89 protein-coding genes (2 of these 89 cut by a window edge) are annotated in these 115,343 nt (G+C 41.8%); 46 read left to right on the top strand and 43 right to left on the bottom strand.

Going from position 1 to position 115,343, the window contains the following annotated elements:
• Window positions 1–1,774, bottom strand: partial view of a TonB-dependent receptor gene (locus tag GR929_RS06250; protein ID WP_201300918.1) — the 5' portion only. The gene continues 1,544 nt to the left of window position 1, outside the view; the window shows 1,774 of its 3,318 coding nt (coding positions 1–1,774); its start codon is at window positions 1,772–1,774; the stop codon falls past the left edge of the window.
• Window positions 1,775–1,906: 132 nt separating this feature from the next.
• The gene (locus GR929_RS06245) at window positions 1,907–2,872 is read right to left on the bottom strand and encodes a FecR family protein (RefSeq protein ID WP_159518082.1); all 966 of its coding nucleotides are present in this window, start codon (window positions 2,870–2,872) and stop codon (window positions 1,907–1,909) included.
• A gap of 168 nt (window positions 2,873–3,040) precedes the next feature.
• On the opposite strand from GR929_RS06245, the gene GR929_RS06240 reads away from it, so the two are divergent.
• On the top strand, window positions 3,041–3,613 hold the full coding sequence (locus GR929_RS06240) for an RNA polymerase sigma factor (RefSeq protein WP_159518081.1): 573 nt from the start codon (window positions 3,041–3,043) through the stop codon (window positions 3,611–3,613).
• Between the two features lie 115 nt (window positions 3,614–3,728).
• Here GR929_RS06240 and GR929_RS06235 read toward each other — a convergent pair whose 3' ends face one another.
• Window positions 3,729–5,666, bottom strand: coding sequence for an alpha-L-arabinofuranosidase C-terminal domain-containing protein (locus GR929_RS06235; RefSeq protein WP_159518080.1), 1,938 nt, complete (start codon window positions 5,664–5,666; stop codon window positions 3,729–3,731).
• 187 nt (window positions 5,667–5,853) lie between these two features.
• Between GR929_RS06235 and GR929_RS06230 the strand changes: the two genes are divergently transcribed.
• From GR929_RS06230 to speA, 4 genes are all read left to right on the top strand, one after another.
• The gene (locus GR929_RS06230) at window positions 5,854–6,192 is read left to right on the top strand and encodes an ArsR/SmtB family transcription factor (RefSeq protein ID WP_159518079.1); all 339 of its coding nucleotides are present in this window, start codon (window positions 5,854–5,856) and stop codon (window positions 6,190–6,192) included.
• Window positions 6,193–6,226: 34 nt separating this feature from the next.
• Window positions 6,227–6,643 carry an arsenate reductase ArsC gene (locus GR929_RS06225; protein WP_159518078.1) on the top strand — a complete coding sequence of 139 codons (417 nt, stop codon included), beginning with the start codon at window positions 6,227–6,229 and terminating at the stop codon, window positions 6,641–6,643.
• Between the two features lie 2 nt (window positions 6,644–6,645).
• Window positions 6,646–7,704, top strand: coding sequence for an ACR3 family arsenite efflux transporter (gene arsB / locus GR929_RS06220; protein ID WP_159518077.1), 1,059 nt, complete (start codon window positions 6,646–6,648; stop codon window positions 7,702–7,704).
• A 178-nt stretch (window positions 7,705–7,882) separates the two neighbouring features.
• Window positions 7,883–9,775, top strand: coding sequence for a biosynthetic arginine decarboxylase (gene speA / locus GR929_RS06215; RefSeq protein ID WP_159518076.1), 1,893 nt, complete (start codon window positions 7,883–7,885; stop codon window positions 9,773–9,775).
• Between the two features lie 52 nt (window positions 9,776–9,827).
• On the opposite strand, the gene GR929_RS06210 is transcribed toward speA, so the two are convergent.
• Genes GR929_RS06210 through GR929_RS06190 form a run of 5 tightly spaced genes read right to left on the bottom strand, consistent with a single transcriptional unit; the run spans window position 9,828 to window position 19,067 of the window.
• On the bottom strand, window positions 9,828–10,745 hold the full coding sequence (locus tag GR929_RS06210) for a transglutaminase family protein (protein WP_159518075.1): 918 nt from the start codon (window positions 10,743–10,745) through the stop codon (window positions 9,828–9,830).
• Window positions 10,746–10,747: 2 nt separating this feature from the next.
• On the bottom strand, window positions 10,748–13,291 hold the full coding sequence (locus GR929_RS06205; protein ID WP_159518074.1) for a circularly permuted type 2 ATP-grasp protein: 2,544 nt from the start codon (window positions 13,289–13,291) through the stop codon (window positions 10,748–10,750).
• Window positions 13,291–16,632 (bottom strand): transglutaminase family protein, encoded by a 3,342-nt coding sequence (locus GR929_RS06200; protein ID WP_159518073.1) that lies wholly within the window; start codon window positions 16,630–16,632, stop codon window positions 13,291–13,293. The genes GR929_RS06205 and GR929_RS06200 overlap by 1 nt, the downstream gene beginning before the upstream one ends.
• A 21-nt stretch (window positions 16,633–16,653) precedes the next feature.
• A complete protein-coding gene (locus GR929_RS06195) occupies window positions 16,654–17,616 on the bottom strand; it encodes an alpha-E domain-containing protein (RefSeq protein ID WP_159518072.1) in 963 nt (320 codons plus the stop codon).
• Window positions 17,617–17,627: 11 nt separating this feature from the next.
• Entirely contained in the window at window positions 17,628–19,067 is a 1,440-nt protein-coding gene (locus GR929_RS06190; protein ID WP_201300917.1) for a circularly permuted type 2 ATP-grasp protein, read from the bottom strand.
• 362 nt (window positions 19,068–19,429) lie between these two features.
• Between GR929_RS06190 and GR929_RS06185 the strand changes: the two genes are divergently transcribed.
• Window positions 19,430–23,194: a hydantoinase B/oxoprolinase family protein gene (locus GR929_RS06185; RefSeq protein ID WP_159518071.1), complete on the top strand. Its 3,765-nt coding sequence runs from the start codon at window positions 19,430–19,432 to the stop codon at window positions 23,192–23,194.
• Window positions 23,195–23,219: 25 nt separating this feature from the next.
• Here GR929_RS06185 and GR929_RS06180 read toward each other — a convergent pair whose 3' ends face one another.
• Window positions 23,220–23,687 carry a hypothetical protein gene (locus tag GR929_RS06180; protein WP_159518070.1) on the bottom strand — a complete coding sequence of 156 codons (468 nt, stop codon included), beginning with the start codon at window positions 23,685–23,687 and terminating at the stop codon, window positions 23,220–23,222.
• Window positions 23,688–23,891: 204 nt separating this feature from the next.
• Between GR929_RS06180 and GR929_RS06175 the strand changes: the two genes are divergently transcribed.
• Window positions 23,892–25,517, top strand: a complete 1,626-nt coding sequence (locus GR929_RS06175; protein ID WP_159518069.1) for an SGNH/GDSL hydrolase family protein — start codon at window positions 23,892–23,894, stop codon at window positions 25,515–25,517.
• 168 nt (window positions 25,518–25,685) lie between these two features.
• On the opposite strand, the gene GR929_RS06170 is transcribed toward GR929_RS06175, so the two are convergent.
• The 3 genes from GR929_RS06170 to GR929_RS06160 all read right to left on the bottom strand — a co-directional run bounded on the left by GR929_RS06170 (window position 25,686) and on the right by GR929_RS06160 (window position 28,386).
• Complete coding sequence (locus GR929_RS06170; RefSeq protein WP_159518068.1) at window positions 25,686–26,114, bottom strand: hypothetical protein; 429 nt, start codon at window positions 26,112–26,114, stop codon at window positions 25,686–25,688.
• A gap of 210 nt (window positions 26,115–26,324) precedes the next feature.
• Window positions 26,325–27,542 carry a hypothetical protein gene (locus GR929_RS06165; protein WP_159518067.1) on the bottom strand — a complete coding sequence of 406 codons (1,218 nt, stop codon included), beginning with the start codon at window positions 27,540–27,542 and terminating at the stop codon, window positions 26,325–26,327.
• A gap of 46 nt (window positions 27,543–27,588) precedes the next feature.
• Complete coding sequence (locus GR929_RS06160) at window positions 27,589–28,386, bottom strand: DUF2971 domain-containing protein (protein ID WP_159518066.1); 798 nt, start codon at window positions 28,384–28,386, stop codon at window positions 27,589–27,591.
• Between the two features lie 392 nt (window positions 28,387–28,778).
• On the opposite strand from GR929_RS06160, the gene GR929_RS06155 reads away from it, so the two are divergent.
• The 3 genes from GR929_RS06155 (at window position 28,779) to GR929_RS06145 (ending at window position 32,849) form a co-directional block, all read left to right on the top strand.
• On the top strand, window positions 28,779–30,089 hold the full coding sequence (locus GR929_RS06155; protein ID WP_159518065.1) for a cytochrome ubiquinol oxidase subunit I: 1,311 nt from the start codon (window positions 28,779–28,781) through the stop codon (window positions 30,087–30,089).
• Window positions 30,082–31,083, top strand: a complete 1,002-nt coding sequence (locus GR929_RS06150; protein ID WP_159518064.1) for a cytochrome d ubiquinol oxidase subunit II — start codon at window positions 30,082–30,084, stop codon at window positions 31,081–31,083. The genes GR929_RS06155 and GR929_RS06150 overlap by 8 nt, the downstream gene beginning before the upstream one ends.
• 206 nt (window positions 31,084–31,289) lie before the next feature.
• On the top strand, window positions 31,290–32,849 hold the full coding sequence (locus GR929_RS06145) for a glycoside hydrolase family 28 protein (protein ID WP_159518063.1): 1,560 nt from the start codon (window positions 31,290–31,292) through the stop codon (window positions 32,847–32,849).
• A 124-nt stretch (window positions 32,850–32,973) separates the two neighbouring features.
• On the opposite strand, the gene GR929_RS06140 is transcribed toward GR929_RS06145, so the two are convergent.
• Window positions 32,974–33,237, bottom strand: coding sequence for a DUF1456 family protein (locus GR929_RS06140; RefSeq protein ID WP_159518062.1), 264 nt, complete (start codon window positions 33,235–33,237; stop codon window positions 32,974–32,976).
• 316 nt (window positions 33,238–33,553) lie between these two features.
• Window positions 33,554–36,748: a PAS domain S-box protein gene (locus GR929_RS06135; protein ID WP_159518061.1), complete on the bottom strand. Its 3,195-nt coding sequence runs from the start codon at window positions 36,746–36,748 to the stop codon at window positions 33,554–33,556.
• Window positions 36,749–37,283: 535 nt separating this feature from the next.
• On the opposite strand from GR929_RS06135, the gene GR929_RS06130 reads away from it, so the two are divergent.
• On the top strand, window positions 37,284–37,448 hold the full coding sequence (locus GR929_RS06130) for a hypothetical protein (protein WP_159518060.1): 165 nt from the start codon (window positions 37,284–37,286) through the stop codon (window positions 37,446–37,448).
• 125 nt (window positions 37,449–37,573) lie between these two features.
• Entirely contained in the window at window positions 37,574–38,233 is a 660-nt protein-coding gene (locus GR929_RS06125) for a hypothetical protein (protein ID WP_159518059.1), read from the top strand.
• A gap of 75 nt (window positions 38,234–38,308) precedes the next feature.
• Here GR929_RS06125 and thrC read toward each other — a convergent pair whose 3' ends face one another.
• From thrC to bcp, 5 genes are all read right to left on the bottom strand, one after another.
• Complete coding sequence (gene thrC, locus GR929_RS06120; protein ID WP_159518058.1) at window positions 38,309–39,613, bottom strand: threonine synthase; 1,305 nt, start codon at window positions 39,611–39,613, stop codon at window positions 38,309–38,311.
• A gap of 90 nt (window positions 39,614–39,703) precedes the next feature.
• Window positions 39,704–40,909 carry a cofactor-independent phosphoglycerate mutase gene (locus GR929_RS06115; protein ID WP_159518057.1) on the bottom strand — a complete coding sequence of 402 codons (1,206 nt, stop codon included), beginning with the start codon at window positions 40,907–40,909 and terminating at the stop codon, window positions 39,704–39,706.
• A 390-nt stretch (window positions 40,910–41,299) separates the two neighbouring features.
• Window positions 41,300–43,729, bottom strand: a complete 2,430-nt coding sequence (thrA, locus tag GR929_RS06110; protein WP_159518056.1) for a bifunctional aspartate kinase/homoserine dehydrogenase I — start codon at window positions 43,727–43,729, stop codon at window positions 41,300–41,302.
• A 196-nt stretch (window positions 43,730–43,925) separates the two neighbouring features.
• Window positions 43,926–44,948 (bottom strand): recombinase RecA, encoded by a 1,023-nt coding sequence (recA, locus tag GR929_RS06105; protein ID WP_159518055.1) that lies wholly within the window; start codon window positions 44,946–44,948, stop codon window positions 43,926–43,928.
• 1 nt (window position 44,949) lies between these two features.
• On the bottom strand, window positions 44,950–45,417 hold the full coding sequence (gene bcp / locus GR929_RS06100; protein ID WP_159518054.1) for a thioredoxin-dependent thiol peroxidase: 468 nt from the start codon (window positions 45,415–45,417) through the stop codon (window positions 44,950–44,952).
• A gap of 163 nt (window positions 45,418–45,580) precedes the next feature.
• Between bcp and GR929_RS06095 the strand changes: the two genes are divergently transcribed.
• From GR929_RS06095 to GR929_RS06075, 5 genes are all read left to right on the top strand, one after another.
• The gene (locus tag GR929_RS06095; RefSeq protein ID WP_159518053.1) at window positions 45,581–46,897 is read left to right on the top strand and encodes an SPOR domain-containing protein; all 1,317 of its coding nucleotides are present in this window, start codon (window positions 45,581–45,583) and stop codon (window positions 46,895–46,897) included.
• 1 nt (window position 46,898) lies between these two features.
• Window positions 46,899–47,192, top strand: a complete 294-nt coding sequence (locus GR929_RS06090; protein WP_159518052.1) for an ATP-dependent Clp protease adaptor ClpS — start codon at window positions 46,899–46,901, stop codon at window positions 47,190–47,192.
• An 11-nt stretch (window positions 47,193–47,203) separates the two neighbouring features.
• Entirely contained in the window at window positions 47,204–47,674 is a 471-nt protein-coding gene (locus tag GR929_RS06085) for an NfeD family protein (protein WP_159518051.1), read from the top strand.
• Window positions 47,675–47,677: 3 nt separating this feature from the next.
• Window positions 47,678–48,658 carry a flotillin-like protein FloA gene (floA, locus tag GR929_RS06080; protein ID WP_159518050.1) on the top strand — a complete coding sequence of 327 codons (981 nt, stop codon included), beginning with the start codon at window positions 47,678–47,680 and terminating at the stop codon, window positions 48,656–48,658.
• A gap of 489 nt (window positions 48,659–49,147) precedes the next feature.
• Window positions 49,148–49,726, top strand: coding sequence for a c-type heme family protein (locus tag GR929_RS06075; RefSeq protein ID WP_159518049.1), 579 nt, complete (start codon window positions 49,148–49,150; stop codon window positions 49,724–49,726).
• Between the two features lie 111 nt (window positions 49,727–49,837).
• Here GR929_RS06075 and GR929_RS06070 read toward each other — a convergent pair whose 3' ends face one another.
• The 3 genes from GR929_RS06070 to GR929_RS06060 form a co-directional block, all read right to left on the bottom strand.
• Complete coding sequence (locus tag GR929_RS06070; protein ID WP_159518048.1) at window positions 49,838–52,081, bottom strand: TonB-dependent receptor; 2,244 nt, start codon at window positions 52,079–52,081, stop codon at window positions 49,838–49,840.
• An 11-nt stretch (window positions 52,082–52,092) separates the two neighbouring features.
• Window positions 52,093–52,455 (bottom strand): heavy-metal-associated domain-containing protein, encoded by a 363-nt coding sequence (locus tag GR929_RS06065; protein WP_159518047.1) that lies wholly within the window; start codon window positions 52,453–52,455, stop codon window positions 52,093–52,095.
• A gap of 80 nt (window positions 52,456–52,535) precedes the next feature.
• A complete protein-coding gene (locus GR929_RS06060; protein ID WP_159518046.1) occupies window positions 52,536–52,922 on the bottom strand; it encodes an HYC_CC_PP family protein in 387 nt (128 codons plus the stop codon).
• A gap of 326 nt (window positions 52,923–53,248) precedes the next feature.
• Between GR929_RS06060 and porQ the strand changes: the two genes are divergently transcribed.
• From porQ to GR929_RS06045, 3 genes are all read left to right on the top strand, one after another.
• Window positions 53,249–54,274 (top strand): type IX secretion system protein PorQ, encoded by a 1,026-nt coding sequence (gene porQ, locus GR929_RS06055; RefSeq protein WP_159518045.1) that lies wholly within the window; start codon window positions 53,249–53,251, stop codon window positions 54,272–54,274.
• A 143-nt stretch (window positions 54,275–54,417) separates the two neighbouring features.
• Window positions 54,418–55,125, top strand: coding sequence for a (d)CMP kinase (gene cmk / locus GR929_RS06050; RefSeq protein ID WP_159518044.1), 708 nt, complete (start codon window positions 54,418–54,420; stop codon window positions 55,123–55,125).
• Between the two features lie 97 nt (window positions 55,126–55,222).
• Entirely contained in the window at window positions 55,223–56,089 is an 867-nt protein-coding gene (locus GR929_RS06045) for a 4-hydroxy-3-methylbut-2-enyl diphosphate reductase (RefSeq protein ID WP_159518043.1), read from the top strand.
• 27 nt (window positions 56,090–56,116) lie between these two features.
• Here the strand turns inward: GR929_RS06045 and GR929_RS06040 are convergent, their stop codons facing one another.
• A complete protein-coding gene (locus GR929_RS06040; protein ID WP_159518042.1) occupies window positions 56,117–57,436 on the bottom strand; it encodes a Gfo/Idh/MocA family protein in 1,320 nt (439 codons plus the stop codon).
• A 243-nt stretch (window positions 57,437–57,679) separates the two neighbouring features.
• On the opposite strand from GR929_RS06040, the gene GR929_RS06035 reads away from it, so the two are divergent.
• The 9 genes from GR929_RS06035 to GR929_RS05995 all read left to right on the top strand — a co-directional run bounded on the left by GR929_RS06035 (window position 57,680) and on the right by GR929_RS05995 (window position 66,585).
• Window positions 57,680–58,285, top strand: a complete 606-nt coding sequence (locus GR929_RS06035) for a TetR/AcrR family transcriptional regulator (protein ID WP_159518041.1) — start codon at window positions 57,680–57,682, stop codon at window positions 58,283–58,285.
• Window positions 58,282–59,031 carry an outer membrane lipoprotein-sorting protein gene (locus tag GR929_RS06030; RefSeq protein ID WP_159518040.1) on the top strand — a complete coding sequence of 250 codons (750 nt, stop codon included), beginning with the start codon at window positions 58,282–58,284 and terminating at the stop codon, window positions 59,029–59,031. The genes GR929_RS06035 and GR929_RS06030 overlap by 4 nt, the downstream gene beginning before the upstream one ends.
• 23 nt (window positions 59,032–59,054) lie before the next feature.
• Window positions 59,055–60,275: an ABC transporter permease gene (locus GR929_RS06025; protein WP_159518039.1), complete on the top strand. Its 1,221-nt coding sequence runs from the start codon at window positions 59,055–59,057 to the stop codon at window positions 60,273–60,275.
• An 18-nt stretch (window positions 60,276–60,293) separates the two neighbouring features.
• Window positions 60,294–61,514, top strand: a complete 1,221-nt coding sequence (locus GR929_RS06020) for an ABC transporter permease (protein ID WP_159518038.1) — start codon at window positions 60,294–60,296, stop codon at window positions 61,512–61,514.
• 41 nt (window positions 61,515–61,555) lie between these two features.
• Window positions 61,556–62,245, top strand: a complete 690-nt coding sequence (locus GR929_RS06015) for an ABC transporter ATP-binding protein (RefSeq protein WP_159518037.1) — start codon at window positions 61,556–61,558, stop codon at window positions 62,243–62,245.
• A 2-nt stretch (window positions 62,246–62,247) separates the two neighbouring features.
• Window positions 62,248–62,910, top strand: coding sequence for a CAP domain-containing protein (locus GR929_RS06010; RefSeq protein WP_159518036.1), 663 nt, complete (start codon window positions 62,248–62,250; stop codon window positions 62,908–62,910).
• Between the two features lie 24 nt (window positions 62,911–62,934).
• A complete protein-coding gene (locus tag GR929_RS06005) occupies window positions 62,935–64,101 on the top strand; it encodes a hypothetical protein (RefSeq protein WP_159518035.1) in 1,167 nt (388 codons plus the stop codon).
• Between the two features lie 89 nt (window positions 64,102–64,190).
• Window positions 64,191–65,408 (top strand): tRNA 2-thiouridine(34) synthase MnmA, encoded by a 1,218-nt coding sequence (mnmA, locus tag GR929_RS06000; protein ID WP_262886040.1) that lies wholly within the window; start codon window positions 64,191–64,193, stop codon window positions 65,406–65,408.
• A 163-nt stretch (window positions 65,409–65,571) separates the two neighbouring features.
• Window positions 65,572–66,585: a dihydroorotate dehydrogenase-like protein gene (locus GR929_RS05995; RefSeq protein WP_159518033.1), complete on the top strand. Its 1,014-nt coding sequence runs from the start codon at window positions 65,572–65,574 to the stop codon at window positions 66,583–66,585.
• Window positions 66,586–66,669: 84 nt separating this feature from the next.
• Here GR929_RS05995 and GR929_RS05990 read toward each other — a convergent pair whose 3' ends face one another.
• Window positions 66,670–67,983, bottom strand: coding sequence for a DEAD/DEAH box helicase (locus GR929_RS05990; RefSeq protein ID WP_159518032.1), 1,314 nt, complete (start codon window positions 67,981–67,983; stop codon window positions 66,670–66,672).
• Between the two features lie 106 nt (window positions 67,984–68,089).
• Between GR929_RS05990 and rlmF the strand changes: the two genes are divergently transcribed.
• On the top strand, window positions 68,090–69,049 hold the full coding sequence (gene rlmF / locus GR929_RS05985) for a 23S rRNA (adenine(1618)-N(6))-methyltransferase RlmF (protein WP_159518031.1): 960 nt from the start codon (window positions 68,090–68,092) through the stop codon (window positions 69,047–69,049).
• Between the two features lie 8 nt (window positions 69,050–69,057).
• Here rlmF and GR929_RS05980 read toward each other — a convergent pair whose 3' ends face one another.
• The 3 genes from GR929_RS05980 to GR929_RS05970 are packed head-to-tail and all read right to left on the bottom strand — an operon-like array spanning window position 69,058 to window position 71,725.
• Window positions 69,058–69,513: a 3-oxoacyl-ACP synthase gene (locus tag GR929_RS05980; RefSeq protein ID WP_159518030.1), complete on the bottom strand. Its 456-nt coding sequence runs from the start codon at window positions 69,511–69,513 to the stop codon at window positions 69,058–69,060.
• A gap of 59 nt (window positions 69,514–69,572) precedes the next feature.
• Window positions 69,573–70,754 carry a SpoIIE family protein phosphatase gene (locus GR929_RS05975; protein WP_159518029.1) on the bottom strand — a complete coding sequence of 394 codons (1,182 nt, stop codon included), beginning with the start codon at window positions 70,752–70,754 and terminating at the stop codon, window positions 69,573–69,575.
• Window positions 70,754–71,725, bottom strand: coding sequence for a PAS domain-containing protein (locus GR929_RS05970; RefSeq protein WP_159518028.1), 972 nt, complete (start codon window positions 71,723–71,725; stop codon window positions 70,754–70,756). Before GR929_RS05970 ends, GR929_RS05975 begins: the two co-directional genes overlap by 1 nt.
• A gap of 256 nt (window positions 71,726–71,981) precedes the next feature.
• Between GR929_RS05970 and GR929_RS05965 the strand changes: the two genes are divergently transcribed.
• The 15 genes from GR929_RS05965 (at window position 71,982) to GR929_RS05895 (ending at window position 83,562) form a co-directional block, all read left to right on the top strand.
• Window positions 71,982–72,326: a hypothetical protein gene (locus tag GR929_RS05965; protein WP_159518027.1), complete on the top strand. Its 345-nt coding sequence runs from the start codon at window positions 71,982–71,984 to the stop codon at window positions 72,324–72,326.
• Between the two features lie 2 nt (window positions 72,327–72,328).
• Window positions 72,329–72,739, top strand: a complete 411-nt coding sequence (locus GR929_RS05960; RefSeq protein ID WP_159518240.1) for an ATP-binding protein — start codon at window positions 72,329–72,331, stop codon at window positions 72,737–72,739.
• Entirely contained in the window at window positions 72,739–74,115 is a 1,377-nt protein-coding gene (locus tag GR929_RS05955) for a [Fe-Fe] hydrogenase large subunit C-terminal domain-containing protein (RefSeq protein ID WP_159518026.1), read from the top strand. The genes GR929_RS05960 and GR929_RS05955 overlap by 1 nt, the downstream gene beginning before the upstream one ends.
• Window positions 74,102–74,440, top strand: a complete 339-nt coding sequence (locus GR929_RS05950) for a DRTGG domain-containing protein (protein ID WP_159518025.1) — start codon at window positions 74,102–74,104, stop codon at window positions 74,438–74,440. The genes GR929_RS05955 and GR929_RS05950 overlap by 14 nt, the downstream gene beginning before the upstream one ends.
• The gene (locus GR929_RS05945) at window positions 74,440–75,183 is read left to right on the top strand and encodes a PHP domain-containing protein (protein ID WP_159518024.1); all 744 of its coding nucleotides are present in this window, start codon (window positions 74,440–74,442) and stop codon (window positions 75,181–75,183) included. The genes GR929_RS05950 and GR929_RS05945 overlap by 1 nt, the downstream gene beginning before the upstream one ends.
• On the top strand, window positions 75,180–75,728 hold the full coding sequence (locus GR929_RS05940; protein WP_159518023.1) for an ATP-binding protein: 549 nt from the start codon (window positions 75,180–75,182) through the stop codon (window positions 75,726–75,728). The genes GR929_RS05945 and GR929_RS05940 overlap by 4 nt, the downstream gene beginning before the upstream one ends.
• A 92-nt stretch (window positions 75,729–75,820) precedes the next feature.
• A complete protein-coding gene (locus tag GR929_RS05935; RefSeq protein WP_159518022.1) occupies window positions 75,821–76,210 on the top strand; it encodes a (2Fe-2S) ferredoxin domain-containing protein in 390 nt (129 codons plus the stop codon).
• 22 nt (window positions 76,211–76,232) lie between these two features.
• On the top strand, window positions 76,233–78,026 hold the full coding sequence (locus GR929_RS05930; RefSeq protein WP_159518021.1) for an NADH-quinone oxidoreductase subunit NuoF: 1,794 nt from the start codon (window positions 76,233–76,235) through the stop codon (window positions 78,024–78,026).
• Between the two features lie 12 nt (window positions 78,027–78,038).
• Entirely contained in the window at window positions 78,039–79,790 is a 1,752-nt protein-coding gene (locus GR929_RS05925; RefSeq protein WP_159518020.1) for an NADH-dependent [FeFe] hydrogenase, group A6, read from the top strand.
• Between the two features lie 49 nt (window positions 79,791–79,839).
• Window positions 79,840–80,346 carry an NADH-quinone oxidoreductase subunit NuoE gene (nuoE, locus tag GR929_RS05920; protein WP_159518019.1) on the top strand — a complete coding sequence of 169 codons (507 nt, stop codon included), beginning with the start codon at window positions 79,840–79,842 and terminating at the stop codon, window positions 80,344–80,346.
• A 220-nt stretch (window positions 80,347–80,566) separates the two neighbouring features.
• Window positions 80,567–81,019 (top strand): Hsp20/alpha crystallin family protein, encoded by a 453-nt coding sequence (locus tag GR929_RS05915; RefSeq protein ID WP_235934098.1) that lies wholly within the window; start codon window positions 80,567–80,569, stop codon window positions 81,017–81,019.
• A 171-nt stretch (window positions 81,020–81,190) separates the two neighbouring features.
• The gene (locus GR929_RS05910; RefSeq protein WP_159518018.1) at window positions 81,191–81,664 is read left to right on the top strand and encodes a hypothetical protein; all 474 of its coding nucleotides are present in this window, start codon (window positions 81,191–81,193) and stop codon (window positions 81,662–81,664) included.
• 33 nt (window positions 81,665–81,697) lie between these two features.
• Window positions 81,698–82,144, top strand: coding sequence for an Hsp20/alpha crystallin family protein (locus GR929_RS05905; RefSeq protein WP_159518017.1), 447 nt, complete (start codon window positions 81,698–81,700; stop codon window positions 82,142–82,144).
• 85 nt (window positions 82,145–82,229) lie between these two features.
• Complete coding sequence (locus tag GR929_RS05900) at window positions 82,230–83,168, top strand: DnaJ C-terminal domain-containing protein (RefSeq protein ID WP_159518016.1); 939 nt, start codon at window positions 82,230–82,232, stop codon at window positions 83,166–83,168.
• Between the two features lie 13 nt (window positions 83,169–83,181).
• Window positions 83,182–83,562, top strand: a complete 381-nt coding sequence (locus GR929_RS05895; protein WP_159518015.1) for a hypothetical protein — start codon at window positions 83,182–83,184, stop codon at window positions 83,560–83,562.
• Here GR929_RS05895 and GR929_RS05890 read toward each other — a convergent pair.
• The gene (locus GR929_RS05890) at window positions 83,559–84,986 is read right to left on the bottom strand and encodes a RapZ C-terminal domain-containing protein (RefSeq protein ID WP_235934094.1); all 1,428 of its coding nucleotides are present in this window, start codon (window positions 84,984–84,986) and stop codon (window positions 83,559–83,561) included. The two genes, GR929_RS05895 and GR929_RS05890, sit on opposite strands and share 4 nt — an antisense overlap.
• A 147-nt stretch (window positions 84,987–85,133) precedes the next feature.
• Here GR929_RS05890 and GR929_RS05885 point away from each other — a divergent pair, with 147 nt between their 5' ends.
• Window positions 85,134–85,832: a YdcF family protein gene (locus tag GR929_RS05885; protein WP_159518014.1), complete on the top strand. Its 699-nt coding sequence runs from the start codon at window positions 85,134–85,136 to the stop codon at window positions 85,830–85,832.
• A gap of 371 nt (window positions 85,833–86,203) precedes the next feature.
• Here the strand turns inward: GR929_RS05885 and GR929_RS05880 are convergent, their stop codons facing one another.
• The 15 genes from GR929_RS05880 to GR929_RS05810 form a co-directional block, all read right to left on the bottom strand.
• Window positions 86,204–87,610: a RagB/SusD family nutrient uptake outer membrane protein gene (locus GR929_RS05880; RefSeq protein WP_159518013.1), complete on the bottom strand. Its 1,407-nt coding sequence runs from the start codon at window positions 87,608–87,610 to the stop codon at window positions 86,204–86,206.
• A 32-nt stretch (window positions 87,611–87,642) separates the two neighbouring features.
• On the bottom strand, window positions 87,643–91,116 hold the full coding sequence (locus GR929_RS05875; RefSeq protein WP_159518012.1) for a SusC/RagA family TonB-linked outer membrane protein: 3,474 nt from the start codon (window positions 91,114–91,116) through the stop codon (window positions 87,643–87,645).
• A gap of 93 nt (window positions 91,117–91,209) precedes the next feature.
• A complete protein-coding gene (locus tag GR929_RS05870) occupies window positions 91,210–92,250 on the bottom strand; it encodes a FecR family protein (RefSeq protein WP_159518011.1) in 1,041 nt (346 codons plus the stop codon).
• Between the two features lie 72 nt (window positions 92,251–92,322).
• Entirely contained in the window at window positions 92,323–92,913 is a 591-nt protein-coding gene (locus GR929_RS05865) for an RNA polymerase sigma factor (protein WP_159518010.1), read from the bottom strand.
• Between the two features lie 233 nt (window positions 92,914–93,146).
• Window positions 93,147–94,523: a glycoside hydrolase family 27 protein gene (locus GR929_RS05860; RefSeq protein ID WP_159518009.1), complete on the bottom strand. Its 1,377-nt coding sequence runs from the start codon at window positions 94,521–94,523 to the stop codon at window positions 93,147–93,149.
• A gap of 174 nt (window positions 94,524–94,697) precedes the next feature.
• Window positions 94,698–96,581, bottom strand: a complete 1,884-nt coding sequence (locus tag GR929_RS05855) for a metallophosphoesterase family protein (RefSeq protein ID WP_159518008.1) — start codon at window positions 96,579–96,581, stop codon at window positions 94,698–94,700.
• Entirely contained in the window at window positions 96,582–99,578 is a 2,997-nt protein-coding gene (locus GR929_RS05850) for a glycosyl hydrolase 115 family protein (RefSeq protein WP_159518007.1), read from the bottom strand.
• 151 nt (window positions 99,579–99,729) lie between these two features.
• Window positions 99,730–101,676 carry a glucosamine-6-phosphate deaminase gene (gene nagB, locus GR929_RS05845; protein WP_159518006.1) on the bottom strand — a complete coding sequence of 649 codons (1,947 nt, stop codon included), beginning with the start codon at window positions 101,674–101,676 and terminating at the stop codon, window positions 99,730–99,732.
• A gap of 93 nt (window positions 101,677–101,769) precedes the next feature.
• Window positions 101,770–104,889, bottom strand: coding sequence for a glycoside hydrolase family 2 TIM barrel-domain containing protein (locus tag GR929_RS05840; protein WP_159518005.1), 3,120 nt, complete (start codon window positions 104,887–104,889; stop codon window positions 101,770–101,772).
• Between the two features lie 89 nt (window positions 104,890–104,978).
• Window positions 104,979–106,121, bottom strand: a complete 1,143-nt coding sequence (locus GR929_RS05835; protein WP_159518004.1) for an acyltransferase family protein — start codon at window positions 106,119–106,121, stop codon at window positions 104,979–104,981.
• Between the two features lie 2 nt (window positions 106,122–106,123).
• Complete coding sequence (locus GR929_RS05830) at window positions 106,124–108,358, bottom strand: alpha-N-acetylglucosaminidase (RefSeq protein ID WP_159518003.1); 2,235 nt, start codon at window positions 108,356–108,358, stop codon at window positions 106,124–106,126.
• Between the two features lie 26 nt (window positions 108,359–108,384).
• Window positions 108,385–109,362 (bottom strand): family 43 glycosylhydrolase, encoded by a 978-nt coding sequence (locus GR929_RS05825; protein ID WP_159518002.1) that lies wholly within the window; start codon window positions 109,360–109,362, stop codon window positions 108,385–108,387.
• Between the two features lie 131 nt (window positions 109,363–109,493).
• Window positions 109,494–111,518 carry a glycoside hydrolase family 2 protein gene (locus GR929_RS05820; protein WP_159518001.1) on the bottom strand — a complete coding sequence of 675 codons (2,025 nt, stop codon included), beginning with the start codon at window positions 111,516–111,518 and terminating at the stop codon, window positions 109,494–109,496.
• 84 nt (window positions 111,519–111,602) lie between these two features.
• The gene (locus tag GR929_RS05815) at window positions 111,603–113,924 is read right to left on the bottom strand and encodes a GH92 family glycosyl hydrolase (protein WP_201300926.1); all 2,322 of its coding nucleotides are present in this window, start codon (window positions 113,922–113,924) and stop codon (window positions 111,603–111,605) included.
• Between the two features lie 82 nt (window positions 113,925–114,006).
• Window positions 114,007–115,343: the 3' portion of a RagB/SusD family nutrient uptake outer membrane protein gene (locus tag GR929_RS05810; RefSeq protein ID WP_159517999.1), read on the bottom strand. The gene runs 172 nt beyond the window's last position; the window shows 1,337 of its 1,509 coding nt (coding positions 173–1,509); its start codon lies beyond the right edge, outside the window; the stop codon is at window positions 114,007–114,009.

Here is a 115,343-nt window from a genome sequence, read left to right as displayed (position 1 = left end):
CAGCCTGTCCAATCGGATGGGATGCAGGAACAGCAGTATAACGATTCACTGCCTCATCATTGTGCCCAACGTTAACACTCACTTTAAGTTCGTCGAGGATATTGTATTCAATATTGGCATTCCCTAAGAATAGGCTTGTATTTCGCTCATCTTCAATCTGTTCTCCCCACGAAACCGGATTAACCCGTAACTCACCAATTTGATAAAAGCTACCATCTTCGTTATAAACAGGAAGCGTAGGAGCCCAACGAATCGCATCTTTTAACATATTACCACCTTCATTCCCCACATTGGAAGAAACAGGTGCAATATCATCTAAAATCTTACCATAAGTCAAATTGATTCCAATCTTTAATTTTCCATCCATTCCTGTTTGATTGGCATTTAAACGCGCCGTGTATTTTTCAATTCCCGACGACTCAATGATACCATCTTGAGCATTATACCCAAAAGATGCACGGTAATTACTGGAAGCTGAACCTCCACCAAACGACAAATTATGATTCTGACTGAGTGCTGTTCTGTAAATAGCATCCTGCCAATCAGTATTTGCTCCTTCATCAGGAAATGCAAGGTTATTACTTTGCGCATAGTTACGGTATTCATCTGCTGACAGTACTTCTAAACTTTTACGCACTGAGGATACTCCAACATAAGTATCGTAAGAAACTGATTCTCCCAAATTTTTACTTTTAGTTGTAATGATGATAACTCCATTTGCCCCCCTTGATCCATAGATCGCTGTTGCAGATGCATCTTTCAATATTTCAATTGATTCAATATCAGAAGGATTGATTGCATTCAACGGGTTAGTACCTTCAGATGAGAATGGTGAAGTACTTGATTCACCGGCAACATTAACATACTTATTAGCCGAGCTGAATTGCAATGGCACTCCATCAACTACATACAAAGGATCATTTCCTGCGGATACAGAACTTGATCCTCGAACACGAACAGTGGAAGCTGCCCCTGATTGTCCACTATTTTGGATAATATTTACCCCTGCAACCTTACCTTGCATGAGTTGCTCTGGCGCAACTGTTATTCCTAGATTAAAATCTTTAGCATTAATAGAAGAAATAGAGCCCGTAACATCTTCTCTTCTTACCGTACCATATCCAATGGCAACAACTTCTTCAAGACCAATAGTTTCATCCTCTAAAATAACATTTAATTTACTTTTACCGGCTACCGGTACTTCTTGACTTTTCATCCCTACAAAGGAGAAAACCAACACTGCATCAGAAGGAACTGCAGACAACATGTACCTACCATCGAAATCGGTAATTGTTCCATTTGTAGTTCCTTTAATAACTACCGTTACACCCGGAAGAGCTTCTCCTCCAACTCCGGTAACAGTACCTTCAACATTTAATTCCTGTTGAAGCATGTTGGAATTCTCTTTTTCGTTGGTATTGAAAAGAGCAACTTGCCGGCCTACAATTCGATATCCAATTTCTGTTTGATCCAGCACTTGTTGAAGAATTGTTTCCAGATTTTTGTCCTGACTATTAATCGAAACCTTTTTGGTGGTATTAATAACACCAGAATAAAAGAAACGATACTGACTTTGATCCTCAATTGTTTTTAAAACATCTTCAATCGTTTTGTTTTTTGCAACCACCGACAGTTTTGTCGTTTGAGAATAGGTTCCTGAAGCGACCGCTGTAAAGATCGTTAAGCATAAAATAAAGATACTTAGCTTCATAACAATTAGTAGTTTAAAGAAGAAAACACTTATACCAGCTTCCTTCAATCCATTTTTTTTCATAAGTTTGAATTGTAAGATTAATAATTTGCAAAAATTATTCACTACAGGTGGGGAAGTTCGCGGCTTTCCCACCTTTTTAGCTTTTGTTTAGTTAGACTTGTGTTACATAGGCATGCTGTTTATTCCAAATAATTAATATTTTCTTGTAATAATAAGTTTCCGAAGATCCTTATCGTATTGATAGTCGACTGGCATTGTAAGCTGCATTAAATCCAACACTTCCCGAAATGCTTCAAACTCAATTTTCGCAGTTACTTTACTGTTTAATAGTGATGGATCAACAATTTCAATCTCGACATTATACCATCGTTCCAATTTCTCAGCTACAGTGCTTAACGGATCATTTTTAAATATCAACTGATGATCCTTCCATGCAGAGTACAAATGGGTATCCACTGTTTTCAGCGTAATGTTGTACTCCGAAGTATCAACAGTCGCCTGATGTCCGGGCAAAAGAAATCGCTTCTGATTTGACTCAGTCCTCAGGGACACTTTTCCTCGCTCCAATGTGATTGCTGGCAATTCATTATCATATGCCAAGACATTGAAGGCAGTTCCAAGCACTTCGATATCGACATGCTTAGTTTCAACTATAAATGGTTTACTTCCCTTTTTTACATCAAAATAAGCTTCACCTGTAAGTTTTACGATTCTCTTATTACGTGTAAACTTACTAGGAAAACGAATTGACGAACCCGCATTTAACCATACTAAAGTACCATCAGACAGCTCGAATGAGGTTTGTGATGCCAGCGGTGTCACAATGGTTTGTTCAATACCTGAAGATCGACTCTGCCATTGAATAAAGTACGCGATCAACAACGGAACAAATAAAACAGCCGCAATTCGAGACACATAAAACAATAATTTTCTGGTCTTTGAATCTCCAAGTTCTGTTTTATTCAATTCGTAATGAATTCGATGTAATGTGGGAGATAAGTCTGGAGTTTCAATCGTCCGATCATTGTCTTTCCAATCTTCACTCATATTCTCTTCGAACACTTTTTGATTTTTTTTGTCGGTCGCAAGTTCAATAAAGGACTCGAAATCCTCCGTACTACAACTATCGCTCAAATATTTCCTGAAATATGATTTCATCCTTCTTTTTTGCTTTCTTACATGGTATACGTCTATAGGTAGAAGTACCCCTGCTATAACTTCTTCTTTTTTTTTCTTTCTATGGAAAAAAGATTAGGTTGCGTGTCTATTATTATTTTCAAAAGAACATTTTCGTAAATTTACATTTTCAAAAACGAGACGTGCTCTATGAAAGATGCAGATCTAATTAAGGAACTGAAAAGTAATAACAAGAACTCGGTCAATCAACTCTATAGCAAATATAGTGATCGGCTATACCGATTTATTTTTGGTTATTTGAAAACTGAAGAAGATACCCTTGATTTGATTCAGGAAATATTCATTAAAATCTGGAATAATCGGAATTCCTTAAGAGAAGACACCAGCTTCGAGTCTTATCTTTTTACGATTGCAAAAAACACCATTATTTCAACCTTCAGAAAAAAGCTTTCTGAAAAAGAATATTTCGAGTACGTAAAACAAAAGGCTGTTAAGAATTCGAGCGAAACTGAGAAACAGGTAGATTACAACTTATTGTCAGAAAAAGTACAGTTTTATGTAGACAAACTACCCGAGCAACGAAAGCGCATTTACACATTGAGTGCAGAAAAAGGATACACCAACAAAGCCATAGCCAACGAATTAAACATATCTATCAAAACCGTTGAAGATCACATCACTAAAGCCCGCCGATATTTACAGGACAATTTAAAAGAGTACGGCTTTGTGGCCATACTCTTTCTTAATATATATATCTGGTAAGGAACTAATTTTGAACCCGCTGGGTAAAACGATTCAAATAGAAGAAAAATCAATTTTTCACGTAACAGGATGATTTCCGATAAAATTGAAATCTAAAAAGCTCTCGCAACATTCACTAGTTTAAAATGAACACAGAAAAAGATTCTGGTTTCAATACTACGTTTAATTTATTCTGTGAACTTTCAATCGATTGTTTTTTAGGCACAATTAAATTCGGGTTCTCCAACGTGTTTTCAACCTCTAAGTCAGCCTTCAAAATAACTTGCTCTCCACTTTTAACTTCCTGTTTCAACTTACTAAAATCAAAGTCAACAGTTCTGGGCTCTTTCGAAGTATTTGCAACTTTAATTATCAGCTGATTTTTATTTTCATCAATTACGGCACTTGCATACAATCCGTTTTGGCCGATCACGTTTTTCTTATTCAGTTTTACTTGTAACGCTTCGGTTCCTTTGTTTAAGCTGTACAATTGTTGCACATAGTAATTGGCTGATTTTACCGACCGTAAATTGTCAAACCAAATCATATCAGGCTTCCATTGCCAGGCATCAACGTGAGCAAACAAAGGCGCATAAGTCGCCAGATGAACAACATCAGCATTGCGTTCCAGGCCTGTCATAAAAGCAGCCTCACAAAGCGCCGAGTAAAAGGAGTTTTTCTTCTCCGGATAATCGTGGCAAGCATATTCTCCGGCGAACACTTTGGGGCCTTTCCGGCTATAATTATCATAGCGCCCGGCATTACTTAAAAACCAATCCGGATCTTTATAATAGTGTTCATCGACCAAGTCAGCATCCAGCTCCTTCATCTTACTCCAGAGGTAGTCAAACCGTTCTCCATCGGCACTCGGACCAGAAGAACCGATAACAAGCATGTCAGGATATCTGGCATTTATGGCATCAATAAACTGCTTTAAATGCTCCGGAAAATCTTCGCCCCATTGCTCGTTTCCAATTCCAATCATTTTCAGATTAAAGGATTCCGGGTGCCCCATTTCAGCACGAACTTTTCCCCATTTCGAATCGACCGGGCCATTGGCAAATTCAATTAAATCCAAGGCATCCTGAATATACGGAGTCAGATCTTCGGCTACCTCTTCAGTAGCATATTGGCACGCAATTCCGCAGTTTACAACGGGCAAAGCGTCAGCTCCTAAATCTTCACACAACTGAAAATACTCAAAGAAACCCAATCCGTACGATTGAAAATAATCGGGAGTAAACCGATGTTGGAATTCATAATTCCAACGGTTCTCGTTTATCGGGCGATTTTCAACAGCACCAACTGAATTTTTCCACTGGTAACGAGTAGCCAGTGAATTTCCTTCAATAATACATCCTCCGGGAAAGCGAAAAATACCTGGTTCCAGATCAGCCAAAGCCTGAGCTAAATCCTGACGCATGCCATTTTCGCGACCTTTAAATGTTTTTTCAGGAAACAACGAGACATGTTCAATATCGACCGCTCCAAACGATCGCAAATCAATACGCAGCTTTGAGTGAGTATCGGTTTGCGAAGGTGTTAATGTCAATGTATATTTTTGCCATTCATCCGAGTCAACCGCAATGTCGTCTTTCGCTAAAATGTCCATCCCTGATGAAATCAGTTCAACTCTGAGCTTTCCTTCTTTTAAATCAATATTTCTGGCATAGAAGCTGAGATTGTAACTTTCATCCTTCTTGAGCCCAATTCCACGAAACCCTTCGTTAATAATTCCGGTTCCGGTTAACAAGCCCGTATTATTCAACCTCAAATAATGTGGGTTACGCTCAAAGGGAGCATCCTCCGTCCGCACATCCACTTTCCCATAAGTTAGCCAGCCCATTGTCGGCGAGTTCAAAAATTCAAACGAGCGGTTTTTAATCAACTCCGCATACAATCCACCATCGGCTGCAAAATTAATATCCTCGAAGAAAACACCATACATATTGGGTTGAATGGGAATTTCCTTTTTAGGTTTCGTAATTTCAATTTCATACACCTTGTCTTGCGCTTTTAATTGAATAGAAAAAGCAACTAAAAACATCAGAATGAATAGATTCTTTGTTGTCATGATTAATCTTTTAGTAGTTGTGTTTTTTTAACTTTTGACACCGATTACAAAAGTAGCAAATCAATAAGAGTATTTTTTACTCTTTAAACCTATTTTTTAACATCGTGAAATATTTACATTTACTTAACGTATACATACGCCACAATTTTAATTTATGACGTATATTTGCGTCAATAAATTGAAAATAATGACGTACGCCAAGGTAGAACTTTTTGACCAAGACTTGCAGGTAGCGGCAGGCTATTTCAAAGCCCTTTCGCACCCCGCCCGTTTAGCAATCCTGAAATACCTCACTGAATCAAGAGTCTGCATTTCAGGCGATATTTCAAACGAGCTGCCTTTAAGCAGAACAACGGTAAATCAACACTTAAAAGAGTTGAAAGAAATTGGTTTAATCCAGGGAACAATAAACGGATCGAAAACTAATTACTGCTTGAATAAAGCTAAAATTGAAGAGATGAAACAAGTGTTGAACAGATTTACAGATAGCGTGCAATTACCCGAAGATTTCTCCTGTAAAAGTTAATTTTAAATAGATACAAAATCAAATTTTGACAAATATGAAAGTATTAATACTCTGCACCGGCAATAGTTGCCGCAGCCAAATGGCTCATGGATTCTTGCAATCCTTCGATCCGTCAATAACAGTATGTTCCGCAGGCACCGAGGCATCCGGCAAGTTGAATAAAAAAGCGGTTCAGGTCATGTCGGAAATTGGCATCGACATCAGCCAACACACTTCTGATCCGGTTGGTAAGTACCTGAATGATGAATGGGACTACGTAATAACAGTTTGCGGAGGAGCTAACGAAAGTTGTCCGGCTTTTATCGGTAAAGTAAAAAAACGCTTGCACATTGGGTTCGACGACCCGTCGCATGCCGTGGGAACCGACGAATTTATTATGAGTGAGTTTTACCGGGTTCGCGACGAAATTAAAGCCCGTTTTCATGAATTCTACCTGCAAAATATAAAATAACCATGGCGAAGAAGAAGCGCTTGTCATTTTTAGACCGCTACCTGACAATTTGGATTCTACTGGCAATGGCTACCGGTGTTTTTATTGGGTACCTGAAACCAGAAGTCGGTAACTTCTGGAACGGTTTTCAGGCAGGAACAACAAATATTCCACTTGCTATTGGGTTAATTTTAATGATGTATCCCCCACTGGCAAAAGTTCGCTACGAAGAGCTGGGATTGGTTTTCAAAGATGTCAAACTGTTGGGGATTTCACTGATCCAAAACTGGCTGATCGGCCCTTTCCTGATGTTTGCTTTGGCCATTCTGTTTCTGCATGATTACCCGCACTACATGGCGGGAGTCATTCTAATTGGGCTGGCACGATGTATTGCCATGGTAATTGTTTGGAACGATTTGGCGGAAGGAAATCGCGAATACGCCGCTGGTCTGGTCGCATTCAACTCCATCTTTCAGATTTTGTTCTTTTCAGTTTACGCCTGGGTATTTCTTGGTATTTTGCCCGGTTGGTTGGGTTTACAAAATCTCGAAGTCACTATTACCATCGGACAAATCGCCGAGTCCGTTTTAATTTACCTTGGAATTCCTTTTGCTGCGGGCTTTTTAACCCGCTTCAGCTTAATTCGAATAAAAAGCGAAGAATGGTACAAAACAAAGTTTTTACCTAAAATCAGTCCAATCACCTTAGTTGCATTGCTTTTTACCATTTTCGTCATGTTTTCGTTAAAAGGCGAATACATCGTAAAAATTCCACTCGACGTGGTTCGCATTGCCATACCGCTGGTAATCTATTTCGTTATCATGTTCTTAGTTTCCTTTCTGATGGGTAAACGTTCGGGCGCTGACTATTCTAAAACAACATCCATCTCGTTTACAGCAGCATCGAATAATTTCGAACTGGCCATTGCCGTTGCCGTTGCCGTATTTGGCATTAACTCCGGTGAAGCTTTTGCTGCCGTGATTGGTCCATTAGTAGAAGTTCCCGTATTAATTGCACTGGTGAGTGTTGCACTGTGGTTCAAGCGAAAATACTTTGCAAATCTTTCCATTCAAAACGGATAATACTTGCACCAAAAATGAAAATAAAAAGCTGTTGGTATGGCTCGACCAACAGTTTTTTTTTAGGAAAAAATTGCTGCCTTCTTATTTGTGTTTTAATATTGCTTATTGTATTGTTTGAAAAACTATATTTGGAACGAAAAAAAAGACTAACGAAAAACATAAAATACGACAGTTTAGCATGAGAAAATGGCGCATTGAAGACACAGAAGAACTTTATAATATTAATGGTTGGGGAATCAATTTTTTTTCGATTAACGATAAAGGGAATGTGGTTGTTACTCCTAAAAAAGATGGAGTTGAAATTGACCTCAAAGAATTAGTTGACGAACTACAAGTAAGAGATGTTGCTGCTCCAATGCTGCTTCGTTTTCCCGACATTCTTGATAGCCGTATTGAAAAAATGTCTAGTTGTTTTAAAATTGCTTCGGAAGAATACAACTATAAAGCGCAAAACTTTATCATCTACCCAATCAAGGTCAATCAAATGCGACCAGTTGTTGAAGAGATTGTCAGTCACGGAAAAAAATTCAACATTGGACTCGAAGCTGGCTCAAAACCAGAATTACATGCTGTAATTGCAACCAATACAAACAATGACTCGCTTATTATTTGCAATGGTTACAAAGACGAAGATTACATTGAACTGGCTCTGTTAGCCCAAAAAATGGGACGACGGATTTACATTGTTGTTGAAAAATTGAATGAGCTAAAACTAATTGCCCAAATTGCGAAACGACTGAAAGTGAAACCCAACCTCGGAATTCGGGTAAAGCTGGCCAGTTCTGGAAGTGGGAAATGGGAAAACTCAGGCGGCGATGTTAGTAAATTTGGATTAACATCGAGCGAACTTTTGGAAGCAATGGACTATTTGAGTAAGCAAAAATTAACCGACTGTCTCAAGCTGGTTCACTTTCATATTGGTAGTCAGGTGAATAAAATACGTCGTATAAAAATTGCCTTGCGCGAAGCTTCACAGTTTTATGCTCAAATGTGCCTGAGTGGTTTCAATATCGAATTTGTAGATATCGGTGGTGGCCTTGGTGTAGATTACGATGGAACCCGATCAGCGAATAACGAAAGCAGCGTAAACTACAGCATCCAGGAGTACGTTAACGATGCGATCTCTACCATGGTCGACGTCAGCGAAAAAAATAATATTCCACACCCCAACATCATCACTGAATCAGGCCGTTCATTAACAGCACATCATTCTATTTTGATATTTGAGGTGTTGGAATCAGCCTCGCTTCCTGAATGGGATGAAGAAGAGGAACTACATCCGGAAGATCATGAGTTGGTCAAAGAGCTTTACACGCTCTGGGATGCGATTAATCAACCTCGGATGCTGGAGATTTGGCACGATGCCCAGCAAATTAGGGAAGAAGCGCTTGACCGTTTCAGCCTCGGAATGCTCGACTTAAAAACCCGTGCCCAGGTAGAACGCCTGTTTTGGTCAATCGCACGCGAAATTCACGAGATGATTGGAAAAATAAGGCACGTACCTCACGAATTAAACCAGTTAGAAAAACTGCTGGCTGACAAATACTTCTGCAACTTTTCATTGTTTCAGTCTTTACCTGACTCATGGGCTATCGACCAGATATTCCCCATTATGCCAATACATCGGCTGGATGAAAAACCTGACCAATCAGCGACCTTGCAGGATATTACCTGCGATTCGGATGGTAAAATCGACAATTTCATTGCCACACGAAACCTTTCACATTATCTTCCTGTGCATAAACTAAAGGCAAAAGAACCATACTATATCGGTGTATTTTTAGTAGGTGCCTATCAGGAAATTTTGGGCGACCTGCACAATTTATTCGGCGACACGAATGCCGTTCATGTTTCCGTTGACAAAGACGGTTACTCGATAGACCAAATAATTGACGGAGAAACCGTTGCAGAAGTATTGGATTACGTACAATACAATCCGAAGAAAATGGTTCGTACCGTCGAAACCTGGGTAACGTCTTCGGTTAAAGCAGGAAAAATTTCAGCAGCCGAAGGCAAGGAATTCTTATCCAACTACCGTTCAGGATTGTACGGATACACTTATTTAGAATAAAAATTTCGAGTAGAATAATAAAAAAGCCTTTCGTTACTGAAAGGCTTTTTTATTATTTCGTTTGAGGTTGAGTGTCATACTCTATTTCGCGAATGTCTACAGAAACATTCATTTCATTTTTGCCATTACTGTAAATCACTCCTTTGAGCGGTGGAACATCGTAATAATCGCGCCCCCAAGCAACAACCAGATGTTGATTTTCTGGAATCAAATTATTTGTCGGGTCAAAATCGACCCATCCAAAACCTGGTATAAAAATTGAAAACCAAGCATGCGAAGCATCGGCACCAATCAGTTTTTCCTGTCCGGCAGGCGGAATAGTCTCAATATATCCACTCATGTAGCGAGCGGGTAATCCGACTAATCGAATGCATGCGATTGCAATTTGGGCGAAATCCTGACAAACCCCTTTTCGTTCCTCAAAAACCTCATGCAGCGGAGTCGCCACATCAGAGAACCCAGGCACAAATTTAAAGTCGGTGAAGATTCGTTGCATCAACTCCTTTGCTGCATCAAAAACCGACCGATTGGGTTGAAAAGATTCGGTGCCATAATTTTTTATGACAGGTGAAACTTTACGAATAAGTGGCGATTCCAATAGATACTGACGGGCATTCAAACAGTCGGCAGTGAGCTGTGTTTTTAATTGATCAATGGCACTACTCATTGTAACCATCCGACAGTTACTCGAATTGTAGCTCGCAACTATAGAGTTAAAATCTCGCTCAATAATACTTTTCGAACTAACAATCAACTCATTGTGCGGCTCCTGAATAGAAAATCGAGTTAAATAATTTCCAAAGAAATCAGTCCGCTCGTTAATTTCAGAAGGAGAAGGTTCAATGTCCAGCTTAAAATCCAATAATTTCTGACCGCTTAGATCGCGCGGTCTAAGTGTAGCCATATTATGACAATAGCTGACAAAGTTGTCATATTTATAAGTTGTTTTATGAATTACCTGGAAAATCATACTTATTCGTCGAAACTTTGATTGACTAACTGGTTCTGCTGATAGCTATGACTAAAATAGGTTGTCGTTATTGACATGGAGGCTTTAAAAAGCAAATCACTCAATTCTGAAAGCAACTGGTCAAGATTTTCTCGTATCGAAGTTTCCTCTTCCGCGCGACTCAACTCATCTCGTGTTGCAAGTCTTAGTTTTGAAAATCCACTAAAAATAGACTTCTCGTAGTTGGTTAATTCATGTGATGCACTCGATTGTGGCAAAACTGCTAAATCCTTATTCAAACGATTGAAACGATACGCAACCGAACGTGGGTATTTTTGATCGAGTAAAATCAGGTCAATCACATTCTCGATCTTAATGTAAGAGCGATAACTATGGCGGTAAATCGTCAAACTTTCGTGGCTGTTTAGCAACGATTCCAAAATTTCATATTCAACCTGTCCATCATATTTTACGACCAACAAACTTCGGCACTTCGAAATATTCAAGTTGCTAAGTTCAAGCTGCAAACCAACAAAATAGAGTAACAATCCCTGATCAATCAAGATGCTTTCCTCCACCAAACCCATAAAAGCGATTAGCCGTGTAATTAACTGATCTAACACTTGTATTAACCGACGTGTGGTCACATTTCCTTCACTCTCAATTTCGCTCCAAATTGTATTAATCCGGCCAAACACCCGCCACATATCCGAAGACCATAAATTTCGAATTGAGAAATAGGCATTAAAAAACATGTTCATCGTGTGTGCCAAACTGCCATCACGATCAGCATCCAAAATTACCGAATAGATTTCCTTCACCGGATTTTCAATGGGTTCATCGCCAACAAAACCGGGGAAAGTACAGGTCATATTAGTTACCGCCCGAAACAAAACATCTAAGCTTTTTTCGGTGGGTTTTCGCTCGTTAAAATTGGTGAAACTCATTTGCTTAAGAACCATGCGCAAAAAACGCGATGTTGACAGCGCACGTCCAACGTACCGTCCTGCCCAAAAAAGATTCTCCGCAGTTAAACTAGGTAAATCATCCAAACTTGCCTCAATCGTGTTTGTTGGTCTTGCCAACGAAAAACGAGCTTTGTGATCATCCGGTTCTTTTCCTACCACCCAGAAATCTTTACTCAATCCTCCGGTTTGATTGGTAACAATCGAATTTCCGATGCCCGGAGCTACTCGAGCCAGGCCTCCCGGCATAATCTCATAGCCATTCTTAGTGGCTATCCCAAAGGTACGGACAGCCATATTACGTGGCTCAAGTTTTTGGTTTATAAATGTTGGTGTGGTTGAAAAACCAATGCGTTCCTGTGCGACAAATCGATAGGGGCGTTCAAGAATTTGCGCTCGTAAAAGTTGCAAATCCTGCGGGTTCATCTCATAGCCATAAAATACACTGTCATTAAAAGGGCGATCGATCAACCGAACGATTAACTCGGAAAGATGATCAAGCACATATTTTCGCTCCTTTTCCTGTCCACACCACCACGAAGCCACTTGTGGAAGAATTAGCTTTTCATTTAAAAAATATTTTGCAATGCCCGGTATGAAAGGAATTAATCCGGGATTTTCCAACACCCGTGATCCAATTGGATTTAAAATGCTAACATGCTTTTGTCTGACAACCTCCAACAGCCCGGGCACGCCCAATTGCGAATCTTCGCGCAATTCGAGTGGATCTGTATACAAATCATCAACCCTTCGTAAAACGACATCGACCTGCTTTAATCCCTTTAATGATTTCATCCACAGATAACCGTCACGTGCCACTAAATCGTTCCCCTGCACCAACGGATATCCCATGTGCGATGCCAGATAGGCATGTTCAAAATAAGTTTCGTTGAGTGGCCCCGGGGTTAGTACCACGATTGTTGGTGAATCAATTTTACGTGGTGATGCGTCAATCAGCAAGTTGTCAAAATGCTGAAAAAAGCTAGATAACCGACTAACTTCTATGCCGTTTGAAAGTTCCGGCAAAACCCGACCAATCGTTAGTCTGTTCTCGAGTGCATAACCCATTCCGGATGGTGCTTGAGTCCGGTCGCTGTATATCCACATTCTTCCGTCTGGCCCCCTGGCTATGTCGGCCGCGTAAATCTGCAATTGCTTGGCTGTTGTATATTCGATCTGATCGCATTGCCGAATAAACCCCCGATGACTGTATATGACTTCCTGCGGAACAATTCCTTTTTTAATTAGTTCGCGTTTCCCATACAAGTCCTTCAGAATAAGGTTGAATAATTCGGCACGCTGCTGAATCCCTTTTTCAATCGTTTCCCATTCCCTGGCTTCAACAATGGATGGAATCGCATTCAGATTCCATGGTCGATTAAGCCCATTAGGATCGTTATAAACATTGTAAGTAACCCCATTCTCTGAGAGATACCAATTCAAATCCGACTGTCTGGAATCTAAAGCAGCATAGCCAATGTTCTGGACATTTTTAAAAAGAATGTCCCAATGCGGATTAATGGAATTGTTTGCACCTACCACTTCATCATTCTCACATTCCTTCAGGTACTCGTTGCACGGTATATCATTAATTTCAGGCATCAGCTCTTTTTATTTTTTCTATTGTGTCGCAAATCCAATGTATGAGGGAACTCCAAACTTACGGGAATTTCTCTATAATCAAACTTTTTCACATCAGAATGTACCTGAATCGACCGATCAGGCATTTGGTCAACCGCCTGGCTCTCGGGTGCAGCAATTTCGCCCTGTGTGTGCCCTAGATCCCAAAAACGGTTAATTCTGCGCGATTCCGCTTCATAACTGTTCACCGGATAGGTATCGTACGAGAGACCTCCCGGATGTGCGACAAAATAGGTACATCCACCAATTGACCTTTTGTTCCAGGTATCTACAATGTCAAATACCAGCGGTGTATCAACACCAATTGTTGGATGAAGCGATGACCATGGCTGCCAAGCTTTGTACCGAACTCCGGAGACAAATTCGCCCTTCTTTCCAGTTGCAATTAGCGGAACTTTCACTCCATTGCAAGTTAGAATATAACGGTTGTCTACAAAATTATTCAGCTTCACCTGAATACGTTCAACCGACGAGTCGACATAGCGAGCAGTTCCCCGATCCGACATTTCTTCACCCAAAACATTCCACGGTTCAATGGCCATGCGTAAATCAATATCAATTCCTTTAATATTGACCATGCCATACAAGGGGAAACGGAATTCAAAGAATGGATCAAACCAATCTAACTGAAACGGATAACCCGCCTCGTTCAGCTGTTCCACAATGTCTTTTATATCTTCTTTCACGTAATGCTCCATGAGGAATCGATCATGTAACTCAGTACCCCAACGTACTAATTTGTGTTTGTACGGTTTACGCCAGAACCACGCAACCAGCGTACGAACCAGTAACATTTGCGTCAAACTCATTTGTGCATGTGGCGGCATATCAAAAGCCCGAAGTTCCAATATACCCAAGCGACCCGATGAGGAATCGGGGGAATACAATTTATCGATGCAAAATTCAGCCCGGTGCGTATTGCCGGTAATGTCGGTCAGCATATGGCGAAACAATCTGTCGGTTAGCCAATAAGGTACTTCTTCACCTTCAGGAACTTGCTCAAAAGCAATTTCCAGTTCGTAAAGATTCTCGTAGCGTCCTTCGTCAACCCTTGGAGCCTGGCTTGTCGGCCCGATAAAAGATCCGGAGAACAGATAAGAAAGTCCGGGATGATGTTGCCAGAATGTAAGCAGACTGCGTAATAAATCGGGTCGCCGCAACAGAGGACTGTCGGTTGGTTTTGCTCCACCCAGCGTAACGTGATTACCTCCTCCGGTTCCGGTGTGTTTACCGTCGAGCATAAATTTCTCTGTACCCAATCGTGCTTGTTTTGCTTCTTCATATAAAGCCAGTGTATTATCGGTCAACTCTTTCCAGTTTTTTGCCGGATGAATATTAACTTCAATTACACCGGGATCAGGAGTTACTTTCAGCACTTCCATGCGATTGTCGCGAGGCGGTTCATACCCCTCAATAATAATCGGAATCTTAAGCTCTTCGGCAGAAGCTTCCAAGGCAGCTGCCAAATCAAGAAATTCTTCGGCACTTTCGAGCGGCGGCAAAAACAGGTATAGCCTGTTTTCGCGTACTTCGGCACAAATAGCCGTTCGGATAAAAGGCATTGGTTCAGATTGAGCCTGGACTCCAGCCTTTTTTCGTTTCTGAACCACTTCTTGATATTCTCCAAGTGGTTCGGTTTCAGCATATAAATCAGGTTCAAAAATAGGGTCGCTTTCTTTTGTCGGGCTTTCGAGCAACGACTCTAATGGAAGTCGCAAGCCAACCGGCGAATTTCCGGGGGTGAGATACAAATGTTTTTGGCGAAATTCCCACTGACTGCTAACCCATCGTTTTTGATAGCTATTAAGCGGCATAACATAACCTGCGGGTGCATTCAATCCCTTATTCAACAACTCGCTTAATTTCTGACGTTCCAACGGATCTTTCAAATTACTTTTAAGAGGATCTGCATCAACCGGTAAACGGCCTTCTTCCCACAAGAAATAGAAAATATCTTCGTAGGCCGGAAGAATGGTTTCAGTGCCAATGCCCAAATATTTCGTTAAAGTTTTCAGAAAAAGCTCCGGGGCAGAATCATCCACCTTATATTCCTTTGTGAACGAAGCTAAAAGATCCGGATTTTTCCAAACCGGTTCACCATCTTTTCGCCAATGAATACCAACCAGCCAACGTGGAAGAGGTTCGCCGGGATACCACTTCCCCTGAGCATGATGCAAGAGACCTCCTTTTCCAAACCGCTCCAGCAAGCGAGTCGATAAATTGGATGCCAGTTTACGTTTATGCTCCCCATCGGCTGCGGTGTTCCATTCTTTCGACTCCATATCGTCTATAGAAACAAAAGTCGGTTCACCACCCATCGTCAAGCGAACATCGCCGTCCTCCAATTCTTTTTCAACTTCAAAACCCAGATTGTAAATCGATTGCCATTGATCATCGGTATAAGGTTTTGTAACCCGGGGCGACTCGAAAATACGAGTAACCGTATTGCTGTGAAAGAATTCGGTTTCGCAAACATCGGTCAATCCAGATACTGGGGCGGCACTTTCGAAGGAAGGAGTACACGCCAGTGGAATGTGACCTTCGCCAGCCAATAAGCCAGAAGTGGCGTCGAATCCGATCCAGCCGGCTCCGGGAATATAGGCTTCAGCCCAAGCATGCAGATCGGTAAAATCCGATTCAGGGCCCGAAGGACCGTCCAGTGATTTTTCGTCGGCGGTTAATTGCACCAAATAGCCTGAAACAAAACGGGCTCCGATTCCAAAATGACGAAGTGCCTGAACCAATACCCACGCAAAATCGCGGCAGGATCCGGTTTTTCGTTGCAAGGTATCTTCGCAAGTCTGAACACCAGGCTCCATTCGAATCGTATAATTCAGGTGCTGATTGAGCTTCTGATTCAATTCGATTAAAAAATCAATTGTTTTTCGCTCGGAGCGATCAACGGTTTTCAACCACTCATTCAATAAAGCTCCGCTTTCATTAATTTCTAAATAGGGGATTAACTCTTTCTTCGTGATTTCACTGTAAGTAAATGGAAACTTCTCCGCAGATTCCTCCACAAAAAAATCAAACGGATTGATGGTCTTCAGATCGGCAATAATTTCAACATCAACTGATAATTCCTTGGTCTTTTCAGGAAAAACAAGCCTTGCCTGGTAGTTGCCAAAAGGATCTTGTTGCCAATTAAAAAAATGGTTCTCCGGCTTTATTTTGATTGAATAAGCCTCAATAGGTGTTCGACTATGAGGGGCAGGACGCAAACGAAAGATATGAGGGGACAGGTTTACCATTCGATCATACTTGTACGTCGTTTTATGGGAAATGACAACTTTAAGAGCCATGTGCGGATTATAAATTATTAATTACGCTTTTGCAATATTCTTTTCGACTGAAAAGAAGGAATCTGAGATTGCCTCCGCAACCTTAAGTAAATCAATTTGGAACTTGTCCAGGTATTCATGCATGCCTGAACTAATAATATCATTAATGTCGGCAAACACTAACTGAGAAGTCAGCATTCCAACTTCCTTTTCAGCCTGATTGGAGTAACCATTGGTGTTGCCTGAAATCATTCTTAAAGAAATTGCGGTATGTTCGAGACATAATAACATGGATCGTGGAAATTCATTATCAAGAATCAAAAACTTGGCGATACCTACAGAAGTCAGCTTTCCGTAAAGCTTTCGATACATGTCGTAAGCACTAACTGATTTTAAAAGTGCTGCCCACTGAATAATGTCTATAGAGCCCCCAATATCCTGTGCTGTCGGCAATAAAATATGGTATTTTACATCCAATATTCGTGACGTTTTATCTGCCCGCTCCAGCATTTTCCCAATACGACCAAAATGCCAGCCCTCTGTTCTTGAGATGGTTGCATCGACAATTCCCCAAAACAGCTGACATCCTTTTTTTATTTCGTCAAAATATATCCTCGGATCTTTTTTTACCCAAATTTTCTTTTCAAGACCATTCTTAACAAAATAGTACAAGTAGTTAATTTGTGCCCAAAGTTCCTTCGTTATCTCAGGGCGGATAGCCCGGGCATTCTCCCTGGCATTGACGATGCAATTATAAATCGAATTCGGATTTTTAGGATCAAATCCTAAAAAGTAGATTACATTTTCCTTGTTAATGCTTTCGTGCTTTTCACTGTACAATTCCCAATCTCCGGTAGTTACAACCAAAGGCTGCCATTGTTCTGACACATGAGGGGGCAATTCCAGCGAAAGATTAAAACTAACATCCATAAAACGGGCATAATTTTCAGCCCTTTCCATGTACCGGTTCATCCAGTACATCGCATCTGCTACTCTACTAAGCATGTTCTTTGGTTTTAAAAATTGTCAACAACCCAAGTGTCCTTACTTCCACCCCCCTGAGAGGAGTTTACTACAAGAGATCCCTTTTTCAACGCAACCCGGGTCAAAGCACCTGGAATAATATTAATGTCGCTTCCATAGAGCACATAAGGCCTTAAGTCGACATGACGACCTTCAATCCCCTGATCGGATAATGTAGGTACCCTCGACAAATTTATGGTCGGTTGTGCAATATAATTTCTGGGACTTTTTTTGATTTTCTGAATAAATTCGGCTTGCTCTTCCTTGGTTGATTTTGGGCCAATTAACATGCCATATCCACCAGAAGCATCCGTCTGTTTGATAACCAATTTCGAAATATTGTCGATGACATAATCTCGTTCCTTTTCACGATCACAAAGGAACGTTTCGATATTGGGAAGCAACATCTCTTCGCCCAAGTAGTATTTGATGATGTCGGGAACATAAGCATAAACAGCTTTGTCGTCAGCCACTCCTGTGCCGGGTGCATTTATCAATACTACATTACCTTTAAGGTAAGCTCTAAATAGTCCCGGTGTTCCCAGCATCGAATCAGCTCTAAAAACCTCCGGATCGATAAAATCGTCATCTACCCTTCGGTAAATCACATCAATCCGCTTCAGTCCTTTGGTCGTAATTTTATATACGAAGTCATCTTGAACGACAAGGTCACGCCCCTCAACCAGCTCGGCGCCCATTTGCTGAGCAAGATAAGCATGTTCGAAATAGGCTGAATTATAAGTCCCCGGAGTCAACACCGCGATTGAGGCGGGAAATACCGGAGAAAGCGACTCGAGCATATCGCGCAGGTAGTGGCTATAATTATAAACCGGCCGAACATTTAGTTTCTCAAAGACTTCGGGGAAAGTTCGCTTCAGAATTTCCCGATTTTCCAGCATATACGAAACTCCTGACGGACATCGCAGGTTGTCTTCAAGCACATAGTAACTGCCATCAGCACCCCGGATAATATCGGTTCCGGTAATGTGAACCCATACACCTTTGGGCGGTTTCAGTCCAACACACTGTTTCAAGTATGACGAACTCGATAAAATCAGTTCTTTCGGAATAATTTTATCTTTTAATATTTTCTGATCATTATAAATGTCATCGATGAATAAATTCATCGCGTAAATCCGTTGCTTCAACCCACGCTCAAGCAAATCCCAATCCTGACCACTAATAATCCTAGGGATAATATCTAAATGAAGAATGCGCTCAACCCCTTGATTATCACTGTAAACATTAAAAGTCATCCCCATAGACAATTGCACTCTGTCCGTAGAATGCTGCAGCATATTGAGTTTTTTCAACCCCATTTTTTGCAGCCAATCAATAAACAGGGCATAATGCGGCTTTACTATTTTATCGTTTTCGAAAGTTTCATCAAAAAAACCTTCAGTCTCGTAACTTTGAAAATCTATTTTTGGCATATTGTAACCATGAAGTTTATATCAATAACAATTTATTAAAACAATAAGTTTAACTGTTTTCAATTTGACTCGCAAATCAATCAAATATAATCAAATTGACGAATGAACGATCATAATTGCCGATATTGATACGAAATAGGGTCTTCTAGTTTCTAAACGACAATAAACAGGACAGAAACTCTTCCATCAAACTGTTGAAAAATGTCAATCGAACATCTGAACACAAAAAAATCACTGGAAATTAACTAATGATCAAACCATTGCATAATTAACACCTATTACAAGATGCATTTATGAACTGCTCTGTGAATTACCAAATTTGTCATTTTGTTGTATTTTCGTGAGGATTCAGGAATAATAATATGGAAAATAAAAGACATTTTCAGCTGTTTGTTGACACAGGCGGAACATTTACCGATTGTATTGGTATTGATCAGAATGGAACCGAATACCGACGCAAAGTTTTAAGCAACAGCAGCCTTCGGGGAAGCATCAAAAAAATAGAATCAGCCACTTCATTAATTATTCACGAAGCTTGGGAGTTGGAACGCGATATTATTCAAGGTTTTTCTTTTCGTTTATTGGGCGAAGAGTATACAAATTTTAAGATTGTCTCCTTTGACATCCAACAAAAACGGATGGAAATCAACCAGCCATTCTCCTCTGAAAATTTGAAAGAAGGAGCCAATTTTGAAATCACCTCGCATGAAGAAGCGCCGGTTTTGGGAGCACGACTGATTACACAAACAGCATTGACTGAAACTTTTCCAAACTTACAACTCAAATTAGGCTCAACTAAAGGAACAAATGCATTACTAGAGAGAAAGGGTGCAAAAACACTTATTCTGGTCACCAAAGGATTTAAAGACCTGCTAAAGATTGGCAACCAGGCGCGTCCCGACATTTTTGCAATGAACGTTGAAAAACGACAGCAAATCGCAAACTCAGTTTTAGAGGTTGATGAACGAATTGATGCACAAGGAAACATTTTGCTGGCACTGGATAAAGACAAGCTTCGGCAACAATTGCAGGAGCTCCGAAATCAAAAATTTGAATCTGTTGCCATTGCATTCGTGAATGCGTATAAGAACCCAATTCACGAAGAAGAAACAAAAAAGATTCTCGAAGAACTTGGTTTTCAATCGATCTCTGCGTCAGCCGAATTAACACCGCTTGTAAAAATCGTCCCGCGGGCTGAAACGACTGTTGTCAATGCCTACCTCTCTCCCATCATTCATAACTACGTGAATAACATCGTTGAACGAGTCGGCAAACACGCTTTCCAGATAATGACCAGTGCCGGAAGCTTGGTGGCAGCCGACAATTTTCAACCCAAAGACAGTTTATTGAGCGGCCCCGCCGGAGGAGTTGTTGGCGCATCGCTAATCGGAAAAAATTGTGGGCGGCAAAACCTGATTACCTTCGATATGGGCGGCACCAGCACCGATGTTTCGCGCTACAGCGGTGCTTTTGATTATCGCTATGAGCTGGAAGTGGGCGATTCGATTATCAACAGTTCAGCGATCGCTATTGAAACCGTAGCTGCAGGAGGTGGATCAATTTGTGGGTTCGACGGCTATAAACTTTTTGTTGGTCCGGAGAGTGCCAGCGCTTTTCCCGGCCCGGCTTGCTATGGTGCAGGTGGTCCGCTAACAATAACTGATGTCAACTTGTTACTCGGCAGGTTGGACACCTCCCGGTTTTCTATCCCTGTTTTTCCTGAAGCGGCTCAGGAGCGGTTGAATGAATTAATCCTTCAGGTAGAAGAAAAATCGGGCAAAAAGCAGTCGGCACAAAAAATATTGGATGGATTTATTGACATTGCCAATGAGATTATGGCCGGAGCGATTCGGAAAATATCAATTTCGCAAGGCTATAATCCGAAGGACTTTTCCTTAGTTGCGTTTGGAGGTGCCGGAGGACTTCACGCTTGTGACATTGCCGACATGCTGACAATCAAAACCGTTCTTCTTCCACAAGATGCCGGATTGCTGAGTGCATATGGAATTGGACACGCACGTATCGAACGCTTTGCCGAAAAACAAATCCTGGCGTATTGGGATGAAGCAGAGTCTTCATTAGCCAATCAATTTGAAGAGATTGAAAACAATGCCGTGAGACTATTAGAAGACGAAGGCTTCCAATCCGATCAGATTGAAATCCGGCAACGCATGCTATTTCTTCGTTTCCAAGGACAAGACAGCAGCCTGGAAATTCAATACAAAAAAGAAGAAGATGCCATCAGGAAGTTTCACAAACAATACAAAAAACTATACGGACATCAGGTTAAAAACCGCCCCATTGAGTTGGAGGCCATTCGCACCATCGCTTCAGTAAAGTCGAAAGAAGAAGCCCCCCCAACCGCACAAGCCGAATCTTATATCCCCGAGCCAGGTTACCGTATTCGAAGTGAACAGATTCCCGTATTTGTGCGCGACGACTTGAACCCCGGAGCAGAAATTACGGGCCCAGCTCTTTTTCTGGACAATTACGCCACAACCTATCTAAAAAAAGGCTGGCAGCTACAACTCTATTCGCATGGAACAGCTGTGCTATCGAAAACTGAAGTAAACGCCGACATCAAAGAGCAGACCCAGGAAACCGAATTGGAACTGTTTGCGAATCGGTTTATGTCGATTGCCGAAAACATGGGCGCCTTGTTGCAACGAACAGCTTTGTCGGTTAACATTAAAGAGCGACTTGATTTTTCATGTGCCCTTTTAGATGCTGACGGAGGGCTGGTAGCCAATGCGCCTCACATTCCTGTTCACCTTGGCGGATTGGGCGTGTGTGTAAAAAGCTTGTTAAAACATATTCAGATTGAAGAAGGCGACACCATTGTGACCAATCATCCCAAGTACGGTGGTTCTCATCTTCCTGACGTAACCTTGGTGACTGCTGTTTTTCATGAGAGGAAACGAGTTGCCTTTGTCGTGAACCGGGCGCATCATAGCGAGATTGGCGGAATCAGTCCGGGCTCCATGCCACCGAACGCCAAAAATCTGGCCGAAGAAGGCGTGGTTATTTCCCCTTTTCACCTTGTAAAAGGAAATCAGGTGGATTGGGACGGCATGCGCGACATCCTCTTGAAAGGCCCCTTTCCTACCCGCTCGGTTGAAGAAAACCTGGCAGATTTGAATGCAGCAATTGCGGCAAATAAAAACGGACAAGATGCGCTGCTAAACCTCATAGAACAACATGGGGCAGAAACAGTAAGCAATTACTTCAGTTTATTGAAAAAACACGCCGCAGATAAAATGCGCGAAACCTTGTCGAAATTTTCGGATGGTATTTATGACGCCGAGGAAAGATTGGATGATGGCTCCTTGCTGAAAGTAAAAGTTGATTTAAAAGATGGTGAGTGCAAAATCGATTTTACAGGAAGTGCGGAGGTTCACACCGGCAATATGAATGCTACCGAAGCCATTGTACAAAGTGTAACCATTTATGTTTTGCGTCTGCTCTTAAAAGAGTCGATCCCATTAAACGATGGATTATTGCAACCAGTTTCTATTCATCTGTCCAACGGTTTGTTAAATCCTGTTTTTGATGATGATCCGACCAAGTGCCCGGCCGTGGTTGGTGGCAATGTTGAAATCAGCATGCGCCTGACCGACACCTTACTAAAAGCCTTTGGCGTGATAGCTGCCAGTCAGGGAACCATGAATAACACCCTGTTTGGAAATGAAAACTTTGGCTACTACGAAACGATTTGCGGTGGTTGCGGAGCTGGCAATGGGTTCAACGGAGCAAGTGCCGTGCATCATCACATGACCAATACCCGCATTACTGATCCTGAAATCATGGAACTGCGCTACCCGGTTCGGCTGGATGAATTTTCCATTCGACAAAACTCGGGAGGAGCCGGAAAATGGAACGGAGGCGATGGCATCATTCGTAAATTGACTTTTTTGGAACCGGTCAATTTATCGGTACTCACCCAGCGGCGCAACTCCGGCCCGTATGGTTTGAAAGGCGGACAAAATGGGCAAGCCGGAAAGCAAAAGGTCATCCGAAAGAATGGTGAAGTCGTCCAACTTCAATCCATCCAGAATATGGATTTACAGGATGGCGACCAGTTTGTGATTGAAACGCCCGGCGGGGGTGGCTATGGAAAAACGGATTAGTTGTATCGACAATCAGAAAAGGCAACTACTTTTTTGAAAAAAATTTAATGTAACTATCGATCCACGCAATAACGTGTTCAACAATCAGGTAAATGATCGTAATTATGAAAATTATACTAATTCCTGATTTCGTATAACTCTCGTCTAAAAGGCCAGGGAAAAAATAAATCGTAGCAATCCCTACCCCGCATAAAACAAGGTTAAAATCAATGGGAATCAAAGACAAGATGACACATTTTGGCTTATCGGACTTTGAGCGAATTACAGAGTCATTCCTAGTCCATAATCGTGTCAACAGGCCTAACCTAACGGCAGAAATGTATGTTGCCAATGCAATGACAACAGCTAAAAAATTCAACTCATCAAATTTCCTATTAAAAATATTTACACGACATTCCTTTGGGAGAAGGATAACAATAACAAGTGGAAGAATAATTAAAACAGGAATAACAACCCAACCATAAAATTTTTTCTTTCTTCCTCTCCTTATCATAGTCATATCTTTTTAGTTAGTATTTATAAGATACCTAATTTCAACAAAAAAATCAATGGAAAATACGGAACAATCGAAACTCCTGTTTGGGAATAGACCAACAAAAAGCTAAATTTAGCTCACTTTAAATGTTCAAAAAAAGACGAATCGCATTTTGAAATTATTCAAGGACGAACATTCTCCGTGAATCAAAAATAATTAAAGATGAAAATTGTCACACTACTCATTTGCTTGCTAATTATGAATATTGCCATGGCGCAAAACGACCCCAAATGGGATGACACCCATTCGAAAGACTGGCCAGCCGACTGCCAAAAAGTAGACGTTATTTCAACAATCGACAAATCGCCACAGCCAGCCTATTTTTTTCAATCGAAAGCTGACAGCCCGCGTCCGCTGATTATCAGCTTACACACATGGAGCGGTGATTTTAACCAAGAAGATACGCTATCGTGGATATGTGTGAAAGGTGATTACAATTATATCCACCCAAACTTCAGGGGGGTAAACGACAAGCCTGAAGCCTGTGGAAGTGAACTTGTCATTCAAGATATTGACGATGCCATCGACTACGCCATTCAGCATGGCAATGTGGACACAAGCAACATGCACGTTATTGGTGTCAGCGGTGGTGGATACGCAACCCTGCTATGCTACATGAAAACCAAACATCACATCCAGTCGTTCTCAGCCTGGGCTTCCATTTCAAACCTGGAAGACTGGTATTACGAGTCGGTTGGTCGAAAGCGAAAGTATGCCCGCCACATTGCCCAAGTTACGACCGGCCAGCATTTTGAAGGCGACCACTACAAATTCAATGCAGCCGAAGCGCGCAAACGCTCGCCCATTTTTATGAATACACCCGTAGCGCAGCGCGAAAATAGCAAACTGTATATCTCCACCGGTATTCACGATGGTTACACAGGTTCGGTGCCCATCACCCAAAGCCTGCGGTTTTTCAACAAAGTAGTGCGCGATTTTGATCCCAATGATCAGGAAACCCCTATTTCAACCGAAGAAATGCTACGACTGGTTGAGCGCAGAAACACCGATTTTCTCAATCCCGAGGGCACGCGGCACGGCGATATCCTGTTCCGTCGTCAATACAAAGATAAAGTACAGATCAATATTTTCGAAGGGGGGCATGAAATGCTAATCGACCAGGCCTTGTTTCCACTCAAAGCGCAAAAAGTACTGGCCATTGGCGATTCGAACGGTGCCATTCCCCATGGTTGGGTGACTCAGCTCAAACAGATTCAATTCAACGATTTCATTCACAACACCTGCATTTCAGGAAATACAATCGGTTTTGACAACCTCAACCGCGCTGAGCTGAACACGCTTCGCAACATCGACAATTACATGAGCTCGGCGGCAAAGACACTGCACGGCATGGATAAAATCATGATCATGCTGGGAACCAACGACTGCAAAGCTGTTTTTGACGACAGCCTGAAGCTCGTTCCTCAAAATATGAAAACGTTGATTGAAAAAATTAAAACGCATCCGGCCTATAAAAAATACCAGCCCAATATTTATGTGGTGTCGCCCCCACCCTATGCCAGCGACGATGAGCTAATCCCAAAGTACAAAGGTGGCTCAGAAGACATTGCCTGGCTGTTTCCACGCTTTAAAAAAGTAGCGGAGGAAGAAGGCTGCACTTTTATTGATGTGTATCATACCTTGCTGCCAATTTGGAGCGAACTAACGATCGACGGAATCCATCTGAAAGTCTCAGGACAACGCTTAGTTGCAAAATCAATGATCCAGGCTGGTTGGGACGATAGCAACCTCCAAAACCAACCGGTGATGGACTATTTTAAGAAATAACCGTGGCGTGATTGTGGCAACCAGAAATTCAGCTTCAAGGGGTCGCACTTTTTGTCGGGTTGAATTTCGATGAGCGTCAGCAGCCGGCAGGACCTGACCGTCAAGAAAAGGAGCAGAGACAAAGCACCGCACGAACCTCGCAATGCAATTTACAATTATAAGCCGTTTTTATTTTTGTTTTTCAAATGTATAATCTCTAGTGAACAGATTATTATCTTCTCTTAGTTGTAATCCTAATGTGTATAATCCGTTCACACGGATAACAACGTCACTTTTTATAGAAAGACCAAAATTCTCGTTTCCTAATTTTTTCTCAGCTTGCCAAATCCAAGTTCCGTTCATTATTTTTTTCTCAAACACACCAAAAAAAACTGTTGCAGTGGAATCTGAATTTAATTTAAAAGAGGTAATGATTTTATGATCAGTCTTTTGGTCATCGTTCTTCATCTTTTTTAATGATTTTTTCGTTATTCTCCAGGAGCCCAAAACTTCTTTAATGTCAGTGTCTGAATTGTCGGAACCATTGAAAAATAAGCATGATGTAAATATTAAAATAGAAATTAGAATTAGCAATTGGTTAAAAGGTTTTTTAGTCATTTTTCATTGTTTTTCAATCAGTTAATAAATAACCACAACTGATTTTAATTTAATTCAAAAGTCAAATATTAGTTGAAAATTTAGAAATTTCTTTTCATTTAAACTGTTCCATGTTATTAGTGTTTCAACAAGAACTCATATCTGTTTCTCGGATTTTTTAAAAAGCTTATAACGGGAGTCTGAAATATCTTCTTTTCTAACGCCTGTTATTTATTTGTATTTCATATTTTTTTGTCCTCTTGTCGCATTAAACTCAAAGTCTGGAATGAGATATTGATAGTCTTTATATTTGTCATTGGAATTTAGTATTTCAACAACCTGTTTTAGTCTACTTTGGATAGTCTCTGTTTTCCTTAAAATGCTTCTCTTAAAATAATACTTTTCCTTCTGCAAATTTGAATATCTTTCAGATTCCATCCGGTCAATGTCTTTTGTTGTGAAGATCGAAATTTGCTCAGATAAGATTTCAAATAGGAGTTTGGTTTCATGACTTTTTACGTCATGTTTTAAAATCTGAAAATAAATCTCTTCGGGCATTGCGTAAGACCAGTTTTGTTCTGTGCTGTCAATAGGTCTGTGCCAACTCATTGCTTGCTCGTTACGATTATGAATTACTATTTTTTCAAGAATTAATGTTTTCAAGTCGACACTTCCTTTTGTTTTAAAGGCTTCTTTTAGTTGAGAAACAAGATTCGTAGTTCTTTCCGCATATCGTTTTTGTAAAATAAGTTTTGTCGAGTCGGAAATGTTAATCCCTATTTGTTTGGCTTTATTTATTTCATTGTCGATAAATTCGAATCGGTCTTTGTTTCTTGAATAATGGATTTGATTTATTTTGTCTCTGTCAATATATGTTGTTTTAAACAGGAACATTGTATTTAATAGAAATGCTATGATGGAACCCAACACCCAATTTTTTGTTTTAAACACGAGTCGGACAGAATTCCAATTTGCAAAAAGGATGTAAATTGGTATAAGGACTAGCAACAACCAAAAGCCTTTCAAAATATCTAAATGATTATCGTATCCATACAAATTGTACACTATCAATGAAAGGATTGAACCAAATCTGGTAACGATAGCTAATGCCAGAAATGTTATGAAAAAGGAAGTTGAAGCAACAAATGTAGTCAGGTACTTTTTTCCCTTTTTTTTGTTTGACACATAAAACCAACAAACGACTGTAAAGCCAAATCCTAGACTTGAAGAAAGGGCAGCAAAAAATAAATCATATAATTTAAATTCTCTATATGGTAAAATATAAGCATCTCCTGTGAAAGTTGTCAGGCGCAACGCTTCTCTTGAATAAAGAAAAAGGAGATTTATTATGAAGGCAGAAAAAAGTCCAAAAACCAATCCAAACCAAAATTGTTTTTTCCCAATTTTGTTAATTGTCAAGTCTGGTTTTAAAAATCCTTTTTTAAGCATTAGTTATCTTGGTTTTATAATTGGCGTTAACGGCTTTTATTTGTTTCTATTCAGTTTTAAAGTTTGATTCCATTTTATAAATGACTGCATGCTTATAGTGGTCGGCAACAATTTGTGTTATCTCTTTTTCTTCACTTTTATCCATTTTACTACCAAGATAAATTTCCTCAATCACATCTTTGTCAAATGAAACGAATTCATGATCTGTGCCTTTAAATTCTATAGGTCCAAATGAAATTCTTATTTCTTGCTCATCACTCCATTTGTCCAATTTAACCCTTAGCCAATCAATTACAGCTTTCAATTCGTCTGTGAAATAATCATTTGGAATTAACTCTTTATTGTATTTTACATTCAATAATACAACTTCGTCATAAGAACTTTTGTCCTTGAGGCTGTGATACAATTTCTTAAGGTTAAATGCAATACAAAACCCTTTATCGGAATCAGCATATTCAGACCACATCTTTGAGTTGGTGTAATCTTTGGTAAAGCAAGTTATACCCTTTGAGTTTCTTTGTTCCGGCAAATAATGATTTGTTAAATATTCAATTAGCCCAGAAGGACTTCTTTTTAATTCTCTTATTTTCTTTCTTTTTTGGACTCTGTCCAGATTATCACTGGTTTTATTTATAATATTTTGAATGAAAGATTCAGGCATATTTTTTAGACTAATGAGCCCAGGATAACAATCATATGGATCTTCAAATTTTGCTGGATTTTTTATCAGGAGATTAGAATTGAAAAGAAGCTGCTTACCACCAGCACAGTCGATGTACTTGTATAATTTAGATACCGTTTTAAGCGTATCTTCAATTTCTTTTCTAAGCTCCTCTTTGAACATTGTTGTTTTCGTTTAATTCCCGTTAACTAGCATATATCAACTCGAGTGTTGTAATTTCTCTTTTATCAATTAGTTCTTTTCGCCCCACAAGTTAATCAATTTTACAAAATATAAAACAAAAGTCAGGCAGTCTATTTATCAACATCAATGAGCCGGATTTATTCATCGGATGACTCCAAGTCATCCGATGAATCTGTTGCTGAAATTATTCCGGACTTGACGGACGATTTTGTGCCCCCACCATTTTCAAAATGAATCTGTTTTTAAAACCTGCCGAACCAATATCCTCATCAGCTAACGAATAGCTACATTCCTTCATTTTACATCAAACCTAAATGCATTTTGGGTGTTGATTCAGTTAAAGATTGGTTTAAAAATAAAAAGATAAAAATATGGATGAATTTATGGCGGCTCGTTTACAGATGGGCGTCTCGCTGGGGTTTCACATCATTTTTGCATGCATTGGAATGGTGATGCCTTGGTTTATGTTTGTAGCCGAATGGAAATGGCTAAAAACAAAAAACGAGGTTTACCTCGATTTAGCCAAAGCCTGGGCAAAAGGTGTGGCTATTTTTTTTGCAGTTGGAGCTGTTAGTGGTACGGTGCTTTCGTTTGAACTGGGCATGCTTTGGCCCACCTTTATGGAACACGCAGGCCCCATTTTCGGGATGCCGTTTTCGTGGGAAGGAACAGCCTTTTTTGTTGAAGCAATTGCGCTAGGGCTGTGGCTTTATGGATGGAATCGCCTCAATGATAAAGTTCACCTATACACCGGAATGGTGGTTGGTATTGCCGGAGTCCTTTCGGGTATCTTCGTTATTTCGGCCAACGCGTGGATGAATGCTCCGTCGGGATTTGATTGGGTGAATGGTCAAGCTGAAAATATTGATCCCGTTGCTGCCATGTTCAACAAAGCCTGGTTTGCACAGTCGCACCACATGATCATCGCCGCTTTTTCGGCCACTGGATTTGCTGTAGCCGGGATTCATGCGATTCTGTATTTAAAAAACAAGTTGGAGATTCATGCAAAAGCCATTGCCATTTCGTTGGCCTTTGCTTCGGTAGCTGCTCTTTTACAACCCCTCAGTGGCGACCATGCAGCTAAAACTGTTGCCGAATTACAACCGGCCAAGCTGGCTGCGTTCGAATCGCACTTCGAAACGGGAAAAGGCGCTTCCCTGATTATTGGTGGTATTCCGGATGTTGAAAATCGCGAGGTCAACTATGCCATCAAAATCCCGGGCTTTTTAAGTTTTCTGGCTCATGGCGATTTCAATGCTGAAGTAAAAGGGTTGGAAGAGTTTCCGGAAGATGAATGGCCACCGGTTCCAATCACCCATTATTCCTTTCAGTTGATGGTTGCCATCGGTATGTTTCTGGCTGCATTGGGAATTATTTTTCTACTGGGAAGTTGGAAATGGAAACACTGGCTCGAAAAACGCTGGTGGCTGACCTTGCTGTTTATCGCCACTCCACTGGGCTTTATAGCCATACAGGCAGGCTGGATTGTTACCGAAGTTGGACGACAACCCTGGATTATTTACGGGATCATGAAAACCAAAGATTCGTTGACGCCAATGCCCGGCATTCAGTATACCTTTTATACCGTCTCGGTAGTTTACCTGCTTTTGAGTTTTATTGTTATCTGGCTTATGAGCCGACAAATAAAAATGCTTCAATCCAAATACCAATCCAATGACTGAAACGATTATCATTATACTTGGCATTTGCCTTTTATTATATGTGCTGCTCGGTGGAGCCGACTTTGGAGGAGGAATTCTTGAATTGATCTCCCGAGGAAAAGCTTCGGGAATTGTAGCGCGTGCCATCGCCCCTGTTTGGGAAGCCAACCATGTGTGGCTAATTCTTGTTGTTGTGATCCTTTTTGTCGGATTTCCAACGGTTTATTCAACGGTGTTAACAGCGCTTCACATTCCCGTTCTGCTGGTACTCCTCGGCATTATTATGCGCGGATCGGCTTTCACCTTTCGCCATTACGACATTGAGGAAGAACGACCGAAAGCCATCTACTCATCCATCTTTCGGTATTCCAGTTTAATAACGACCTTCTTCCTTGGAGTCACCATCGGAGGTATTATTTTAGGAGAGATTTCGCAAGATTACAGCAAAGGCTTTTTCACCATTTACATGCATCCGTGGCTCAATTTGTTTTCGTTTAGCATGGGTGTGTTTTTGGTTATCCTGTTTGCGTTTCTGGCCAACATTTACACCATTGGCGAAACCAGGGAGGAGGAGCACATCAAGCGTTTCACGCGTATTGGAAAATACCTGCTGATTGCTCTGGTTGGCTCTGGAGCCTTGGTTTTTGCTACGGCCGAAATTGAAGGACATCCGCTTTTCTACGAATTTTACCATTCAATTCCCAGCATGATCTGTTTCATCCTGGCCACGATCGCCTTGCCATTCCTTTGGATATATCTCAACCAAAACAGACGAACCCGAGTTCGGATTATTGCAGCTTTTCAAACCTCGATGATCGTGATAGGTTGGTTTGCTATTCAGTTTCCTGTGTTGGTTAAAATTAACGACGGCACTGATATTACCATGCAAAGTGCCGCCGCGCCAAAGCAAGTGCAGTTACAGTTGCTAATTGCTTTAATCGTTGGGGTTTTAATCATCTTTCCATACATGGGATACTTGTATAAAACATTTAAATTCGATAATAAGACATCATAAATTAGTTGATCCACTGCCAATACTTTGCCGCGGATTTTTTTTCGGTAAAGGCTCAAGCAACTCAGCATGCAGTGCAAATTCAGATAATTACATCATCCGAAAAATAGCTTGTTTTCGCTTTTTCAGAATTGACAGATCAAGATTATATCGCTAAATTTGTCTAAATCAAAAAAGTCTGAATATTATTCTCATTTATCATGCATCATATGAAAAAAACCACTTGCAATTTATTCTTACTAATCGCTGTAATTTTTATCAGTCAATCGTGCCAACAGCCAAAACCGGCAGCAGTTGAAACCATTCAGGAAGAAACACCCTGGGGAGTCGAAACCTTTGATCAAACAAGCTTTCCCGACGCAGTGTTTTCAATTACCGATTTCGGAGCTCAAACGACTGAAGGATTCAACAACCAGGAAGCTATCCAGGCAACCATCGACAAGTGCGCTGCAAAAGGTGGTGGTACAGTTAAAATTCCGGCAGGTCAGTGGGAAACGTCCTACCTAAAGTTGAAATCGAATGTTCACCTTTTAATTGAAGAAGGTGCCGTGTTGTTTTTTAGCGATAATATTGATTTATATGCCGTACCAACCTTCACGCGATGGGAAGGCCTGGAGTGTATGAATTATCACCCCCTGATTTATGCCCGCGACGAACAAAATATCGCCATCACCGGTAAAGGCCGAATTGACGGCAACGGCGAAAAATGGTGGGATATGGCTCGCGGAAAAAGAGAAGAAACGCTCACAATACTTTACGATCAGGTGCAGGCCGGAGTTGCCCCCGAGGAGAGAAACTGCCTTGCCTACGAGCCCATGTCATATCTTCGCCCCTCACTAATTCAAACCGTCAACTGTAAAAATGTTTTGGTTGAAGGACTTGAAATTGGCTCCGGCCCCATGTGGACCGTTCATTTCGTTTATTCTGAAAATGTAATTGCCCGAAACTTGAAAGTCATCACCGTTGGAATGAACAACGATGGTATTATTCCGGATTCGAGCACCAAAGTATTAATCGACAATTGCTTCTTCTCCACCGGCGACGATTGCATTGTAATCAAATCCGGATTAAATGAAGACGGATGGCGTGTTGGAAAACCAAGCCAGCGGATCATTATTAAAGACTGTAAAACCAAGCATGGGCACGGTGGCGTAGTTATCGGCAGTGAAATGTCGGGTGGCGTGAATCATGTGTATGCCCGCAACTGCGACTTTGGACATACCGAACGTGGACTGCGTGTAAAATCGATGAAAGGAAGAGGCGGTCTGGTTGAAAACCTTTGGTTTGAAGATATTAAAATGGACAGCATTCAACGCGAAGCCATTAAGATTAATATGTTCTATGGTTCCAGCTCTATCGCTCCAAGAACCGACTCGGTACCGACATTCAAGAATTTCTATTTTGACAAAATCAGCTCTTCCAATTCACAATATGCGGTGCGCATGGAAGGCATCGACGGTCATAAAATTGATAGTATGTTCTTCAGTAACATGAAGATGGACGGGAAATATGGTATTGTGGCTAACGACCTTGAAAATTGTACCTTCACCGACTTGCAAATAAGTGCTGAATCAGGCGAGCCTGTTCAAATTGAAGACGGAATCAATCTGACATTCTCCAATTCAGTATTTAAAGCTGACACCGAAGCGATGGTGAAACTAACAGGTAACAACAGGGCAATCCGCTTTAAAGGATCTAACCAGGCCGATTTCGAGAAAGCCTACTCAAGCGATGAAAAAGCCGATGATTCGGTAATCAAAATCGAATAATACAACAGACGACGACGACCGAAATAACGAGATTAAAAAAGATCCAACTCATGCGAATTGGATCTTTTTTAATCTATAATATTAGTGTCTAAATTAACCGAGAATTACTACGGAAAACCAGCTATTACTCCGCTTTCGTATCCGCATCTTTTTTGGGCACCTGATCTTTGGGTTCCCGTTTATAAATAATCAAACCATTCAGGAAGTTCCGAAGAATCTGATCCTGAAGTGGCTTATAGTTGGGATGATCGATCTTCCGAAAGAAAGCTCCTAATTCACTCTTCGTAACTTTATAATCCACCAGGTTTAAGATCTCCACAATATCATCATCGCGCAATTTCAACGCTACACGTAATTTTTTAAGGATGTCGTTATTTGTAAGAGGCATACTTTTTTAACTTATTAGATTGATAATTGATTCTTAAGCTCGCTCTACTATTTTTCAAGAAATCAACGAATGAGCTATTTGCCAAAAGTAATCAATTTTAGGTTTCAAATACCGACTTGGCTATGCCGTAACAGGAAGACTCAATTGTTGTAAATGAATTCATTGGTTTATTTCGACGAAATTTACTGTTGATGTTCCTAATTATGTCACAAAAAGAAAGCCCACCTTCAAAATGGAATGCTTTACACCTTGCCTGGATGAGAGATTAACCACCTTCAGTATTAGGTGATAAATAGAATCACCTATATGACTCCGATCAGTCTTTCGTCAGTAGCTGTCTAATCTTATGCAACAAGATTTTTCGGTAGATGGGTTTTATTATTACATCCTCACATCCGGCATAAAACGCCCGATCCCGTTGCTTAGACCAAGAATGCGCAGTCACCGCTAGAATTGGTAAATCCGGGTAACTGGCTTTTATTTGTTGGCTCGTTTCAATGCCATCCATAACTGGCATATACAAGTCCATCAGGATCAGATCTGGCTCTCTTTCATTGATTCGATCCAGCGCTTCCTGACCATGGCAAGCTCTTAAAACATCAAGTTCGAAAACCCGAAGTTGCGCAGCTATAATCTCGGCAATAAAACGGTTGTCATCTACCACCAAAATCGTTTTCCCGCGTAGCAGGTCTCGATCTGCTTCCTCTGTATGGGTAGACTCATAAATGTTGGGGCTTTCAGTTACCACCGTTGGTAAGGTAACGGTAAATGTACTTCCGCTGTTTAAAACTGACTCGGCAGAAATACGACCACCTATAATTTCCGTCAGCTTTTTTGCAATAGACAGGCCAATACCCATTCCTCCGTAGGTTCTGCTTAGACCGTCATCTCCCTGGCGGAAGTCTTCAAATAGAATAGCCTTTTTTACATTGTCGAAACCCACTCCGGTGTCACGAACGACGAGCTCAATGCTTTCTGCTCCCGGGACAATCCGAAACTCAAACTCAATTTCACCATGGCGGGTGAACTTAACAGCATTTTTAAACAACACATTGAGCACCTGCAACGATTTTGCCTGATCCAATTCCATTTCATGATAGATACCCAAGGTCGAATCAGAATACCGAAGACTGATGTCGTCGCTTTTTCCCGATTGAACCAGAATTTCTTCCAGCATGGCCCATGCAATCGTATAAAAATCGACACAATTCACTCGCTTAGGTTTTGCCAAAACCTGATGTCCTTGCGCCAACGAAAGATCAAACAAATCTTCCAGTAAATGAATCATTTCAGTTCCTGAACGGTGAATCGTAGTGGCAATCTCCTGCACGCCCGGGTCGTCTGTCAGTTCCGGCAGCATCCCACTAAAGCCAATGATCGGATTCAGCGGAGTACGCAATTCATGACTGATGGTAGCCAGAAAAGCCGACTTTAGCCGCGACGACTCCTCAGCTGTTTCCTTCGAGCTAATCAATTCGTCCTCCCGGGTTCGATGAGCCAAAACATTTGATATTAGGCCAGTTAACGATTTCAGACTGTTAATATCATCTTCTTCCCATTGTTTACTTGCCTTGACTGAATTAAAGCCAACAAAACCTCTTAATTGACTTTCAAAAAACAGGGGAAGCACTAAGACCGAAATAATCTGCTGTGCTTGAAGAATCTCCTTTTCCTGCTCCGCTTCGGCGGGTAACTCGGAGATGTCTTGATACTGAATAATCTGCCTCTGTTGCATGCGTTTTATCAACCAGGGGAACACGTCAGTTGGTAATTCCTGGAGATTGTCAATTTCAGGAGTAATATCAGTGTTACACCACTCGTGGGTGTTATTCATAATTGCGCCATCCTGAGCTAGTTGAAATATAAAGACCCGATCGACCAGCATGAATTGGCCAATTTTGCCCAAAGCTTCAGTGATAATCGGGTCTGTGGTTGTGGCTCTCCCATTCAGGAAGTTCTGAGAAATTTTATATAAAATATGCTCAAGTTGTTGTTTTCGTTCTTGTCGGAGTTCATAGACCTTGCGCTCCGTGACGTCGATAGTTACACCACGCAACTTCGGCAGTTTCCCATTTTCTGTAATCGGATCTATACTAAGCTGTACCCACATAATTTCATCCTCGGGCATCAATAGCCGAAACTCCAGGTTCAGCTGTTGTTGGCTTTCAACCAATTTTTCCAGGATATGATCAAATAAATGGAGATCTTCCGGGTGTACCAGGCTTAAAAAATACTCATAAGTAGGTTTAACCGTCCCTGGTTCCACCTTTAACAACCGATAATAGTTTCCAGACCAAATGGATTCTTCAGTAGCTAAATCATACTCCCAACTGCCCATATTCGCAATGGTTTGCGCATAAGCCAGCGATTCCTGATATTTCAATACCTCAAGTTCACTTTCCTTGCGAAGGGTAATGTCTATGTTTACACCTTTTAACAGAACCAGCTCCCCATTCTCGAATATTGGTTTGATATTGTTTTGAATCCACATTTGTCTTCCATCAGGACATACGATGCGGTGCTCCACTTCAACCTCCTTCTGGTCCTTCATAATTTTTTCGTGAGCAACACCTATTGCCATTCGATCATCAGGGTGTACCAGCTCCATAAAATGCTCGAAAGAAGGTTCTATTTCTGTCTTTTCCAATCCCAAGAGCTCGTAGAGGTTATCTGACCAACGGGTACGATCCCGCTTAACATCAAATTCCCAATTGCCCATTTTGCCCAATATCTGCGATTGCAAAATAAAATCCTTCCGATCTTTCATCTCGCGTTCCTCTTTTTTTCGCTCCGTAATATCGTTCATCATGACATGCCTGGCTTCCTCATCCTGATATTGAATCAGGTGAGACGTGCTTTCAACAACCCGCTTCTCCCCTGTTTTCGTCCTGATTGTCCACACCTTGGTCTTTCTCAATACCGATTTATCATTCTGCATAAACTCGAGCAAATTCGCCCAGGTTTTCTCGGAAAACAACCTACTAAGATCAAAATTTTCCAAATCTTCAGAGGTATAACCCGTTAAACCACAAGCGGCATGGTTGGCGTTCAATAGCTTTAACGTTGCTGTTGAATAGATGAGCATCGGTTGTGGATTGTTCATGAACAGGTACCCAAAACTTTCCAAGTTAGCCGTTTTGGCTTTCTCCGTGGTAGCTTCGCTCTTTTTAGGTTCCTGTTCTCTAAAAACCAGAGCAATTGTATCTGAGTCATCTCCTGGCTGATCAATAGTCCAAACTACCTCTCCGAAAATGGCCTCACCCTTGTTATCAACAAACCTCTTTACCTGCCGGGACTGGTTTATCTTTCTGGAAAATAATTGCCGTAAGGTTTCCTCATTCGACTCGTATTCCTCTGGATGACTAATGTCGGACAAGTGCTTACCAACTAACTCAGGTAACTCATAGCCGATAAGCTTGCAGAAAACCGGGTTCGCGGATACAATTTTGTGCGTACGATCAATTTGCACATATCCAATAGCCAAACTGTCCAAAATATTACTGAATACCATAATCGTGAGTCATTTATATTGTATTATAGCAGGAGATCTTTTGGTCTAAAATATGTGTTACGTTTATCTATCTAGCCTACAGTTAGATCAAATGTATAAAAATATACCACATAGCATAATCTTCCATACACTAATAGCTTTTAGTATTGTGTCGTTCTAATTCATCTTAGAGGAAGCCAAATAAAGAGCAGTTTTTCACTGCCTCGCATGCGGCACAACTTACACACCACCACAAAACAACTGTAAATCTGGCTGATAGCTTATTCATCTATTCCGAAATCGCTTTGAAACATAGCATACACTTCAATTAAAGAACCATAAACGAATTGTAATTTAACGAATCGACCGCCGCCTCAACACGGCACACGAAATTTAAGTTTAACAACATATCAGATACCCCCAAAAGCTCTCCATCCAGGCAGCTCAAACCAACAAACCCATCATAGACCTCACTTGCCACGTTAAATGATTTTAAACCCGATAATTACATCAATCATTGACCGAATTCTAAACCCAACATTTTTTATTCATCTATTTGACAATTAAACAAAAACATTTATATTCGAACTACGATTTTCGATACGAAACAGATGAAGGCTCTGCCTCAGCACCTAAAATAATAGAAGAAGCAGCCAAAGGAAAGCACCAACCAGAGTCGAAAACAGAACAACAACAAGAAGGAGTGATTGCATTGCGCTAAAGAGTGGACAACTCACGTTAAGGAACGCGAGAAACAGGTTAAGGAACAGCTTGTGTACGTTAAGGAACAGCTCGTGCACCTTAAGGACACGATGAAATACCAATTTTTAACTTAAACACTGAAAAATGTCCACAAAAAGACCAAACTCAGAAGCTGCGGTATTGGAGCAATACCGGGTTTCGCTCGAAAATGTTGAGAAACAACCAACCATTGCTACCATCATGTCTGAATTCGGTTATACGCCGGAAGTAATTGCTCAGGGCAAAGGCGTATACCTGGAAACCCAACAAACTTTTGATGCCAATAGAACAGAGGATGATGAAACTTCGGCGGCTTACAAATTTTTTACGGATCAAAAAGAAAAACTAGCCGACCTTTATTCGAATCATCGAAAGAAAGCAAAGGTTATTTTTAGAAATGAACCTGTAATTATGGAGCAGCTTGGCATAACCGGAAGGATACCACATGCCCATGTAAAATGGATGGATACCGTGAAGACTTTTTACGCCGTTGCGCGCAATAATGAAGCGCTCCAAAGCAGGCTTGCACGTTTAAAAGTAACGCCCAAAGAATTAAATGAGGGTGCGAGTTTGATTACAGAAACGGAAACAGCAAGAGCTGAATACTTGCGTGAGGTAGGCGAATCGCAAGATGCAACAAAACAAAAAGATGCAGCTTTCGCCAAACTGGACGATTGGATGAGTGAATTTTACGCCGTCGCAAAAATTGCGCTCGACGATCATCCACAACTAATGGAATCGTTAGGAAAACCAATTAAAAGTTAGGCGACACTACAAAACTGTTTAGTCTTGGCTAAAGATAATAAGAGCGGCACTTTTCAATAAATGCCGCTCTTGTTTTTATGCTTGTTTTAACAAGAAGTCTCTGAAATCGTCAAACTCTTTGCTGAGTGGAATGGAGAGTTTTTCGCCTTTCATAAACTCAGCTAGTTTTTCGGGTAGTGAAACGTTTCCAACACCGATAATCTTTTCAACTGTTTCGGTGAATTTGGCCGGATGAGCCGTTTCCAGGAAAACCCCCACCTCGCCATCTTGTAAATCTTCTTCTAAAGCTTTATAGCCTGTCGCCCCATGCGGATCGGGCAAATAATCGTAGTTGTCGTGCACTGCTTTCAGCACTTCGCGAATCTCAGCATCCGAATAGCGGTAGCCTTTCATTTCAGCCTTGATAGCTTCGTGCGAATGATCAAACAAGTCCAGAATACGGGCAAAGTTACTGGGATCACCAACATCCATGGCATTGGCAATGGTTGAAACCGATGCCCGGGGTTCATACTTGCCACTTTGTAAGTATTTGTAAACAATGTCGTTTTCGTTGTTCGCTGCAATAAACCGTTTGATTGGCAAGCCCATTTTCTTGGCAAACAAACCGGCGGTCAGGTTACCAAAGTTACCGCTCGGCACCGACATAACGATATCGTCAGTGATGCCTTTTTCGCGCAAACGGGCATAGGCATTGAAATAATAAAATGCTTGTGGCAGAAAACGCGCCACGTTAATTGAGTTGGCTGAAGTCAATGTCAAACCAGCTTTTAATTCCTGATCCAGAAAGGCTGTTTTCACTAACCGTTGGCAGTCGTCAAATGTTCCATCAACTTCAATGGCCGTAATGTTCTGCCCAAGGGTGGTAAATTGCTTTTCCTGAATTTCGCTGACCAATCCTTTTGGATACAGCACATAAACATGAATGCCATCAACACCTAAAAAACCATTGGCAACTGCACTTCCGGTATCGCCCGAAGTAGCCACCAATACATTAACCTGCTCGGTATTTCCTTTCAGAAAATAACTCAGCAAGCGTGCCATGAAACGGCCACCAACATCTTTAAATGCCAGCGTAGGTCCGTGCCAAAGTTCCAGCGAATAAATAGTGTCGTTGACATGCACAACCGGGCAATCAAAACAAAGGGTATCGTAAACCAGCTCTTTTAAATCGGCCTCTGGAACATCTTCTCCGAAGAATTTTTTGGCCACCTCAAAAGAGATTTCCTGAAACGATAGCTTGTGGATATTGTCGAAAAATGATTGCGGCAAGGCTTCGATGCGCTCGGGCATAAACAAGCCTTTGTCATCTGCCAGTCCTTTGATTACCGCATCTTTTAGAGACACCTCTGAAACCGATTTATTGGTACTGTAATATTTCATCTTCGAGTTGTGAGTTGTGAGTTTTGAGTTTCAAGTTTTTGACTGTTCATGCCTAAACGATCCTTCTGAAAAACTCCGTATTCTATTTTTTTAACTAATTAGTGCTTTTATGAATTCAGCGCCGTGCAACAAACCATAGTCACCTTTCTGAACTGTAAATTCGTCATAAGCCTCAACGGCATCACCCTCAACATCGGGTTTATAAATGATGAATGGCACCGGATCGCTGGTGTGAACCGTAGTTTCACATGGCGTTGGATGATCGGGTAAAACAGCAATGGCAACCGGCTCGTCCATCTTGGCTGTTTCTTCAACCAAATACTTCACCACACGGTAATCGAGGTACTCAATCGTTTTGGTTTTGAGTTCCACATCGCCTTCGTGTCCGGCTTCATCGCTAGCCTCAATATGCAAGTAAATCAAGTCATGATCTTTCAATGCTTCCATGGTGGCTTCTGCTTTGCCTTCGTAATTGGTATCGTAAAGTCCGGTGGCGCCTTCAACGTGGATAACATCCATACCCGCATAGACACCAATTCCCTGAATCAAGTCAACTGCAGAAATAACAGCCGACTTTTCAACGCCAAACATTTCCTTCAGCGTTGGCATTTGCGGTTTATAACCCGGCGACCACGGCCAAATACTATTAGCCATATCTTTTCCTGCAGCTTTCCGCTTTTGATTGATTGGATGGTCCGACAATAACTCCATTGATTTCAAAATCAGCTCATTCAACAATTCAGCTGTTGCCTGCCCTTCTTCCTCCTTCGCTTTTGGAAGATATCCTTTAAACGGTTTTCCGGGCACATCGTGCGGAGGAGTGCAGGCCATTTGCTTTTTACCACCTTTAATGACCAACAGATGACGGTACGAAACCCCCTTGTGAAAGATGATCGTTTCAGACCCCAATTTCTCATTCAGAAAATCGATGAGCTCATGCGACTCTTCATTAGAGATATGCCCTGCCGAATGGTTTTTAATATTTTCACCTTCAACGCAAATCAGGTTACAGCGCAATGCCAGGTCACCTTCTTCCAAGGTCACTCCCATGCTGGCAGCTTCCAGTGTTCCACGTCCTTCAAAAACATGAGCTACATCGTAGCCTAAAACCGACATGTTGGCAATCTCGCTTCCCGGGTGCATTCCTTCGGGAACAGTCTGCAATTGTCCACACCGCCCAAGTTTAGCGAGACGGTCAATCGCCGGGATGTTCGCCATTTGTAAAGGGGTTTTTCCTCCGTAATCCTTCAAGGGCTCATCAGCCATTCCGTCCCCTAGTACAATGATATATTTCATCTCAATAGAATTTTAATATTTAAAATGGTAATCAATGGAACTCGCTTATAATGACTCTCCTGTGTGCGATGGTCTTTACATGCTCGTTTCATGTGCTTCCTTTTTTTTCAATTTAACTCTCTGCAATTCTCGTATCCTATTTTCCTTCAACTTCTTTCGCCTGCTCCGTTCGATCAGTCTTAGATTCGCTTCCCTGAAAACCATCCGGACCCGGTAAGTGCATTGCAATTTTTTGAATCCGATCCAGTCTTAGCATGGCCGATTTTAGTTGAAAATCACATAACTGACCTCACGCCTTTTTATCATCAGACAACGAATGGAGATGATATCCGGAGATGCTGCCAGTCCACAAACAGACAAAAAAATATCCGTTTTCGGAAACTCATTCAACTAGATGTTTGATACCCGAATGATGTCGGCAAATACACCGGCTGCGGTTACCTCTGCTCCTGCACCGAATCCTTTGATAATCATTGGAAACTCGTTGTAACGTTCAGATGTAAACATGACCAGGTTGTTACTTCCCTGCAAGTCGAAAAATGGATGCCCCTGCTCTATTTCCTGCAAGCCCACTTCAGCTTTGCCATCTTCGTATTTGGCAACAAAGCGCCAGCACTTATTTTCGGCTTCCAATACTTTTCGTCGTTTCTCAAAATCAGCATCCAGACCAGAAATCCCACTCCAGAAATCCTCCATGCTGCCATCGAAAAACTCATCAGGCACGAATTTATTGATGATCACATCTTCTTTATCAATTTTATAGCCTGACTCGCGAACCAGAATCAGCAGTTTACGAACCACATCAATCCCGCTCAGGTCAACTCTTGGATCAGGCTCTGAAAAACCTTCTTCCTTCGCCATTTGAATCGTTTTACTCAACGGCACATCAGCTGAAATTGTATTGAAAATAAAGTTCAGCGTTCCTGAAAGAACCGCTTCAATTTTCAATATTTCATCTCCGGCATTTACCAGATCATTCAACGTGTTGATGATAGGAAGCCCGGCACCAACATTGGTTTCAAACAGGAATTTGACCCCTTTTTGCTTGGCAATTTTCTTCAGTTTCAGGTAATTTTCATATTCCGAAGAAGCCGCAACCTTATTGGCCGTTACAATAGAAACGTTGGCATTCAACAAGTCCCCATATACTTCAGCCGCTGCATCAGAAGCGGTACAATCCACAAACACGGAATTGTATATGTTCATATCTATAATTTCCTGTTTATAGGCATCCAATCCGGAGGCTTCGCCTTCAGTATCCAGGCGTTCTTTAAACCCATCAATGTTAATTCCGTCGCGATCGAACAACATTTTTTTCGAATTCGCCACACCAACCACTTTCAACTTCAGATGTTTGTCTTTCAGCAGTTTTTCCTGTTGTTGTTGAATTTGACTTAACAGATTACCGCCAACCAAACCAATTCCAAGCATAAAGACATTAACTTCGACATTCTCGGAAAGGAAGAATGATTCGTGCACCACATTCAGGGTTTTGCGCAAATCAGAGTCCTTTACAACCCAGGAAATATTTAACTCCGAAGCGCCCTGTGCAATTGCGATAATATTAATACCATTTTTCCCGATGGTATTAAACAGCTTGCCGGCTATTCCGGTCGTATGCTTCATGTTTTCACCAACAATCGCTACAATCGACAAATCGCTTTCAATCTCAATTTTATTGATTTGTTGAGCTGCAATTTCACGATCAAATTCAATCCGAATAGCTTCTTCGGCTGTTTCAGCTTTAAGGGTGTCTACGGCAAACGAAATTGAGTTTTCGGATGATGCTTGTGAAATCAAAATCACATTGATATTTTCCTTGGCCAATGCACCAAACAAACGGCTCGATATGCCGGTAACTCCAACCATTCCTAAGCCTTGAACAGTAATCAGGCTAATGTTTGAAATGGAAGAAATCCCTTTAATTGGGCGGTCTTTGCCATTCGGCTGACTTGGACGAACCAAGGTTCCTTCGTGTTCAGGATCCAGCGTATTTTTTATTTGCACAGGTATTCCCTTCTGAAAAACCGGCAAAATAGTTGGTGGATAAATGACTTTCGCTCCAAAATGTGAAAGCTCCATCGCCTCGGAATAACTCAGCGATTGAATGGTGTAAGCTTTACTAATGATACGAGGATCAGCAGTCATAAAACCATTGACATCGGTCCAGATCTCAAGCACCTCAACATTTAATGCGGCTGCCAGAATTGCTGCGGTATAATCAGAACCTCCGCGTCCAAGAGTTGTATACTCTCCGGCACTGTTGCTTGAAACAAAGCCCGGAGCAACACAAACACCTGAGAAATTCTCAAATGCCTTTTTTACCTTCTTATTCGTCAGTTTAAAATCGACCAGGGCGCGGCCAAAAGCGCTATCGGTTTTTATCATTTTTGAAGCATCAGCCCATTGCGATCCTTCAATGAATTCGCTAATAATATAGGAAGACAAACGTTCGCCAAAGCCACCAATTTTATCCAGCGTTTTTGGTGTTAACTCTCCAATCATGGAAACTCCCTGAATCACTTTAGACAGTTCATCCAACAATTGATTGACTTCTGCTTTTACCTTTTCCATTTGTTCGCCATCAAACAAAGCGTCAACAACTTCATCGTGCCTCTCCTTAATTGCCGTAATTTCCGTATTGAAATATTCCGTTGCTAACACAGCCATTTTTGCTGCATTTAATATCTTGTCAGTTATTCCGCCCAATGCAGAAACGACAACAATCACGTCGCCTGGCTGACCTTTCACAATTTCCTTTACCTTTCGGATGTTTTCAGCACTTCCAACAGAAGTACCTCCAAATTTCAACACTTTCATACTTGATAATTAGATTCTCGATTCCTGACCTATAATACCAGCTCAGTTCGAATTCAAACAACTATTTAAAATTAAAAGATAACAAGCGGGGAATCTTTCCTGAAGACGGTTGCAGCAGCTGTCCACTCCTTATCAAAAAAAATCTGGATGAAGCAGTTTCGCGCCTCATCCAGACATTACTGCAATATCATTTCGACTATTCAACCGTGGCTGCTATAGCCACCGCTTCAATAATTTTTGTTTCCAATTCATGCGCCAACTCCTGATTATCGCGCAATATATTTTTAACGCCTTCACGTCCTTGTCCCAGTTTTGTTTCACCGTAACTAAACCATGAACCGCTTTTTTTAATGATGTTATAATTTACGCCCAAATCAATGATTTCACCAACCTTTGAAATTCCTTCACCATACATGATATCAAATTCAGCTTTACGAAATGGTGGAGCCACTTTGTTTTTCACCACTTTAACACGAGTATGGTTACCCATCACCTCTTCACCATCTTTAATTTGACCAATACGACGAATGTCTAAACGAACAGAAGCATAGAATTTCAAGGCATTACCACCAGTTGTTGTCTCCGGGTTTCCAAACATAACGCCAATTTTCTCACGCAACTGGTTGATAAAGATACAACAGGTTTTTGTGCGGTTAATGTTGGCCGTTAGCTTACGCAACGCCTGCGACATCAATCGAGCTTGAAGCCCCATTTTTGAGTCGCCCATTTCACCTTCAATTTCCGCTTTTGGAGTTAAGGCAGCGACCGAGTCAATAACGACGATATCCACAGCTCCCGAGCGAATCAGGTTGTCAGCAATTTCCAGTGCTTGCTCACCATTATCAGGCTGAGAAATCAATAACTCATCGGTATCAACACCTAATTTTTTCGCATAGTAAGGATCAAATGCATGCTCGGCATCAATGATGGCAGCAATACCTCCAGCCTTTTGTGCTTCAGCAATCGCATGAATCGCCAAAGTCGTTTTACCTGATGATTCCGGACCATAAATCTCAATGACCCGGCCTTTCGGAAATCCACCGACTCCCAAGGCAATATCCAATCCAATTGAACCAGAAGAAATTGCCGGAACGTCTTCGACTGCACGATCCCCCATCTTCATAATGGCGCCTTTGCCGTAACTTTTTTCTATTTTATCCATTGTAAGCTGAAGGGCTTTCAGCTTTTCCTTGTTCACATTTGATTCTTCTTTTGCCATATTACGATAAGTCTAAAGCTTTGATTATTTGACTTGTGTGATCTTTTGTTTTTACCTTTTTAAATACCTCTTCAACAACACCCTCTTCGTTTATCACATAGGTTGTACGAATAACGCCCATGTACTTTTTACCATACATGTTTTTTTCGCCCCACACACCATAAGCTTGTAGAATTTCCTTCTCTGTATCAGCGATCAGATTGAAATTAAAGCCGAATTTATCAGCAAACTTTTTGTGAGAAGCTACGTTATCAGGACTAACACCCACAATCTCATAGCCTTTTTCAATCCAGGCATCATAATTGTCATTCAGATTACAGGATTCAGCCGTACATCCCGGCGTATTGTCTTTAGGGTAAAAGTATAAAATTAATTTCTTGCCTCTAAAATCAGACAGAGAAACGAATTCGCTATTTTGATTAAGTCCTTTAAATTCAGGTGCAATATCACCTTTATTCAGAAGTGCCATACATTTTTTCTGTTTAATTAGACAAATATACTTGAATTAATGATAAATTTCAGTTTAATATGAGTTGAAAAACGAACAAAAACTTAACAGTTAAAGAAAAATTAGCTTTCAACATTTTTTGTAATTTTAGATCGAAAACGATATCGCTATTATGCATATAAACATGACAACTTTTCACAGAACAACTTCATTTCTTTTATTGTTTTTAGTCGGCCTTTGTTTCTTCGGAAAAACAGCCCTTGCACAAAACGATCCGGAACAGCTGGCTAAGAATTTAATTGAAGAAGAAAAATACACCGAAGCCCTGCCCTATTTCAAGGATTTGGTTCATTTGTATCCTCAGGATAAAGAGTTAAATTACTACCTGGGCATGTGCCTGGCAGAGACCGAACAGTTTGGAGCTGAAACAAAAGAGGCACTGCTATTATCACTGGGAAAAGATACGCCTGCAAAAAGCCTGTACTACCTCGCACAATGCTTTCATGCAGAAGAAAATTATACCGAAGCACTCAGCTACTACAAACAGTTTGATGATGAAGCTAGAAACCGGGTAAAGCGCTCGACAAACCTGGATGAGCTGATTGAGTTTTCTGAAAAGCAAATTAATCCGTTTCCCAAACCGGAACAGCAGGTTGACATTGAGCCCGAAGTTAAAGAAGAGGAAATACAAAAAGTTGACACGCTTGAAAAACAAAAGCCGATTCAAATAGAGATCCCTGCCGGGCTGGAAGATAGCCTGATCAATTTTCAGGTTAATTCAAGCATCAAGTATCTAAAGATAGACCAATTTAAAAATCCCAAGTCACTTCAGGCTTTTATTCAAGCTTGGCAAGACGAACAGGAACTGAAGCAAGTATTGATAAAAACGAACAATCTTCGTGATAAATATCATTCAGCTTTAGCCGACGAAAAAGAGGACATTGCCAATAAAATCCTTACTTTAGAAAAAGAAACTTACTCTAAAAACCAAGCTATTAACGAACAATATTTTGAAGCCCGAAAACGGGAAATCAATTATTGGGAGCAGGCTGGCCAGGAGGACATTCAGTCGTTCATTCAAAAAATCAAAGCTATGGAAGACAGTATTTGGCAAGCTCACGAAGCAGAACGCATCAAGAAGCTGGAAGCTCAAAAGCCAGTGGTATTGCCCGATAGCCTTGTTAAAAACTTACTGCCTGATGAACCCGAGACAGCTGACAATGGGGTGACCTATAAGATACAAATTGGCGCTTATAGTAAAACTCCTCCTGACTGGGTTCAACGTTTATTTAAAAAATTGTCGGTCATTCGTCGCATTGATCAATATACCGACGAGAATGGCGTGACGGTTTATACTGTTGGGGAACTGAAATCGTACGACGATGCACTGCAAATGCAATCTCAAGTACGAACCGAAGGAGTTAAAGACGCATTTATTGCGGCCTATAAAAACGGAAAACGAATACCTGTAAAAGAAGCCCGAAGTATTACTGAGGGATAATATGGAAAATAAAATGAAGCCTGGAGAACAAACAAAAAAGCAACCGGAACAAGATAATAAGACAGAACGGAAGAATAACCGGTTTCTCATTCTTCACAATGATAACAACCATAGCTTTGATTATGTGATTGATGCCTTAATTAAAGTTTGTGAGCACGATGCTGAACAAGCAACCCAATGCACTTTAATCACACATTATAAAGGGAAATGTGATGTTAAAAAGGGAAGTTTTACTTACCTTAGTCCACTAAAGAAAGCCTTGGTTGCCCGAGAATTAACGGCCACCATCGATTAACAAAAAAACAAATGACCATTCTAATCATCTTATTCCTGATCTTACTGGGAATTCTGCTATTGCTTTTAGAATTTGTTGTGATCCCGGGAATCACTATTGCCGGAATTGGGGGTGTCGTTTTACTTGGAGCAAGTGTTTATTTAGCTTTTGATACTTATGGTATTTTAGTAGGAATTATCACACTCGCTTTCGTTATCATTGCCTCCCCTATCATTGTCTACCAGCTTTTTCAAAGTAAAACGGGTAAACACATGCTTTTGAATTCTGAAATCGATAGCCATATCGACAAAATAGATGAGCAGCTTATTCGTGTTGGCGATGAAGGAATAACCCTCGGAAGACTAGCTCCTACAGGACGGGTCAAAATAAACAAGCTTAGCATGGAGGCCAAATCCGCAGGGGGCTTTGTTGATCAACATGTCAAAATCAAGGTTATTGAAGTTTTAAAAACGCAAGTAATTGTTGAACCAATAAATCAATAAATAATGGAATATTTTGGAACTTTAGGATTAGTTGTTGGGATTTTTGTCCTACTCATCATCATCCTGTATTTTATACCAATCGGACTTTGGTTTTCAGCCTTAGTTTCCGGAGTTCGTATCTCACTTATGCAACTGTTCCTGATGCGTTTCAGGAAAGTTCCGCCCTCTGTAATTGTTCGTGCTTTAATTGAAGGAACCAAAGCCGGCATAAAGTTAGACCGTGACAAACTTGAAGCTCACTATTTAGCTGGCGGAAAAGTTGACATGGTTGTTCATGCATTAGTTTCGGCCGAAAAAGCCAACATTGATCTGACATTTAATATGGCCACCGCCATTGACCTGGCAGGCCGCGATGTATTTGAGGCTGTACAGATGTCTGTGAATCCGAAGGTAATTGACACACCTCCGGTTGCTGCTGTTGCCAAAGACGGTATTCAGCTCATAGCCAAAGCAAGGGTGACTGTTCGTGCAAATATCAAACAGCTAGTTGGTGGTGCAGGCGAAGACACTATTTTGGCGCGGGTTGGCGAAGGTATCGTTTCTTCTATCGGTTCATCGCACACCCACAAAGCAGTGCTGGAAAATCCAGACTCTATTTCCAAAGTTGTACTAAACAAAGGATTGGATGCAGGTACAGCATTCGAGATTCTTTCGATTGATATCGCCGACATCGACATTGGTAAAAATATTGGTGCCGGGCTGCAAATTGACCAAGCTGATGCTGATAAGAATATTGCACAAGCGAAAGCAGAAGAGCGTCGTGCAATGGCTGTTGCATTAGAACAAGAGATGATTGCAATGGCGCAGGAAATGCGTGCTAAAGTAATCGAAGCTGAAGCCCAAGTTCCCTTAGCAATTGCAGAAGCATTTAAACTCGGTAATCTGGGAATTATGGATTACATGAAATACAAAAATATCATGGCCGACACTTCGATGCGAGACTCAATAGCCGGAGACGAAAAAGGTAAAGGCAAAAAGAAATAAGCAGAAAGTAACTACTCAAAAGAAAGGGCGTTTCCAATTGGAAGCGCCCTTTCTTTTGCTATAGGAATAATTCAATTGTTAAAAAATGTTCTACAGCACGTTTTTTAATATTGGCTTAACACACAATCGTGTTTTTCACCTTACCTTTGTAGTAGATTTTATTTCATAAGTTTAGGTTTGATTAGTTTTATTGGTTTAGTTAGGTTAGAAAAGGGTAGATAGAGATCTACTCTTTTTTTTTCAAATCTTGAATAAAATCAATATAAATGCTGTAGAACATGTTTTTTAACATTCACATAACACAAGTTTGTGTTTTTCAACATATCTTTGTGGTAGATTTTATTTCATAAGTTTAGGTTTGATTAGTTTTATTGGTTTAGTTAGGTTAGAAAAGGGTAGATAGAGATCTACTCTTTTTTTTTTGCGTGTAACCCAAATGAATCCACTTTTCGTAGGTATTGACATAACGAATCAACTAAAATTCAGAAAATGAAACAAAAACTGTTCTTTTCAATTTCAATCCTAATCAGCTTAATGCTTCTTTCTTGCGGGCAAAGAAACGCTAAAAATGAAATGGATGCAGAAGCTTACTCCAGACTTCTGAAAATCGGCAACCACATTTCGGCACAAGCACAAACCTCCTTACTATCTCATGTTTCGAGCGCCATGAAAAAAGGTGGTAGTCTTTATGCAGTGGAATTTTGCAACCTGCAAGCCTCCTCTATTACCGACAGCCTAAGTAATCATTTCAACTACACGATATCTCGCATTTCGGATAAGAACAGGAATCCGGGGAATAGCCTTAAAACAGCAACAGACAAGCAATTATGGAACTGGGCAACCCAACAGGATGTTCCGAAAGATACGCTGGTTGTGGTTAAGTCGCAGGCTATTTACTACAAACCAATCCGGACAGCAATGCCGGCTTGCCTGCAATGTCACGGACCAGCGGAGACCATTCAGCCTGAAACCTACGAAAAGCTGCAAACACTTTACCCCAACGACAAAGCCACTGGCTACAAATTAAACGAACTCCGGGGCCTATGGAGAATTGAGCTTGCCCAATAAAATTAAGAGCGCAAGCAATTCAAGATATTCGATGGGAAAAAGCGATAAGCCACTTGGGGCTTCAGTAATCCAAGTGGTTTATCGCTGTTATTTAGGCCGAAAAACCGTTTCTTACTGAATTCTAAAACGGAGACCAACATACGATTTGCGTCCATAAATGGGCCCCCAAATCAATGAGCTGTCAAAATAAGGACTAAACGGTTGATCGCTGGCTATAATCGGATTATCCTGTTTGTAACCAGTCAGATTTTCAACTCCCACATAAATCTCGAACCTCTCACTAAAACTTTTGCTAACCTGTGCATTCATCAGAAAAAAATCGGGTGAATAACCATCTCGTTGAAATTCCGGAGGATTAGAAGACGTATTTGGAATCCGCTTTTCGCCCTGCCAATTAATGGTATAGTCAAAGCTCCACGAATTACGGGTTTCATAAGCCAGGTTAAGAAATGCCCGGTGGCTGGCCAGCAAAGGCTTTGCCAACAAACCTTGCCGATAGGTTGTTTTTACATCATACCAACGATAAGCGAAACGCGCATCCAGGCGTTGAACAAGTTCATAATCAACCTGTCCCTGAAAACTAGTGGAATAAGATTTTTCACTCGACTCAAAAAACAAGGCCTGCTGTGGGTCTTGATCCAAGTCGAGTACCACCTGAGAGGAAAAGTCCGTTTGGTAAAAATCAAAGCTGATGCTTCCGGGGCGATACCCCAATTCAAACTTTTGGGTCAGGTTCAACCCGTAATTCCAGGCTACCTCAGGACCAAATCCATAAGGATAATCATTGGCTTTACCCTGAAATATAATTTGACGCGAACTGGCCAGTATGCCACTATTTTCACTGATCACACTTGCTGTGCGTTGCCCTCTCCCTACCGAAAGTCGCAACACCGTTTGTTCTGCCGGCGCGTAGCGAACATGCAGACGTGGCGTTAGAAATGCGCCATACAAATTGTGATAATCAGCCCGCATACCTGCGACCAAGCTAAACGCATCAGATGGCAGCCAGCTGTACTCGAAAAAGACGCCCGGCACCGATTCTTCGCGGTTGAAGATTGTATCATTCAACGTTTCGTGAAAATCATCATACTGAAGAGAGACTCCCGTTTTAAACTCATGGTTGGTGTTCCCAATAATACTCTGATAAATGAAATTGGCATAGGCTGATTGCTGCTCCGCGTGATAGGCATTCAAACCAAAATAACTATCCTGCTCATGTGTTGTTGCGGCCAGTTGTAAACCCATTGATTTCCATGGCAGATCGTAAAACACCTTGCCTATTTTTGCCCAACCTTCCAGTCGTTTCACATCAACGTTCATTCCCCAGCCATTGCTCGTGAGAGCATCTTCAGGTTGAAAATCCAATTCCCCGCCTTCACTGCTCATGGCCGATCCCTTGACGCCAAATTGCAAATGAATTCCCTGCCCGCCGTTATAAGTCCAGCGGTTCAGTGCGGTAAACGTGCTGCCGATCGGCATATCCATAAACCCGTCATTGTTGTGATCAAACTTTCTAGAATTGTTCTTTCCATGCAACAATAAGGCTGTTGACCAATTTTCATTTTTAAACCGGTGAGCCAGGTTCAGGTTGGCCTCCAAACGACTTTCTGCATTGGCAAACAAGTTCAAATACAGCCGATCCGCGACCTCAGGCTTTCTCATCTCTAGGTTGATTTGCCCGGCAATGCTTTCGTAACCGTTCACCACCGACCCCGTTCCTTTGTTCAGCTGAATGCTCTCGATCCAGGTTCCCGGAACCAATGTTAAACCATAAATCGAAGCCAGTCCGCGCATATCCGGTATATTTTCACGGGTCATCTGCACGTAGGGACCAGCCAGCCCCAGCATCTGAATCTGGCGCGACCCGGTTACTGCATCGGTAAACGAAACGTCGATACTTGGACTGGTTTCAAAACTTTCACTCAGGTTACAGCAGGCTGCTTTACACAACTCCTTCTCCCCAATATGCTCCACCTTGACGGAGCCCAGCATGGAGATCTCGGTCGATTTCTGTCGGTGTACAACCTCCACTTCGCCCAACTCGCGCGAAACATCCATCACCACCACCGGAATTTTGTCGGTGTTAACCTCTAATGTGTCGTTGCGATAACCAATATAACTAAACACCAGCTGCTTGGTTTTATTGGTCCGCTCAATCATAAATTGCCCGGTATTGTCCGAACTGGTACCAATCGAAGTGCCTTCCCAATAGACGTTGACACCAACAAGCGGCGCCGTTTTCCCATCTTCTGTTCTCTCTGCTACACTTCCTTCCACCATATTTGGGGCAAGCTGCGCCAATCCGAACAATGGAAATACAAGTAGCAGGGAAACTAGCCATCCCTTCTGAATCATAGTGAATTGAATTAGTGAATTTCTACTCCGTCGCGGTACTTGCAACAATCGTTTAGTTGAGCGTAAGCTTCATCGGTGGCTTTCACTTTTTTGGTGTCGTGCCCGGCCTTCGCAATGGCCTGATGAATGGCTTTCTCATCCGTCTTTTTAGTGGAATAAATGACTTTAATTTTTTGGGTTTGTTTGTCCCATTCAGCCATTTTTACGCCTTTTATTAAGGCCGCTTTTTCAATACGTTTTTCACACGCACCGCAAACTCCTGAAACTTCAAATTCAAGAGTTTCTACTTTTTTCTTTTTTTCGCCATTTTCGGCAAAAACGACCACTGAGAAAAACAGGCCAAGTATAACTGAAAATAAAATTGATGTTCTCATTTTGTTAGTTTTTAATTGATACCATAAGACTATTCGGGCCATCAAAATTAACGGCCCGTTAAGTGTTGATCGATTAAAAGCTAACCATAGTAAACCAAGGAACAATGCAGTAACCAAACCGGCTCGTTTGGTGGTGGATAAAAAGTATTTCTAACGAATGGGGCATCCTGTTTCGCGAAAAAATCAGGCGAATAAACCAAGGTAGAAACAGCCTGCTGAGACATCGGTTGTTCTACTTTCAGCTTAGAATTACTCAGAAGCGTTTGTTGTTCTTCGAACTGAATCACCTGAGATTGATTGTGGCAACAGTCTGTATCACAGAAACTCGCTTCTCCACAACAAGAATTTGTTTCTGAAAAAAGCTGTACCGACAAGATTTCGCCCGAGCAATATTGTACCTGAACTGCCAACCCAACGGTAACCAGCAAATAAAATACAGACAGTATGACGACCAGTGCTCGTTTCATCTCCTGCAAAAATAAAAATAAAAAATGAACCGCATTATTCTGTTAACAAACATTATAATTTCAAGCACCTTTTGGGGTTGAACAAATCATCACAAAAATTCAAAACCCGATCAACACCTTCAACTACCAGAACCAAAACTCCTTGAAGTGACTGCCTGTGTCAATGAGAAATAAGCTCTCTTTTTCAATCCAAACTCAACAAAAAAGAAACATCAATATTCTACAAACTCAGCAAAGTCGATTGTTTGGGAAAATTCTTTAAAAACTATCTTGCTATTAAAATAAAAAAATAACTTTGGCGTTAGATGTAAAACCAGCCCACAGGGATGATGACCAGACAGCTCATTTTACTTTCATTTTTATTATTCACAGCTTTTAGCTCGAACGCTCAAGTAGGAGGTGAATCAACTTACGAGTTTTTAAATTTGCCAAATTCTGCACGGATGGCAGCACTTGGGGGCAACCAGGTAGCAATAAACGACTCTACCGATTTAAATGTCGCCTACAACAACCCGGCCTTGCTGCATCCATCGATGAACCAGAAACTGTTGATGAACTACGTCAGCTATTTTGATGATATTAAGTTTGGCTATGCCTCGTTTGCAAAAAATTATGGAGACATTGGAACTTTTGCATTGGGAATGCATTATATCAACTATGGTAAATTTACTTATGCTGACGAAGTCGGGCAGCGTGGTGGAACATTCAATGCTTCAGAATATGCACTAAACATCATTTGGGCGAAGCAATTTAATCGGTTTCAGGTTGGAGCTACATTAAAGCCAATTTTATCGTCGTTTGAAGCTTACCAGTCATTTGGGTTGGCCGTTGATGCCGGCATTAGCTATGCCAGCCTCGATAAACTAACCAATATTGCTCTTGTACTTAAAAATATGGGCGGGCAAATAACGACTTACTACGAAGGAGCTAATCGTGAGTCTATTCCATTTGATGTCCAGTTGGGGGTTTCAAAAAGACTAGCTCATGCCCCATTCCGTCTGACTGCTACCTTGCAACACTTACAAAAATGGTCTTTGGCTCAACCAGAAGAAGTTGACAATGGTTTTGAAACAACCATTGAAAAAGATGATTTTAGCAAGAAGTTCCTGCGCCATTTGGTTCTTGGCGTTGAATTGCTCCCTTCGGACAATTTTACAATCCGCGCCGGATACAATTACCAAAGGCGACAAGAACTGCTTTTCAAAGACAAGGCATCAACAGTCGGTTTTTCATGGGGATTTGGGTTTAAAATAAACCGCTTTCACTTCAACTATGGATCGGCACGCTACCATTTGGCAGCAACCAGTAATCACATTTCTGTGGCTATCAATTTGCATAATAGTTTTAACTAGCCAAATTTATTCATATTCAGAAGTAGCCATCTGAATCATGAAGTCCACACCCATTTGAAACAATTTTCAGTAACAATTAACGACTGGCTCTATTTCTGCGCGTTGAACAATTTCTTCCATCGAAAAACAATATATTTGTCAACATGAATCAAAAAGCTGACAACAATAAAATTGTAATTGCCATTGATGGCCACTCTTCGTGTGGGAAAAGCACCGTGGCCAAACAACTTGCCAAACAGTTAAAATACATCTATTTAGACAGTGGCGCTATGTACCGGGCAGTTACTTTATTTGCCTTACGCAACCAATTGGCTGCCGATGGAAAAGTCGATGAACAAGGCTTAATTGATCGTTTGGAAGAGATAAAAATTGAGTTCCGGTTTAATGAGGCTACCAAACAGAATGATACCTATTTGAATGGCGAAAACGTGGAAGACGAAATTCGTCAACTTCCGGTAGCCAATCACGTTAGTCCTGTTGCAACCATTCGCGAAGTTCGGCAGGCCATGGTTAGGCAACAACAAGCAATGGGAAAAAACAAAGGCATCGTTATGGATGGGCGCGACATTGGCACAGTTGTTTTCCCTGATGCAGAGTTGAAAATATTTATGACTGCCAGCCCGGAAGTTCGTGCGCAACGCCGGTACGATGAACTGACCGAAAAAGGCAAGCAAGTTAGCTTTGAAGAAATTTTAAAAAATGTACAAGATCGTGATCGTATTGATTCGGGGAGAAAAGAGAGTCCGCTAAAGCAAGCCGATGATGCTTTAATTCTTGACAATAGCACGATCAGTCGGGAAGAGCAATTGAAGTGGGTGACTAAAAAAGTAAAAGAGATCACAGAGGACTAATCGTACATAACTGGCAAACCGAAAGTTATACAACCAAAGAATCCCCGATGAAATAAGGAGTGTTTTTTGAAACTTGAAATTTGAAACTTAGCGTTTAATGCAGATTGAGATTGATCATAAATCAGGATTTTGTTTTGGTGTTGTAAATGCCATCAAAAAGGCTGAAGAAACACTTGACAAGAGTGAGAAACTTTATTGTCTGGGCGATATTGTACACAATGGAATGGAGGTAGAAAGACTTGAAGAGCTGGGGCTCATCACTATTGACCGGGAAACATTCTTCACCCTTAAAAATTGTCAGGTGCTCCTTCGTGCTCATGGTGAACCACCTTCAACTTACGAACACGCCAAGGCCAACAATATTGAACTGATTGATGCAACCTGCCCGGTGGTTCTCAAACTTCAGCAGCGGGTTAAAAAGGCTACCTTAGAAATGAACCAAAAAGATGGACAAATTATCTTGTTTGGAAAAAAAGGACATGCCGAAATAGTGAGTCTGGACGGACAAACTGACAATCACGCTATCGTTGTTGAAAACAAAGATGATCTATCTGAAGTAGATCCTGAAAAGCCGGCTTACTTGTTTTCTCAAACCACCAAATCACTCGAAAAATTCAATGAAATCGCAGCCGAACTGAAGCAAAATTCAAAGCAGGAAATAATCATTAAAGATACTATTTGCCGACAGGTAGCCAATCGGGTTCCCCGTATGAAAGAATTTGCCAACCAACATGATGTGATCGTTTTTGTTGGTGGCAAAAAAAGTTCCAATGCTCAATTCCTATTTGAAGTTTGTAAAAAAAGCAACCCGAATAGCTACTTTATTTCAAATCCTGACGAACTAAATCCCAACTGGTTTTCCAGTGACAATTCCGTAGGGATTTGTGGTGCTACTTCAACCCCACAATGGTTAATGGAAAAAGTAGCGGGACAAATAAAGAAATACGAAACATCGGACATTTAACATGACTTTTTGAGCCCGAATTCCCTCTTAAATTTCTGGCAAGGTCCAGGGCAATCGGTAATTTGCTTTTACCAATAGGTTAGCTTCTGCATCATTTTCAAACTCCTGTTTTTCCGAATTCCAGTTTACTTTACGTCCTAAGCGATATGAGATATTTCCTAAATGTGCAAAGCGGGCAATGTGTGCTCCGGTTTCAATATCACAATTAGGTTTATCCCCTGTTCTTATACAATCCAGAAAATTTTGAACATGCAAATCTAATCCATTTCCAACCGCATGATGCAATTCCACCCCCTCATAGCCTTCCTTAGCACTTGTACTTCTTGTTTCAGGGATAACCTCCCATCCATTTCGATCAACGACCAACGTGCCATATTCTCCCACAAAAGCAACGCCATGCCCGCGACCTCCATAGTTGGCTCCATAAATTCCAATGGTATGATCCCAAATCAAACCAAAATCGCCAAAATCAAAAACAGCTGACATGGTATCCGGTGTTTGCATAGCATCTTTAGGAAATGCATATTTACCGCCCACAGCTGTTATCGATTTGGGAACATACTGATTCATCCCGAACAAAGCAAAATCGAGCAGATGAACTCCCCAATCAGTCATTAAGCCGCCGGCATAATCCCAAAACCATCGAAAAGTAAAATGAAATCGATTCTTGTTAAAAGGCCGATCAGGAGCCGGTCCCAACCACATATTATAATCGACTCCATCAGGAGCGTCAGAATCAGGAATAACCGGAATGGAATTCTTCCACCCAACATTAGACCATGATTTTACTGAGCGAATACGCCCTATGCTTCCCGCATGCAAATACTCCACTGCGTCGTTCCAGTGCTGATGACTTCGTTGCCACTGCCCTACCTGAACTATATTTCCATATCGCTTTTGCGCAGCCACCATCACATTACATTCCTCAATGGTATTTCCAAGAGGCTTTTCAACATAAACATGTTTTCCAACTTGCGAGGCATAAACCATAGGTAGGCAATGCCAATGATCAGGAGTTCCAACAATTACCGCATCAATATCTTTATTATCAATAATCTGTCGGAAATCATTATACAACAAGGGACGTTTTCCGGTAAGTTTTTCAACATCTTCTGCGCGTTTATCCAGTACTCGTTGGTCAACATCACAAAGAGCGATACATTCAACTTCCTTATTTTTCAAAAATGATTGGAGATCGCTGAATCCCATACCTCGGCATCCAATTAATCCAACAGTAATTTTTTCGTTTGGAGAAGCACAGCCGGCGTTCATAATCGTTGGAAACGCTGCTATTCCGGCTGCAACTACAGCAGATTGTTTGACAAAATTTCTACGGGTATTATCCATGTTTATTCTGTTTGTTGGTTTTTAAAGATTGCCATAAAGATAACTGAAATGAATAAAAAGCGAATCAGAATGGTAGATTTCCAGCTAAAAAATTTCCCTCACAATCAATATCAGCACAAAAAGACAATTTCATCACTTAAATTGACCGGCTGGTCATGTTAATAATTATTTAATATTGGATAATTGTGCTGAAAGTAACTGCATTTTACCTTTGACCAATCGTTCAATCATAAACAAAACACCATGCCTCGAAGCTCAGAACAATTTGAACAACTCAGAAACGAAAAGAAGAAGCTCATCAGAGAAACGGCTTTAGGATTATTTGCTGAAAATGGGTTTCATGCCACGTCAATCAGTCAGATTGCCCAAAAGGCAAAAATTTCGAAAGGACTTGCATACAATTATTTCGAAAGCAAATTTGACATTCTGAAAGACATTATATACAACGGATTTGATGAGTTTTTCGGTGGTTTCAATGTCAACCAGGACAACAGGGTTACTGATGAAGAATTCTATGCCTTCATTCGAAAAAGTTTTGCGCTAGTCAAACAAAATCCACGATATTGGAAGCTCTATTATTCACTAATGCTCCAACCAGTTGTTACCGACAGCCTATCGAATGAATTTATCGATCGCAGTAAACCAGTGATGGGCATGATGTATAACTTCATTGTTACCAAAGGGAGTCAGGACCCGGAAGGAGATCTGATGGCCATCGGCAGTATGCTAGAAGGCGCCATGCTTTACGCGGTAGTTACCCCAGACATCTTCCCCATCGACCAACTTGTCGAAAAAATAATTTCAACGATACAACGAATTATCATCACCAACACAAACAAACAGCCATGAAAACAATTACAAACATCTTTTTTCTCCTCCTGATTGCAGTCTCATTATCTGCTAAGGATATCGATATTAAAGAAATTGTTCGTCAAGCCGATGAAAAACTCCGGGGCACTTCCAGTATCGGTGAAGTAACGATGACCATTAAACGACCATCATGGGAACGAACCATTTCCATGAAAAACTGGACCCTTGGAAATGAATACTCGCTAATTTTAATAACCGCTCCCGCCAAGGAAAAAGGGCAAGTTTTCCTGAAACGCCAAAACGAAATGTGGAACTGGGTGCCCAATATCGACCGAATGATTAAAATACCGCCCTCCATGATGATGCAAAGCTGGATGGGATCGGACTTTACCAACGATGATCTGGTAAAAGAATCTTCACTGGTCAAAGACTATGAACACTCACTGGTTGGCAAGGAAACAATTGAAGGATACGAGTGCTACAAGATTGAGCTGATTCCGAACGAAGATGCTGCAGTGGTTTGGGGAAAGATTTATATGTGGGTTTCAAAAGAGAAGCTACTGTGGTTGAAAGCTGAATACTTTGACGAAGATGAGATGCTTGTCAATACTGAAATCCTCACCAACGTTAAAATGATGGATGACCGGGAGATCCCTACTCACCTGGAAATGATACCGGCAAACGAAGAAGGTCATAAAACAATCATGACTTTTGACGAAATTGATTTCAATGTTGATCTGAAGGAATCATTCTTCTCTATTCAAAACATGAAAAGGTTACGCTAATTCTACTCTTAACTCAGATCGTGATGAAAACAAATTTAAAATTAGCCTGGCGAAATATCTGGAGAAACCGAAGAAGAACATTGATCACGGTTGCATCTATTTTTTTTGGTGTTTTGCTCAGTACATTCATGACATCGATGCAGGAAGGCACCTATTCGAAAATGATCGACAATGTGGTCAGTTTCTATTCCGGTTACATCCAAATTCATCAAAACGATTATTGGGATAATAAAACCATTGAATACACCTTTCAACCTAACGACTCGTTAATTCAGGTTCTCCAGGAAAATCAGGAAATAACCAGCTACGTCCCCAGACTGGAATCATTTACGCTCATGTCCTATGAGAATAGCACAAAAGGAGCAGCCTTAATTGGCATTGATCCAACGAAAGAAAATCAGATGACTAATTTGTCTCGTTGGGTTGAAAAAGGCCAATACCTGAAACAAGGAGATGATGGAATCCTATTGCCCGTAAACCTGGCCAAGAACCTTGGCGTTAATCTGAACGACACCTTGGTTTTAATCAGCCAAGGCTACCATGGAGCTAGTGCTGCAGCCTTATTTCCGGTAAAAGGAATTCTCAAATTCCCCTCCCCTGCAATGAATAATCTTGGTGGATATATTGATATAAAAGCTGCTCAGGAATTCTTTTCAGTGCCGGAAAAACTCACCTCCCTGGTGCTCATGATTGACGATTATTCAAAAGTCAATCAAATCAAGCATCAACTGCAAACAGAGTTAAAAGATCGTTACGAAATTATGACTTGGGACGAAATGGATCCGGTGACTAAAAATATGATTGAAGCTGATCGTTCAGGAGCTTACCTGACCAAGGGAATCCTTTATGCACTTGTCGGCTTTGGCATATTTGGAACGGTAATTATGATGATTGCCGAACGCCGGAAAGAAATGGGAATCATGATTGCAATAGGCATGCAAAAAAGCAGGCTGAGCAAAATCCTTTTCTACGAAACAACGCTAATTGGTTTGATTGGTGTTATCTTCGGATTCGCCATTTCATTACCGTTTATTATCTACCTGGTTTATCATCCTATTCCTCTTACGGGAGAAGCAGCAAAAGCTTACGAACAGTTTGGACTGGAGGCAGTCATGTACTTTTCAGCAAAATGGTTCATTTTCGCGCGCCAAGTATTGGTCATCTTCATTTTAACCATGGTGGTCTACCTCTATCCATTATTTAAAACCTACCGTTTAAAGCTGACCGAAGCACTTCATTCATAACCTAAAAAAACTGAAATCATGATACTAGCAGTTGCCTGGAGAAACATTTGGCGCAATAAAACCAGAAGCCTTGTCATCCTAATTGCCATTTGCCTGGGCTTGGCTTCCGGCATTTTTTACATGGCTTTTTATAAAGGCATGGTCGTTCAACGGATCAATACAGCCATAAAAACCGAGGCTTCACACATTCAGGTTCACCACAAAGAATATTTGAATAATCCGGATAAAAAATTCGTCATTTCAAATACAGACTCAACAGTACAAATCATCCGCTCTAATGAGCATGTAAAAGCGATTAGCAGCCGGGTGATTATAAACACCATGGCGCAATCGGCAAAAACCGGTACCGGTGTTAAAATAACAGGTATTAATCCTGAAGATGAAAAGCAAGTGACCAACCTTTCAACCAAACTAATTGAAGGAACTTACTTTGAAGAAGTGAAACGAAACCCGATTGTAATTGGTGAAGAACTAGCGAACAAGCTAAACGTCAAATTGAAGTCGAAAGTGGTCGTCACCTTACAAGATATGCAAGGAAATTTAACCGGTGCAGCCTTTAAGGTTGAAGGTATTTTCCGAACATCAAACACGGCTTTTGATAAAGCCAGCGTATTTGTTCGGAAATCGGATATCAGCCGAATTATGCAGTTGGATAATCAGGCCAGTCACGAAATTGCAATTTTGCTGGATAACAACGAAAATCTAGCATCAACAAATACATCATTGACCGAGGAGTTATCAACACTGGATGTAAAAACGTGGCGTGAAATCATGCCTGAAGTTAGTCTGGTTGAAAGCAGCTTTGGAATAACCATGTTTGTTTTTATCGGCATCATTTTACTCGCCCTGCTTTTTGGCATTATTAATACCATGTTAATGGCTGTTTTAGAACGAAAAAAAGAATTGGGAATGTTAATGGCTGTTGGCTTAAATAAGACGAGGGTTTTCACCATGATCTTACTCGAAACAGTCATGCTTTCTCTAGTTGGAGGATTGTTCGGAATTGCATTGGGATGGCTCCTTACGTTCTATTTTGGCTACCAGGGAATTGATTTGGGAACCTGGTCAACAGCCTACGAATCGATGGGATTCGACACGCTGGTTTATACCCAATTGCCATTTTATGTTTCCATGCAAATCGCACTAATGGTCATCGTTACCGGAATTATTGCGGCGATCTATCCGGCCACGAAAGCACTTAAATTAAAACCGGCCGAAGCCATTCGTATTGACCTTTAACAATTTCCATGAAAAGGCTTAACAACTAAAATCCGATTATCATGAACGTTATAGAAGTAAAAGACCTGAAAAAAGTATACAACAGCACCGAAGTAAAAGTAAACGCACTAAATGGCATCGATTTGACCATTGAAAAAGGAGAATTTACAGCGATTGTCGGACCATCCGGTTCGGGGAAAACAACTTTTCTGAATATGCTTGGGGGACTCGACTCACCAACCAGTGGTGATATTAATATTGGAGGCACCGAGATTGGAAAACTGAGCTCATCAAAATTGATTGACTTCAGGCTACAAAACATCGGTTTTGTATTTCAGGCTTACAACCTGATACCGGTTTTAACAGCACTCGAAAATGTGGAATTCATCATGCAAATGCAAGGAGTGGATAAAAAACAACGGCAGCAGCGCGCCAAAGATCTACTCATCCAAGTCGGACTTGGCGACCGGATTAACAGTCGGCCTTCGAAACTTTCAGGAGGTCAGCAACAGCGCGTGGCGGTTGCCCGTGCACTGGCATCAAAACCAACCTTTGTGTTAGCCGATGAGCCAACTGCCAACCTCGATTCCAAGTCAACAGAGAATTTGCTAAGCATGATGGAAGAACTCAATAAGCAAGAGAAAATCACGTTTATATTTAGCACACACGATCAACGCGTAGTGAACAAAGCCCATCGAGTGATCACACTTGAAGATGGAAAAATAATTAGCGACGATCGAAAAAACGAATAATCATGAGTCAACGTATTTTTCCCATTTTCTTCCTGTTTTATATCAGCCTGTTCGCATTCAATGCCGAAGCACAACCGAACAATCAACTCATCCAGCGTGCTGATTATCTCAGTGCTTTCGAAAAACAAGTGTTAATTGAACTGAACAAGGTGCGGGCAAACCCGGCAAAATACGCTGAAGAAAATCTGGAACCGCTATTAAAAGCTTTTGATGGTCGATTATTCATCTGGCCGGGGACTATTCCAATAAAAACCCACGAAGGAAAAAAAGCACTGATTGAGTGCATTCGTGTCATGAAAAAACAAAAGCCACTGCCCTTACTTTCTCCTTCGGAGGGCCTGAGCAAGGCTGCCAACATTTTAGTAAAAGAACAGCAACAAACCAGCGCTATTGGTCATACCGGACGCCGAGGCTCCAACCCGCAAACACGAGTAGAACAGCTTGGAGATTGGAAAGGCAAGCTTGCAGAAAATATCACTTATGGTAACAACTCGCCTTTCCGGGTGGTTGTCAACTTACTCATTGATGATGGTGTTCCCTCCAGAAACCACCGGGAAAATATTCTGGATACGGCATTTCGCACCATTGGAATTGCTGCCGGAGATCATCCAAAATACACCAAGATGTGCGTCATGGAAATGGCTGGCGGTTTTCAATCAAAATAAAGAATTGATAAAAAAACGAACGCGATGAAACATTTTTACACGCTTCTGCTATTCCTCCTGTTTACGGTTTCGGCTTTCGCCCAAGAAAGAAACTGGACATTAAATGGCTACATCAAAGAACTGTTTATGTACTACACACCCGAGCAACAAATTCCGGGTTTGAACTTAGATCACCTCACTACAAACACGATACATAACCGACTCAATTTTAAGTGGTATGCCAGCAATGAAATTACCGTGGTGGCAGAAATGCGCAATCGCATTTTGTTCGGCAGTCTTGTAAAAAAATTCCCGGACTATCAGTCAACTGTAGATATTGACAATGGTTATTTCGACCTGTCGTTTATCCCAATAGACGGAAACGGTTGGTTTATGCACTCCATGTTCGACCGAGCTTATATTGATTGGATTTCGGGCAACTGGCAGGTTCGTGCAGGCCGCCAGCGTGTTAACTGGGGAATTAATCTGGTGTGGAATCCCAATGACGTGTTCAACTCCTTTTCTTATTTTGATTTCGATTATGAAGAGCGTCCGGGAACCGATGCGCTGAGAGTACAGTATTACACCGGTATGACTTCATCAGCAGAGCTGGTCTATAAAATTGGGCCAAACGAAAATGAGATGGCCTTGGCCGGGCTTTATCATTTCTCTCAATGGAGCTACGACTTTCAATTTATTGGAGGATGGGTTGGAGCTGACTATATGATTGGCGCAGGATGGGCTGGCGATATTCGAGGTGCGGGATTTCGGGGAGAGATCAATCACTTCGTGCCCAGAGAAAACAGTTCAGGCTCTGAAAAAGCGACCGTTGCATCAATTTCTGCCGACTACACTTTTCCGAGTTCCCTTTACTTCCACACAAGTGTGCTGTACAATAGCCACGGAAAAAAGGGAAATGCTGGGGGAATTGATCCTTTCTTCAACAATCAGCTGTCAGCCAAATACCTTTCGTTTGCACAATATTCGTTGTTCGCACAGTGCTCCTACTCCGTTACGCCATTGCTTTCCACAAGCATTTCCGGCATTGTCAACCCCAATGATGGCTCGTGGTATTTTGGCCCATCACTAACTTATTCGCTGCAAAACAACCTGGAATTGATGGCCACCAGCCAGCTCTTTTTTGGAAAGGACGGCTCCGAGTTTGGCGACATCGGGCAATTGCTGTTTGCCCGTTTGAAGTGGAGTTTCTAGTAAGACGAAAACTTCCCGAAAAGTTACTGTGTTTTACCCACCGAATCCTGCTTTCAATCGGCAGAATACAACAATTGTCAATCTGAAAAATTCCTCCTACTTTTGTCGCTCAATTATTGGATAAAATGGGTAAAAAAGTAGTTATCGGGCTTTCAGGCGGAGTTGATTCCAGTGTAGCAGCGTACCTGTTAAAGCAACAGGGATACGATGTAATTGCACTGTTTATGGTGAACTGGCACGACCGGACGGGTGCCATTACAGGACACTGTACCTGGGAAGACGATGCCATGATTGCTGAAATGGTGGCAAAAAAACTCGATATGCCTTTTCATATTGTTGACCTGAGCAAAGACTACAAAACGCGGGTGGTCGATTACATGTTTGACGAATATAGCAAAGGACGCACCCCAAACCCCGACGTACTTTGTAACCGCGAAATCAAGTTCGACATTTTTATGGATGAGTGCCTGAAGTTTGGTGCTGACTATGTTGCCACCGGACACTATTGCCAGAAAACAGAGTTCGAGCAAGATGGAAAAATGACCTACCAACTTTTGGCTGGTGAAGACAACAACAAAGACCAAAGCTATTTTCTGTGCCAGTTAAACCAAAACCAATTAAGTAAGGCTCTTTTCCCAATTGGTCATATCGACAAACCCGAAGTTCGTAGAATTGCTGCTGAGCAGGATTTGCCTACGGCAGCCCGCAAAGATTCGCAGGGAATTTGCTTTGTCGGAAAAGTTGATCTACCTACTTTTCTGCAACAACAACTGGAGCCAAAAACCGGAAATGTAATTGAAGTGCCGGGAGAGTTTATGGCCAAAAAGAAATCGGTTGAAAAAACACCGGATAACTTCAAAAAACTATGTTTTGCTTACCCCTACAAACCGTGGAATGGCAAAGTAATTGGAGAGCACCGTGGCGCGCACTTTTACACGGTAGGTCAACGAAAAGGACTGAACATAGGAGGACACGACGAACCTCTGTTTGTGCTCGGAACGGATGTCAATCGCAACATTATTTACGTAGGGGAAGGCACTGAACATCCCGGGTTGTATCGTCCCGGATTATTTATTTCCAGTGAAGAAATCCACTGGATTCGTGAAGACCTGAAAATGGAGCTTGGTGAAAACCGTGACTATGACGTGCGAATTCGCTATCGCCAACCACTCGAAAAAGCGACACTTTATCAGCAAGAAGAAGGAATTTATATCCTTTTTGAAAATGAACAACGAGGAATTACCGCCGGTCAGTTCGCAGCTTGGTATAATGGTAAGGAGTTGATCGGATCGGGCGTTATCAGCTAGACTTTCCACCTGAATTAATCCTGTCTTAGCGATCCACCAAAAGCTTAACCTTTTTTATATTGTAGATAATCAGTCATTTGATTAACTTTACTCGCAGACGCTTGAACAAAAGCGGAACTTAAGGAGTTTAACTAATCAGAAAACAACCTGTAAAATCAATATTATGGCAGATTTATCAACCACCTACATGGGGCTAAAACTGAAGAACCCATTAGTTTTAGGAGCTAGTAACCTGGTCAATAAGCCGGAAGTAATTCAACAACTGGAGAAAGCTGGAATAGGTGCTATTGTATACAAATCTTTATTTGAGGAGCAAATCCAACTAGAGTCTGCTCAGCTTGACGACGAGCTTCATGAATATGAAGAACGTCATGCAGAAATGACAAGCATTTTTCCTGATATGGAGCACGCCGGACCAAAGGAACACCTCTTCAATGTAAAAACACTAAAAGAAAATACCACGGTACCAATTATCGCCAGTTTAAATGCGATTTACGAAACATCGTGGGTCGAGTACGCTAAAGAACTAGAGAAGACCGGAGTTGATGTTTTGGAAATTAATCTTTACGCAACTCCCGGATATTTTGAAGTCGCTGGAGAAGGTATTGAAGACAAGCAAATACAAATAGTAAAAAGCGTTAAAAAGGCAGTTAAGATTCCGGTAAGTGTAAAACTAAGTCCATTTTACACGAACACTCTTAACTTTATCAAGAAATTAGATGAGGCCGGAGTTGATGGTTTTGTGATTTTCAATCGCTTTTTCCAACCCGACATTGACATCCAGGAAGAACTATTTCATTATCCGTGGGATTTAAGTCAGGAAAAAGATTTTCAGCTTTCACTGCGATATGCCGGTTTACTCTATGGAAATATTGATGCTAGTGTTTGCGCAAGCCGCGGTATTTCAAGCTCCGAAGATGTGATCAAAATGTTATTGGCAGGAGCTGATGTGGTTCAGGTAGTATCGGCGATTTACCGCAACCAACCACCATTTGTCGAAAAAGTGTTGACTGACTTATCAGCATGGATGGATAAAAAAGGCTATAAATCGCTGAATGATTTCCGCGGAAAACTTTCTCGTAAAAATCTGAAAGATCCATTCGCCTATCAACGAGCACAATATGTTGATATTTTGATGAAATCAGAAGAGGTCTTCAAAAAATACCCAATGGTTTAAGAATTGCTTAATTGTAACTGGAATAGATCCTGAAAAGGCTTTGGATAATTTATCCGAAGCCTTTTTTTATTAATTATTAAAAAATCAGGAAACGATTGAAATCCTGATCTTTTTATTTTTCAGTCTACAGCCGTCCAGCAATTCAATTAGTTGTTTCGATTGGCTGGCATGCACGCCAACAAACGCACAATCCTGTTTAAGCTCAATAATCCCTAACTGCTCTTTGTTGAGTTTACCTTGTTTGAAAAATAAGCCGGCAATATCTCCTTTCGATATTTTGTCTTTTCGCCCTCCGGAGATAAATAAAGTCGTCCATGCAGATTTATTTAAAAGAGGTGCTTCCCGAAGTCTTTCAATGCCAACCGCCCCCAGGTAGTCAGGTAATTCCTCTCGTTCCCAGTGAAGAATATAGGCTGTTCCATCGTTAAACATTCGCGCTGTTCGGCCATTCCGGTGGGTAAATTCATCTTTCCGCCTTGGCAGTTGATAATGCATAATAAATTTGATCTCAGGAACATCAATTCCTCGGGCAGCCAGGTCGGTTGCAATCAACAATTGATGTGTGCCGTTTCTAAATTGAATAAGCGCCCGTTCGCGATCCATCTGCTCCATTCCCCCATAAAAGCAGCCGTGCCTGATTTTCTTTTCATTTAGGAAATCACTCACTCGCTGAATCGTATCTTTAAAGTTGCAAAAAATAATTCCCGGCTGATTTCCAATATGACACAAAGCTTTAAACAGTACCTCCAGTTTGTCTTTATCAGGTGAAAGTATTTTTTTGATTTTAAGCTGGGAGCTTTTTTCACCCAGATAATTTAAATTGACCGGATCTTTCAATCCCACAAAAGCCGGGATGTCCACTTTTTGAGTCGCCGAAGTCAGAATCTTCTTTTCCACCATCGGGAGCATTCGCAAAATCTCACGCATTTCATCTTCAAAACCAATTTCCAACGATTTATCAAACTCATCGAGCACCAATGTTTTGATACGGTCGGTAGAAAAGGTTTCGCGCCGCAAATGGTCGGCCACACGACCCGGCGTACCAACCAACACTGCCGGACGATGCTTTAGCTCCAGTTTATCTTTTGAAAATGAAGTGCCTCCGTAAACAGCATTGGTTTTATAGCCAGCGCCCATTTCGCGAAGCACTTGTTCAATCTGAATCGCCAACTCGCGCGATGGCGCCAAAATTAAAGTCTGAATTTCATCACAATCCCGCTTCAATTCTGCAACAAGGGGCAACAAAAAGGCCAATGTTTTTCCGGTTCCGGTGGGCGACAGTAAAACGACTTCAGCATTGGAGTGGATTGCTAATTGAGCCTCTTCCTGCATTGGGTTCAATTGCTCAATATTCAGCTTATCCAGTATATTTTTTTGATTTTTAATCGATTTTGACATGTGACAAAGATAGGTTTATTTTAAGAGCTAATGAGTCATCGGTCGTTCTGGTTTTATTTCATTCGAACAAATAAAAGTAAATTTGTCGCGTCCTAAATTTATGATCATGGTTAAAAAGAAGATTCATCCTACAATAAAGTCGAAACTGCACCCTCGCAACAAAAATCGTGAGCGTTACGAATTTAAACAACTGATTGCTGTTTGTCCTGAACTGAACGAATTTGTAAGAGAAAACCCTTATGGTGATGAATCGATTGATTTCTCAGATGCAAAAGCAGTAAAAATACTAAACACGGCCATACTAAAAAGCCACTACGGACTCGGATATTGGGATATTCCGGCGAATTACCTGTGCCCTCCAATACCGGGACGAGCAGACTACATTCACTATGCTGCCGACATCCTGAGCAACTGCAACGCTGGTAAAATTCCGACAGGCTCCTCCATCAACTGTTTAGATGTTGGCGTTGGTGCCAACTGCATTTACCCAATTATTGGAAGCATGGAGTACGGATGGAATTTTGTGGGTGCTGATATTGATCCGACAGCAATTGATTCGGCCACCAGAATTGTAAATCAAAATCCAGCACTAACCGAACGAGTCACTTTACGATTGCAAGCCAACCCGAAAAACATTTTTACCGGAATCATCCAATCCAATGAACGGTTTGACCTGACCGTTTGTAACCCACCTTTTCATGCATCAGCTGCTGAAGCACAAGCCGGAACTCTTCGTAAACTCAGCAAGCTCAACACACAAAAAGCAAAAAGTCCGAAGCTAAACTTTGGCGGACAAAGTAATGAGTTGTGGTGCGAAGGCGGTGAAGTTGCCTTCCTGAAAACGATGATTCATGAAAGTAAGCAATTTGCAAAAACATGCTCTTGGTTTACGAGTTTAGTATCAAAAAGCGAACGGCTCCCGCTCATATACAAATTCTTAAAACAGATTGATGCCACCGAAGTACAAACCATCAGCATGGGGCAAGGTAATAAAGTCAGCCGGATAATAGCATGGACATTTCTTTCAAAAGTTGAGCAGAAAGAGTGGATCCAGAGATGGAAATAAGTTATAACCTAATAAATGGCTTCAATCAAAATCGTCTTCCCGTTAAACAAAACCTGTTCGCCAACTTTTCCTCTCGATAGCGCCTGGCCGATCGGCGAAACCATTGACAAACAAAAGTAATCCGAGGACTGCACATGAACCTTTCCCAATGCAACCGATAGAAAATAGTTCCCTTGATTACAAATTACCAGGCTACCAAATTCTACTTGTGTATGTATTTTCGAAGGATCAATTCGTGCCAAGTCACTTTTCAAAGCTTGAAACTTGCTCAACTGAGCCTGAAATTTATTCAATTCTTGTTGGATCATTTCCCGCCCGGTTTCATATTTATCGCCGGCACTGCTTTTGGTATCGCTATCGCGTGACTCTTTTGCCGATTCTATTTCCGATAATGTTGTGCCAATTCGTTCATCCAACAATTGGGAGAGTTCTGCCAACAGCAATGCCTTTATTTCCTTATTCATTTCTGATTTATCTTCTGGATTTTAAACGGGCTGAATTCAATCCTCCCTAACAATGCTCATTAGACCAACTCTAAAGTTACATTCTTTAAAAAACGTTCTTCCAGTAAACGAACCACCCGTTTTACAACAAACTTGCGTATCTCAAGCTCAATTGGCTGCTCCGGATCCTGATGAGCCCAATTAATTCGAGTACCTACAATAATGTGAATAATATCGTGCTCCAGCAACAATTTCACCACTTCTTCCGGCGGGCTGTTTCCCAAGCGGGTTTCACGGGTGTAGTTTTCAAGAACTTCCTCCACTTTTCCCATCGTCAACACGCCCTCCGTCACCATTTCAAAACCTTCCATTTCGGCCGCCGGAGGAATCGACTCTCCAGCATACCGATGCTGGATATTGACTTCCAAACCCAGTTCGCGGGCAATAATTTCAGCAGTTGTACCACCACATATAATTTTCTTGCCCGGGAACTCTGTCACTCGTTTCACAAAATCCACATCTTTAATTTTATAGAACGGAGGTCCCGTTATCAGCATAAACTCTCGGGGTTTTCGAAAGTGAACAATGCCACAACTGGTATCATCCTTCAAATTAAATCCATCATTCATGGCAGCCTGGTTTAAAATCTTCCGTGCCAGACGAGTAGCCGAAATTTTATTTTCGCGGGAAATCTGCCTTTTTGCAAACTCATGCACCTGCTCTATTCCCCAGCCCATCGGATATTTTTTACCCCCCAACCCACTTTGGACAACTCCATCGGTCATAAAAATAATCCGGTCGCCTTTAATCGGTGTGAACTCTCGGATACGCAAAATTTTGCCTACATTCTCTTCTCCCCTGATATTTACTTCAATTTCGTTAGGCGAAAAGTATTCGCCTTTGCGGAAAATTAAAGTTGGTGGATTATCATAATTCACGATCCGAACCAATCCATCTACTTCAATTTCAATAATCGTGAATGTGGCGTAGCTTTCTTTTCCATCGCTGCTGCGAGGCAAAGCACGCATAAAAACCTTGGCTGCCACATCAGGTTCCGTGTGTAAGGAGGAATAGCTTAAAGCCATTGAAGCCGTTAATGTGGCTAAAACATTCGCCCTTACACCATGTCCAATTCCATCAGACAAAACCATAATTACACGACCTTCTTCCTTAATTCGACGGGTGTAAAACACATCACCACAAACTACCTCACCTTTAGGTAGTTGCTGTTGAATATCAACATCAAAGTGATAATCAGCCATTAGTTGTCGTCCTCCCCATATTTATACGATTGAATAATGGAGTTGAGTAATTCCTCCGTTTGAGCCGCATTTTCACCCAACAAAAAAGCAATCTTTTGCACGGTATCCAGATTTTGCTTGTTCACGCGTTGTGCCCGGCTAATGATTTCCTCCCTGACTAACAAAGGAGCTGACATATCTCGAATCAATGCCCCAACAACTCTATTTTTGTAGATCGAAATCACCGAAACATGCAACAAGCGGTTTTGTATTTTCAGATCGCGTTCCAACATATTTTCGCCTGAGACCATTAACGAAGCGAACATTTTAAAAACCACCTCCGGAATTAGTGAACTGAGTTCGGCTCCTTGCAATCCGGGTATTGTATCATACAGTTCTTCCAACTCTTCCCCAAACAGGCGTGCGAATCCCTGGTTTGAATCAATGACCTTAAAATCCTGATCTACGATAATGACTCCAGCTCTGATTTTGTGCATCATTGCAGATGCAATAACGGAAGCTTCCTGGGCTTGTTCCAGATTTCGTTCTGCCTTCTTCCGATCAGTTATATCGAGGATCGAACCGACGATGCCGATAATTTCATTCTCATCATTTCGAATCACAGCTTTGTTGAAAATCACATCGTGCATTGATCCGTCCGATAAACGAAACTTAGTTTCATAGCTCTGATCAACCGGCGTTTCAAATAACTCTTGATCACGCCGGGCATACATTTCAGCAATATCCGTCGGCTGAACGTCAAACACCGTTTTGCCAATGATCTCTTCCTTTTTTAAGCCTATAAAATTCTCATGTGCTTTGTTGGTGGCTTTATATATGCCGTTGATATCGCGATAGAAAATCGGGATCGGTAAAGCATCAATAATTTTCTGATGCAAATCCGGATACTGAATCATATCCGAATGAAAAGACTGGTCATCATATATCATTGTCGTTGGTATTGGATAATTAGCTAATTCTTCATTGATCATTGTAGGTTGGCTACGAGACAGTTGTCATTACGACTAACGACTTAATTTTGGTTTTCACTTACCAATCACTGTTACTTCTACCTGTCCACTGTGCCTGAACACGGCACCGTCCTCCCACTACCGCTAAATTAAAAATTAAAAACTGAAAAGGCTTATTTCAAATCAATCTAAATTTGAGGTTTAAATGCATTATGTAGACGAAATTTTGTTCCATTTCGAACTTTTCGGTGATCTTTGCAAAAATCTTTACAAGAACATGCAAGTCAGTCAAATCTGCGAACTTTTATCTGCCACAATCATCTGTGGAAATAAGTATTCATCAGCAACGATAGAGCGAGGGTACAGCTCTGATTTAATGAGTGATGTCCTGACACTGGACACCGACAATCTGCTCCTGATTACCGGATTGTGTAATTTACAAACGATCCGCACATCTGAGATGGCAGACATCAAATTCATTGTGTTTGTGCGCAATAAGAAATTAAACGATGAGATGCTTGCGCTTGCTAAAGAAAATAACATGTGCATTTTGGAATCGCCATTCACGCTATTTAAAGCCAGTGGTCTGTTGTACCAGGCAGGACTAAAACCAGTTTATTGAATATGAATCTGGAGTTTCAAATAGAGGGAGGAAATTTTTCGCGAGCCGGTCATGCTTCGAGTGAAATCAAAAAAATGCTCAAGCAATTGGGGGTTGATTCACGTTGCATCAAAAACATCGTAATTGCCATGTACGAGGCAGAAGTGAATGTAGTAGCACATGCTTTTGAAGGCCTTATTCAGGTTCATATTGAATCAGACAAAATTACGACGGTAATCTCCGACAAAGGACCGGGAATAGCCGATGTTGATTTGGCAATGCAGGAAGGTTACTCCACGGCGAGTAAAAAAGTAAGAGAAATGGGATTTGGAGCAGGAATGGGGCTTCCCAACATCAAAAAAAATACGGATGAGCTAACGATTGAGTCAACCGTAAATAAGGGAACAACAGTTAAAATGGTCAATCATTTTTAATGGTAACGGCAAAAACATATCACGCATTAACAGTCGACGAAAAGAAATGCATTGGGTGTATCCATTGCATGAAAGCTTGTCCGACCGAAGCTATTCGAGTAGTTGGTGGGTTAGCTGAAATATCGAAAGAACGATGCGTTGACTGTGGACACTGTATGCGTGCCTGCCCGGCCAAAGCTATCTACGTGGAGCAGGATGACTTAAAGATTTCCCAAACATTCAAATACAGGGTGGCTTTATTTCCGGCTGTTATGATTGGCCAGTTTCCTGAAAAATATACTGAAAATCAGATCTATGCAGCCCTGCTAAAAATTGGCTTTACCCACGCTTTTGAAGTGGAACAGCCAATTGGCATTTTGAAGGACTCGATGAAGCAATACTGCAAAACTTCACCCAACAATAAACCACACATATCTAGTTTTTGCCCGGCAATTGTACGCCTGATACAGATTCGCTACCCTTCGTTAACCGAAAACCTGATTCAGCGGAAATCACCGCACGATTTGGGAGCTCACTTTGCCATTAACGAATTGAAAAAACAAGGTGCTAAAGAGGATGAAATTGGCCTGTTTTACATTACCCCTTGCAATGCAAAAATTAGTTCGGTGAAAAGCCCGGTTGGTGAAAAAGAGTCGATTGCTGATGGCATCATCAATATGAATGATTTATACAACCGGGTGATGCAAGTTATCAATGACAAGGAAGCGGAAGACACCAGTCATTTGCGCGAAAATTTAAGTCGCGACGGCATTCTGTGGAGCCTGACCCGTGGCGAATCGATTCACTTTGGAGAACGCAGCATGGCCATTGACGGCATTCACAATGTCATTAAATTTTTGGAACGCCTGGAAAACGAAGAGGTACCGGAGATCGACTTTTTGGAACTTCGTGCCTGCGACCAAAGTTGTGCCGGAGGAATTTTGATGACGGGCAATCGTTTTTTAACCGTAACCAGGCTTGAGCGCCGTGCAAAACGTTACCCACAAGCCTGGAAGCTAAAAGATAGTGAAGCAATAAAAGGTTCGAAAGAGATAAAACAAAAACTAATCGCCGATAAAATCACCCCCAAACCTGCATTTAGTCTGGATAAAGATCGTGTTCGGGCACTGGAAAAAATGAACCGGGCCCAACGGATAATCTGCTTTTTACCTGGCGTTGATTGCGGTGCATGCGGTGCTCCAAACTGCCAGGCACTAGCCGAAGACATGGTAAACGGAAAAGCAAAAATGTCTGATTGCGTATTTCTGCAACAAATGTGGGAAGACGAAGGAAAAATCAGCACAACAAAGGCTTTCCGAAATGTGGAAAAGAAGTGGGGAGAAAAAAGATTTCAGGCTGATTGTAATAAACGAGGAAAAAGAAATGAAGGTTTCTGATTTAATAGAACAACTAAATTTAAAAGTAATTTCCGGAGAAAAAGGACTTGACCGGGAAATTAGCGGAGCGTATGTTTCCGACTTATTGAGCGATGTGATGGGCAATGCTAAGGAAGAACAGCTTTGGATTACGCTGCAGGTACATCAAAATGTAATGGCTATTGCTTCGCTGAAAGATTTGGCAGCTGTCATTCTGGTAAAAGGACTGCAGCCCCACAAAAGCACGATCGAACACAGCAATGAGGAGCAAATCCCCATTCTGTCAACCTCTGATTCAACCTTCGATATAAGCGGAAAACTTTATGCGTTGTTGAAACAGCAATAATGAAAAAATATCGGGCCGATTTACATATTCACACCGTTTTGTCGCCATGTGCTGATTTGGAAATGAGCCCTGATAAAATTGTACAAAAAGCTATTGACCGAGGAATTGATATTATCGCGATCACCGATCATAATGCGACCAGGCAATGTGCGATGGTAAAAAAACATGCCGAAGGAACAAACCTGCTCGTAATCAATGGATGTGAAGTGAACAGCAAGGAAGAAGTCCATGCAATTTGCCTGTTTGAAGATGACTATACCCGAGATCAATTTCAGCAGTTTCTAGATCAACATCTGCCAAAAATACCCAACAAGCCGGAGTACAATGGTCATCAGGTAATAGTAGACGATCGAAATAACATCGTTCATCATTCACCACACTATTTGTTGAGTCCACTTCAGGTTGATTTGGAAACAATTGAAAAATACACGCACCAGCTTAACGGAATTTTCATTCCAGCCCATATCGACCGCCCCATCAGTAGTATATATAGTCAACTGGGCTATCTGCCCTCTGATATGAATGTTGATGGTATGCAACTTTCAAAATTTGCTTCGGAAAACAAAATCAGGCGGCAGTACGACATTCATAAGGAAGTAAGCCTGATCACAGCGTCCGACGCTCATTACATAGAAGATGTTGGCTCAGCACACACCTCTTTTCACCTGTTTGAGCCCACGTTCCAGGAACTTCGATGCGCTTTAAATCAAAAGAACGGAAGATTTGTAAAAATTGAATCATGAATGAGTTGTCTCTCCATATTTTAGACATTGCACAAAACTCCATCAGAGCCAATGCCGGCTTAATCCAGATTCACGTAAAGGAATTGCCTGACGAAGACTTATTGTCCATCCAAATAAAAGACGATGGAGAGGGCATGAAGCAACACCAAGTGAAGCAAGCTGAAAATCCTTTTTTCACCTCAAGGACAACCCGAAAAGTTGGGTTGGGAATTCCGTTACTGAAACAAAACGCGGAGCAAACAAACGGGCAGTTTCAACTTCAATCTACCGAAAAAATCGGAACGACATTAACTGTCAGTTTTGGATTTCATCATTTCGACAGGCCTATTATTGGCGATATTGCAGGATGCCTGTTGATCTTGATTTCGAATGAAACCCAGGCTGACCTTCTTTACACGCATCAAACCAGCAAGGGTACATTTGAATTCGACACCCGTGAAATAAAAAAGGAGCTTGATGGAATACCGCTTTCAACACCTGAGATACAACTATTTTTGAAAGAGATGATTCTGGGTAATTTAGAACAGATTCAAATAAGCGAATAATGACGAAAATTAGATTCTAATTGTTAAAATCGAGTGAAATTTGTAAACCAGAAGACATAACTTACTGATTAAAAAACCATAAACAATATACCATGACAAAAGTTAAATCACTTGCTGACCTTAAAAAATTGAAAGAAGAGGTTCAGTCAAAAATTAAACTTCGAGAAAAAGGAGATCATCCCGAAAACCTGATTCAGATAAAAGTTTCGATGGCCACCTGCGGAATCGCTTCAGGAGCAAAAGACACGATGAATTATTTTATCGAAGAACTCGAACACCAAGGAATCGATGCTCTGGTTACCCAAACCGGATGCATGGGATATTGCTATGCCGAACCAACTATTGAGCTTACCATTCCCGGCAACCAACCTGTCGTTTATGGCGATGTAAATAAGACGAAGGCACAGGAAATTATCGACAAGCATATTAAATTGAATGAACTGGTAGATGGCATCATACCGGTTAGCTACAAAACCCTTTGACCCACTATAAACTACTCGAATAATGACTGACTACAAAATGCACCTGTTGGTTTGTGGAGGTACCGGATGTAAGGCTTCACAAAGTGAACAGATAAAAAACAATTTTAAAAATCAATTACAGGAAGTTGGCCTCGAAAATGACGTTCAGGTAATTCATACCGGATGTTTTGGTTTTTGCGAACAAGGCCCCATTGTGAAAGTCCAACCGGATAATACCTTCTATGTTTCAGTTACACCTGACGATACCAGAGAAATTATAAACGAGCACATTGTGAAAGGACGTCAGGTTGATCATCTATTGTACACCGACCCCAATACAAAAGTGCAAATTACGGAGAGCAAAAACATGGACTTTTACAAAAAACAAGTCCGTATTGCTTTGCGAAATTGCGGTTTTATCAATCCTGAAAATATCGAAGAATATATTGGAAACGATGGCTATTCAGCTCTCGGAAAATGTCTGGAAGAACTAACACCCGAAAGCGCCATTAAAATGATTATGGATTCAGGCCTTCGTGGACGTGGAGGCGGCGGTTTCCCAACCGGACTGAAATGGGACATCACCCGCAAGGTCGAGAACGAACAAAAGTACGTGGTTTGCAATGCAGATGAAGGCGACCCCGGCGCATTTATGGATCGCTCCATTCTGGAAGGTGATCCGCACACCGTCATCGAAGCAATGGCCATTTGCGGTTACTGCATCGGAGCAAACAAAGGCTTGGTATATATCCGCGCAGAGTATCCGCTGGCTATTCAGCGATTAAAAACGGCCTTAACCCAAGCTCGCGAGTATGGCTTACTTGGTGAAAATATTTTGGGTTCCGATTTCAGTTTCGAAATTGAAATCCGCTACGGAGCCGGTGCATTTGTGTGTGGCGAAGAAACAGCCCTGATCCACTCTATGGAAGGCAAGCGTGGCGAGCCAACATTTAAACCACCATTCCCATCACAAGAGGGCTACCTTGGAAAGCCGACCAACGTGAACAACGTGGAAACGTTTGCCAACATCCCTCCCATCATTACCAAGGGAGCAGATTGGTTTAGCAGCATTGGAACCGAAAAATCAAAAGGAACCAAAGTTTTTGCTCTGGCCGGAAAAATCAACAACGTTGGATTGATCGAAGTTCCGATGGGCATTACTCTTCGCGAAGTCATTTATGATATAGGTGGAGGGATTAAAAATGGTAAAGAATTTAAATCGGTGCAGACTGGTGGCCCATCCGGTGGTTGTTTAACCAACGATTTTCTGGATACTCCAATCGACTATGATAACTTACTTGCGGCCGGCTCTATGATGGGATCTGGAGGTATGATCGTAATGGATGAAGATGACTGTATGGTATCAATCGCCAAATTCTACCTTGAATTTACCCTGGACGAATCCTGTGGAAAATGCACACCTTGCCGGATCGGGAACAAGCGGTTGTACGAAATTCTCGAAAAAATTACTGACGGAAAAGGAACGCCGGAAGACTTGACCAAACTACGCATGCTTAGTCATGTCATTAAGGATTCGTCATTGTGCGGACTGGGACAGACTTCTCCAAACCCGATTCTTTCAACCTTAGACAATTTCATGCACGAATACGAAGCTCACGTTAATGATGGCAAATGCCCGGCAGGTCAATGTAAAGCTCTGTTGCAATATGTTATTACCGATGAAAAATGTACCGGCTGTACACTGTGCTTCAGAAACTGCCCCGTTGGAGCGATTTCAGGAGAAAAGCGCAATCCACACTACATCGACCAATCGCTTTGCATCAAATGTGGAGCCTGCTATGACAAATGTAAGTTTGATGCAATTAAAATCGCGTAAACAAAGAAAACTATGGAAATGATCAATTTAACCATCGACAATAAATCCCTGGTTGTTAAAAAAGGAACAACCTTATTGGAAGCTGCATCCAGTATTGGCATTGATGTACCAACGCTTTGCCACATGCATTTGCATGATATGAATATTGAAAACAAACCCGGCGGTTGCCGCGTTTGTGTTGTAGAAGTAAAAGGAAGACGCAATTTGGCTCCGGCTTGCTGTACTGAAGTAGCAGATGGAATGGAAATCAGCACTCACTCCATGCGTGCGGTTAACGCCCGTCGAACCATTGTTGAGCTGATTTTGTCTGACCATCCTGCCGACTGCCTGATCTGTGCAAAATCGGGGAAGTGCGATTTACAGAATATAGCTCATCACCTTGGAATCCGAGAAATCCATTATCAGGGGGAGCAATCACACTACCGTGAGGACACCAGCCCTGCTATCATTCGCGAGATCGACAAATGTATTCTTTGTCGACGCTGCGAAACCATGTGTAACGAAGTACAAACTGTTGGAGTGCTTTCAACCATCAACCGTGGATTCGAGGCTGTGGTATCACCGGCATTCGAAATGAACTTGGATCATTCATCCTGCACTTACTGCGGACAATGTGTAGCCGTTTGCCCCACCGCCGCATTAACTGAAGTGGATGAAACCGGAGCTGTCATTCGGGCACTTTCCGATCCAACAAAAACAGTTATTGTACAAACTGCACCTGCCGTACGTGCTGCACTAGGTGAAGAATTTGGCATGGAAGCCGGCTCATTGGTTACGGGTAAAATGGCTGCTGCCCTGCGCCGTTTAGGTTTTGATCATGTATTTGACACCGACTTTGCTGCCGACCTCACCATTATGGAAGAAGGAACAGAATTGCTCGGCCGCCTCAACAAATACCTTGCAGGCGACAAGGAGGTCAAACTACCAATACTAACCTCCTGCTGCCCTGCTTGGGTGAAATTTTTCGAGCATCATTTTCCGGGGATGAAAGATATTCCATCAACAGCCCGTTCTCCTCAACAAATGTTTGGTGCGATAGCAAAAACCTATTTGGCCGAAAAAATGGCGGTAAAACGAGAAGACCTGGTGGTCGTTTCCATCATGCCCTGTGTGGCCAAGAAATACGAAAGCAGCCGAGACGAATTTGCTGTTGACGGCAACCCGGATGTAGATTATGCCCTAACAACAAGAGAATTAGCACAAATCATCAATCTGGCAAACATTGATTTCAAGTCTTTGCCCGACGAAGAATTTGACAATCCAATGGGAGAATCAACCGGAGCCAGTGTCATCTTCGGGACAACAGGTGGTGTTATTGAAGCTGCCGTTCGCACGGCTTACGAGGTCCAAACCGGCAAAACGCTGGAACGGCTGGATTTTGAGGAGCTGCGTGGCATGGAAGGATTGCGTAAGGCAACCATCGATTTTGACGGACTCCCCATCAATATTGGTATTGCACACGGACTTGGAAATGCACGGAAATTACTGGAAGAGATCAAGGCCGGCAATAGTGAATTCCACGCCATTGAAATCATGTCGTGCCCCGGAGGTTGTATTGGAGGCGGCGGACAACCCTACCATCACGGAGATGTAGAAATTTTGAAAAAACGTCAAAAGGCGATTTATGCTGAAGACAAAAACAAGAGCATCCGAAAGTCGCACGAAAACCCATACATCAAAAAATTGTATGACGAGTTCTTAGGAGAGCCAATGAGTGAAAAAGCACATCACTTGCTGCACACCGAGTATTTTGACAGGAGCTAAAAAATGAGTCATAGTCAGAAAACGAATTTAATTGTAAAACAAAAACACGATGCCGAAAATAAAACTTGCAGAAAATACAATCAATCAAATAAAAGAAATCTGCGCTCAGTTTGACAACCAGGAAGGTGAGTTAATCAACGTCTTGCACCAGGTACAAAATAAACTGGGTTACCTACCTGCCGAAGTGCAGGAAGTAATTGCCAAAGAATTAAAAATGTCGCTGGCCAAAGTGTACGGTGTGGTCACCTTCTATTCGTTCTTTACCATGCTGCCACAGGGTGAACATCCGATATCCATCTGCATGGGAACTGCCTGCTACGTGCGCGGTGCCGAACAGGTGCTCACCGAATTTAAACGCCAATTGAACATTGAAGTCGGGCAAACATCGCCCGACGGTAAATTCTCCCTTAGCAGCCTGCGCTGTGTGGGTGCTTGCGGATTAGCCCCTGTTGTAACAGTGGGCGAAAAAGTATACGGACGGGTGTCTCCACAACAGGTCAGTAAAATTATTGCCGAGTACCAGCAAGGATGTCCCTCCGAGGCCAAATCAGCCTGAAAAGCAATCAATAACAAAAGCTGATTTATTCAGTGTTGATCCACCTTTCAGGCTGCCATAATGACATTTTAAAACAATGCATCCAATCGGGCAGGCAGCATGCATTAAGCTGTACAACTGAACAAATGACAGCTAAGGCTTGAAAATTTGTCTTTTCACAACCTCTGGCATTTAATTTGATTTTTTTTACATCGAAAAAATAAATGTTTAACTAAAAAGTATGGAGGATAAAATGATGGCACTAACCAGATTTTCAAATCAGTATCCGGATTTATTTGACCGCTTTTTTGATACGAATTTATTTGACTGGTCAAACCGGAATTATTCAACAACGAATACCACTTTGCCCGCTGTAAACATTAAGGAAGACAACGATGGTTTTGAAGTTGAAGTGGCTGTTCCGGGTTTCGATAAAAAAGATTTCAAAATCGACTTGAACAACAGCCTGCTCACCATCTCCTCAGAGAAAAAGATGGAAGACGAAACAAAAAAAGGGCAACAATTTACCAGGCGTGAGTTTAGCTACCAATCCTTTAGCCGTTCATTTACCTTGCCCCAAACTGTTGAAAGTGAAAAAATCGCGGCCAGGTATGAAAATGGAATTCTGAAAGTTAACATTCCCAAAAAAGAAGAGGTTAAGCCAAAACCACCCAAACAAATTGAAATCAAGTAAGAATTAACCGGAACATCAAAAATCAAACGGTATTCGACCTTACCACCGGGTAAGAATAATACCCTAAACCGGAAATTCTAAAGGCAGGTCGAAAACAAGGCCTGCCAATTGAAAAAGCAGAATAGCTTGCATTTGCCAAATTAATCATCTAACGAATAAACAAGGAAGATTATGAAACGCATTTGCTTATCCATGTTACTATTCGTCCTGTTATTAGGCAGCTGTACCGGTCAGGGCGAAAAAAAAGGAAATCCGTCCACCGATTCAATTTCACCAAAAACCGATATCTTGGTGAACAAGGAATTTGATGATGACGGTAACCTGATCAGATACGACTCAACGTACACCCGGTTTTACTCCAATATTGAGGGTAATACCTTACTAGCCGACAGCATCTTAAATGAATTCAAAAATCGCTTCAACCAGCAGTATCCGTTCTCCGGCAAGTCCTATTTTAATGATTTCTTTTTCGAGGACTCTTTGCTGAAATACGATTTCTACAGAAAAGACTTTTTTTCGGAGCGTTTTCGCAACAACATGAAGCGTATGGATTCATTGTTCTGGCAAATGGACTCCCTGAAAAATCAGTTTTTCATGGACCAATTTCCGTTAAATGATCAGAATCATCCAAGGGATGATCAATAATGAAGAAGTGTAACATTAAAAAAGAAGGTTGTTATGAATGGAATTAAAAAACACGAAAACTTTCCATTATGGCCGAAATTTTTTAATGATCTTTTCGACCGTAACTGGATGGATTTTTCAACACGTAATTTTTCAAACACGAACACAACACTTCCTTCGGTAAACATTAAGGAAGACGATGGTGGGTTTGAAGTGGAAATGGCCGCACCAGGGTTTGAAAAAAAAGATTTCAAAATTGACCTTGAAAACAGCTTGCTGACCATTTCATCTGAAAAAAAAGTAGACAGCGAAACGAAAAAAGGACAGCAGTTTACCCAACGTGAATTCAGTTATCAATCGTTTAGCCGTTCGTTCACTTTGCCGCAGACCGCAGAAAGTGATAAGATTTCGGCTAAATATGAAAATGGAGTACTGAAAATTGCAATTCCCAAGAAAGAGGAAGCGAAGCCAAAACCTGCAAAAAAAATTGAAATTAATTAACGGACCGGTGGCCCCGTCCTCAATGAAAAAGGGGTGACCAACCAACGGACACCCCTTTTTTGCTGATTTTAAACAAGAAGCCGAAATGGAATACAAAGACTATTACAAAATACTTGGAGTTGATAAAAATGCTTCGCAGGCCGAAATAAAGAAAGCCTACCGAAAACTGGCTATTAAGTACCACCCGGACAAAAATCAGGGTGACAAAGAAACAGAAAGCCGGTTCAAGGAAATAAACGAAGCCCACGCGGTATTGAGCAACCCTGACAAGCGGAAAAAATATGACGAGCTGGGCGAAAATTGGAACCGGTTTGAACAGGGTGGAGCTTACTCAGGACACAATCCATTTGGAGGTTTTGGCCGGCAGCAAGGACAAACATTCTATTCGGAAGACGACTTAAACGACGTATTTGGCGGCTTTGGCTCATCCGGCTTTTCCGATTTCTTTGACGCATTTTTTGGAAGCAGAGGAAGTTCCCGAAGCTCAAGGGGAAGAAACGCGAACTTTGGTTTCAAGGGGCAGGACTTTCAAGCGGATCTTCGAATTAGCCTGGAGGAAGCCTTCCACGGAACCAGTAAGATTATTCAGCTCCAACAGGAGAAAATCAAGCTGACAATAAAACCCGGTGCCTACGACAAACAAGTGTTGCGGCTTAAGGGCAAAGGAGGGAAAGGAAGTGGCAGTGGTGATCCCGGCAACCTGATGGTCACCCTGCGTGTGTTGCCACACAGTTCATTTGAGCGAATCGGGAATGACCTGAAGATACGTCACCAGATCAGCTTGTTTGACGCTGTGCTGGGAGGCGAAACAAAGGTTAAAACAATGGACGGAAAGATAAAAATCAAAATTCCGGCCGGTACTAAAAACGACAAAATACTGAGAGTAAAAGGGAAAGGTATGCCAATTTACGGTAAACCGAATCAAGCCGGCGACCTGTTGGTTCAACTTCAGATACAGATCCCCGAAAAGCTAACTCCTACGCAAAAAGAACTGTTTGAGAAACTCAGGCTAAGTTTTAACTGAAAATAGAAAGTTTATGAAAAGCTTAATCAAATATCCTGAAATCGAGACTGACATGTTGCGCGCCCTAATTGAAGGATTGCATGACCGTGAATTACGTTATTCCTGCACCGACTTGTACGATGCGGGACTACGCGATGAGCACGAATTGGCAGAAGCGATCCGACATGCAAATCACACCTTGTTTTGCGCTGGGTTGAATCCGCAACACTACATCAAACCAATTTTCGTAACGAACATCGAAAATGGAGATACCTATCACGATTGGAAAATGAGTCAAACTGGATTTCTACTTGTATTTTTGAGCGCCAACGAATCGAACAAGCTATTTAACCGGTACAAAATTGAAATAATCGACCGACTAAACAACTATATTCGTTTTCAATTACTTGGCTAAAAATCCTGCTCACGATGAGACAACAATATATTGACCTTGTATTTTTCTTTCAGATGAGCTGCCAGTTGCTCGGCAGCATATACCGACCGATGTTGGCCGCCGGTACAGCCGAAGTTAACACTCAGGTGGGTAAACCCTCTCGACAGATAGGTTTGTACTGATTGATCAACCAAACCATAAACATGACTGAGAAATTCTTTTACATCAGATTTCTCTTCCAAAAAGTCAATAACTGGCTGGTCTTTTCCTGTGAGTTGTTTGTATTCTTCATATCGTCCCGGATTATGAATAGCACGGCAATCGAAAATATAGCCTCCCCCATTACCGGAAGTATCCTGCGGCAAACCTTTTTTGTATGAAAAGCTGCTGACTGTCACGGTTAAGGTACCATTTTTCTCACCTACTTTCTTCAGGAAAATAGAATCGCTTACGGCTTCCAAAACACCATACAATTCAGGCAATTCAATCGGAATATTATTGTTCTTCAGCAAATAGCTCAAATTCTCCAGGGCAAACGGAATACTTTTCAGGAAATGCTCTTTCTTCTCATAAAATCCCCGAAACCCATAAGCACCCATGGCCTGCATAATACGAATCAACACATAACCGGTAAAATAGGCTTTAAACTCGTCGCGATCTTTGGGATTGTATTTCTCCAATTCATCCAGGTAAAACTCCAACAAATCATTACGAACCGGTTGAGGAATATCGGCTTTGGCATCGTAAAGCAAGGAGGCTAAATCGTATTGTAAAGCCCCTTTTCGTCCTCCCTGATAATCGATAAAAGCGACCTTGCCGTCGCGAAGCATAATGTTGCGCGACTGGAAATCACGAAACATGAAAAAGTCGCTCTCTGCCGCCAGCAGGTAATCACTGAACTTTTGAAAATCGTCTTCCAACGCCTGCTCATCAAACGGGATTTTCGCCAGCTTCAGAAAATAGTACTTGAAGTAGTTCAAGTCCCACATCATCGACTGCTTGTCGAATGCCGCACGCGGATAACAGACATTATAGTTGATCCCCTTGCCGGCTTTGATCTGCAGCTTGGGAAGTTCAATAAGTACTTTTTGATACACATTGACTATTTTTTCCGAAAAGCCCTCCAACTCACGGGTACGACTCAAATAATCAAACAAAGTGAGATTCCCCAAATCTTCTTGGATATAGCAAGTTTTCTCCTTATTTACCGTATAGATTTCCGGTACGGAAATTCCCTGTTTAAAAAAATGATCAGAAAATTCGAGGAAAGCGGTATTTTCCTTCACATCCTGATTCCAGGAACCAATGGCCTGATGATTCGCACTTTTAATCCGGCAATACTCACGATACGAACCGGATTGAGGCAGCACTTCAAAAGCGGTCATTTCTTCGTGAAAATAACCTTCATATAATCGGATGATTTCTTCTTTTACTTTTAAGTCCACAATTATCTTTTTTTTCTTGATAAACAAAGATAACAGAAAATCAGAGCTCCTGAAGCTAAAACCAGTGTCTTGATTTTGATCAGAACCACCCTTTTTTGTACTTTGCTGTCGCTTAACAAATACAATGTTAAAGTGGGCATCAAAATTTTGAGATTATTTCAACGGCTTGTTTTTGCATCGGGCATCCTTTTCCTGATCATTCTGGGTCTCAGTTTCACGACTGTCCCTTATTATGCCTATCATTGGCTGGGAACCAGTTTATCCGAAGTAAAGGAAAAACCGGCATACATTGTCATGCTCGGAGGCGGTGGCATGCCCAGTGAATCGAACCTGATGCGAGCCTGGTTTGTGGTAGATGCGGCTCTCCAATTTCCAGAAAGTAAAGTCATCATCTCCATACCCGGAAATTTGAATGATTCACTTTCCACACCCAAGCGAGTAGCTACTGATTTAATCAAAAGAGGTATTTCGAAAGATCGGATTTTATTTGAGCAACATGGAACAAACACACGCTGGCAAGCCCTGAATCTACGCCTTTTCCATGGCCGATTACTAACACAAAAGCCGCTTTTAATTGTTACCTCACCCGAACACACGAGGCGTTCTGTCCTGTGCTTTCAGAAAGCTGGTTTTACGCGTGTAAATGCCTTGCCCGCATTTGAGAACACGCTGGAAGCTGATCTGAGCTTTGACGACGACAAATTAGGTGGAAATCAGCTACCAATACCAAACATTGGAAAAAGCAAATCCTTTCGCTACCAGTTTTGGAACCACCTCAAATACGAGATTCTGATTGCCCGAGAACTGGCAGCCTTAGGCTATTATAAATTGAGAGGCTGGATTTAAATTTCAGCCACCAAATCCCGGCCTTCTGATCTGGCAGTCCTGTTAATCACCAAATAATTACAATTTTGAAATCGGTCATTAAGAAAAGGCTCACCTATTTTCGGTTCGTATTATTCATGCAGCACTCCATTTTCATCAAAATCACGACCGAATAAAATAATGGTCTTCAATGCCAATTCCCTGTGTTATATCCATTGGCTAATCTTCCCACTTTTGAGTCGTTTAGCTGGTTAGAGCATCAATTTTTCTAAAAACAAAAATCGTTATTGAAAAACAAAACTCAGAAGAAAGAAAAAGACTGCCAATCTGTTATTATTAACAAACCAGCAGTCTTCAATCTAACTTAACTAAAACGATTGTTATAAAAAATGTTAGTAGCCATCATTTTGACTAATCACTTCAGGGTTTTGTGTAATCACCTCGAGAGGAATAGGCAGCCACAGTTGATTCTCATTAATTGTGATCCCTTTCCCACTATTTTTCAATACTTCAATGGCACGTCCTGTACGTTTCAGATCAAACCAACGATGAAACTCCAGTGCGAGCTCAACCCGGCGTTCGTGTTCAAGCGCCAAAGGAACGGTATTATACTCCGATGGAAATCCTGCGGTACCATAGGCCGGTAGACCGACCCGAGCTCTAACCTCATTCATATATTTAACGTCTCCGGTCGCTTCAGTAAGCATAAGTAAAACATCGGCATATCTCAAGACAATAAAGTTATTATCAGCTGTTTCTCTTAATCCATCAACATCAGCATTTTCATCTTTCCATTTAATAGGGTATTTCACGTCCACTTCTACACCGCTTGCAGTTGTGTAACCATCCTGAATAGAAAGATCTCGTCTGGGATCGCCATCTTCGTAGGCATTCCACAAATCCATGGTAACCTGATTCATTCCTGCCCCCCAGGCCGTAACAACACGGTTATCGAGCGGAGAGAACATCGCCCAATATCTGCTGTATGGGTTAGAAATCCCACCTTTATACTGAACTTCAAAGATAGATGACGCATTATTCTTCTTAGTCAAATCCCACAAGTCAGCATAGGGTACCAGTGAAAACTTACCGTACACTTTCATTAAAGCTTCTGTTGCCTTTGACTTATCGCCCAAGGTAAGATAAACTTTACCCATAAGCGTATTCGCAGCATCGCTAGTTGCCGCACCAACGAAGCGTTCATTCGCTTTGGTTGGCAATAGGGATGCAGCCGATGTCAAGTCTGAAATAATCTGCTCGTAAACAATGGACTCAGAGGTGCGACCTTGCGCATATGCTTCGCTAATACTAAGCGGAGTGGTAACCAACGGCACATCGCCCCAAGCCCGAACCATATCGAAATAGTAGAGAGCCCGCAAAAACTTGGCCTCTCCAATTAACCCATCCAGATTACCTTCTTCGATATTTTCAGCACTCGTGATGATATTATTAATATCATACAAAGCTTCGTAGTAGCTATTCCAATAGCCCAACACCAATTCATTATCGTCGCTCATGGTGTGATTTTCAAACCCCTCATAGTCTTGAATTCTTCCTGCTGCATTATCACTATAAGCATTATCTGACATCAATTCGCCATAGAACGATGGTAAACTCTCCGGACCATAGAGGGTATACAATGAATTATATACAGCCCACAATCCTGTTTCTATATCTTCCTGCGATTGATAAAAATCCGCTTCATTAGGATTTGAAATAGGTGTCCGATCAAGAAATTCTTCCCCACAACCAGAGAGAATTATGCAGCTTAAAAACAGGATATATAATATTTTTTTCATTTTCCTTAGTTTTAATAGTTATATCTGGTTTTTTAAAATGTAATATTAACTCCGGCTGTAGCTGTAAACGGATTTGGATAGGCGCCATAATCAAAGCCTACTAAAACGCCAGTTTGATAGGTACTTCCTTCCGGGTCATATCCTAGGTAGTCAGAGAATACATATACATTTTCCATATTCACATAGAGTTTTACTCCGCCTACGTTTAGCTTCTGAGCCATTCGTTGTGGTAAGTTATAGCCAATTCGAATGTTTTGAATCCGAACAAATGATCCGTCTTCAACCCAATAGCTGGAGCCAAAATCACGAACAGTAGTCGGTAGCATACGAGGTTTAGGTATTTCACCATTACCCGGATTCGATTCTGACCGCCAGAAGTTTGAAACAACTTCATACATGTTTCGGTTACCACCTCCAACTCCTGATTTTAGATAGCGGGCATTATGGTTAAGCACTTCAGCTCCATGCGAACCTCTAAGCATTACTGACAATTCGATTCCTTCATACGACCAGGTATTGGTCATACCCCATTGAAATGTTGGCTGATAGTTTCCCAGGAATGTCCGGTCTTCAGAATCAATTTTACCATCATCATTAACGTCTTTCACTCTGGGATCACCGGGTTCACTGCCTGGCCATACCGGGTATTCATTACTGTTCAATTCTGCCTGCGACATAATTACGCCATCGATTACATAACCATAGTACATGCCAATTGGCTTACCAACGACAGTACGCGATGTCATACTACTTACATTAATATCAATCGGAGCATCATTTTCGCCCAACTTTAGCACTTTATTGCGGTTCGCAAAAATGTTAAAATCAGTCATCCACTTAAATTTACGATCGATATTACGCGTATTGACATTTACTTCAAAACCTTTGTTTTCCAGTTCACCAACATTCGTTAAAGTTGAAGAGAATCCGGTAAGGATTGGGATTGGAACATCAAGCAATAGGTCGCGTGTTTTAGAATAATAGATATCACCAGAAAAATTTACCCGTTGATTGAGGATACTCATATCAACACCGAAGTTTACTTGGCCTGTCTTTTCCCACTTTAAATTTTTATCAGCAAAAGTCTCGGTACTAATCCCTTGCTCGACATTATCGCCAGCAACATATGGCGAGTAACCTAAAATACCAATCGCTCCGTAGTTCGGGATTTGGTTGTTACCAGTCGCACCATAGCTTAATCGAACTTTCAGATTATCCAACCAAGATGTCGATTGTAAAAATGCTTCTTCTGACATACGCCAAGCAACCGATCCGGAAGGGAAATATCCCCAAAGATTATTGGAACCAAATCGAGATGAACCATCAGCACGAACAGCTGCTGTAACAAGGTACTTTCCTTTATAGGAATAATTGGTACGCGCCAAATAGGAAATCAATGACCAGTCCTGAGCTGAGGTACTCCCGTTATTAACCACCCCTGCATTCAGGGTGTGAACTAAATCATTCGGAAAACTACTAGCTCGCATATTACTATAGTCAGTACGTTGCTCCTGAATACTGTAACCTGCCAGAACACTTAAATCATGAACTTCATTAAAAGTTTTATTATAATTTAACGTATTCTCCCACACCCAGTTATAGGATTGAAGTGTAATAAAATCGGCCGTTGCAGGAACCCATCCGGAGTATCCCCAATTCTGCCCTTCGTTCCAATAGAAGTTGTAAAACGTATTTTCTACATTGGTACTCATTGAAGTTTTGAACGTTAAATCTTTTAAGACATCATATTCAAAATATGAGCTCGCAGTCACAACATTCATGATCTTCTTTTTATCAGCTTCTCTGGTTAGAGAATAAGGATGCCACAGCTGAAGGCCATATTTAACGAAGGTATTCCATATTGACTCGGGATCTTTGAATCCAAGACTTCCTGTTTCTACATAAAGCGGGAAAATGGGGTTGCTTTGCAAAGCCAAACTTGTTACATCTGATTTTCCCGACGTTCCGTAAGGAGCTTCTTGTGCCCTGCTAAGTCCGATGTTAAGCCCCATGCGAGATCTATCATTAAACTTATGCCTTACATTTGACCGAAGGTTTATGCGACTGTAGGTGTTTTGATCAACAACTCCTTCTGAATCCAGGAAACCTGCAGATACCATGAATTGTGTTTTTTCATTACCTCCGGAGGCAGAAAGCTGAATATTGTGCGACTGTGCCGTTCTGAAAAGAACATCCTGCCAATCGGTACCATTGCCAATACGATTGAGCCATTCAGAATCTGAAAACTCAACAGGAACAGTTACGTTATTACCCCTGGTTGCATTCGGATCATTGGCAACAATTGTCGCCCACGAGTTATTTCTGGCGGCTGTCTGAAATTCGATAAATTGTTTGGCATCCATCATCTCGGTCTTGCGATTGACTCTTGAAATACCGAACTCATAATTTGCTTCAATTTTAGTTTCTCCGGCTTGACCTTGCTTGGTTGTAATCAGCACAACACCATTTGCTCCACGAGAACCATAAATAGCTGCCGATGAAGCATCTTTCAATATTTCAATAGATTCGATGTCGTTCGGGTTAATATAATTCAGTGGATTTCGGTTAAAATCCATATTACTTCCAGAACTCGCTCCTGTTGAAGTTGAATTAGACGTGTTATCTTCCAGTGGTATTCCATCGACAACATACAAAGGCGTAGTACCTGCATTTATTGATGAGGCACCGCGAACTTTAACCGTTGGTGCGATCCCCGGAGCTCCCTGTGTTTGCGTAATCTGAACACCCGAAACCTGACCAGATAATGCTTGCATAGCATTACTGTACGGACGTTCTTCCAGCTTATCAGCTCCCACGGAAACAACTGAACCTGTGAGGTCTCGTTTGCGTACAGTACCATACCCAATAGCTACAACTTCATCCAGTCCAATGGCATCTTCAACCATTGTAACATCAATTGCAGACCGACCTTCAACTTGGATTTCCTGAGTTTTTAATCCAACAAAAGAGAAAACTAAAGTCGAGTTTGTTGGTACTTCCGAAATTTGGTACTCTCCATCAAGATCAGTAATCGTTCCAACTGTTGAGCCTTTAATAACTACTGTAACTCCCGGCAGTGGCAGATCATTTGAATCAGTCACCTTACCGGTAATTGTTTTTTGTTGCTGCCTTAAAAAATCATTCTTTTCGGTAAGTACAATTTGTCGATTGAATATTTCGAACTCAATAGATGTCGTTTCGAGCAAGCTATTGAGAAGCTCCTCAATGCGGCGATCCTTTACATCGACAGTTACAACCTGATCAACATCGACATAATCCTGGTTGTACAGAAAATAATACTCACTTTGATTTTCGATTTCGTTTAAGATGCTTTCCAGTCGTGTACTTTCAAAGTTCATCGAAAACTTGGTTTGTTGGGAATAAGTGTCCAATGCAAAAACCTGAATTATTCCAAGAAAATAGAGAATTAAACTGCATTTCATCATTTGCAAACCTTTTTTCAGAGCATGCCTGGGCAATACCCATCGTTCTGGATTTTTTTTCATAAATTTACGTTTGTGATGTTAATAAAATGTTCAGCGCATTTTCATGCATTACTTTATCAGGGGAGTGTTGCGAGCACTTTCCTGATTTTTAATTTAGTCTTGTTTTTCGAGTCTGATTATTACTATTTTGGGTTCGTATTCATCACGTGCATTTATCTTTCGTTCTTTTATTTCGTAATTAATTGGAGCAGTCAATGCAATTAATCTAAGCACTTCTTCCAATGGTTCATCATGAAATGTCGCCCGGTATTTAAAATCTTCAACTTCCGGATCTTCAATTTCGAATTGAACGTTGTACCATCTACCAAGCCGCTGCATTACTTTACCCAAGGGTTCTTTTCTAAATACCAGGTAACCATCTTTCCATGAGGTTAAATATCTAGCGTCAACCTTTCTTATTTTTCCTGTGCGAGCTACTTTATCAAATACAAAGCTTTCGTCTTTGGTAAGTACCTCAGAAAATGAATTTTGGGCGCCCGTTAATTGAACCCTTCCTTCTTCCAAAATTACATCGATCGTATTTTCGTCCTCAGCAGAAACAACACTAAACTTTGTTCCCAGCACTTTCACATCCATAAAATCGGTATGAACTACAAATGGAGAGGAAGGATCATGAACCACATCAAAATAAGCTTCGCCATCAATTTGTAACTTTCTTTCATTTTCAAAATCAGCCAGATATTTTAATTGAGAACCACTATTTAAGGTTACTTCAGTACCGTCTGGTAAGCTTACCAGTGTTCGGGTTCCGTAAGGTGCATTTACTTCAACCCAACTTGGCTCCAGTTCTTCTACTGATTTTTGTTGGAAGGTGACAATAGAGGAATAAATGAGCAACGGAATTAGTAAAACCGCAGCCACCCGTAAATAAACATGAAAAAAACGATCTTTGAAGTTTACCGCTTTTTTATCGGAATTTATTTTGCTCTCAATATTCAGATACACCGATGAAAGATCTTTTTGAAGATCGGTGGGCTGAAGATTAAAATCGTCCCACTCTTGGCGCATGTTCGATTGTAAAATTTCATGATTTTCGCTATCCTGAAACCACGAAGCGAGTTTCATCAAATCACGAAATGAGTATCGTCCACTTTTATATTTTTTGGTGACACCGCTGTCTACTTTTTCTTTCATGCGGAAATTTTATTGTGTTTTACCAGTTATATCCCGCAGTCGCAAATAGTCCTATTGAAAAATGAGTCTTTCTTATGAAATAAATAAAAAATAGAAAAGTACGGTGGAGAAGTCTTCTTCCGTAAAAGACTTTTTCAGTGCATTCATCCCAGCAGTTATCTGATTTTTAACGGTTTTAGAAGAAATACCCATTTCAAGGGCAATTTCATTAATTGACTTCCCTTCTTTTTTTCGACGAAGAAATATGATCTTTCGCTTCGGAGGAAATTGATCTATTAGATGATCTAATTTTTCAATTAGCTTTTCAAATTCGTCTCGGGTTTCCAAGTCAGGTGAACTCAGTATTAGCCATTCAAACAGATCGTGCTTGTACTTTTCCTCACGCATCTTTTTATTAAAATGCTTTTTTATGGCATTAAAAGCAATCGTAAACAGGTATGATTTAAAGGATTTATCACTTTTTAAATTTCCTCTATTCTCCCATATTTTTATGAATACCTCCTGCACAATCTCTTCTGATTCAAAATCTGATTTAAGGTAGGATCGTGAAAAATGAAACAGCTTTTGGCTATACTGATCAAACAATTGTTTAAATGCATCTTGTGAGTTACTTCTTAAAGAAATAACCAATTCTTCTTCGGTAAGAGACTCCAAACGCTTCATTTTTTAAAAGTAGAAAAAAATAATCGACAACAAATAAAATGATTTCGGTTTTCGTAAAATGGATATTTCCGAAGTTGCGGGTGCTAAACTGACAGAGCTATAAAAAAGCTTGCTGATAATTGAATATCAGCAAGCTTATAATGATCGGTTTGAAAAATTCCCTAAAGTGGAAATTTTTCAATCTTCTCACCCCGCTACTGAAGGGTAAATCCGGAAGAATCAACGGAAATTAACTAGTTCGCTAATTTAACCAAAATGCTTTCGTGTGCAGCTAATTCCTGTCCAAATGATCCTTCTATCGAATCTAGTTTTTCACCAGTCCATAAGTTGGTTACTTCCGGACTTCCGGATAAACCTAGCTCATCAAAGGGTACTGACACTTCAACCGTTGATTCGCTATCTGAAATATTAAAAAGCGCCAGGAAAACTTCCCCAGTCGTTGGATTGTGCGATGTAATGGCGACTTTTCCATCTTCTTGAAAAATCTGTCGTACATCGGTTCCTTCGCGATGCATTTTCAATACGTCCTCGTTTGTTAACAGCGAAAGAGTAAAATCATCGTTGCTTGGTAAGTCACCACCAAACATCAACGGAGATTTGAAAATCGTAAACAAAGTCATCAAGGTATATTGCTCTTCTTTTGTCAGTCGGGTCATACGATCTTCTCCACGCTCACCACGAATAGAGATTCGCCCCAATGGAATCATATCGCAATCAGGCCAGGTACCTGGTGCAATGTATGGATACCACCTTTCACACACATCCATCAGGTGCGTGATGTGTGGCCAGGTATCCCAAACATCGTCAACCATGCGCCACATATTGGCATGCTCTTTTACATGATCGGCTGCTTCAATGGGAGTTTCTCCGGGCGAAGTACTCAAAACGATTGGACGACCGCATTGATCAATGGCATTACGAATTAGCTCAATTTCTGCCTGATGATAAGGACGTGAAAGATCATCGACTTTTACAAAATCGACTCCCCAATCGGCATACATATCAAAAATAGAATTGTAATACTCCTGGGCACCGGGTTTATCTGCGACAATGGTGTAGTTATCTTTCAACCAAGGACATTGCAACTCAGTTGAGTAAATCTGATCAGCGGTAATTCCATCTGTTCCCTTAATAGGCAACTTATTTTCAACGGCCACTTTAGGGACTCCACGCATGATGTGAATGCCAAATTTTAAGTCTTTATTATGAACATAGCTAGCCAATTCTTTAAACCCTTTGCCATCAGCAGCCGATGGGAAACGGTTAACGGCAGGCAGGTAGCGCCCATATTCGTCAATCACGTAACGCGGATCGGTTTGGTTGTAGCCCCCGGCTTTGTCGTTCTCCACAAACCAGCGAATATCCACCACAATGTATTCCCATCCGTATTTCTTCAGGTTCTCAGCCATGTAATCGGCATTGGCTTTCACCTCTGGTTCTTCAACAGTAGGGCCATAACAATCCCAGCTGTTCCAGCCCATTGGTGGGGTTTTCGCCCACGTTTTAAACGCTCCATGCTTGAATGGTCCACTATTGGTTTTGCTTTCGTTTTTACAGGACAGAAAAGATATCGTTAAAAAACTCAATAGTAAAAGACTTATTGATCTCATGCTAGATAGATTTAATAATAATTGGTAGTTGTATAGCTATTAAACAAATGTACTAAATACTTTTATTAAGATACCCCAGCTGATTCTATTAGACAAAAAACTGGTGCAAAGCACAAAGACCCTCTGAAAGAAAACCAGAGCTATCCAGTTCAGTAGTAACGGAAGCTGGGTTAGCTATTCTTGTGGTGTTTGATAGCCCCGAACACGGTCCCTGCAGCTCATCATATCGATAAAAAAATGATCGGCAGGAGCACCGTTCAGAAAATGCTCAAAAATGTTGGCCAAGCCCTTTAGCTTCCCAAGGTGTGTTTCCGCATTTGCCTTGGGCTGCACTTGATTAAGCAGATCGAAGAATTGCTGATACTGTTCCACTCGCTCCTCCCCGATATCGGGAAGCGCTAACTTATCGGCACTTCGTAACCGGTAAAAATCGTAGATCAGGTTGAAGCCTGTCCAGTCTCCTATTTCTATGATTGTGTCAGCCTCAAGCGTCTCGCTGTTTTTGAATACAAATTCAAGCATTTCCTTTCCTGTTGAGTTTAGAATAAACTCCCGGAGGTCTTTCGGCCAATCATTCGGAAGAAAACGTAAGCGCACCAGTTCTTTTAAATGCCAGGCCGTATAATCATGGTAGCTGTTTGTCGTCAAAATGTTGCGATCCCAAATCGAAGGACTCTTCAAACTATCCAAATAAGCGTATTCGCGTTCGTATAAAGGAAACAGTTCCCTGAACCGAGGAACGGAATCCAGCTTTATTGTTTCAACCTCCATTCGCTGATTATCGTGAATGGTAAGTAGCTTATACGCCGGAATGTAAGCCGCCAATGACGGAATCTGAACATTAATCAGAAATTTTCCATCGCTGTAGTTTCGAATCCCGGTATCATTAATGTGCATGTGTCCACCAAAATGTAGTTTAATCCCTGCCTCTGCAAAAGCGCGCGCCACCTCTTCAGTCGGCACCCGATGGAGATCCATGTTATGCTCGCCTAACAATTCACGAATCTCGGGGCTCGCGTCGTCATAAAACTCCACCATCGGGAAATGACTAAAAGCAATCAACGTTTTACCACGCTCTTCAGCCTCCTGACAAACCTGTTTCACCCAATCCAACAAATGCTTTTTGTGCGTCAGCACCTGATTGTAACCAATGCTTGCTCCTTCATAATTTTCTGGATTAGATCGATCTGTTACCGCCTCATCCTTGGGAAGGTATACATTGCCATCAATTGCCAGTAGCCAAAGTCCCTCAACCGGTTCCACTAAATAGCTAACATCAGGCAATAAATAATTGGTGGGTGGAATCGGATACTGTCGCTTGTCCAATCGAGCTTCCTTCTCAGCTTGGTCGAAGGAGTAGTCTTCGTAATTGTAGTTTGAAAAAGGCGACTCCCAATACACATCGCCGGGTGTGGGAAAGAAACCAAAATCCCCCATTTCATCCATTATTTCGGCATAGCCCATTTTGTGAATGTCGTTTGTTATAACAACCGGATTCTCATTCGAGCTTTGAGGCGTGTACACTCCCTGTTTGCTCATTAATACCTGCGCTTTTCCTCCGGCACCCAAATAATCTGTTTTGCCGGCATCCATCGCAAAAGGACGGACCGGATCGTGATTGCCGGTTATAGCGATAAACTGTAAACTGTATTTCGCTTCATATTCACGAAGAATTTCCCTCATTCCCCGAATATTTAGTGGTTGCCCATCGTCGCTAAAATCACCGGGCAGCACAACATATTTTACACCGCGCTTCACCACATCATCCAAGGCAGCTAAAAAAGCAAAATAGTTTTCGTTGAATAACCGGGTTGAACGCAACTGAGCCTCCATGGTACGTCCCAGCACATAACGGCCATTGCCGGGATTCGCCACACCCTTATAATCGCTATCGGAAAGTGTGCCGTAAAGATTTTGCAAATGCACATCTGCCATAAACGCTATTTGTAAATTCTTTAAAGGCTCGGGTGCCCTGTTTGTGCAAGCTGTAATTGAGAATAGCAGCATGACCAATGCCATGCTGCTATTTCTACAAACCTTGTTTTTTATTTTTTTCATTTATTTTTTTCGCGTTTCGGGTGGAAAGGCGTAACTGCTTTTCCATCCCCCCAAATCGATTAAAATTTCGTCAATCATCACGCCGGGATCAACCATCCAGACTTTTAGTTTGTGTTTGCCGGGCTCAGAAATCATTTGTTTAGCAGATTTCACGGCCGCATTTTTCAACACGTTTTGTTTCCACTCATTGCTGCGGCCAACAGTTTTAAAATTGATAACCACCGGTTCGGCATCATCGATTGCAACGGCACAACGCACGCTGCTACCTTCGAAAAACGGATGCGTAGGCACAGCCTGCACCCGAACATTAGTCTCACCAAAATTAAAGGTGAAGAAATCGTACTCCAGCATCGGACTTTGTGCCTTTATTGTCGCCGGATCAATAAGTGGTTCGGTATTGTAGGGTAATGCAACAACAACACTTCCAGAGTACCCGAGTCCATCGAACACTTCCCATGCGGCATCTTTTCCAGCCTTGAACGATGATGGATTCTCAGCATCAATCGACACATAACCATTCCCCTCAATAAAACCCTCATAATCTTCTAGTTCCTCAAGCTTCGGGTTGAAGGTTGAAACGCCGATGGTAATTGTCGTGTCCGCCGAAGTAAACTCAATTGAGCCGTTCACTTTGTAAGCTGGCGGAATCAGTTGATAATCATGCCCCAGAGGCGGCTCTTTGGTATTTTTGCCTTGCGGTACTTTGTCCCAATCAATACTCACCCAAAGTCTTTGCTCCGCCTGCCCGCTTTGATCATCAAGCGTTCCGCTCGTCGACGATATGCGAATCCAATCAGCCTTTGGTTTTGCGGTCCACTCAATTTCACCTTTGCCCTTCAGATAAACATCAACAAAAGTGGAATCTTTTAGGTAAGCGTTAAGCACCGGCAACACATCGGAATAGGCGTTCGGAATACTCGAGTTCACCTCCATTTCATAGCCCTCCACTAACAATCCAAGCCCCACCAAGCTATCTTCGGACGGCAATGCGTATGATGGTTTTGAAAACACCGGCAGATTGCGAGGCGACATACTCATCATGTTTTTCCACTTCCCATCCTGTAGTTTATTGAAATAGGCTGTTTCCTTTTGTATTTGCTCATAAGCTTCTTTCGAACGCTCAGCAAAATCTAGCGCACTGGTTCGCCCCTGACGAGCTGCCAGCTCGTTTTTATAATGATACAGCCATTTTTGGTTCATCAACGAAGCTCCGGTTAGCGGATAATAGACCAACTCGAAGAACGCGTCTTTTTGTGTCGAAGGAATAACTTCATTTAATCGCTTAACTTCATCTGCAATGTTCTCCCACGCCTGCAATCGTTTGGTCAACTCATCGCCATACCGAATCTGAGTCAACTCCGTTTTCTGTGGTTTTGTTGTTGGCTCAGTCTGGCTCCAGGCCATAAACTCAGGTCGACGCATGAAGGACAAATGATAATATTCAAGCATCAAATCAGTGAGCTGAGCTGAATGATCAGGCCCAAATTTATCCGACAGCCATTGACTTAAGTGAGGTTTTACCGCCTGACTTGAAGGAAACTTCTCGATATCCCAAGCCATATCCATAAACAGTTCAATATTGTATTCCAAGGGTTTAATATCGCCACAATTCAGAATCCACATATCGTGGCAGTTGAACTGATAGGCTTTGTACATTTCTTCCCAAATCAGCATCGGACTTGTTGAGCTCAACCACAGGTAATCGTGCGGCCGTCCCCAGTACGATGCGTGATAATAGATACCACCTCCCCCGGGGCGCTTTTGCTCTTCCGGCGTACTCAGCTGGCGAATGTATCCATAGTTGTCATCCGTCCACATCAGCGTAACATCCTCAGGAACTTCCAGTCCATTTTGGTAATAATCCAGTACTTCTTTATAAGGAATAAAAGCCTGCGGAATATTTTTCGGATTCTTGCCTTTTTCTCTTGCTAAAATTTCCCGCTGATCGGCAATCACCTTTTCAAGCAAGTTAATCTGATCGGCCTTGGTCAAATCTTTGGCATTCATGGGCGAGTCATGCTCTCCACGCATCCCAATGGTATATATACTTTCAAAGTCAGAAGTGGCTTTTGTCCGCTGTTCAAACAACTCCCGAATTGTTTCATCATTATTGTCGTAGCGCCACTCGCCCATGGTCTTATGATCCCATTCGGCATTGATGTTGCACAGCATTGGTTCACAGTGCGAAGTGCCAACCACAATCGCATAATCGTCGGCTGTTTGTGCATTGCCGTCAATCGTATAGAAAGCTTTGGTGCAGCCGTGCATAGCAGGCCAAATGGTGTTCGCCCGAAGACGCAGCATCAGTTCAAAAATCTTAGCATAGGTTTTGGGGCCAATATCTCCGGTTTCCGGTTCAAAAGTCTTCGCAGCCCATGGTTGAAGCCCCCAATCTTCGTCATTCAAAAACAAGCCACGGTACTTCACTGACGGTGAACCATATGTTTCATTATCAATTTGAAGTGTAATTTGATCCTGTTTCGGAGTCGGAACATCGGCCCACCATTCCCAAGCTGAAACGCCCATCATGCGGGAAAGTTCTAAAATACCGTAAGCTGTTGCCCTGCGGTCGCTGCCAACAATAACCAGCGCTCTTTCCACGTCTTGAAAAGGTGTTGTGATAACCTGCATCGACCAACTCTCCCATTTTCCCTGAATGGCAGAAACGTCTATTTTCCTTTCCGCAATCAGTTGATCGATCCATGTATTGTTACCAATTGTTCCGGCAATAATAAACTGACTACCCTTTGTCGGAAGGGCAGTTAAAGTTGTTGGTTTTTGCCCTGAAACAGCCTTAACATCCCCTGCAAAAAGTTTTGCAGCTATTGAAACAACGTGGGGTTCATCCACTGAAACAATAATTGGAGTAGCTTCTTTCTTTTCCACAATTGGGAAAGAACTAGTCTTTTCTTTTTTACTTGCTCGAACATTCAAATTAAAAAGAACTAACACACTCAAAAGTAACAGTAAACAGATATTTGACGTTGGGTTTTTCATCTTTCGTTTCTTTATTTTGGGGCTGAAAAATAGTCAAACTTTAGTTATAACTAAAAGTTTAATTAAATGCAGCTGGTTATTTCCTCTTATAGCGAATAAATAGAGGCCCCACAACGAATTGCGCAATGAGACCTTATCGATGCAAAAAAATTTATTTCAAAAATGATTCTTCATCATCGAAGGGGTAACGAACGAAAGCCTCAATGGCCTCGTATTCCGTCAATCCCAATTGGTCATAAATTTTGGCTGTCGTACGGTTACGATCTTCGGCCCGTTGCCAAAACTCTCTTTTATCTTCACCGGGGAAAACAGGTTCATCTTTTTGCGACTGGTGCTTAAAAATTGCCTTGCGTTTACGGAACAATTCATCCGGACTAATTGGAACAGCCATTTCGATGTCTTCCACATTCCATTCCTGCCAGGCACCACGATACAACCAGACGTAGCAGTCGTCCAGCCATTTGTCTCCCTCTGTGCGCATTTGGCGAATGGCCTCGAAAATGATTTGCAAACAAACTTCGTGTGTTCCGTGCGGGTCTTGCAAATCACCGGCTGCAAAAATCTGGTGCGGTTGGATTTCGCGCAGCAAATCAATCACGATGCTCAGATCTGCATCAGTCGGCACGCTTTTTTCCACCTGTCCGGTTTCGTAAAACGGCAAGTCGAGAAAGTGAACATTTTCATCTTTCACACCACTGTAACGACATCCGGCTGCGGCTTCTCCACGACGAATCAGTCCTTTTACTGCTTTTAGAAATGGGGTGTCAATCTGCCCCGGCTTTTTATTCTTTACGAAGTTGACCAGATCTTCATTCGATTTGACCAGGTCCGGACAATCCAATTTTTGATTGTTCATGAGGTCAACAACAAACTGAGAAAAACGAATAGCGTCATCATCAAATACAGCAATGTTACCTGAGGTTTGGTAAGCCACATGAACATCATGTCCCTGATCGGCCAAACGAATCAGAGTTCCCCCCATCGAAATCACGTCATCATCGGGGTGCGGGCTGAAAACGATCGAACGCTTCACAATGGGCTCGGGACGTTCTGGCCGGGTTTTCTCGTAAGCTCCGGGCTTTCCTCCCGGCCATCCGGTAATGGTATCACGCAGCTGTCCAAAAATCTTGATATTCAAATCGTAGGCACCACCATATTCAACCAACAAATCGCGCAATCCGGCTTTTTTATAATCTTCATCAGTCAATTTAAGAATTGGTTTATTTGCTCTTTGGCTCAACCAAATCACTGCTCGTTTTTTCATTTTCGGAGTCCAGTCGACCACCCCTACCAACCACGGAGCCTTATTACGGGTAAAAGCATCTGTCGCCGATTCATCCAAATAAACCATTACATTTTTATGGCGTTGAAGGAACGAAGCTGGCACATCTGTCGTTACGGGTCCTTCGATCATCTCTTTTAGAATCGGCGATTTCGATTTTCCCCAGGCAGCCAGAATAATGCGACGTGCACTCAAAATAGTGCCGACACCCATTGTAATGGCACGATGTGGAACATGTTGCTCATCCCCAAAATCTTTAATTGCATCGGTGATCGTAATTTGGTCCAGTTTGACCAAGCGGGTCGTTGAATTCACAGTGGAGCCCGGTTCATTGAATCCAATATGCCCCGAGCGCCCAATTCCTAAAATTTGTATATCAATTCCTCCAACCTCTTCAATCTTTGCCTCATAGGCAGAACAAAACGCCGACACTTCTTCTATTTTCAGCGATCCGTCAGGGATGTAAACATTCTCCGGAAGAATGTCGATGTGGCTGAAAAGGTGGTTATGCATAAAATAAACGTAGCTTTTCTCACTTTCCGGTGATATTGAGAAATATTCGTCCAGATTAAAAGTGATCACGTTTTTGAAGCTTAAACCTTCCTCCTTATGTAGGCGAACCAACTCTCTGTAAATCAAAAGAGGAGATGAACCTGTTGCCAGCCCCAGAACTGCGAACTGCCCTTCGGCTTGCTTCCGTTTTATCAATTCAGCAACCTGGCCGGCAATAATCTTTGCTCCTGTCGGTTGATCTTCCACAATGGTAATCGGAAGTTTCTCAATGGTTTTCTCGATATAACTCAGACTATTATTCATGATTAAGAAATTAATTATCTTCTTTCACTATTTTACAATAAATGCACATGCAATATTTTTTAACCAATACACGCAATTTGGTTATTTTGTTACTTATTCAAACAGATGTGCTATCGGTGAAATAACAAAATCAAACTCATAGTTCTGGTAAGGCATCCGGTATTGTTTGAGTGGAAGTGCCCCCCAGCTAGTTACACACCCCAAGCCCATTTGCTTTTTATCGATACAAATAGTAACGAAATTACTTTGCTCTACTTCCGGAAAGTGTCGTTGATCTTTTTCGATACCATCATCCAGCGCATGAATGGTGTAGTTTAAGGCTGAAATCGAGTAAACATCATCCGACTTGAAGCAAAGTCCCGAGCGCGCTTCGTCTAACTGTGCCCACCAGCGAATGTCGGATTTGGTGCCAGTTTCCTGTGGACGGATGTAAGCGTAAGCTTGCTCATCAACGGTTTGACTGTACAAACCTATAAAGGCGGCATCTTTCCGGTCGATGTAGTTTTCGCCCGGCCCACGACCGTAGTATTTAATATGTGAATAGTTTTCAGGCATTTCCAGTTTCATACCAAAACGGAACATTTCCGAAATCTCGTCATTTTCGCCGGCTATCAGTTTCTGGTTTACTTTTACAGCTCCCTCGTTATTAATTTGATACGTCATTAGCAATTTCCCGTCTACTTCAGGCATGTTGTATTCTGCCTTCACTTCGGCTAAGCCTTCCGCAGTCATTGCCGCATCAATCGATTTCAACTCAATTTTAGGTTTTTTCCAAACCGCATATTTCAGCTGTAACTTGGCACCGAAGTCATTATCGGTCGGAGCCCGCCAAAAGTTCGGTTTCAATTCAGAACCATCCTCAAATACAAATTTTCCATTAACGTTATAGCGACACAGGTAGCCTGATTTCCGGCTAAAGTCTACTTGAAAATTTTCACCCTTAACCAACAAGTAATTCGTATCATTTTCAATAATTGTTGGCACATCCACCTGCTGGTTAGCCCTAATTTTATTGGTGAGTTCAAGTGGTTTAAATGTCCAATCCTTAACGGCCAATTGTTGACGAGCCAAGGTATAGCCTGCCGAAACGAGCTGTTCTGCAGCTTTCAATTTGTAGACTACATTTACAAACACCTCGTTTGCCTGAAGATCGCCCCGCAATTTAACGCCAAGGTCAACTTTAGTTTTTTGCTGTGGCTTAACATTTAAATCATCGACAATACCGGTTTGTAAAATTTTGCCGTCGGCCACCAATTCCCACTGGAGGTAGAAATTTGAAAGATCACGAAAAAAGTATTCATTGGACACTTCAACCTGCCCGTTTTTCAGGTCAAGTGGAGTGGTCCAGATCGACTGATAATAATAACCGACTTCGTAGTAATGTGGATTTGGTTTGCGATCGGGACTAATTAATCCGTTGTCGAGGAAGTTATTGTCGGTGGCATCATAAGGGTTGAAATCGCCGCCATATGCATAAATCAACTGGGCATCTTCATTTTCCCAATGGATTGACTGATCTACAAAATCCCAAATAAAACCTCCCTGATAGAGGGGATATTTGCGGATCAAATCCCAATATTCTTTAAATCCGCCTTCGGAATTACCCATGGCATGGGCATATTCGCATTGAATTAGTGGTTTCTTTTTATCTGACTGTCCATACTTTTCGCTGCTCTCGTAGCCATAATACATGGGACAAAAAATATCAGTATAGTCATTTTGTCCTGCTCCTTCGTATTGAACCGGGCGCGATTGATCGTACCCCTTAATCCATTTATAGGTAGCTTCAAAGTTTGATCCAAAGCCGGCCTCATTTCCCATCGACCATATAATTACTGAAGGATGGTTGTAGTTGCGCAATACGTTACGTTCGTTACGTTCCAAATGCGCCTTATCGAACAACGGATTCTTAGCCAGCGTTTCGTCACCATAACCCATGCCATGCGATTCCAGATTAGCTTCAGCTACCACATAAATTCCGTACTTGTCGCACAATTCATACCACAAGCTGTTATCGGGATAGTGGCAGGTGCGCACCGCATTTACATTGAATTTTTTCATCATTCTGATGTCTTGTTCCATGCGCTCGGGAGATACCACATAGCCACCATCAGGATCCAGTTCATGGCGGTTCACCCCTTTAATCAATATGGGTTGGCCATTCACACAAAGCTGACTATTCTTTATTTCTACTTTTCGGAAACCAACGTGTACCGGAATCACTTCTAATACTTTTCCTGATTTTTTAAGCGTTGCCATTATGCGATATAATGTTGGCGTTTCAGCGGTCCACTTTGCGGGGTTGGCAACTTCAATTTCGGTAGTCAACCAACCGGAGCCAGTCAGCTGTTTTTCGGCTACAACATTCCCCCTTGCATCTTTTAATTTTAACTCAACGTCAGCTTTTGCCGACAAATCAAGTTTAACCTGCAAAACTCCATCGGCGTAGTCATTTACTAAATCGGGGGTAACTTTTAAATCGCGGATGTAGGTTTTATTGCGGGCATACAAATAGCAGTCGCGACCAACGCCAGCGAAGCGCCAAAAATCCTGATCTTCCAGATAGGTGCCATCACACCAGCGAAAGGTTTGAAACGCCAGTAGGTTTCTACCCGGCTTCAGGTATTTAGTCAGATTAAATTCAGCCTCCAGTTTGCTGTCTTCGCTGTATCCAACAAATTTTCCGTTGACATACAAACTGATGTTAGAAGTTACCGAACCAAAATGAACAAAGATTTCTTTTCCATCCCAATTTGCCGGCAACTGTATTTCTTTGCGATAAGTTCCTACATGATTATTTTCTTCGGGAACAATTGGTGGGTTATTTTTGTACTGGTTGCGCCAGGCATAGCCGATATTCACATACAATGGATCGCCGTAGCCGTTCAACTCCCAAAGTCCGGGAACCGGCATGTCGTTCCAGCCTTTATCATTCAATTCAAGCTTATAAAAATCGGTTGGACGTTGCCAGGCGTGCTGCACCCAGTTGAATTTCCAACTGCCGTTAAGGCTCATAAAATTGGTTGAAACTTCCTTTATAGCTTCTGATGCGGCATCTTCTGACTCGTAAGCAAAAAATGCACTGTGCATGGGCGCACGGTTTACTTCATTGACCTTCGGATCTTGCCAATAGTTTTGGGCTTGAGTAACGAAGGCATTCATCATTAACATGATCAACAATAACTGGATTCTCTGCCTGCTTTTTATTCTCATGATTGTCTTTTATTATCAATTCTTCTTTTTACTACAGTTCTGCATATATCGCTTCTTAACACGATCCCGCAAAACCACCGGGCATCATATTATATTTTAATATAAATCCGTCTTTTATTTAGCCACCACCCCAGTGCCCAACATAGCATGACGTAAACAATTGCTGTTACAAAGGCTCCAAACGGCCCCGGAAATAGTTGTTGAAATATCTGTTCGCTCACCCACTCGAAAGCATCCTGATTGGCATTCACCGGAATCAGACGCAACGTCATGTAGAAAAGTTCGGAAAACAAATAGATGAAAAGCGGATTTTTGCCAAATACATCGAAGAACTTGACTCCAACCTTAACTTTTTTAAGTTCGATTAGATAAATCAAAACAGCCATAATTGACAAATCCAATCCGACAGTATAGAGCACAAACGGACTTGTCCACAATTTCTTTGATATAGGAAAAACCAGATCCCACCACAGTGCCAGCGAAGCCAGTAAGAATCCAACCATCAACAATTTGGCAATTCCCTCAAACGACTTTCCTTTCTTTTGAATGAAAACACCTGCCAGGTAGCCCCACAAAACATTGACTATAGCCGGCAATGTACTTAGAATACCTTCCGGGTCGAAGGGAATACTATCTTTCTTATAAATATGTCCGATACCTAAAATTGATAAATCGAACTTGCCGGCCGCGTTGCTGGCCATTTCCAATTGAGCTCCGGGCTCGCCAAATACATACAGAATTGCCCAGTAAGCCAGTAAAATCAGAACTGAAACAATAACCGTTGCTTTCTCAGACAAATACAAAACGATTACCGAAGCGAAGAAATAACACAGTGCAATGCGCTGCAAAACACCCATAATCCGAGTCTCCCCTATTGGCTTCAACATCAGCCCTCCATCATCGCCAAATTGAAAGAAAGGAAACCAGTACATCAGGTAGCCCAACAAAAAGATGATGACGGTACGTTTGATAATCTTTGTCCAAACATCTGACGGTGTTGCCAATCGCATCTTTTTCATCGAAAAGCTCATGGCATTACCCACCGCAAAAAGGAAAGAGGGAAATACAAGGTCGGCTAAGGTAAAACCAAACCACTGGGCGTGTGTCAGGTAAGGATAAAAATGGGCTCCTGTTCCGGGAGTGTTCACCACAATCATCAAAGCGATCGTTAATCCTCGAAATACATCGAGTGATAGAAAACGTTCCGCTTCTTTCTTAATTACTGTTACCATAACTAGTAGTTGTAATTGATGGTTGGTAAAGTTTCAGTAAGCGGCGCGATACGGTCGCGATATTTTTGATGCAACTCCTTAGCAACCTCTATTGAGCTACCTGTAGGTTGAATTGGAAAATCTTTTTGCGAAGTCACCCAGCTCCATTCCCATTGTTTTATTTCTTCATCAAAGGCTGCCTGATCAAAATTTTTCCAGTCGACATTCACTTCAGTAAAAAACTGCTCCCAACGCGGCTTATAAAAATCACTCAATAAACCACTCCATTGACGGTTGCTGTACTCGTGCAAACGGTTGTCAGCACCTCCCCAAAGGGTAATCAAGTCGCGAGCGTTTTGCTCGTATAAGACTTTTTCTTCTGGTGTTGTTCCCCAGCTGCGTGCATCGCTGATCCATGGGCCCAGCATAAAATCTTTACGGGTTGCCAGCAAACGATCCAGATCGTCAATCAACTCCAGGAACTCGGCGCTGTATTGCTGAAATTTCTGCTTGTCATTATTTTTGTAAGCCATTGCCATTTGCTGTTGTACCGGCAAGGCATAATTGGCTAAAACCTGGCGGCTAAGGTCGACCAAGTCATACTGGAAACCATCTGAAGTTCCAAACTCAGGAATCGCTTGAACAAACAAATCCCATGCTGGCAACAGATCTTCGGCTGCATAATTCAGCTTAGTGCGTGCCCATCGGCGGTAACCTTCAAAAGTTGGGCGGGAGACGATGATCGATTCAGCACCATCACGAATAACCTGTCCGTTGTATACGGTTTGCACCAAAATATCCCACGCTTTTTCCATATCAGAATTTTTGTCACCGTAACGATTGCTGATGTATTGTTTCAACCATTGTTGCAAATCGATTGGCGTATCGCGCCAGGTATTATCGGTCATCAACTCGTAAAGCACCGGCGTTTGCTCAATCGCTTCCATGGTCAAACCGATACCTTTCAACTGTCCTGAGTTGGGATCATTCAACGCTTCAGCAGGATGTTCTGCAACGTTTTCGATACGCCCGAACAGGCTAATATTACCTCCGAAATTGTGGAGCATACACCAGATCCATTCTTTTCCGTAAAAAGCCTCTGTGCGTTTCCAGACGGGTTCTATTTCTGCTGCCAAATCCAGAATGATCATCCGGTCGTCGGGAACAGCTCCCAGTAAACCCTTAATTTGTGGTGCCTTCCAGAATTCGCGATGACTGTAAAACAACCATCCCTGCATCACCCAAACCGCTTCGGGATCGACAGACTTCATCCCTTCGAAAACCTTACGACTTAGTTCCGAGAGGTATTCCGGGTCATCGGATGGTGGTTCGTTTTCATTAAACGTATCGGCAGAGTACAAGTGGTCGGTTCCGTAAATTTCCTGCTGTACCTCCAGGAACTTCTTCCCGATTTCGGCAAATAGCGGATCATTCGCATCCAAAATATAGGTATCAGCGAAATCATTGCCCCAGTTCGTTTGTTTTAAGTCTGCATCCGGGAAATACTTTTTGAAAGAAGCAGGAACGTGTCCGGTAAAAGCCGGCAAAACAGTTTTCATTCCCAGCTCGCGCTCGCGTTGCACAATTTTCTTTTGCAAATCGCGGTGACTCTCTTTCCAGCTTTTTGGTAGCGGGCCTCCCCAGCCATCGAGGTTACCCATCCAAAACCAGCCGAAATAAGCTGGCCCACTAAAAAACGGATCCAGATCTTCGTCAGTAAATCCATAGGAACGATATACCTCGTCCCAAATATATTCTTCACCGGTAATGGCTAAAGGCATATTAATGCCATGCAGCGCCATCCAGTCAATTTCCTTTTCCCAGCGCTCCCAATCCCACCAGCTCATGGTGTAATTGAAGGTGCAATAATTTAAATAATAACGATATTCATAAGGACTGTCTTTATGAACTTTCGTCGGCACTGTTGGTAATTCGTCCGGTAAATTCAGATTCGTTCCGTTCCAGGTAATCTGGCAATTTGCATATTCCTTCAGGTAATAATACAGAGCCGAAGCAACCGACACGCCATTGTTTCCGCGAAGCACTATTTTATCCCCTTTTGATTCCAACTCAAACCAATCGGCAGAATCGGACGGGAGGATTTCCACTTCAAATTTATCAGCCCGATCCGGAATAATTCGTTGGATCAAGTCAACTTCAGGACTGGATACCATTACCTCCGTCTTCTGTGTTTGACACGCAAAAATTAAAAAGCCGACTACTCCATATAAAAATGTCTTTCTTAAGCTTGCACTCATCTTTCTATGATTATAAAGTATTAAACTCAAAAGCTTTCAACTCCACCGGGCTGTACTTTCATCATGTTTTGGGTTGCATCAAAATTCAGGCTATCAACACACAACTGACGCAACACATATGCTGAATCCTGCGGGAAAATCCGGTGATATAAAATGTAATCCTGCCCTTCTTCATTAAACACAGAATGATGTCCCGGTCCGTAAATTGTACTGTCGGCGGAAGTTTTCAGGATCGGACTGTTTTCGCCGGTTTCAAAAGGTCCCAGTGGCGAATCACCAACAGCATATCCAATTTTGTAGGTCGCATCAATTGCTTTACCTGACGAATACATCAGGTAGTATCTCCCGAAGCGTTTAATCATGTACGGAGCCTCAAAATAGTCTGCTGGAGTAACGTCTACCGGTTCCTCCCGGAAAGAAATCATATCGGGATTCAACCTGGCTGCCATACAAACACCATTCACCCAATGAAACCCGGAACCCCAGTACAGGTATGGCTGACCATCATCATCAACAAAGCAATTCGCGTCGATATTATGCACCTCGGGAAAGTCAGCCGCGGCAATCATGGGCGATTGATCCTCCTTTGCATTTTGCCATGGGCCCAGCGGAGAATCACTCACACCAGCCCAAATTTCACTTCCAACCGATACATACATGTAATATTTCCTATCGGGCGCTTTACACACTGAAGGTGCCCAAACCATTGCATCGCTAGAACTCGTGCTGGTACAAGCATCCTTAGTTGGCCAGTTTAAATGATGCCGATCGAAGTTCAAAAAATCCGTTGTCGAAAACACGGCCAACTCTTCGCCGCCCCACGGATCGATTGTAGCATAAATGTAAAAGGTATCGCCTTCTTTAACAACGCAGGGATCGGCGAAATAGCCATCAAGAATTGGATTCGTGATTAACGGTTTATCGGCTTGTACTTTTTTCTTGCCTGAATTTGCGCAAGCAACCAATAAACTTATTATTATGATCGCTAAAATTCGTGTTTTCATATGATCTGTTTTTTAGGAATATTATTTCCTCAATTCATTGAGGCAGAAAAGCCGCTTCTCCTAAATGAAGTTGCGGCTTCCTGTTCCTATGTTAGTCTTTCCCCAAATTACAATAGCTTGATACTTATCTTTTAATACTCAATAACACAAAATCCACCGGGCCTCAATACCCTGAAAGAAAACTGAGCATTTACCTGTTTTAAATTGGTTGAGAAAGTGTCACCCGGATTTAATACAGGAAGTTCAATTTGCTGCAAGTCACCGTCTGAACTTCTGTACTCTAAACTGTATCCTCTTAACACATAAGACGGAATATCGTTTTTAATTGCGATTTCAATAACTGCAGTTGAATTGTCAACCCGCTCAACTTTGGTAATCTCAATGGGCGAAGCAATTTGTTTAAGAACGGAATAAGAAGGCTTCGGATTCAGGTAAACATCTGTAATGCCATGGCGGCGAATTTTATACTTTCCAAACCCTTCTTCGCCCATTTGTGTCCGGTAATCGCTTAAACAGAAATAAATGTATCCGATCGTAAAAGGTCTGCTTTTCCACTCTTTTATATGGAAAAGCATATCATCGATTCTTCTGGCATCTCCCCCGGTGATGGCGGGTTCACACAAACCATTTTCCGTGATCAACAAGGGACGCTTACCAATCGCCATTTTAACGGTGTCAAGCTTTCCTGGTAACTCGTTACGATCATTCCCATGCCAGGTGCCGATGTATTCGTTCCAGGTCGGCATATCCCCATACAAAGTCTCATCCTTTTCGCGTTTTTGCCAGATCCGGTTAGAAACAACTGTAACAAATCGTGTTGAATCCATCGCTTTAACGAAATCACGCAGTTCGATATATTGCTCTTTATCTGTATCACCATTGACCTCATTACTTATACCCCAGGAAAAAACAGAAGGATGGTTGTAGTGCGCTTCAACCATATCGCCTAATTGTTTCTTTGCTGTCTGCATCAACTCGGGTGTGAGCGCTGCCGGCTTTTGCCACCAGGGCAATTCCTCCTGAACCAGAATTCCGTATTGATCCATCAAACTCAGCATGTAGTCATCCTGCTGCCAGTGGAAACGCGTAATGCAAACATTCAGGTCTTTCATCGTTCGAACAATCGAGTCCATATAACTTTTCGGCTCGGCAATTCCGTAAACCGGACTGCTACCAGGCATATACTCAATTCCGGGTAAGCGGACTTCTTCTCCGTTCAGGAAAAGTTGCTCTCCTTTTATTTCAACTTTCTTAAAACCAAAAACAGAGGTTTCCTTATCTGTAATTTTTCCCTTGTCGATTACCGATGTTTCCAACTCATACAAGTTAGGCGAATCGAAATGCCAAGGCTTAACCTTGCCGACTACAATAGAAGTGACAAACTTTCCATTTTCAATTTTTAGCTCTTTCTCTTCGGATTGAACAATTTCACCGGTTGCTTTATCTTTTATCGCAAAAGTCAGTTTGATGCGCTTAACACCATCCTCCCAAAGTTTACATACTATTTGTGTTGTACCTGTACTGTCCTTCCAATTTAATTCGGGTGAAATATGAACATATCTCAACGACGGCTTTCCAGTTACTTCCAACGATACCGACCGGGTAATTCCACCATCGTTCACCCAATCGAATGACCGGGCGTAGGGTAAATTTGTTTCCGAAAACTCATTATTCACCGCTACAACGATTCTATTCTTCGTTCCCAAAACAACAAACTTCGAAACATCGATTGTGAAAGGTGTATAACCAGCGTTTATATTCTCGCCGGCTTTCCTGCCATTAATATAGATAAAAGCATCGTGATAAACCGCTCCGAATTTTATTCGGATATTCTTGCCTTTCCAGCCCTGCGGCACATCAATTTCCTTTTGATACCAAGCCCATCCGGCATAATCTTCGGTTCCATTCTCAATATTCCAGGTATGAGGTACAGTCACTGTGTGCGATAAGTTGGACGGAATTCCATTTACCCAGTTTTCGGCAATGCCTTTATTCAGCGAATCTGCCGCGAACTCCCACTCACCATCAAGCGAAAGGGTCTGACGGCCCTGTGCGGTTGTTGCCAACGACAAGCTAAATAGCAACACAAAAAATAAAACCTTTTTAACCAGCTCCCCCGAGAGGTATTTTGAGTCATCTATTATTATGTTTTTCATTTTTTTGTTTTTAATGATTGTTTATATTGGTATCAACCCGGGTAATTTTCGGCCAAAACTCGTCGGCCCACTACCGCGACATTCTTAGTTTTTCCCCCAGGATTTATTGGGTTGATCTCCCATTTCCAGCGTAAGCTTACTTCCCTTCACCAGCTCTTTCTGCAAGATTTGCCAGTTATTCAACGGCGCTCCATTCAGCTTAGCAGATTGGATAAAGCAATTCTCCGGACCATTGTTAATCGTTTCTATTTCGATTGTTTTGCCCGTGTAGTATTTCGGGTTCAGATGAATGATAACCTTGTCGAATAACGGACTTCCCAATTCCAACTGAGGTTCACCCGAACACCCTCCGTCCATCGAAAACAGTCCAAGTTTCATGAGTACAGCCAAGGAGCCCATCAGCCCCTGATCCTCATCTCCATTATAGCCCCGCTGCGGGCTGATTCCTTCGTAGACCGTTTCAACAACTTTACGCGACCAATACTGCGTTAACCAAGGGCTTGCCAGGTAATTGAAGATAAAGGCCGTTTGCATTGAAGGTTGATTACCATAATTGATCGGAACCCGGTTATATTCCGGATGATGCTCCAAATCGTGCGAGGTACCAATGGTAAATCCTTGCTTTTCGGCTATTTGAAACGAGTTATTCAGTTTGTCCACTGTTTGCTCCTCTCCTCCCATCAGTTCTGCCAGGCCTTTCAGATCATGCGGAACAAACCAGGATGACTGCGCGGCGTTCGATTCGTTAAAGCCATGTTCATGCTGATAGGGATCAAATGCGGCATACCACTTTCCATTCACATCTTTTGGACGCATCCAACCACTTGTCGGGTCATAAACATGCCGATAATTCTGCCCTCTTTCCATGAAATAGCGATAGTCATCGTCGTAGCCCAACTTTTTCGCCAGCTGCGCCAGCGTCCAATCCTGATAAGCATATTCCATGGTCAAACTGGCGCCATCCTGGTGAAGACCAAAATCGCCTTCCGGAATCGGATAGGGCACATAACCCTTTTCCATGTAGTATTTCAATCCTCCCCCCAAGTTTGTGTTGTGCTCATAGCCAGCTTTTTCCATAATCCCCCCGGGCAGGTGATCTTTCTTTAAAGCTTGATAAACGACATCCAAACTATCCTTTAGCAATCCTTTCTGTATAGCGCTTACAATGAACGGCGTCGCTGTAGCTCCGGTCATTACGTAGGTGTAATTCCCACCGGACGGACCACGCGGAACCAAACCGCCGTCGTGGTAATATTGCATGAGCGAGTTGGAAAAGTCAACCATCATTTCGGGATACACCAGTCCCCAAAGCATGTTAATTGTCCACTGGGCACCCCAGAATGAATCCGAATTATAATGATTAAATCGAGGCTTTCCATTGTCATCCAAAGGCAACTGACCAATTCTGAACGTTTCACCTGTATTGTCAGGATAAGTACCGTTCACATCGCTGATTGTCCGGCGCCCTTGTAAGGCATGCCACAAATCAGTATAAAATCGCTTTTGTTGCTCCTGGCTTCCACCATTAACCTCAATGCGCCCCAGCATTTTATTCCATTCATTTTTAGAGTCCTGTACAATTCCATCGAAATCCCATTCCGGAATCTCTGCTTGTAAGTTCTCTGCTGCATTATCTGCAGAAGTGTAAGAAATGGCGACTTTCATTAAAAGTTCCTTGCTACCTGAAAGATCCAGACTGACCAGGAAATTTTTAGTTTCCTCATCTTGTACCACAGATCGAACAGGCTCGTTTAACTCAATCTGGAAGAATACGGTACAATCTTTGGGCCGGCGCATCGTCGGAGAGTTTACCGTTTTCCCCTCCAAGGTGTATTGGCCTGTTTGTTTCAACTCGCCATCTTTCATCAGACTTGGCCCCAGCATCCCATTCAAATTAAAAAGCAGTGCTGCTTTTTCCTGGTCTTGAAATGTGTAACGATGAAAACCAACCCGAGTTGATGATGTGAGCTCCGCTTTAATATTGTAACGCTCTAATACCAAGGAATGATAACCGGGAGCTGCCGTTTCATTGTCGTGAGAAAATTTTGATTCGTAATTGTCGAAAATATCCCGGCCTTTTTCGTTTTTTATGACAACGGGCATAACCGATACGCCGGCAAGCTGCCAGGCATGCACGTGGCTAAAGCCTTTAATGGTATCGGTGTTGTAACGATAGCCGCTCCCCCAGGCACCTCCTGTTTGAGTGTCAGGACTTAAATTAACCATTCCGAAAGGACGGCATGCTGAGCTGAAGAAAAACCACCTGGAGTTCGCACTGTCGACGGTAGGCACCACCAGATCAACCGGATTCTCTACCCTTTGGGGTTCATTGGTTGAACAGGAACTACAACTTAGGATGGCTACAAGCGCCAGGAAGAAAATTTTTGATTTCGATAAGTCGGGCATACTCATATCTGCTTATTGGTTAACAGCATGGTTAAAAAAGAATAACAGACCTACAAGGCCTGTTATTCGGTTAATTACTTCGTTAGTACTCCGGATTTTGCCACATCACGCTTGTGTCATCATAGCGATCCATTTCTGCCTGAGGAATAGCAAAGATTGCACGGAAAGCTTGAACGTTATTCGTGTATCTGCCATTTCCTTCATCTGCTTGGTCTAAGAAATTCCTCATCACAGGGATAAAGTCGCCCCAACGCACCAAGTCGAACCAGCGCAAACCTTCAAACATAAATTCTACCCGTCGCTCTTGTTTAATTGCTTCAAGGAAAGATTCTTCTGATGCCGTTTGCGTTTCAGTCAGCTCCGGTAATTTAGCCCGATCACGGACATCGTTGACGTAGCCAATTGCCTCAGAGGTGGGACCATCGGTAGCATTAATCGCCTCAGCATACATCAACAGAACATCGGAGTAGCGAATGATTGGCAAATTATTGGCCCAATCGTCAGCTGCTTGTGGTTGATATGAATGACGGCTAAACTTTGTACACCAGGTATAGCCGGCTGCACCCGTTCCTTCAATTTGGTCGGAGGTGGCAATAGTCTGACGGTAGTCTCCGCTCTCGAAAGCAGCAACCATATCTGTTGATACCTGCATGGCAGCACTTGATCCGCGCAAAGCGTAACCTTCATCTCCGCTGTAACCTTGGGGCATATTGGCTTCGCTAAACCCCTGACCTTCTCCGGTCAGTCCGCCGATATACTGAACCTCCCAAACACGATCTTTTGTAACATCATTGTCGTAAGCATCCGTGAAACAATCTTCGTAGTTTGTCGCCAACGAATAAATACCAGAATTGACAACGGCCTCCAAATAAGGCTTTGCATTGGCTGGTTCATTCATAAACAGATACAAACGGCCCAAAGCTGCATCAATAGCATATTCTGTGATTCGGCCAGCATCTTCAGCACTCCAGCCCTCCGGTAAAAGCGCAATTGCCGCCTTATAATCACTTACTGCCTGAGCAAATGTCTGCTCTTGTGTAGAACGCCCAATTTCATAGGTTTCTGAAATCGTATATTCTGCATCAACAATCAAGGGCACGCCACCAAAAAATTTCCCCAGATTGTCGTAAGCCCAACCGCGCATGGCATAAGCTTCTCCTTTAATATGGTTTTTGGTTGCATCATCATCAAAAGCAACGTCATCAATACGGATTAAGATACTATTACACCGCGTGATGATTACATACATGCTTTCCCACACATTGGCTAACGGAGCATTGCCCGAATTATCGGTAAAAATTGAAGCTCCTCCATCATATAAATTTGTGTTTACCGAGTTCGAATTATCACTGCGGGCAATAAGAAAATGCAGCATCCCTCTATTGTCCCCGTAATTTTTGTCATCGTAAACATCTTGTT

Source organism: Sunxiuqinia indica (genome assembly GCF_009847015.1).
GTDB lineage: Bacteria > Bacteroidota > Bacteroidia > Bacteroidales > Prolixibacteraceae > Sunxiuqinia > Sunxiuqinia indica.
Note: the sequence above shows the minus strand (reverse complement) of the source record. Positions and strands in the feature narration are given on the sequence as shown.

Coding starts and splice junctions, on each gene's coding strand:
- GR929_RS06245 (WP_159518082.1), bottom strand. CDS start 2,872: ATGAAATCATATTTCAGGAAATATTTGAGCGATAGTTGTAGTACGGAG.
- GR929_RS06240 (WP_159518081.1), top strand. CDS start 3,041: ATGAAAGATGCAGATCTAATTAAGGAACTGAAAAGTAATAACAAGAAC.
- GR929_RS06235 (WP_159518080.1), bottom strand. CDS start 5,666: ATGACAACAAAGAATCTATTCATTCTGATGTTTTTAGTTGCTTTTTCT.
- GR929_RS06230 (WP_159518079.1), top strand. CDS start 5,854: ATGACGTACGCCAAGGTAGAACTTTTTGACCAAGACTTGCAGGTAGCG.
- GR929_RS06225 (WP_159518078.1), top strand. CDS start 6,227: ATGAAAGTATTAATACTCTGCACCGGCAATAGTTGCCGCAGCCAAATG.
- arsB (WP_159518077.1), top strand. CDS start 6,646: ATGGCGAAGAAGAAGCGCTTGTCATTTTTAGACCGCTACCTGACAATT.
- speA (WP_159518076.1), top strand. CDS start 7,883: ATGAGAAAATGGCGCATTGAAGACACAGAAGAACTTTATAATATTAAT.
- GR929_RS06210 (WP_159518075.1), bottom strand. CDS start 10,745: ATGATTTTCCAGGTAATTCATAAAACAACTTATAAATATGACAACTTT.
- GR929_RS06205 (WP_159518074.1), bottom strand. CDS start 13,291: ATGCCTGAAATTAATGATATACCGTGCAACGAGTACCTGAAGGAATGT.
- GR929_RS06200 (WP_159518073.1), bottom strand. CDS start 16,632: ATGGCTCTTAAAGTTGTCATTTCCCATAAAACGACGTACAAGTATGAT.
- GR929_RS06195 (WP_159518072.1), bottom strand. CDS start 17,616: ATGCTTAGTAGAGTAGCAGATGCGATGTACTGGATGAACCGGTACATG.
- GR929_RS06190 (WP_201300917.1), bottom strand. CDS start 19,067: ATGCCAAAAATAGATTTTCAAAGTTACGAGACTGAAGGTTTTTTTGAT.
- GR929_RS06185 (WP_159518071.1), top strand. CDS start 19,430: ATGGAAAATAAAAGACATTTTCAGCTGTTTGTTGACACAGGCGGAACA.
- GR929_RS06180 (WP_159518070.1), bottom strand. CDS start 23,687: ATGATAAGGAGAGGAAGAAAGAAAAAATTTTATGGTTGGGTTGTTATT.
- GR929_RS06175 (WP_159518069.1), top strand. CDS start 23,892: ATGAAAATTGTCACACTACTCATTTGCTTGCTAATTATGAATATTGCC.
- GR929_RS06170 (WP_159518068.1), bottom strand. CDS start 26,114: ATGACTAAAAAACCTTTTAACCAATTGCTAATTCTAATTTCTATTTTA.
- GR929_RS06165 (WP_159518067.1), bottom strand. CDS start 27,542: ATGCTTAAAAAAGGATTTTTAAAACCAGACTTGACAATTAACAAAATT.
- GR929_RS06160 (WP_159518066.1), bottom strand. CDS start 28,386: ATGTTCAAAGAGGAGCTTAGAAAAGAAATTGAAGATACGCTTAAAACG.
- GR929_RS06155 (WP_159518065.1), top strand. CDS start 28,779: ATGGATGAATTTATGGCGGCTCGTTTACAGATGGGCGTCTCGCTGGGG.
- GR929_RS06150 (WP_159518064.1), top strand. CDS start 30,082: ATGACTGAAACGATTATCATTATACTTGGCATTTGCCTTTTATTATAT.
- GR929_RS06145 (WP_159518063.1), top strand. CDS start 31,290: ATGAAAAAAACCACTTGCAATTTATTCTTACTAATCGCTGTAATTTTT.
- GR929_RS06140 (WP_159518062.1), bottom strand. CDS start 33,237: ATGCCTCTTACAAATAACGACATCCTTAAAAAATTACGTGTAGCGTTG.
- GR929_RS06135 (WP_159518061.1), bottom strand. CDS start 36,748: ATGGTATTCAGTAATATTTTGGACAGTTTGGCTATTGGATATGTGCAA.
- GR929_RS06125 (WP_159518059.1), top strand. CDS start 37,574: ATGTCCACAAAAAGACCAAACTCAGAAGCTGCGGTATTGGAGCAATAC.
- thrC (WP_159518058.1), bottom strand. CDS start 39,613: ATGAAATATTACAGTACCAATAAATCGGTTTCAGAGGTGTCTCTAAAA.
- GR929_RS06115 (WP_159518057.1), bottom strand. CDS start 40,909: ATGAAATATATCATTGTACTAGGGGACGGAATGGCTGATGAGCCCTTG.
- thrA (WP_159518056.1), bottom strand. CDS start 43,729: ATGAAAGTGTTGAAATTTGGAGGTACTTCTGTTGGAAGTGCTGAAAAC.
- recA (WP_159518055.1), bottom strand. CDS start 44,948: ATGGCAAAAGAAGAATCAAATGTGAACAAGGAAAAGCTGAAAGCCCTT.
- bcp (WP_159518054.1), bottom strand. CDS start 45,417: ATGGCACTTCTGAATAAAGGTGATATTGCACCTGAATTTAAAGGACTT.
- GR929_RS06095 (WP_159518053.1), top strand. CDS start 45,581: ATGACAACTTTTCACAGAACAACTTCATTTCTTTTATTGTTTTTAGTC.
- GR929_RS06090 (WP_159518052.1), top strand. CDS start 46,899: ATGGAAAATAAAATGAAGCCTGGAGAACAAACAAAAAAGCAACCGGAA.
- GR929_RS06085 (WP_159518051.1), top strand. CDS start 47,204: ATGACCATTCTAATCATCTTATTCCTGATCTTACTGGGAATTCTGCTA.
- floA (WP_159518050.1), top strand. CDS start 47,678: ATGGAATATTTTGGAACTTTAGGATTAGTTGTTGGGATTTTTGTCCTA.
- GR929_RS06075 (WP_159518049.1), top strand. CDS start 49,148: ATGAAACAAAAACTGTTCTTTTCAATTTCAATCCTAATCAGCTTAATG.
- GR929_RS06070 (WP_159518048.1), bottom strand. CDS start 52,081: ATGATTCAGAAGGGATGGCTAGTTTCCCTGCTACTTGTATTTCCATTG.
- GR929_RS06065 (WP_159518047.1), bottom strand. CDS start 52,455: ATGAGAACATCAATTTTATTTTCAGTTATACTTGGCCTGTTTTTCTCA.
- GR929_RS06060 (WP_159518046.1), bottom strand. CDS start 52,922: ATGAAACGAGCACTGGTCGTCATACTGTCTGTATTTTATTTGCTGGTT.
- porQ (WP_159518045.1), top strand. CDS start 53,249: ATGATGACCAGACAGCTCATTTTACTTTCATTTTTATTATTCACAGCT.
- cmk (WP_159518044.1), top strand. CDS start 54,418: ATGAATCAAAAAGCTGACAACAATAAAATTGTAATTGCCATTGATGGC.
- GR929_RS06045 (WP_159518043.1), top strand. CDS start 55,223: ATGCAGATTGAGATTGATCATAAATCAGGATTTTGTTTTGGTGTTGTA.
- GR929_RS06040 (WP_159518042.1), bottom strand. CDS start 57,436: ATGGATAATACCCGTAGAAATTTTGTCAAACAATCTGCTGTAGTTGCA.
- GR929_RS06035 (WP_159518041.1), top strand. CDS start 57,680: ATGCCTCGAAGCTCAGAACAATTTGAACAACTCAGAAACGAAAAGAAG.
- GR929_RS06030 (WP_159518040.1), top strand. CDS start 58,282: ATGAAAACAATTACAAACATCTTTTTTCTCCTCCTGATTGCAGTCTCA.
- GR929_RS06025 (WP_159518039.1), top strand. CDS start 59,055: ATGAAAACAAATTTAAAATTAGCCTGGCGAAATATCTGGAGAAACCGA.
- GR929_RS06020 (WP_159518038.1), top strand. CDS start 60,294: ATGATACTAGCAGTTGCCTGGAGAAACATTTGGCGCAATAAAACCAGA.
- GR929_RS06015 (WP_159518037.1), top strand. CDS start 61,556: ATGAACGTTATAGAAGTAAAAGACCTGAAAAAAGTATACAACAGCACC.
- GR929_RS06010 (WP_159518036.1), top strand. CDS start 62,248: ATGAGTCAACGTATTTTTCCCATTTTCTTCCTGTTTTATATCAGCCTG.
- GR929_RS06005 (WP_159518035.1), top strand. CDS start 62,935: ATGAAACATTTTTACACGCTTCTGCTATTCCTCCTGTTTACGGTTTCG.
- GR929_RS05995 (WP_159518033.1), top strand. CDS start 65,572: ATGGCAGATTTATCAACCACCTACATGGGGCTAAAACTGAAGAACCCA.
- GR929_RS05990 (WP_159518032.1), bottom strand. CDS start 67,983: ATGTCAAAATCGATTAAAAATCAAAAAAATATACTGGATAAGCTGAAT.
- rlmF (WP_159518031.1), top strand. CDS start 68,090: ATGGTTAAAAAGAAGATTCATCCTACAATAAAGTCGAAACTGCACCCT.
- GR929_RS05980 (WP_159518030.1), bottom strand. CDS start 69,513: ATGAATAAGGAAATAAAGGCATTGCTGTTGGCAGAACTCTCCCAATTG.
- GR929_RS05975 (WP_159518029.1), bottom strand. CDS start 70,754: ATGGCTGATTATCACTTTGATGTTGATATTCAACAGCAACTACCTAAA.
- GR929_RS05970 (WP_159518028.1), bottom strand. CDS start 71,725: ATGATCAATGAAGAATTAGCTAATTATCCAATACCAACGACAATGATA.
- GR929_RS05965 (WP_159518027.1), top strand. CDS start 71,982: ATGCAAGTCAGTCAAATCTGCGAACTTTTATCTGCCACAATCATCTGT.
- GR929_RS05960 (WP_159518240.1), top strand. CDS start 72,329: ATGAATCTGGAGTTTCAAATAGAGGGAGGAAATTTTTCGCGAGCCGGT.
- GR929_RS05955 (WP_159518026.1), top strand. CDS start 72,739: ATGGTAACGGCAAAAACATATCACGCATTAACAGTCGACGAAAAGAAA.
- GR929_RS05950 (WP_159518025.1), top strand. CDS start 74,102: ATGAAGGTTTCTGATTTAATAGAACAACTAAATTTAAAAGTAATTTCC.
- GR929_RS05945 (WP_159518024.1), top strand. CDS start 74,440: ATGAAAAAATATCGGGCCGATTTACATATTCACACCGTTTTGTCGCCA.
- GR929_RS05940 (WP_159518023.1), top strand. CDS start 75,180: ATGAATGAGTTGTCTCTCCATATTTTAGACATTGCACAAAACTCCATC.
- GR929_RS05935 (WP_159518022.1), top strand. CDS start 75,821: ATGACAAAAGTTAAATCACTTGCTGACCTTAAAAAATTGAAAGAAGAG.
- GR929_RS05930 (WP_159518021.1), top strand. CDS start 76,233: ATGACTGACTACAAAATGCACCTGTTGGTTTGTGGAGGTACCGGATGT.
- GR929_RS05925 (WP_159518020.1), top strand. CDS start 78,039: ATGGAAATGATCAATTTAACCATCGACAATAAATCCCTGGTTGTTAAA.
- nuoE (WP_159518019.1), top strand. CDS start 79,840: ATGCCGAAAATAAAACTTGCAGAAAATACAATCAATCAAATAAAAGAA.
- GR929_RS05915 (WP_235934098.1), top strand. CDS start 80,567: ATGGAGGATAAAATGATGGCACTAACCAGATTTTCAAATCAGTATCCG.
- GR929_RS05910 (WP_159518018.1), top strand. CDS start 81,191: ATGAAACGCATTTGCTTATCCATGTTACTATTCGTCCTGTTATTAGGC.
- GR929_RS05905 (WP_159518017.1), top strand. CDS start 81,698: ATGAATGGAATTAAAAAACACGAAAACTTTCCATTATGGCCGAAATTT.
- GR929_RS05900 (WP_159518016.1), top strand. CDS start 82,230: ATGGAATACAAAGACTATTACAAAATACTTGGAGTTGATAAAAATGCT.
- GR929_RS05895 (WP_159518015.1), top strand. CDS start 83,182: ATGAAAAGCTTAATCAAATATCCTGAAATCGAGACTGACATGTTGCGC.
- GR929_RS05880 (WP_159518013.1), bottom strand. CDS start 87,610: ATGAAAAAAATATTATATATCCTGTTTTTAAGCTGCATAATTCTCTCT.
- GR929_RS05875 (WP_159518012.1), bottom strand. CDS start 91,116: ATGAAAAAAAATCCAGAACGATGGGTATTGCCCAGGCATGCTCTGAAA.
- GR929_RS05870 (WP_159518011.1), bottom strand. CDS start 92,250: ATGAAAGAAAAAGTAGACAGCGGTGTCACCAAAAAATATAAAAGTGGA.
- GR929_RS05865 (WP_159518010.1), bottom strand. CDS start 92,913: ATGAAGCGTTTGGAGTCTCTTACCGAAGAAGAATTGGTTATTTCTTTA.
- GR929_RS05860 (WP_159518009.1), bottom strand. CDS start 94,523: ATGAGATCAATAAGTCTTTTACTATTGAGTTTTTTAACGATATCTTTT.
- GR929_RS05855 (WP_159518008.1), bottom strand. CDS start 96,581: ATGAAAAAAATAAAAAACAAGGTTTGTAGAAATAGCAGCATGGCATTG.
- GR929_RS05850 (WP_159518007.1), bottom strand. CDS start 99,578: ATGAAAAACCCAACGTCAAATATCTGTTTACTGTTACTTTTGAGTGTG.
- nagB (WP_159518006.1), bottom strand. CDS start 101,676: ATGAATAATAGTCTGAGTTATATCGAGAAAACCATTGAGAAACTTCCG.
- GR929_RS05840 (WP_159518005.1), bottom strand. CDS start 104,889: ATGAGAATAAAAAGCAGGCAGAGAATCCAGTTATTGTTGATCATGTTA.
- GR929_RS05835 (WP_159518004.1), bottom strand. CDS start 106,121: ATGGTAACAGTAATTAAGAAAGAAGCGGAACGTTTTCTATCACTCGAT.
- GR929_RS05830 (WP_159518003.1), bottom strand. CDS start 108,358: ATGAGTGCAAGCTTAAGAAAGACATTTTTATATGGAGTAGTCGGCTTT.
- GR929_RS05825 (WP_159518002.1), bottom strand. CDS start 109,362: ATGAAAACACGAATTTTAGCGATCATAATAATAAGTTTATTGGTTGCT.
- GR929_RS05820 (WP_159518001.1), bottom strand. CDS start 111,518: ATGAAAAACATAATAATAGATGACTCAAAATACCTCTCGGGGGAGCTG.
- GR929_RS05815 (WP_201300926.1), bottom strand. CDS start 113,924: ATGCCCGACTTATCGAAATCAAAAATTTTCTTCCTGGCGCTTGTAGCC.